We start from the raw sequence: 111,196 nt of genomic DNA, 5'->3' as shown, positions 1-111,196 counted from the left end.
TCCCGCGGCGGATCTGCGCACCAACTGCCGGGCGGCGGTGTCCCTGCGCTCCCCGACGGACGCCGGCGGAAGTCCGCCGGGTGACACGTCGCCCGGCTCGGCGTGCCCGCCGTCCAGGACCTCTACCCGGCCCACCCCGGACCCGGACAGCACCGCCGCGATCGCGGCACCGACCCGCCCGGCACCCCGCACCTGGACCCGCATCCCCCGACGGGCCGCCAGCCGCCGCATCCCGCCGCCCGGTTCGGGGTGAACGACGGAGAGCGACGCCAGATCGGGGCGGTGCCGGTCCAGGGCGCCGGGCCGGTTCCGTAACGCGTCGGCCTCCGGGCCGGCGGCTCGGACATCGTCGATGAGTCCCGCGTTCGCCAATCGACGGACCAAGGTGTCCACTTGATGGTCCGACAGGTCCAGCGTGCGGGCTTCCTCGCGCAGCAGCGGCAGGCCGCGTGTGCCGTCGAGCAGTTCCAGAAAACTGCCCGTGGCGATATCCAGCGGGCCGAACTTCACCGCATGAGCGTGAGTCACGCCGAATTGCACGGTGCCCCGGCTGCGCCATGCGCGGCGCAGTGCGGGCTTCAACATCGGATGCACGGCTACCCCCGGTCTGTGTTCCTTGATCCCCGTGCGCGGGATGCTGCACGGGATCTTCGCGAGATCCGTTGTCAGAATGCAGGCAGGCGCCGAAGCGTGCAGAAAGTTATCCACAGGCATGGGGTATTAGTCGTTCAAATGGTGCACGCCGTGGAGCGGATCAAGTGTGAGTGGAGTGGATCAGGTGTGAACCGTCCCGGAGGCGGGACTTCCCGCACCGTCACCGGGTAACGTCGTGGCGTGCCCGCCGACCCGTCACCCGGAATCGCCGGGGAGACCCCCACGCGCAGCGCCGGAACCCAGCAGCGCAGCGCGGTGGACCGTCCGCCCCGCGCCTCGGCGACGAGCGCGGTCGAGGTCCGCAGGAGCAATCGCCGCAGCAGAACGGTCTCCGCGTACCGGGAGGGTGACCGCACCATCGTGCTCATCCCGGCCCGGATGTCGGAGGCCGAGGAGCAGCGCTGGGTGGGTGTGATGCTCGACAAGCTCGCGGCGCAGGAGAGCAGACGCGTCTTCGGCGACAGCGAACTCGCCGAGCGGGCCGAGCGGTTGTCCGCCCAGTATTTCGAGGGCCGGGCCAGGCCCGCTTCGGTGCGGTGGGTGACCAATCAGAACACCCGCTGGGGGTCCTGCACCCCGGCGGAGGGCAGCATCCGTCTGTCGCACCGCTTGCAGGGCATGCCCGAGTACGTCGTCGACTACGTACTGGTCCATGAGCTGGCCCACCTGCTCGTTCCCGGTCATGGTCCGCAGTTCTGGCGGCTGCTGGAGGCGTATCCCCGTACCGAGCGGGCACGCGGTTACCTGGAGGGCGTGGTGGCGGCCGGCCGGCTGCCCCAACTGCCCGCCGCGCGCGGTGAGTGACGTCCACCGATTCTGTACCGGGTGTGTACCGACTTAGCCCGATGCCGGACTTTGCGGTTAGCCTGGCGCGACGCATTCACATTCGGGATGGGGGACGGTCGTTACGCATGGCCAGGGAATTCCAACGCGGCCACAAGGCCAAGATCAGCGATCTCACGCCGGGGACGGATCTGTACGTAGGTGTGCAGATCGCCGGTCAGGGACTGACCTTTGACATCAGCTGCTTCGGCCTCGACGCCAATGAGCAGCTCTCCGACGACCGGTATTTCATCTTCTTCAATCAGCCTAAATCGCCCGAGGAGTCCATTCAGCTCCTCGGCGCCCAGGCCGGCGACACCGAGTCGTTCCGCGTCACCCTGGACCGCATTCCGGCGAACATCCACAAGCTGTCGTTCACCGCGACGGTCGACGGGGCCGGACAGATGTCCCAGATCGGCCCCGGATACATCCGGATCGTCGCAGGTGGCGAGGAAGTCGTCAGGTACGCCTTCAACGGTTCGGAGTTCACCACCGAGCGTGCGGTGATGCTGGGCGACTTCTACCTGAAGGACGTCTGGCGGTTCGCCGCGGTCGGCCAGGGCTTCGACGGTGGCCTCGAAGCGCTGCTGAAGAACTTCGGCGGCGAGGTCGCCGAGGAGGAGCCCGCCGCGCCTGAGCCGCAGGCGGCGGCACCGTCGTTCGCCCCGCCCGCCCAGGCTGCCGCACCGGCCCCCGCCCCGTCCTTCGGCGCTCTGCCCGCGCCCCAGGCGCCCCAGCCCGCCCCGTCCTTCGGCGCTCCGCCGGCCCCGGCGCCGGCCCCCACCCCGCAGCAGCAGTTGCACGCCGCGCCGACCATGGCGGCGCCGCTGGCGCCGCAGGGCGGCACGGTGCCGCCGCCGGCCCCGGCCCCCGCTCCGTACGGGCAGCCGCCCCAGCAGCCGCAGTTCGGACAGGTCCCCGGCCAGGTTCCCCCCGCTGCCCCGTACGGCCAGCAGCCCCCGGCCCCGTACGGGCAGCAGCCGCCCGGAATGCAGCCGCCCGGTATGCCCCAGGGTGTGCCGCAAGGTGTTCCGCAGGCCGGTGCCGGTCTCCAGGCGGCGCTCCAGCCGTACAAGGAGGCGCCCACCGGTCAGCGCTGGACCCCGCAGAACCAGCAGCTCATGCGGGTCGACCTCACCATGGGCGGTACGCCCGTGCTCGCCCGCCAGGGCAGCATGGTGATGTACCAGGGCAAGGTCGACTTCGGCTACAAGGGCGCCGGTTTCGCCGGCCGCATGGTCGGCAACGCCACCGGCCAGGAAATGCAGCTGATGCGCTGCACCGGCCGCGGACAGGTCTTCCTCGCCGAGGACGGCTCCCATCTGCACGCCATCGAACTCCAGGGCGACGGCATCTGCGTCTCGGCGGAGAGTGTCCTCGCCTTCGACGAGTCGCTGCAGCACGAGGTCCGCAGGATCGAGGGCCACGGCATCCCCGGCGGAGCCCTGTTCACCATGCAGTTCCAGGGCTCCGGCACGGTCATCGTCAAGACCCGTGGCGTCCCCGTCGTCCTGCCCGTCACGCCGACGACCTTCGCCGACTGCAACGCGGTCGTGGCCTGGTCGGCAGCGTCCCAGGTGATCATCTCCAGCCAGGTCCGGCTGCGCCGCAACGCGTACCCGGGACACAGCGGCGAGACCGTGAACCTCCAGTTCCGGGGCGCTCCCGGCAACTTCATCGTCGTCCAGCCCTACGAGGTCTGAGGGAGCCCGTCATGAACCAGCAACTCGCGGGCTACGCCCCGACCCCCGTCACGGCCCGTATGGAGAACCACGGCCGCACGATGCTCAAGGTCGCCATGGCCACCGGCCAGGACCTCTACGCACGTACCGGCTCGATGGTCGCGTACGAGGGCTTCATCCAGTACGAACCCAACCCGCCCGCCGTTCGTCAGATCGCCTCCCAGTGGATCACCGGCGAGGGCGCACCGATCATGAAGTGCGCCGGCGACGGACTGCTCTACCTCGCCGACTACGGCGCCGACGTGGTCGTCATCAACCTCAACAACGACTCCCTCTCGGTCAACGGCACCAACGTCCTCGCCTTCGACGGCCACCTCACCTGGGGCGTGGAGCGGGTCAAGGGCCTCGCCAAGTTCGCCGGCCAGGGCCTGTGGAACGTCTGCATCTCGGGCACCGGCTGGGTCGCGATCACCTCGCGCGGCACACCGATCGTCGTCGACTGCGGACGCGGCGAGGACGAGACCTTCGTCGACCCGGACGCCCTCGTGGCGTGGTCCCCGAACCTCAAGGTGAAGGGCAAGCGCAGCTTCAAGGCCTCCTCGCTCATCGGGCGGGGCAGTGGCGAGGCGTACCAGATGGCGTTCTCCGGCCAGGGCATCGTGGTCGTACAGCCGAGCGAGGACAGTACCGACCGCCTGCGGGTCCGGAACTGACGGGGGAGGAGAAGACACCATGCAGAGTCCGCTCTTCAGCTACACGGAACAGCAGTCCCAGGACCGGTACACCATCCAGAACCCGCAGCTCCTGCGGGTCTCGCTGACCGGCCACGACGACGTCCTCGCCCGCAAGGGCGCCATGGTCGCGTACCAGGGCCTGATGGAGTTCGACGGCGAGTACCAGTCGCACGGACAGCGACGTGCCCGCGCGAACACCGGTGAGGGCCTCGACCTGATGCGCTGCTCCGGGCAGGGCACCGTCTACCTCGCCAACCTCGCGCAGTACATCCACGTCGTGGATGTCGACCACGACGGCATCACGGTCGACAGCGCCTATGTCCTGGCGCTGGACTCCTCGCTGCACACCGAGGTCATCGCGGTGGACAGCCAGTACGGCATCTCGGGCACCGGGAAGTACCAGCTCAACATCTCCGGCAGCGGCAAGGTCGCGCTGATGACCTCGGGCCAGCCGCTGATGATGCAGGTCACGCCGGACAAGTACGTCAACGCCGACGCCGACGCGATCGTCGCCTGGTCCAGCTCGCTGCGGGTGCAGATGCAGGCCCAGACGCATTCCTCGGGCGTCTGGCGGCGGCGCGGGAACACCGGCGAGGGCTGGGAGCTCAGTTTCCTCGGCCAGGGCTTCGCCCTGGTGCAGCCGAGCGAGGTGCTGCCCCCGCAGAACCACGAGATCGGCCAGGGGGTCCGCGCCCAGTACGGCATGGGCCAGCAGGGTGCCCACGGCCAGAACCAGAACAACTCCTGGAACTGAGCCACCGCGCGCCGACACGCGCAACACGGGTGAGGGGCGGTCTCCGCGGAGACCGCCCCTCACCCGTGTCGCAGGCGGTTCCTACCGGCGCAGCTCCAGCTCGGCGCGGGTCCGCTCCAGCAGCCGTACGACCGATGTGTCGGCCACCGAGGCGACCTCGTCGTAGGGGAACCAGCGCAGGTCCAGCGACTCGTCGCTGATCTGCTCCGTCGCACCCGAGGGCGCCAGCGCCGCGTACTGCACGTCCAGGTGCCAGTGACAGGGGGCGGGGATCGAGTGGCGGTCCAGCGTCACCGGGCCGCCCGCAAGCAGGGTCAGGCCGGTGATGCCGGACTCCTCGGTCGCCTCCCGCAGCGCCGCGGCGGCGAGCGACGCGTCCTGCGGCTCGCAGTGACCGCCCATCTGGAGCCACATCCGCAGCTTGCGGTGGAGAGTGAGCAGGACCCGGCCGCGCTCCGGGTCGACGACCAGCGCGCTGGCCGTCAGATGGCCCGCTTCGCAGGCCTTCCACATGCCGCCGGGGTGCTGTGCCAGGTGGTCGAGATAGCCATGGCGCAGCTCGTCCTGGACCGGGTCCGGGTTCTCGTACCCCTTCAGTACGAGAACGGCGTCGTCGTGCAGGCTCACCGGTCGGTGTCGCCCTTGCCGTCGTCCTTGCGGCCCTCGGTCTCCCCGGTGCCGGGCGCGTCCTTGCCGTCCGTGTCCGCGGCGGGCTTCTGCGGGCCCTTCGCGGCCTCGCCGAGCATCTTGTCCAGCTCGGAGAAGTCCAGCTGCTCGTGGTGCACGAAGCCGTCCGGGTCGTCCAGGTCCTGGGCCGTGGGCAGCATGTCGGGGTGCTCCCACAGGGCGTCGCGCCCGTCGAGACCGCGCGCGTCGGTGAGCGACGCCCACAGGCGCGAGGCGTCACGCAGCCGCCGCGGGCGCAGCTGCAGACCGATGAGCGTGGCGAACGTCTGCTCGGCGGGGCCGCCGGAGGCGCGGCGCCTGCGCATCGTCTCGCGCAGTGCGTCCGCCGAGGTCAGACGGGACTTCGCGGCCTCGTGGACCACCGCGTCCACCCAGCCCTCGACGAGCGCGAGAGCCGTCTCCAGGCGGGCCAGGGCGGCCTTCTGCTCCGGGGTGTCCTCCGGCTGGAACATGCCCTGCTGAAGGGCGTCCTGGAGCTGCTCGGGCTGCGACGGGTCGAACTGGCCGACCACGTCCTCCAGCTTGCTGGTGTCGACCTTGATGCCGCGCGCGTACCCCTCGACGGCACCGAAGAGATGCGAGCGCAGCCAGGGGACGTGGGCGAAGAGTCGCTGGTGCGCGGCCTCGCGCAGGGCGAGATACAGCCGCACCTCGTCCTGCGGCACGCTGAGGTCCTTGCCGAACCGCTCCACGTTCAGCGGCAGCAGCGCGGCCTTGCCCGCCGGGCCCAGCGGCAGGCCGATGTCGGTCGAACCGACCACCTCGCCCGCCAGCACCCCGACGGCCTGCCCGATCTGCTGGCCGAACATGGCGCCGCCCATCGACCGCATCATGCCGATCAGCGGGCCGGCCATCGCCTGCATCTCCTCGGGCAGCACATCGCCCATGGCGAGACCGACGCGCTCCGCCACCGGGTCGACCAGCTTCTGCCAGGCCGGAAGGGACGCCTCGACCCACTCCGCACGGCTCCACGCCACGGTCGAGACCGAACCGGAGGGCAGTGACGTCACGCCGTCCAGCCAGAGGTCGGCCAGGCGCAGTGCCTCGTCGACCGCGGATCGCTCGGACGGGCCGACGCTGGCGTCCTTCGTGCCGTCCGGCGTGCCCTGCGAGACCGTCTGGCGGGCGATCTGCTTGGCCATGTCCCAGTTCACGGGACCGCCCTCGTAGCTCAGCATCTGGCCGAGCTGCTGGAAGGCGGCGCCCAGGTCGTTGGGGTTCATCGAGCCGAACATCGCCGCGAACGGGTTGTCCCCGCCCGCGCCGGGCCCGAAGCCGAACGGGTTCGCCGGCCCGCCCGAGCCCTGCCCACCTCCGGTGGGGTCCTTCTTCTTGCCCTCGTCGCCGTGCTCCGGCTCCTCCGGCGGAAGGCCGAATCCGAATGGGGTGTCACTCACGGGTTTCCTCGGCTCGTAGGGCCGCCGGCTCGAACCGACGGCGACTGCCCGACATCACCATCCAGCGTAGACACCAAAACTCCGCTCAGGGCCTCAGTGCTCCGCCGGCTCCCGGCCTGCGGCAGGATGGACGCCACCTGGTACGCACGCGTCATTCGGGTACGTACTGAAGACAACCGCTGGAGACGCCCGGTGAGTTCCCCAGATCCTCAGGTTCGCGCAGCGCGAAACCTGCCCGCCCCCTCGACCGAGAACAAACCAGAAAAGAGCCGCTCGAAGAACCGTGGTCCCGTCGTCGCGGTCACCGGAGCGGCGGGGGGCGTGGGCGAGCTGCTCACCGCACGCCTCGCGGCCTCCGAGGAGATCAAGCAGGTCATCGCCATCGATGAACGCCGCGGCGAGGTCTCCGAGGCGACCTGGCACATCCTCGACGTACGCGACCCCGCCATCGCGGAGAAGCTGCGCGGCGCAGATGTCGTGGTGCACCTCGCACTCGATCTCGACCTGGAGACCGACCCCGCCGCCCGCACCGCCTACAACGTGCGCGGCACCCAGACCGTGCTGACGGCCGCCGCGGCCGTCGGCGTGCACCGGGTCGTGCTCTGCACATCGGCCATGGTCTACGGGGCGCTGCCCGACAACGACGTCCCGCTCGCCGAGGACGCCGAGCTGCGCGCCACGGCCGAGGCCACCGGCGTCGGCGACCTCCTGGAGATCGAACGGCTCGGCCGCCGCGCGCCGCGTGCCCACCCCGGACTCAACGTGACCGTGGTCCGGCCCACCGTCCTGGTCGGCGGTACGGACACCGCGCTGACCCGCTACTTCGAGTCGCCGCGCCTCCTGGTCGTCGCCGGATCGCGTCCGGCCTGGCAGTTCTGCCATGTCGACGACCTGGTCACGGCCCTGGAGTACGCCGCGCTGGAGAAGATCGACGGCGAGTTCGCGGTCGGCTGCGACGGCTGGCTGGAGCAGGAGGAGGTCGAGGAGCTCAGCGGCGTCCGCCGGATGGAGCTGCCCTCCGCCGTGGCTCTGGGCGCCGCCGCCCGGTTGCACCGGATCGGCCTCACCCCGTCCCCTGCGGGCGATCTGGCGTACACGATGCACCCCTGGGTGGTCAGCGTGAGCCGGCTGCACGACGTGGGATGGCGCCCCGCCTGGACCAATGAGGAGGTGCTTGCCGCCCTCCTCGAAGAGGTCGAGGGCAGGCACACCGTCGCCGGACGACGGCTCGGCCGCAAGGACGCCACCGCGGCGGGCGCCGCCGGTGCGACCGTGGCACTGCTCGGCACCGCTGCTCTGGTCCGCCGCGCCCGCAAGGCCCGCCGCCGCATCTGAGGACCGTCCGGCGGGAGGCCGTCCGAGCGGGAGCTTCTGTAGAAGGCTCCAAGGTCAGGGGCGGTCCGCCGGTGGAAAACGCAATTCCGCCTTGTCGGCGCCGTACGGCACCATGGGCCCCATGGCTCCCACCTACGACCACCCCGGCGAGCAGGCGGCGGACGACCCCGTGCGGCTGCTGGAGATTCGCGACACCCCGCTCTCGGTCGACGAGGTCTTCCGGGCCGTCGGGGACGACGCCGCGGGCGGCACGGCGCTCTTCGTCGGCACGGTGCGCAACCACGACGGCGGTCAGGACGTCGGCGCGCTCGGGTACTCCTGTCACCCCTCGGCGCAGGACGAGATGCGCCGAGTGGCCGAGAAGGTCGTCGCGGACTTCCCGGTCCGGGCGCTGGCCGCGGTCCACCGGGTGGGTGACCTCCAGGTGGGCGATCTCGCGGTGATCGTCGCCGTCTCCTGCCCGCACCGTGCCGAGGCGTTCGAGGCGTGCCGGAAGCTCATCGACGACCTCAAGCACGAGGTCCCGATCTGGAAGCACCAGCGCTTCTCGGACGGCACCGAGGAATGGGTCGGCGCCTGCTGAGCGCAAGCCGGCAAGGCGGCCGTCCGGCCCGATTTGCGTAACCCCACCCCTGCCGTGAGCGTTGGTTCTCCAGACGGTTAATCTGCTGATCGGTCAGTTGCGGTCGCTCATAGGGTAGGGAGGTCGTAATGGCAGCACTTGCCTGGTTGCTGATTCCGCTTTTCGCTGCGCTCGGCGCTGCGATATGGGGAAGCTGGGCCGCCCGTAATCGAACGACCGGCGATGTCTCCGAACTCGCCGGCTATGCCAGGTTCCGTGAGGCGATGGAAAAGCCGCACTCCGGTTCCGACGTCGCCTGACAACTCGTCGCGCGTACGCAGTTGCCAATCCGCATCGCGGCTCCGACTGCCGACGCCCTCCGGCGCAGCCCGCGCCCGGTTCCCAGCCCCGTACGGACCGGCCCCGGCAGTGCACTGACAGACCCTTCCCGTACTGTCGTTCCATGCCACGCCGCACCGCGACGATGCTCGCCTCCACCCTGATCCTCATCGCGCTGCTCTGCGCAGGCGTGCTGATCAAAGTGCCGTATTCGGAGATGTCTCCCGGGCCGACCGTGAACACCCTCGGTGAGGTCGGTGGCGAACCCGTCCTGCAGATTTCCGGGCACAAGACGTACCCGACGTCCGGCAACCTCAATATGACGACGGTCAGAGTCACCGGTGCCGACTACAACATGAATCTCGTCGAGTCCGTCTACGGCTGGCTGGCCCACGACAGCATGGTCGTACCGCACGACACGCTCTACCCCGACGGCAAGACCGAGCAGCAGTCGACGCAGGAGAACGCCGAGGAGTTCAGCCAGTCCCAGGAGAGCGCCAAGGTCGCCGCGCTGACCGAGCTGAAGATCCCGGTGTCGTCGCGCGTCGTGGTCTCCACGGTCGTCAAGGGCAGCCCCGCCCAGGGCAAGCTGCACGCGGGCGACGTGATCAAGCAGGTCGACGGCGCGCCCGTCGAGCAGCCCGAGGACGTCGCGAAGCTCGTCACCCGCCGCGACCCCGGCCAGAAGGTCACCTTCACGATCATCCCGGCCCGGACAGCGGCGGCGGCCGAGAAGGCCGGCAAGGAGCCCGAGGGCAGCCGGAAGATCGTCATCACCACCGCGAAGGCGCCCAAGGAGGACCGCGCGATCGTCGGCATCCAGGCCGGGACGGACCACACGTTCCCGTTCCGGATCGACATCAAGCTCGCCGATGTCGGCGGCCCGAGCGCCGGTCTGATGTTCTCGCTGGGCATCATCGACAAGCTGACCCCCGGCAAGCTCACGGGCGGCAGGTTCATCGCGGGCACCGGCACGATCGACGACAAGGGCAAGGTCGGTCCGATCGGCGGCATCAACATGAAGCTGGTCGGCGCGCGCAACGCGGGCGCCAGGTACTTCCTGACACCGGACGAGAACTGCAAGGCCGCCGCCTCCGACACCCCGAGCGGACTCACGCTGGTGCGGGTGAAGACGATCGACGACGCGACGAAGTCGCTGGAGAAGATCAAGGCGGGGGACACGGCCGGGCTGCCGAGCTGCTCGGCAGGCTGACCGCGCCCCCTGCGGGGGAGGCGCGACCAGGGCCTCTCGTCCGGATCATGCCGGGCTCCGGCCTGATCCGGACAAAAGGCCCTGGGTCAGGCCTCGAAGGTCGCGGCCAGCGCGTCGGCCAGCCCGGGCACCAGACCGGCGCCGGTCCGTACCTCGCTCGGGGTGTCCTTCGCGCGCAGCCGTACGGCCGACTCACGCGTACCGTCCCGCAGGACCGCCACGGTCATCCGTACCTCCTGCCGCTCCGGGTGCTTGGCGACCCACTTGGTCAGCTGTGCGTCGCTCAGCCCCTCGGGCACGGAGGCCTCGGCGGACGGCGGCAGCATCAGCCGCTCCACCGTCATCGCGCATCCGATCACCGCGTCGGGCCAGGCGATCGTGGCGAGGAACTCGTCCAGGGCGGTGCCCGGCGGCAGCTCGTCCTGCTCGATGGGGGTCAGTGCGGAAGTCGGGGATTCGGCGCTGCCCAGGCCGAGCTGGGCGGCGAGAGAAGGCTCCTGGACCCGCAGCTTGGCGGTGTCGACCAGGGCGAAGAGGCGGGCCGGCTGGTCCCAGCCGAGGCCGGAGATGTAGTCGTCGATTTCGAGCACGGCGACGGTGAGCGGGCTGGCGGCCATCGGAGGGCCTGAGGGAGAAACGTTGGGCATGGTCAATATCCTGCCTCCTTCCGCCCCGGGAACGGGAACTAGGTAAAGCCTCAGTAAGTTGCATAGGTGGGCTCTACGATCGCTGGGCCCGCTCCACACGACCCGCGAACTTCGAGGTGCGCACGTTGGCTTTCCAGATGCCGGACCGCGGCGGAGGCCCGACCGGGCCACGGATCAGAGTCGGCCGCCCGTCCCGGCGTGCCCGTACCCTGCTCATGACACTGGGCGTCCTGGCGGTTCTCGCCATGGCGTTCGTCATGTTCGCCGGGTTCTGGACTGACTGGCTGTGGTACCGGTCGGTCGCGTATTCATCCGTCTTCACCACCACTCTGTGGACCAAGATCGGGCTGTTCCTCGTCTTCGGACTGCTGATGGCTTTCGCCGTCGGCCTGAACATCTGGCTCGCGCACCGGCTCCGGCCGCCGCTGAGCGCGATGTCGCTGGAACAGCAGAGCCTGGACCGCTACCGGATGAGCCTCGCCCCGCACAAGAAGTGGGTGCTGCTCGCGATCACCGCGCTCGTCGGTCTGATCGCCGGGGCATCCGCCTCCGGCCAGTGGCGTACCTGGCTGATGTATGTGAACGGCGTGGCGTTCGGGCAGAAGGACCCCCAGTTCCATCTGGACGTGTCCTTCTACGCCTTCGACCTGCCCTGGTACCGCTTCCTGCTGGGCTTCGGCTTCGCGGCCACGGTGCTCTCGCTGATCGCCGCCGCGATGACCCACTACCTGTACGGCGGGCTGCGCGTCACCAGCCCCGGAGCGCGGGCGACCGGCGCTGCCACCGGCCATCTGTCGGTGCTGCTCGGCGTCTTCGTCTCGCTGAAGGCCGTGGCGTACTGGCTCGACCGGTACGGCCTGGCCGTGAAGTCCAGCGACTTCAAGGCCACGGACAACTGGACGGGTCTGCGGTACGTCGACGCCAACGCCTATCTGCCGGCGAAGACCATCCTGTTCTGCATCGCCGCGATCTGCGCCGTGCTGTTCTTCGCGACGCTCTGGCGCCGCACCTGGCAGCTCCCGATGATCGGCTTCGGCCTTATGGTGCTCTCGGCGATCCTGATCGGCGGGCTGTACCCGGCGATCGTGCAGAAGTTCCAGGTCCAGCCGAACGAGCAGGCCAAGGAAGCCCCGTTCATCCGGAAGAACATCGAAGCGACGCGTGACGCGTACGACATCGATGACGCGCAGGTCGACGACTACTCGGGCAAGAGCACGACGGACGACGACGCCAAGCTGCGCGCCGGCGCGAACGACGCCGCCAGCTACCGGGTGATGGACCCCAATGTCGTCTCGCCGGCCTTCCAGCAGCTCCAGCAGAAGAGGAACTACTACCAGTTCCCCAAGACGCTGGACGTCGACCGCTACAAGGACGCCGCCGGCAAGGACCAGGACACGGTCATCGGTCTGCGCGAGCTCAACCTCGACGGCATCCCCAAGCGCAACTGGATCAACGACCACTTCACCTACACCCACGGCTACGGTGCCATCGCGGCCCGGGGCACGACGACCGGCAAGAACCCGAAGGGTTCCCCGGACTTCACCGAGTCCGGTCTGCCGACGAGCGGTGAGTTCCCCAAGTACGAGCAGCGGATCTACTACGGCGAGAAGACCGAGCAGTACTCCATCGTCGGCGGGCCCCAGAAGGAGCTCGACTACGAGGAGGACGGCGAGAAGACCACCAGCTACCAGGGCAACAGCGGGGTCAGTCTCTCCAACGCGTTCAACCGCGCCGCGTACGCCGTCTCGTTCAGCGAGCCGCAGATCCTCTACTCGGGAGCCATCGGCGAGGGCTCGCGGATTCTCTACAACCGCACGCCCAAGGAGCGCGTCGAGGCGGTCGCCCCGTGGCTGACCATCGACGGCGACGCCTACCCGGCCGTGGTGAACGGCCGTATCCAGTGGGTCGTCGACGCGTACACCACCACCAACGGCTACCCGTACGCCTCCCGTACGACGCTCGGCGACACCACGGCCGACTCGCTGACCACCAACCAGCGTGCGGTCGTCGCCCAGCAGAACCAGGTCAACTACATCCGCAACTCGGTGAAGGCCACCGTCGACGCCTACGACGGCAAGGTCAAGCTCTATGAGTGGGACACCGAGGACCCGGTCCTCAAGACCTGGCGCAAGGCGTTCCCGGGGACGGTGGAGCCCAGGGCCGACATTCCGAAGGACCTCATGGACCACCTGCGGTATCCGCAGGATCTGTTCAAGGTGCAGCGCGAGCTGCTCACCCGCTACCACGTCACGAACCCCGCGCAGTTCTACAGCGGCAGTGACGCGTGGCAGGTCCCGGACGACCCGACCAACAAGGAGTCCGGTGCCGTCCCGCCGTACTACCTGAGCATAAAGATGCCGGACCAGACGGCTCAGAAGTTCTCGCTGACGACGACCTTCACCCCGAAGGGGCGGCCCGACCTCGGGGCGTTCATGGCGGTGGACGCCGATGCGGCCAGCAAGGACTACGGCACGATAAGGCTGCTGAGAGTCACCACCACGGTGAAGGGTCCCGGACAGGTACAGAGTGAGCTCAACGGCAACGACGACGTGGCCGAGTTCGTGAGAAACCTGAAGGGAACCGACTCCGACATCGAGTACGGCAACCTGCTGACCGTGCCGCTGGAGGGGGGCTTCCTCTACATCGAGCCGGTGTACACGCGCGGCGGCACGCAGAACTATCCCCTGCTGCGCAAGGTCGCCGCCTCGTACGGGTCGAAGACCGTCTTCGAGAACAGCCTCGGGGAGGCGCTCAACGCGGTCTTCGGGGTGACGGACTCCGGCACCACTCCGCCGGACACCACCAGGCCTCCGGGCACCACGGAGCCGCCGGCCACCGGTGACGCGGCGCTGAAGAAGGCGATCGCGGATGCGCAGAAGGCCTACTCGGAGGGCGAGGCGGCCCTGAAGGAGCAGGACTGGACCGCGTACGGCAAGGCCCAGGCGGATCTGCAGGACGCGCTCCAGCGTGCGGCGGCCGCCCAGCCCAAGTCGGGCAGCGCGAACAACGCGAGCGGTGCGAACGGCTCGAACAGCGCGAGCGGTGCGAATAGTGCGGACAAAGCGGATGGCGCGGACAAGAAAGACAAACCATCCAGTGCTGACAGTGGTGGCTGAGTAACCCGGTAAAGGCTCACCCCCGCGTCGTGGTACGGTTGCAACACAACGACGCGGGGTGGAGCAGCTCGGTAGCTCGCTGGGCTCATAACCCAGAGGTCGCAGGTTCAAATCCTGTCCCCGCTACTGAAAGACGAAGGCCCGGATCCTTTCGAGGATCCGGGCCTTCGTCATGTCACGGCGACTTTCTTGTGCAAGGTGCGTGAAGTGCGGTTCGCGGGGCACGAGTTGGCTCCGGACGTGTTTGACTTATCTCTCTGTGGGCATGTCGACAAAACGCTGAAGTGACCTAACTGGCCGCGCTATACCAGGTGTACGCGGGTGGCAGGCGGTGCGACGATGGTATTTATGGGGGACAGGGCAACTCTGTTGGAGACAGGGCGGTTTGTGCAGCGTCGCGGTCATCGGTCGGGGAACGCGGCGAATGTGGCTTTTGGCATTGCCGCCGCGGAGGGCAACGAGACCACTGGCACATCTGAGACACCCGAGACACCTGAGATCATCAAGGCGACCGAGACTGCCGAGACTGCGGGGTGTGCCGCGACCGTCGAGAGCACGGAGTTCACAGAGAACACGGGAAGCGCCGGGGCCGGCGGGGGCATCGAGGGCGTCGGGGCCACGGGGACTCACGGCAGCGCCGAGAGCCCGGAGAGCGCCGAGAGCGAGGCGCGTCACCGTCGCGCCGCCGACGCCGGGGACACCGCGTCGATGAGCGTTCTCGGCGCCCTTCTGCTGCGCCGCGGCGACCTGGATGCCGCCGAACCTTATCTGCGTGGGGCCACCGCGGACGGCGACCGGGCCGCGGCCAACAACCTCGGCGTACTGCTCCACCAGCGCGGATACACCGACGACGCGGCCGGCTGGTGGCGCATCGCAGCCGTCGCGGGGTCCGCCGCCGCCGCGCACGCGCTGGGCCGCCACTACCGCGAGCGCGGCGACGAGCCCGGCGCCGAGTACTGGCTCCGGCAGTCCGCCGAGCAGGGCCACGCGCTGGGCGCGTACGCCCTGGCCGACCTGCTGGAACACCGCAGTGACGTCGGCGCGGAGCGCTGGCTGCGCGCCGCCGCCGAGCAGGGGCACCGGGAGGCCGCGTACCGCCTCGCGCGCATGCTGGACCGCAACGCCGCCGACGACCCGCACGACGCCTTCGGCCGTCCGGGGCTGGGCCCCGGCGCGGGCGACCGCCCCGATGCGACCGCCCGGCCCGTGGCACGCAGGGACGACGGCCCGGTGGCGGGTCCGGCGACCGGGCGGGTGGGCGAGGCCGAGCAGTGGTACCGGCAGGCCGCCGCGCGCGGCCACGGGCGTGCCGCCCTGCACCTCGGCGCCATCCTCGAACAGCGCGGTGAGCCCAGGGAGGCCGGCCGCTGGTACCTCATCTCCGCGAAGGCGGGCGAGGCTCGCGCCGCCTGCGCGCTCGGCTTCCTGCTGCGTGACGCGGGCGACGAGGAGAGCGCCGCCGTGTGGTGGCTGCGCGCGGCCCAGGACGGCGACGGGAACGCCGCCAACGCCCTGGGGGCCCTGCACGCGGCCCGTGGCGAACAGCAGACCGCCGAGCGCTGGTACCGCGCCGCGATGGACGCGGGCGACGTCAACGGCGCGTACAACCTCGGTCTGCTCTGCGCGGCCCAGGACCGTACGCCGCAGGCCGAGCAGTGGTATCGCCGCGCCGCGTACGCGGGCCACCGCGAGGCCGCCAACGCGCTGGCCGTGCTCCTGCTCCAGGCGGGCGACGCGACCGGCGCCGAGCCCTGGTTCTCCAAGGCGGCCGAGGCGGGCAGCGTCGACGCGGCGTTCAACCTCGGCATCCTGTACGCCGGGCGCGACGAGGACCGTGCGGCACTGGTCTGGTACGAGCGTGCCGCGGCGGCCGGCCACACCGAGGCCGCCCTCCAGGTCGGCATGGCCCTGCTGCACCGGGGCGAGGAGCGGGAGGCGGAGCGCCACCTGCGCTGTGCGGCCGGCGGTGGCAGCGCGGAGGCCGCCTTCCGGCTGGCCGGGGTGCTGGACTCGCGGCAGCCGCCGCCCGGCCCTCCCGCGCTCGGGGAGCCGATGCCGGAGAAGACCGAGTGCGAGGAGTGGTACGAGCGGGCCGCCGAACAGGGGCACCGCCGTGCCCAGGTACGGGTCGGGATGCTCGCGGCCGCCCGGGGCGACGTGGACAGCGCCGCCCGCTGGTACCGCGCGGCCGCCGAGTCCGGCAGCCGCAACGGTGCCTTCAACCTCGGCCTGCTGCTCGCCCGCGAGGGCAGCGAGCGCGAGGCGGCGCTGTGGTGGAGCCGCGCCGCGAACGACGGGCACGGGCGGGCCGCCCTGCGCCTCGCCCTGCTGGCCGCCCGGCGCGGCGAGCTCACCGAGGGGCAGCGCTGGTGCGCCCGGGCGGTCGAGCTGGGCCCGGCGGAGGTCGCCGAACGGGCGGCCCGGCTGCGGGAGGCGCTCCATCAGGAGCTGACCGCGTAGGGCAGAAGCCGGCCGGGGCGTCGTGCGAGCGAGGCCCCGGTGGCCGTCCCGGCGGGGGCGCCGCAATCGATTTGCACTGGTCGACAGCGGTGACGTACAGTTCTAAACACAACGACGCGGGGTGGAGCAGCTCGGTAGCTCGCTGGGCTCATAACCCAGAGGTCGCAGGTTCAAATCCTGTCCCCGCTACTGAAGACAGAAGGCCGGATCCTTTCAGAGGATCCGGCCTTCTGTGCATGCGCGGTGCGTGAGTCAGAGTTTGTGGCCCACCGCCTCCGAGTACATCGCCCGGTCGACGGCCTTCGGCTCCGGCACCGAGTCGCCCTTCGAGACGCCCGAATCGGCGTACGCCTGCTGGAGCCGGTCCGTCGTGCCCTTCCGTATCTCCCAGTCCATCCGCATCGACGGGGTCGACCGGAGTGTGGCCTCGTCGGTCTTCATCAGCTTCGCCAGTTCGGTGACGAACGCGGGATCGGACTTGTAGTCCGCGGCGAAGTAGGTGTTCACCGTCCGGATGTAGGCGCGGAGGAAGGCGACACCCGCGTCCGGGTCCTTGTTCAGCAGCGTCGGGCCGAAGAGCAGGCCGCCGAGCGGTTCACCGACGGGCTGGCCGCCCAGGAAGGCGTACCTCTTGTCGCCGTCCACCTTGCGCCAGATCGGGTCGAGCAGCCAGGCCGAGTCCACGCCGCCGTTCTGCAGCGCGGTCAGCACGTCCGCGGAGCCGAGCTGCTGGAAGCTGATCCTGTCGAGGCCGCCGCCGTGCTTCTTCAGGGAGGTGTCCATCGGGTACGCGATGACCGAACCCTTGCCGATCATGGTGCCCAGCTTCCGGCCCGCCATCTCGACGTGACCGGCGCTCTCGCCGTCCTTGAGGCGCACCCACAGGCCGCTCTTGGAGGTGGGGTCGGGGGAGAAGTTCCCCGCGACCCACTTGATGTCGAAGCCCCCGTTGATGCCGTTCATCACGGCCGCCTCGGGAGCCGCCCACTGGGCGTCCACATCGCCCTTGGCGAGCAGCGGCAGCGCGTCCGGGGTGGGCAGCACCTTCAGTTCGACATCCAGTCCCTCCTTGGCGAACTCGCCCTTCGCCACCGCGACCTGGAGCGGAGCCACGTACTCCGCGCTCAGGGTGCCGGTGGCGACGGTGATCTTCCGCCGTTTCGCCAGGGGCTGGGCCGCCGGGGCGCCCTTGTCGCAGCGGGCCGCTTTCCGGTCGGGGGCGAGTTCGGCCGGGTCGGTCCAGCTGCCGGCGCCACAGCCCGCGACGGGGCGGACGGTGCGGGGCGCGGCGGCGCTGTCGCCGCCGGACTCCTGCCCGGCGCAGCCCGCCGCGCCGAGCAGGGACGCCGTGACGAGCACGGCGGTGCGGATGAATGGGGTGTGGGTACGCACAGTGCCTCCGTACGAAGAGCGTGGGGAGCCGTCAGAGCGTGGGGAGCCGTTCAGGACCGGCCGCGGCCGCGGTCGCGCGGGGCCCACGGCGTGAGCAGCCGTCCGGCGATCCGCACCACTTCGGAGAAGACGACACCGAGGATCGCCACACACACGATGCCGACGAACATCACGTCGTTCTGGAAGAGCGCCCGGGAGTCGAAGATCAGGTGGCCGAGACCGTCGGCCGCGGCGATCTGTTCGGAGGCGACGATGACGAGCACCGCCACCCCCGCCGCGATCCGCGCCCCGACCAGGACCGCGGGCAGCGAGGCGGGAAGCAGTACATGGCGGAACATCTGCCAGGGCGAGGCGCCGAAGACCTGACCGGCGTCACGGTGGCCGACCGGGACGGCGAGCACGGCCGCCATGGTGGAGATCCAGACGAAGAAGAAGACGGTCGCGGCGACCAGGGCGATCTGCGGTCCCTCGCCGAGGCCGAACATATTGAGGAAGACCGGCAGCAGGGCCAGTTTCGGCACGACGTACAGGGCGTCGAGCAACGGCTCAAGCGCCGCCCGTACGAGGGAGAGCGAGCCCATCAGCAGGCCGAGCGCGTACCCCGCGACGGTGCCGATCGCATAGCCGCCCAGGACCCGCTTGAGCGTGGCCCATACATCCGGCCACAGTTCACCGGCGCCCGCCCGGTCCAGGCCGTCCGCCAGGATGGTGGAAGGGGCGGGGTAGACCCGGGCGTCGATCCAGGACTGTGCGGCGGCCAGTTGCCAGAGCAGCACGAGGAGCAGCGGTACGGCGACGGCGAGCGCGATCTCCAGGGTGCGGCGCCTTCGATGGGTGCGTACGGGATGCAGCTCCTGCGGGCCCGGCCTGCGGATCAGGACGCCGTCGTCGGGCTTCGTGGCGTTCACGGTGATGGTCATGCCGGGACCGCCTCCCGGTGCACCTCGCCGCGCAGAAGTTCCCACAACTCGCTCTTCAGCGCGGTGAACTCGGGGGCCGACCGGACTTCGCCGGTGCGCGGCCGGCCGAACGGCGGGCGGCGCTCGGCGATGATCCGCCCCGGTCTGGCGGACATCACCAGCACCCGGTCCCCGAGCACGATCGCCTCTTCGAGGCTGTGCGTGATGAAGAGGGTGGTGGTGCGGGTGGTCTGGGTGAGGTCGAGCAGCTCGTCCTGGAGGATGGTGCGCAGCTGGGCGTCGAGCGCCGCGAACGGCTCGTCCATCAGCAGGATCTCGGGTTCGACGGCGAGAGCGCGGGCGATCGCGACCCGTTGCCGCATCCCGCCGGAGAGGGTGGCCGGATACGCCCCCGCGAAGTCGGAGAGCCCCATCCGGGTCAGCCAGTCGCGCGCCCTGGCGTCGGCCTCCTTGCAAGGTACGCGCTGGATGTCGAGACCGAACCGGACGTTGGCGAGCACGGTCTTCCAGTCGTAGATGCCGTAGTCCTGGAAGATCATCGCCGCCGGACGGGGTGAGGCCGTACGGATGGACAGCTCGCCGGAGCTGGGGCGGAGCAGTCCGGCGGCGATCCGGAGCAGCGTGGACTTGCCGCAGCCGGACGGGCCGACGATGCAGGTGAATTCGCCGGGCGAGGCGGAGAGATCGAGTGGGCCGAGGGCGGGCAGGGCCTTGACGCCGCGCCCGAACGAGCGGGTGAGCGCGGTGGCGCGGAGTTTTGGACTGGTGGCTGCGGTTGCGGGTGGGGTCGGGTGCGGATCTCCCACGGGTCTCTCCTCGCGCGTATCGAGGTGCGGTCCGCCGCGGGGCGGACGTGATCGCCGCAGACGATATGACTACCCGTCAGATTCGGGAAGGGGGTGCGCACGTGCCGGTGGCGGGGAGGTGCGTCGTCCTGTGCGTGGGATCACGCGAAAGGCCCTGGTGCGAATGATGCTCGCACCAGGGCCTTCGTCGTGAAGAGCGGATCGGCTCAGCCCGTCGCCGCGCAGTTGGGGCAGATGCCCCGGTAGGTGACCTCGACGCCGGAGACCGTGAAGCCGAAGCGTTCGTCGCTCGGCAGGTCCGCCATCGGGTCGCCGGCCGGGTGCACGTCGCGGATCGTGCCGCAGTTCGCGCAGACGAGGTGGTGATGGGGGCGGTGGGCGTTCGGGTCGTACCGCTTGGCGCGGCGGTCCGTGGAGACCTCGATGACCTCGCCGAGCGACACCATCTCGCCCAGCGTGTTGTAGACGGTGGCGCGGGAGATCTCGGGCAGCTTGGCCACGGCCCGCGCGTGGACCTCGTCGGCCGTCAGGTGGACATGGTCCCCGTCGAGGACCTCGGCCACCACGCGCCGCTGTGCAGTCATGCGCCAGCCGCGTCCGCGAAGTCGTTCCAACAGGTCACTCATGGAAACAAGCCTAACAGTGAAGGGACCAGGTCCCGAACGAGTGTGACTTTGGATGCTCGCTTGACTTGGACTAAGTCCATTGTAGGATCGGCAACGGCATACGCCAAGGGACAGGCTGTGCAGTTCGATACGAATGTGCAGGAACGACGCAGGAGGCGCACGTGACGCAGGGACCGCTCACCACGGAGGCCGGCGCGCCGGTCGCCGACAACCAGAACAGCCAGACCGCGGGCGTCGGCGGTCCGGTCCTGGTGCAGGATCAGTCGCTGCTGGAGAAGCTCGCGCACTTCAACCGCGAGCGCATTCCGGAGCGCATCGTGCACGCCCGCGGCGCCGGCGCGTACGGCACGTTCACGCTGACCCGGGACGTCTCGCGGTGGACGCGGGCCAAGTTCCTCTCCGAGGTCGGCAAGCAGACCGAGACCTTCCTGCGCTTCTCGACCGTGGCCGGCAACCTCGGCTCGGCCGACGCGGTGCGCGACCCCCGCGGTTTCGCGCTGAAGTTCTACACCGAAGAGGGCAACTACGACCTCGTCGGCAACAACACCCCGGTGTTCTTCATCAAGGACGCCATCAAGTTCCCGGACTTCATCCACACCCAGAAGCGCGACCCGTACACCGGCTCGCAGGAGGCGGACAACGTCTGGGACTTCTGGGGTCTGTCGCCCGAGTCCACCCACCAGGTGACCTGGCTCTTCGGTGACCGGGGCATCCCGGCCACGCTGCGCCACATGAACGGGTACGGCTCGCACACGTACCAGTGGAACAACGAGGCCGGCGAGGTCTTCTGGGTCAAGTACCACTTCAAGACCGACCAGGGCATCAAGAACCTCACCCAGGCCGAGGCCAACAAGCTCGCCGGTGAGGACCCGGACAGCCACCAGCGCGACCTGCGCGAGGCGATCGAGCGCGGCGAATTCCCGTCCTGGACGGTGCAGGTCCAGATCATGCCGGCGGCCGAGGCGGCCACGTACCGCTTCAACCCGTTCGACCTCACCAAGGTGTGGCCGCACGAGGACTACCCGCCGATCGAGATCGGGAGGCTGGAGCTCAACCGGAACCCGGAGAACATCTTCGCGGAGACCGAGCAGTCGATCTTCAGCCCCGCGCACTTCGTGCCGGGCATCGGTCCGTCCCCCGACAAGATGCTCCAGGGCCGTCTCTTCGCGTACGGCGACGCCCACCGCTACCGCGTCGGCATCAACGCCGACCACCTGCCGGTGAATCGCCCGCACGCCACCGAGGCGCGTACCAACAGCCGGGACGGCTACCTGTACGACGGCCGCCACAAGGGTGCGAAGAACTACGAGCCGAACAGCTTCGGCGGTCCGGCCCAGACCGACCGGCCGCTGTGGGAGCCCACCACCGTCTCCGGCGAGGTCGCCACGCACGCGGCCCCGAGTCACGCCGAGGACAACGACTTCGTGCAGGCCGGAAACCTCTACCGGCTCTACTCCGAGGACGAGAAGGTTCGGCTGATCGAGAACCTCGCGGGGTTCATCGCCAAGGTCTCGCGCGACGACATCGCCGAGCGCGCGATCAACAACTTCCGCCAGGCGGACGGCGACTTCGGCAAGCGTCTGGAGGCCGCGGTCCAGGCCCTTCGCGGCTGATCCGGGCGGCTGTCGTCGGCGGTGGGCCGGTCTCCTCCGAGGGGGAGACCGGCCCACCGGTCGTTCCCGGGGGCTCAGCCGATGAGTTCCGCGTGGTGGCGGCGCCTGACGGGCGCCCAGCAGCGCAGGATGTCGCGGACGGAGACGATGCCCACGGGGCCGTGGCCGTCCAGCACGATCAGGTGGCGGAACCCGCCGTGTGTCATGGCCTCCGCGGCCTCTTCCAGGGTCCAGGTGGGCGAGGCGAAGACCACGTCGGTGGTGGTGTGGGTGGCGGCGGTCTCGACGTCCGGATCCTGGCCGGAGCCGACCGCGTTGAGGATGTCGCGTTCGGTGAGGATGCCGAGCCCGCTGTCGTCCTGGTCGAGGACGACAGCGGCTCCGACATGGCGGACCGCCATCAGCCGGGCGGCTTGGCGGAGCGTATGGGCGGGCCCGATGGTGAGGACCAGCGTGCTCATGGCGTCACGGACGAGCATGAAGAGGGCCACCTCCTTGGCGAACGGCCATGTGAGCCGATTCACAAATTCACAAGCGGGGGGACTCTCAGAGTTGCACCGATACGTGGACGGAACAAGGGGGGGCGAAGCTCACCCGGGGGCGCGCGACAGTGCGCGACGCCCCCCCGGGGACACGGTCCGGCGGAGGATCCGGGTCAGTAGCGCTGGTTCAGGTAGCCGAGCAGTTCGTGGTGGAGCAGGCCGTTCGAGGCCGCGGCATTGCCGCCGCCCGGACCGGAGACCCCGTCCAGGCTGGTGAACTTCCCGCCCGCCTCCTGGACGATGATCACGTTGGCGGCCATGTCCCAGAGCGAGAGCTCCGGCTCCGCGCAGATGTCCACCGAACCTTCGGCGACCATCATGTACGGCCAGAAGTCCCCGTACCCGCGAGTGCGCCAGCAGGCCCGGGTCAGGTCCAGGAATCCGTCGAGGCGGCCCTGCTCCTCCCAGCCGCTCAGCGAGGCGTACGCGAACGAGGAGTCCGCGATCCGCTCCACCTTCGACACCTGGAGCCGGGTCGCGGAGGTCAGGCTGCGACCGGTGTACGCCCCGGCCCCCTTGGCCGCCCACCAACGCCGGTTCAGCGCGGGGGCCGACACCACGCCGACCACCGGCTGGAACCCGTCCTCGCCGGCCTCCATGAGCGAGATCAGCGTCGCCCAGACGGGCACGCCGCGCACATAGTTCTTGGTGCCGTCGATCGGGTCGATGACCCAGCGCCGCGGCCCGGTGCCCTCGATCCCGAATTCCTCGCCCAGAATCGCGTCGCGCGGGCGGGCCCGATGCAGGTGGCCGCGGATCAGTTCCTCGGCGGCCTTGTCGGCCTCGCTCACCGGCGTCATGTCCGGCTTGGTCTCGACCTTGAGGTCGAGGGCCTTGAACCGGTCCATCGTCGCCGCGTCGGCGGCGTCAGCCAGTACATGGGCAAGGCGCAGATCATCGTGGTAATCGGGCATGCCGTCACAGTATCGACCGAAGGTGAACGGAGCCATACGGCCCGGAGCCACGCGGACCATTGACAGTCCCGGGGAGCGGGCCGACGCTGGGACGCGGAGCCCTCGGCGCGGGAGGCGACGATGCCCACAGCGCGGGAAGTACTGCTGGACGCCGCCCTCTCGGCGCTGGCGACCCTGCCCTGGACATCGGTGCGCATGGTCGACGTGGCATCCGCCGCGGGCGTCTCCCGGCAGACCCTCCACAACGAGTTCGGCGGCAAGGACGGCCTGGCCCGCGCCCTGCTACGGGACGCCGCCGACGGCTATCTGGCCGGGGTCGAGCGCGCGTTGGGATCAGCCGGCGGTACGGCGGACAGGCTGGCCGCCACCGCCGTCTGGACCGTCCGGGCCGTACGTACGAACGTGCTGGTCAAGGCGTTGCTCACGGGCTGCTGGAGCGAACGGTTACCCCGCCCCGGACCTCTCGCGGCCGGGTACGCGTCCCCGCTGCCCGGCCCGCGCGGCGCCGGTCCCGGCCCGCCGGCCCCCGCCGAAATGCTCCGCCGGGCCGGTGAACGCGCGGTGGCCGCCCTCGGCGGGGAACGGCCACCGAGAGACCCGGAGGAACTGGCCGTGACCTGCGAGATCGTGCTGCGGCTCGCCCTGAGCTACGCACTGGTGCCCGCCCCTGCGGGGGCCGGGGGAGAGCCGGTGCCGCTGGTGCGCCACATCGTGGAGCGGGCGCCGGACCCGGTCGCGCGGTGCGCGGTCAGTGGGACGAGCCCGAGAGCTGGAGCCCGATCACCCCGATGATCACCAGGGAGATCGAGACCAGCTTGAGCGTGGAGACCACGTCGTCCAGGAAGACCATGCCGTAGATCGCGGTGCCCGCCGCGCCGATGCCGGTCCACACCGCGTAGGCGGGGCCCACGTCGAGTTTCTTCAGCGACATCGTCAGCAGACCGAAGCTGCCGAGGGCGAAGACGCAGAACGCGATGGTCGGCCAGAGCCGGGTGAAGCCGTGCGAGAGTTTCAGACAGACGGCGAAGCCGGTCTCCAGAAGTCCTGCGACCACGACCAGCAGCCACGCCATCGTCAGTGCCCTCCCACGTCGGTGACCGGCTTGCCACACTGAATGTGATTATGCACTTGCCGGTGACAGCGCATCGCAAACGTGCCCGGGTCAGTCGCCCTCACGTCGTTCCCGCGTGGACAACAGGCGGTGCAGCGAGTCCAGCCGGGCAGGATCGGCGTGGCCGTCCGCGACCCAGGCGGCCAGGGCACATTCCGGTTCACGGCTGTCGTGGGTGCAGCCGCGCGGGCACTCCTCGGTACCGGGCTCCAGGTCCGGGAACGCGTGGATCACCCGGGACGGGTCGATGTGGTTCAGCCCGAAGGAGCGCACACCGGGGGTGTCGATCACCCAGCCGCGGTAGTCGGGCAGCGGCAGCGCCAGCGCCGACGTGGTGGTGTGCCGGCCGCGCCCGGTGACCGCGTTGACCACTCCTGTCGTACGCCGCCGGTCCTTCGGCACCAGTGCGTTGACCAGCGTGGTCTTGCCGACGCCGGAGTGCCCGACGAAGGCGGTGACCCGGTCGTGCAGCTGCTCGCGGACCCGCTCGGCCGCGTCGCCGTTCTCCAGCTCCTCGCGGCTGGTCACGATGAACGGGACGCCCAGCGGCGTGTACGCCTCCAGGAGCTTGTCCGGGGAGGCCAGATCGGACTTGGTGAGGACCAGCAGCGGCGAGAGCCCGCCGTCGTACGCGGCGACCAGACAGCGGTCGATCATTCGCGGCCGGGGTTCCGGATCGGCCAGGGCGGTGACGATCGCCAGCTGGTCCGCGTTGGCGACGACCACCCGCTCGTACGGATCGTCGTCGTCCGCGGTCCGGCGCAGCACCGAGCGGCGCTCACCGATGCGGACGATGCGGGCGAGGGTGTCCTTGTCGCCGGAGAGGTCACCGACGATGGAGACGGTGTCACCCACCACGGCGGCCTTGCGGCCCAGCTCACGGGCCTTCATCGCCATGATCGTACGGCCGTCGACGAGACAGGTGAGGCGGCCCCGGTCGACGGTGAGGACCATGCCCTCCTCGGCGTCCTCGTGTTTCGGGCGGGTGTGGGTGCGAGGCCGGTTGCCCTTTGGGTTGGGGCGGAACCGGATGTCGTCCTCGTCGGGGTTCTTGCCGTAGCGGCGCATGTCTCAGGCCCCGAGCATTCCGGTCCACATCTGCGGGAAGTCCGGCAGGGTCTTGGCGGTGGTCGCCACGTTCTCGATCTCCACTCCGGGGACGGCTAGGCCGATGATCGACCCCGCGGTCGCCATCCGGTGGTCGTCGTACGTGCGGAACGTACCGCCGTGCAGCGGCCGGGGCCGGATGTGGAGGCCGTCGGCGGTCTCGGTGACATCGCCGCCCAGCTCGTTGATCTCCTTGGTGAGCGCGGCCAGCCGGTCTGTCTCGTGCAGCCGCAGATGGGCGACGCCGCTCAGGGTGGAGGGGGAGTCGGCCAGGGCCGCGACCGCCGCGATGCCCGGGGTGAGCTCCCCGACCTCGCCGAGGTCGACGTCGATGCCGTGGATCCGGCCCGAACCGGTGAAGGTGAGACCGCGCTCGGTCAGCTCGCAGCTGCCGCCCATCGCGGTGAAGATCTCCCGCAGCGCGTCGCCCGGCTGGGTGGTGCGCTCGGGCCAGTCGGGGATCGTGACCCGGCCGCCGGTGACCAGCGCGGCCGCGAGGAACGGCTGGGCGTTGGAGAGGTCGGGCTCGATGGTCAGATCGCGGCCGAGCAGGGCGGAGGGGGAGACCCGCCAGACGTTCGGCTCGCCACCCGTCTCCGGCTCGTCGACCTGCGCGCCGACCGCCCGCAGCATGTCGACGGTCATCCGGATGTGCGGCATGGAGGGGAGCCGGGCGCCGGTGTGACGCACCTCCACCCCCTGGTTGAAGCGGGGCGCCGACAGCAGCAGCGCCGAGACGAACTGGGAGGACGAGGAGGCGTCGATCGCCACCGGACCGCCGTCCAGCGCACCGCTGCCGTGCACGGTCATCGGCAGCGAGCCGCGCCCCTCGTCGTCGATCCGGGCGCCGAGCACCCGCAGCGCGTCGATCACGCCGGTCAGCGGGCGCTCGTACGAACGCGGGTCGCCGTCGAAGCGGACCGGGCCGTCGGCGAGGGTCGCGACCGGCGGCAGGAAGCGCATGACCGTACCGGCGTTGCCGACGTCGAGCGTGGTCGGGCCGTGCAGCCCGGCCGGGATGACCCGCCAGGCCTCGCCGGAGCCGTCCGGGCCCACGCCCTCCTCGATGCCGACGCCCATCGAACGCAGCGCCTCGGCCATCAGCAGGGTGTCGCGGGAGCGCAGCGGGCGGCGCAGCCAGCCGGGCTCGGCGGCGAGCGCGGCGAGCACGAGCGCGCGGTTGGTGACCGACTTCGATCCGGGCACGGTGACGGTCGCGTCGACCGCCCCCGTCGCATGCGGGGCGGGCCAGAGAGCAGGGTGCACGGAGCTTTCGGTCATGGATCTCACTTTAGACCGACCGGCAATCGGGGGGCGGCGTCGCGGGGCTGGGTGCGCGCATCTGCGGCGTTGTCGTCAATCATCATGGCGCCGCCATGCCTCAATCCGCCGCCTTGCAGCTGCACGCACCCAGCCCCGCTCCTTCTCCCACCCCCCGATTGCCGGTCGGTCTCGGACCGACCGGCAATCGGGGAACGCCTTCACCGGCCCGGGCCGAGGCCCTCGCACGCCTCACATACCGATCACATACCGAGCAGCCAGCGCCCGCCGCCGATCAGCGAGCAGAGCGACACCGCGTGGAAGAGGAAGAGCCAGAGCACGGCCGGCACGTCCGTCAGCCGTGACAGCTGGTCCGCGTCCGAGTCCGGCGCACCACCGTGGCGCCGCTTGGACTGGAGCTCGAAGGCCGGGCGCACACCGCCGAGCAGCAGGAACCAGACCACGGAGTACGCGAACAGCGACTGCCAGGCGGGTGAGGCCAGCCAGGAGACCAGCAGGAAGGCCGAGCCGGTGAGGATCACCGTCAGCGCCCCGTACACATTGCGGATCATCACCAGCATCGCCGCGAGCAGCGCGGTGGCCGCCCACAAAAGCAGCGTGATCCTGCCGTCGACCAGCAGCCACGCGCCGCCCAGGCCCAGCAGCGGCGGGGCGGTGTAGCCGGCGGCCGCGGTGAGGATCATGCCGATCCCGGTCGGCTTGCCGCGGCTGACGGTCAGGCCGCTGGTGTCCGAGTGCAGCCGGATGCCGGACAGCTGCCGGCCGGTGAGCAGCGCGATCAGCCCGTGGCCGCCCTCGTGCGCGATGGTGATCGCGTTGCGGGTCAGCCGCCATATCGGGTTCGGTACGACGGCGATCAGTGCGAGCGTGCCGGTGACCACCACCAGCCACTGCTCGGGGGCGGGCTGGGTGCCGAACACGCGGTCCCACAGATTGCCCAGTTCGGTGCTGTCCATGGTGCGGGCGGCTCCTTGAGGTATCGGCTTGCGGTATCGGCGTCCTGCCGGTGTGGCGGTCGTGGCAGTCTGGCACTCATGTGCGGACGGTATTCAGCGAGTCGGCGGCCCGAGGACCTGACCGGACTCTTCCAGGTCGAGAAATGGGAGCCGGCCGAGGCCCTGGCACCCGATTGGAACGTGGCGCCCACCAAGGAGGTCTACGCCGTACTGGAGCGTCCTCTCAAAGACGCAGACGACCAGCGTCCGGTTCGCCAGCTGCGCGCGCTGAAATGGGGACTCGTACCGTCCTGGGCGAAGTCCCCGGAGGGCGCCGCGCGGATGATCAACGCCCGCGCGGAGACCGTCCACGAGAAGCCGTCCTTCCGTCGCCCCTTCGTCTCCCGGCGCTGCATCCTGCCCGCGGACGGCTACTACGAGTGGGTCACCGGCGCGGACGAACGGCAGCTGGAGGAGAAGGGGAAGAAGAAGCGCCCGCGCAAGCAGCCGTACTTCGTGACCCCCGCCGACGGATCGGTCTTCGCGATGGCCGGGCTGTACGAGTTCTGGCGCGACCGGACACTGCCCGACGACCACCCGATGGCCTGGTGGGTGACGTGCACGGTGATCACGACCGAGGCGGAGAGCACCCCGCTCGCCGTCGCCCCCGCGGACGGCCCGGCCGCGCTCGCCGACATCCACCCCCGGATGCCGCTGATGCTGACCCCGGACCGCTGGGACGACTGGCTCGACCCCTCGCGCACCGACGTCGAGGAGCTGAAGGCGCTGCTCGCACCGCCGCCGGGCGGGCTGATGCGGGCCTATCCGGTGGCCACGGCCGTCAGCAACGTCCGCAACAACGGGCCCGAACTGCTGGAAGAACTGGCCGCGCCGGAGGTGGGCACCCTGTTCTGAGCTCCGGGCGGGGAGGATGGGGTATGTGAGTACTGCAGAGACGGGCCGCCGGGCCGAGACGGTAGAAACGGTCGACACCGATGCCGGACCGGCCAGGATCACCTGGTTCCCCGCCACGAGCCCGACCAAGGCCGGGACCGCCGCGAGCGCCCGTCTGGTGCTCGCCCTCGGCCACGGCGCAGGCGGCGGCATCGAGGCCCGTGACCTGCGGGCCCTGGCCGACGCGCTGCCCGCCCACGGGGTGACCGTCGCCCTGGTGGAACAGCCGTGGCGGGTCGCCGGGAAGCGGCTGGCGCCCGCCCCGAAGACCCTGGACACCGGGTGGCGGGGGCTGTGGCCCGCGCTCGGTGCCGCCGGGCTGCCCGTCGTCGCGGGCGGGCGGAGCGCCGGGGCCCGGGTGGTCTGCCGGACCGCCGCGGAGCTCGGGGCCCACGCCGCCCTCGCGCTCAGCTTCCCGCTGCACCCTCCGGGCAGGCCGGAGAAGTCCCGCGGGGACGAGCTCCTCGGCACCGGGGTGCCCACGCTCGTCGTGCAGGGCGGCCGCGACCCGTTCGGGCGGCCCGCCGAATTCCCTCCGGGGGCGTACGAGCTCGCCGAAGTGCCGTACGCCGACCACGGCTTCGCCGTACCGAAGAAGGCCGGCCCCGGCCAGGACGAGGCGATGGGGATCCTGACCGCCGCCGTGACCGGCTGGCTGTCCGCCCTCGTGTGACGTACACCCCGGGAATGTTGGCGCAGGGGCCACTGTTGTCGGTGTCATCGGTACATCAACGTCGTACGTGGAGAGGGAGTCCGTCGCATGGGTTCGACCATCTGCCCGCGCCGCTCGAACGCCGCTGACCTGGAGTGGACGGTGCTGCACGCGGCCAGGACCACTCCCGAGCGGGCCCAGGGCGGATCGGAACGACAGCCCGTCTCGAAGCAAGGTCGACTATTCTCCGATTCGAGCGGGTCCGGTTTCGGCTCCGCCACAGCGTTGGAGGAGGTGGGTCCGGTCACTGGGACCGATACAGGGACCGACGACGGCCGCGCACAGGAGACGTCCGCCGAGCGCAACGCGCGCTTCGAGCGGGACGCGCTCGGTTTCCTCGACCAGATGTACTCGGCCGCGCTGCGCATGACGCGCAACCCCGCGGACGCCGAGGACCTGGTCCAGGAGACGTATGCCAAGGCGTACGGCTCCTTCCACCAGTTCCGTGAGGGCACCAACCTCAAGGCGTGGATGTACCGCATCCTCACCAACACGTTCATCAACTCGTACCGCAAGAAGCAGCGCGAACCCCAGCGCAGCGCCGCCGAGGAGATCGAGGACTGGCAGCTGGCGCGCGCCGAGTCGCACATGTCGACCGGTCTGCGCTCCGCGGAGTCGCAGGCGCTCGACCACCTGCCCGACTCCGACGTGAAGTCCGCTCTGCAGGCGATTCCCGAAGAGTTCCGCATCGCTGTGTATCTCGCCGATGTCGAGGGCTTTGCCTACAAGGAGATCGCGGACATCATGGGGACTCCCATCGGTACGGTGATGTCCCGACTGCACCGGGGCCGCCGCCAGTTGCGCGGCATGCTGGAGGACTACGCCCGCGAGCGCGGGCTCGTCCCGGCCGGTGCCGGAGAGTCGGACGATCGGAAAGGCTCGGGCTCATGAGCTGCGGAGAGCCGCACGAGACGGACTGCTCAGAGGTCCTCGATCATCTCTACGAGTTTCTCGACCACGAGATGCCCGACAGTGACTGCACCAAGTTCGAGGTGCACTTCGAGGAGTGCTCCCCGTGCCTGGAGAAGTACGGCCTGGAACAGGCCGTCAAGAAGCTGGTGAAGCGTTGCTGCGGCCAGGACGACGTGCCCAGCGACCTGCGGTCCAAGGTGATGGGCCGGATCGATCTGATCCGCTCGGGACAGGCCGTGCCCGAGCAGGATGTGACGGCGGCCGAGAGCGGACAGCCGACCGCCGCCAAGGAGTGAGCCCCGGCGGCCGGCGCGTGCCCGGCCGCCGCCACCGAATCACCCGAATGTGCTAATCGGGCTCATTGACGCTCGACCGGTCGCACAACTCGCTAGCGTGACGCCTCCATTGACCATGTCGGAGGGCGGGCCGAGCGGGTGAGAACCACACGCGGGGCGGCGCGCGCGTACATCGCGGCGGTCGCGCTGGGTGCCCTGTGCTGTGTGCTTCCCGCGCTGCGGAGCGGTGCCGGGACCCCGTGGATCACCGTCGCGCTGCTCACCGGGCTCTATCTGGCCTGTGAACTCCCCGGGCGCTGCCCCTTCTTCGGCAGCTCCGTGCCGATCCGTGCCGGCTCGTTCTTTCCGTTGCTGCTGGCCGCGGCCTTCCTGCTGCCGCCCGCCGCTGCCGCCCTCGTCGCCGTGCCCGGATCGCTCGTCGGCCGGGTCGAACGGCCGCCGTTCACCGCACGGCGCGTCTGGCGGGCCGCGCAGCTCGCCGTCACGGTCTGGGCTGCCTCGTCCGTCCACGGGCTGTCCGGCGGCACCGCCACGCTCGGCGGGAGCGGTACGGGTCCCGACCTGCCCTACGCGATCCTGCCCGCCTGCGCCGCCGCCCTGGCCTTCAGCCTCGTACTGACCGTGCTGGACGGCTCCATCCTGGTCGCGGCCGAACGGCTGCCCCTGCGGCGGGCCTGGAGCGGGCTGCTGCCGCGCTCGCTGGGACCGCATCTGGTGCACGGACTCGCCGGGCTGATGATGGCGGTCCTGTGGCGAGGCCCGTACGGTCCGCTGTCCGCGCTGATCGTGCTGCTGCCGATGTACATCTCCTGCTGGGTCTTCGCCCAGTACCACCGCGAGCACGCCGTCCACCGCGCCACCATCAGGGCGCTGGTGCAGGCCGTCGACATCAAGGACACCTACACCCGGGGCCACAGCGAACGGGTCGGGCGGGCCTCCGTCCTCATCGCCCGCGAACTGGGCATGGACCCCGGCCGCCTGGAGGTCGTCCGGTTCGCCGGCATCCTGCACGACGTCGGCAAGCTCGGCGTCCCCACCCGGGTGCTCCGCAAGGACGGTCCGCTCACGTCCGAGGAACGGCAGGTGATCGAGCTGCACCCGGAGTACGGGCACGAGATCGTCCGCGGCATCGGCTTCCTCGGCGAGGCACGGGCCGCGATCCTGCACCACCACGAACGGCTCGACGGCAGCGGCTACCCGTACGGGCTCAGCGGGCGCGAGATCCCGGAGTTCGCCCGGGTCGTCGCGGTGGCGGACGCCTTCGACGCGATGACCTCGACCCGGTCCTACCGGCGGGGGAGGCCGGTGCCGGCCGCGCTGGAGGAGCTCAAGCGGTGTGCGGGCACGCAGTTCGACCCGCAGATGGTCCGGGCGCTGGCGCGCGGGCTCGAACGGCACGGCTGGTCGGCGGTGACGACGGCCGGGACGGCGGCCGGGCCGGAGGTCCCGGGGTCCCGGGGCGAGTGCGAGCAGGCCGTCCCGGGCCGCCCCCGGCCCTCCGGCGGGCTCGGCCACATACCGCCGCCGCAGCCCCCGGCGGACGGGCTCGGCGTGCTGCCTGGTCCGCAGCCGTCCGCGGACCGTCGCCGGTGACCCGGGCCAGTGCCGGGACCCGGCTGCCCGCCGCCGTCCTGGTCGTCCGCGCCGCCGCGGCCCTGTTCGCCGTCGCCGGGCTGGGCCACACCCTCTGGACCGGCGTCCACGACCCCGGCCACGCCCTCGCCTTCGGGGTGCTCGTCGGCGTAGGTGAACTGGCCCGCTGGGGCGCGCTGCCCGGCGAGCGCGAGCCCGCGCCGCTCGGCGCCGCCGGAGCCCTCGCGTACGCCCTGCTGGGCCGCAGCGGCGGCGAACCGACCGAGCACGGTGTCCTCCAGGTGGTCGCGGTGCTCGTCGCGGCGCACCTGGTCGCCTGTGTGCCCCATGTGGCCCGTGGTACGGGGCCCGCCCCCGACCGGGTGGCCCGCCGCATCCTGACCGTCACCTTCGCCGCCGTGTGCTTCCAGCCGCTGTACAACAGCGGGCGCGCCGAGGGCTGGCTCCGTGAGGGCCCGTACTACGTGCTCGTCCTGCTCCTGATCCTCGTCCTGACCGCCCTGTGCGACGCCGTGCTCGCGGCCCTGCTGCTGCGTTCGCGCACCCGCCACCCCTACCCGCCGCTGCTGCGGGACGAGCTGCGCGGTCTGGTCGGCATCGGCTCGGCGGTCTGCGCGACCGGGGTCGTGATGGCCCTCGGGGTGGCCGTCGCCGGGCTGTGGGCGTTGCCCGTCCTGTGCGTGCCGCTGCTGCTGACCCAGGTCTCGTTCCGCCGATTCGTCGCCGTGCGCACCACCTACCGGCAGACCATCGCCTCGCTCGCCAGGTCCACCGAGATCGCCGGGTACACCCCGCACGGGCACGCCCGCCGGGTCGCGGTGCTCTGCCGGGCCGTCGGCCGTGAGCTGGGGCTCTCCGGGAGCCGGCTGACCGTGCTGGAGCACGCCGCCCTGATGCACGACATCGGCCAGCTCTCGCTGGTGGACCCGGTCCCGGACGGGGCGACGGCCACCCTGCCCGCCGCCGAACAGCGCCGCATCGCGCTGCTCGGAGGGGCCGTGGTCCGGCAGACCGGGGTGGACCCCGAGGTCGCCGTCGTCGTGGAACGGCAGGCCGACCCCTACCGCGAGCAGCCGTTGTCCGCCAGGATCGTCAGGGCCGTCAACGCATACGACGACCTGTGCGGGGAAAGTCTCATCGGGCCGCTGGGCGCGCTGGAACAACTCAGGCTCGGGACCGCCCACGACTATCAGCCCGAAGTCGTGGAATCACTGGCCAGGGTCCTGGCCCGGGGCGCTCCGGCCCCGGTCCTGCCCGGGTAACCCATGGGTAATGAGCGGGCGTCCGGCTCGGCATGGTTGGATGCGAAGAAGAGCGGAAAACGAGGGTGTCCAGTCGGGACAGGCGGGAATCGTGAGGATCTTCGGGAAGGTACGGCATCGGCCCTCCGCCTCTTGGCGGCAGGCCACGGACCGCGCGTTCACGCTGATCGGCGACGGCCGGTACGAGGACGCGGGCGCACTGCTGACACGTGCGGCGGACCTGGAACCCTGGCTCTCGGAGTCGTGGTTCAACCTGGCGCTGCTGCACAAGTTCCGGCATGACTGGGAACAGGCGAGAGCCGCCGGCCTGCGGGCCGTCGCGCTGCTCGACAAGGAATCCGGCGCTCCCGACTGGTGGAACGTCGGGATCGCCGCCACCGCGCTGCAGGACTGGCCGCTGGCCCGCCGGGCCTGGCAGGCGTACGGCCTGAAGGTGCCGGGCGCAGGCCAGCACACCTCGGCGGCCAACAGCGAGCCGGTCGGCATGGAGCTCGGCAGCGCCGCGGTGCGGCTTTCGCCGGAGGGCGAGGCCGAGGTCGTCTGGGGCCGCAGGCTCGATCCGGCCCGGATGGAGGTGCTCTCCATCCCGCTGCCGTCGTCCGGCCGCCGCTGGGGCGAGGTCGTCCTGCACGACGGGGTGCCGCACGGCGAGCGGGTCACCGCGGCCGGGCCCTCGTACCCCGTCTTCGACGAGATCGAGCTGTGGGCGCCGTCCCCCGTACCCACCTGGGTGGTGCTGCTCGAAGCGGCCACCGAGGCGGACCGGGACGCGCTGGAGCAGCTGGCGTCCGACGCCGGGTTCGCCGCCGAGGACTGGTCGTCCTCCGTGCGGCTGCTCTGCCGGGCCTGCTCGGAGAGCCGGATGGAGAGCGACGAGGGCGACGGCGAACACCTCGACCCGCACGACCACAGCGAGCCGGGGCATCCCGGGCCGCTGGGCCACCGCACCGCCGGTGAGCTGTGGGTGCCCGAGCGGGAGTGCGGGATAGCGGCACCGGCCGGGCTGGTGCGCGGTCTGCTGGACGGCTGGGTGGCGGACAGCCCGGACAGCCGCGAGTGGCGGGATCTCGAGGAAGTCTGCTGACCGGTGCCCGTAGGCTGTACGGGCACCGGTCGCGGTGCTCGGGCCCCGGAACTGCCGGACGGCCGGGTTTCAGGTAGGGCCGGGCTTCAGGCCCAGGGCCCGGTTTCAGGTTTTGAGGAAGGCGTACGGCGGACATGGCGCAGCAGGAGACGGACGAGCAGATCAGCCTCGACGACGAGGGTTTCGTCGTGGACACCGAGGACTGTGAGGCGCGCGAGGCGGCACATCGCGAGCGCGGCACCTCCCGTCCGATCACGGTCGTGGGCAACCCGGTGCTCCACAAGGAGTGCAAGGACGTCACCGAGTTCGACGACGAGCTGGGCCGGCTGATCGACGACATGTTCGCGAGCCAGCGGACGGCGGAGGGCGTCGGCCTGGCCGCCAATCAGATCGGCGTCGACCTCAAGGTCTTCGTCTACGACTGCCCGGACGACGACGGTGTGCGGCACGTGGGCGCCGTCTGCAACCCGGTGCTCGAAGAGCTGGCGCCCGAGGACCGGATCCTGGACGACTCCAACGAGGGCTGCCTCTCGGTCCCGACGGCGTACGCCTCGCTGGCCCGCCCGGACTACGCGGTGGTCCGTGGACAGGACGCCAAGGGCAACCCGGTCAGGATCCGGGGCAACGGCTACTTCGCCCGCTGCCTCCAGCACGAGACGGACCACCTGTACGGCTACCTGTACATCGACCGGCTCTCGAAGCGGGACCGCAAGGACGCGCTGCGGCAGATGGCGGAGAACACGCCGCGCTACGAGGTCGTGCCGAACGACTGAGCGCGCACCCGGCCATCACCGGTGGGCCCGGCCTCCTCGCCGTCTCGCGAGGGCCGGGCCCACCGGCCTTCGCTCGCCAGGACCCGTCAACCGCCATTCATCCATGGGTAGTTGACGCGCGTCGACTGGTCCGACAAGCTCTCTCACCACACTTCCGTCACAGCGGGGAGCCCCCACATGCTCAGACGCGCCGCACGACTCCTGCTCGGCCTTGTCATGACCATGGCGTTCGCCTTGGGCGGTGCCGTGGTGACCGCCGGCACCGCACAGGCCGACGGCTGCTACACCTGGACCCGCACGATGTCCCCCGGCGCCACCGGCAACGACGTCGTCCAGCTCCAGATCCGGGTGGCCGGCTACCCCGGCTACAACTCCGTACTCGCCATCGACGGCTCCTACGGACCGGCCACCACCGCCGCCGTCAAGCGCTTCCAGGCCGCCTACGGCCTCGCCGCCGACGGCATCGCGGGCCCGGCCACCCAGGCCAAGATCTACGAGCTCCAGGACAACGACTGCACCCCGGCCCACTTCACGTACGCCGAGCTCAACCACTGCAACAGCACCTGGGCCGGTGGTGCCGTCGCTGCGGGAACGGCCAAGGCCAACGCGCTGAGCACCATGTGGAAGCTGGAGGCGCTGCGCCACGCGCTCGGTGACCGCCCCATCACCGTCAACAGCGGCTTCCGCTCCACCTCCTGCAACAGCGCGGTCGGCGGGGCGTCGAACAGCCGCCATCTGTACGGCGACGCGGCCGACCTGGGCGGGATCGCCTTCTGCACCCTGGCCACGCAGGCCCGCAACCACGGCTTCAACGGCATCCTCGGCCCGGGCTACCCGGACCACAACGATCACGTCCACGTGAACCAGGGCCCCAGCCACTTCTGGTCCGCGCCCAACTGCGGCATCTGACACGCGTGTGGGGCCCGCCGGCACCGGCGGGCCCCACCTGTGCGCAGGACGGTCAGGCCGTCTTCGCCGTCAGTCGCGTACCGCCCGTCGTCTGGACCGCGGCGCCGTCCGCGGCCCGCTCCGTCAGGGAGAGCTGCGAGACGGCGTTGCGCAGGGTCAGTGCCCCGGCCCCGGGCTCCAGCTGCCAGCGCTGGGTGCGCGCCGTCGCCGAACAGGCGCCGAGCGACAGCTCGGCCCCCACTTCGAGCGGTGCGCCCAGATACGTCTTGCCGCGCACCGCGTCCAGGCACCGGTCCGCCCCGGCCGCGCACCGTGTAGTACCCGTCGGCGGTGGCCGTCAGCGTCCAGGCGGCCGCACCGTCGCGGGCCAGGGAAACGCCCGAGTCCACCCCGGGGGCGAGGGCCCTGTCCCCGGCGGTCAGCCGGTACGTGCCGTCGGGGAGCGGGGTGCGGTCGGTGTTCGACCATCCCGGCGCGTGGCCGATCCTCCTGGCCAGCGCCTCGAAACCGTCGTACGTCCCGCTGGGTTTCGGGCCGCCCCAGGTGGCCTGCGCCAGGAAGCGCAGCGGTATGAAGGTCTTCGCCTCCACCTCGTTCTCGGTCTCGGCCGCGGCGCTGTCCGGCCACAGGCTGATCTTGGCCCCGGTGAGGTTCGCCGCCGTCGCGGGCAGCGTCTCGCCCTCGAAGCGCAGCGGGGTCCAGCCGCTCTCGTAGAGCTTCCGGGTCTGCGTGGTGTAGCCGCCGCGCACCAGGTACAGCGCGTAGGCGGAGTTCATGACCGGGCGGCCCTCGGCGAGCAGTGCGGACGGCTTCTGGATGCTGCCGCCGCCCAGCCAGTGCTCGACGGTGATGTCACGGTTCAGCGGGACCACGCCGTTCCGGCCCGCCAGGCCGTCGTTTCTGCGGGCGACGGAGTGTGGGTCAGGCCGCAGGGGTCATCGCGGTCGGGCCACGGAAGGTGCGGCGGTACGCATTCGGCGTGGTGCCCAGGGAGCGTACGAACTGGTGGCGCAGGGCGGCGGCGGTCCCGAAACCGGTCCGCCCGGCGATCGTGTCCACCGTCTCATCGGATGTCTCCAGCAGCTGCTGTGCCAGCAGCACCCGCTGGCGCAGCAGCCAGCGGTACGGAGTGGTGCCCGTCTCCTGCTGGAAGCGGCGGGCGAAGGTGCGCGGCGACATGTGGGCCTGGGCGGCGAGCTGCTCGACGGTCATCTCCTGGTCGAGGTGGCGCTCCATCCAGACCAGCGTCTCGCCCACGGTGTCGCAGCGGGTGCGGGGCAGCGGCCGCTCGATGTACTGCGCCTGGCCGCCGTCCCGGTGCGGCGGCACCACCATGCGGCGGGCGATCGCGTTGGCGGCGTCGGGGCCGTACGCCTGCCGGACCAGATGGAGGCAGGCGTCGATCCCGGCCGCCGTGCCCGCCGAGGTGATGACCTGGCCCTCGTCCACGTACAGCACATCGGGCTGGACGACGGCCCGCGGGAAGCGGCGGGCCAGCGCCTCCGCGTGGCGCCAGTGGGTGGTGCAGCGGCGGCCGTCCAGCAGTCCGGCCGCGCCGAGCACGTACGCGCCGGAGCAGACGCTCATCACCCTGGCTCCCCGGTCCACGGCCCGGCGCAGCGCGTCGAGGACCTCCTCGGGATACTCCCGGTCCCTGAAGTGGCTGCCGGCCGGTACGGCGATGAGGTCGGCCTCGTCCAGGCGGTCGAGGCCGTGCGGCGTACTGATGGTGAAGCCGGCATGGGTCCGGAGCGCCGGGCCCTCGGCGGAGACCACGGCGAAATCGTGGACCGGCAGGCCCTCGTCGCTGCGGTCGAGTCCGAAGACCTCGCACAGCACGCCGAGTTCGAAGGGGTGGACCTCGTCGAGCAGCAGAACGGCGACATTTTTCAGCATGGAGCCAGTGTGGCAGTAATTCGATGCTCCATGACAGTCCTGCCACTGCCGCGATGTGTCCGCGCGGACGAGAGTAGAGCCATGAACACATTCCAGAACGTCCTGGGCATAGCCGCACTTATCGCTCTCGTCCTGCTGCCCGCCCTCGCCGGGCTCGCCCGCGAGCGCCGCATCGACCGCGAGCTGCGCGCCGCGGAACGGGCGCGGAGCGACGGACCCCCGCGAACGGCAGGCGCCGCGCGGCCCGTCACGGCTGCGCGGCGCCCCCACCTCAGAAGCTGGGCCAGGATCTAGGCCCGAAAAGGGATCTAGAAGTCGTCGTCGAAGGCGACCGAGCCCTCCACCGCCACCTGGTACGCGGACGGCCGGCGCTCGAAGAAGTTCGTCAGCTCCTGCACGCCCTGGAGCTCCATGAACGAGAACGGGTTCTCCGAGCCGTACACCGCCGGGAAGCCGAGGCGGGTGAGCCGCTGGTCGGCGACGCACTCCAGGTACTGCCGCATCGACTCGGTGTTCATGCCGGGCAGCCCGTCACCGCACAGATCGCGGCCGAACTGGAGCTCCGCGGCCACGGCCTCCTTCAGCATGTCGGTGACCTGCTGCTGGAGCTCGTCGTCGAAGAGGTCGGGCTCCTCCTTGCGGACGGTGTCCACGACCTCGAACGCGAAGTTCATGTGCATCGTCTCGTCACGGAACACCCAGTTGGTGCCCGTGGCGAGACCGTGCAGCAGGCCCCGCGAGCGGAACCAGTAGACGTACGCGAACGCGCCGTAGAAGAACAGCCCCTCGATGCACGCCGCGAAGCAGATCAGGTTGAGCAGGAAACGGCGGCGGTCGGCCTTCGTCTCCAGCCGGTCGATCTTCTCGACCGAGTCCATCCACTTGAAGCAGAACTGCGCCTTCTCACGGATCGAGGGGATCTCCTCGACCGCGTCGAACGCCGCCGCCCGGTCGTCCGGGTCGGGCAGGTAGGTGTCCAGCAGCGTCAGATAGAACTGGACGTGCACGGCCTCCTCGAAGAGCTGCCGCGACAGATACAGCCGCGCCTCGGGGGAGTTGATGTGCTTGTACAGCGTCAGCACGAGGTTGTTGGAGACGATCGAGTCACCCGTCGCGAAGAACGCGACCAGCCGGCCGATCATGTGCTGCTCACCGGGGGACAGCTTGGCGAGGTCGGCGACGTCGGAGTGCAGGTCGACCTCCTCCACCGTCCAGGTGTTCTTGATCGCGTCCCGGTAGCGCTCGTAGAAGTCCGGGTAGCGCATCGGCCGCAGGGTCAGCTCGAAGCCCGGGTCGAGCAGGTTCTTCTCGGAGTTGGTGGAGCTCATTACTGGCAGGCCTCGCAGGACTCGGGGTTTTCGAGGGAGCAGGCGATCGCGTCCGCGTCGGGCGCCGAAGCCTGCTGTACGGGAATGGGGGCGGCGGCCGCGGTCTGGCCGGAGGCGGCACGGGCGATCCGGGTCGCCGGGCGCGAGCGCAGGTAGTACGTCGTCTTCAGCCCCTGCTTCCAGGCGTACGCGTACATCGAGGAGAGCTTGCCGATCGTCGGCGTCTCCAGGAACAGGTTCAGCGACTGGCTCTGGTCCAGGAACGGCGTACGGGCCGCCGCCATGTCGATCAGGCCGCGCTGCGGGATCTCCCACGCCGTGCGGTACAGCGCCCGCACGTCCTCGGGGATCCAGGCGAAGCCCTGCACCGAGCCGCTGGCCTCGCGCAGCGCCTCACGGGTGCGCGCGTCCCACACCCCGAGCTTCTTCAGCTCGTCCACCAGATACGCGTTGACCTGGAGGAACTCACCGCTGAGCGTCTCGCGCTTGAAGAGGTTGGAGACCTGCGGCTCGATGCACTCGTAGACCCCCGCGATCGAGGCGATCGTCGCCGTCGGCGCGATGGCGAGCAGCAGCGAGTTGCGCATCCCGGTCTTCGCGACCCGGGCGCGCAGCGCGTCCCACCGCTCCGGCCAGTTCAGCTCGGTGTCGTAGTGGTCGGGGTGCAGCACACCGCGCGCCGCCCGCGTCTCGGACCAGGCGGGCAGCGGTCCGGACCGCTCGGCGAGGTCGCAGGACGACTCGTACGCGGCGAGCATGATCCGCTCGGAGATCTTCGTGGAGAGCGCGCGGGCCTCGGGGGAGTCGAACGGCAGCCGCAGCTGGAAGAAGACGTCCTGGAGACCCATGGCGCCCAGGCCCACCGGGCGCCACTTGGCGTTGGAGCGGCCGGCCTGCTCGGTCGGGTAGAAGTTGATGTCGACGACCCGGTCGAGGAAGGTCACGGCGGTGCGGACGGTGGCGTCCAGCCGCTCCCAGTCGATGTCGCCGTCGGCGACGAACGCGCCGAGGTTGACCGAGCCCAGGTTGCAGACCGCCGTCTCGCCGTCGTCGGTGACTTCGAGGATCTCGGTGCACAGGTTCGACGAGTGGACGACGCTGCCCGGCTCGGCGGTCTGGTTCGCGGTCCGGTTGGAGGCGTCCTTGAACGTCATCCAGCCCTGGCCGGTCTGCGCGAGGGTGCGCATCATCCGGCCGTACAGCTCGCGGGCCGGCATCGACTTGCGGGCCAGGCCCTTCGCCTCGGCGGCGCGGTACGCGGCGTCGAACTCGTCGCCCCACAGGTCGACCAGACCGGGCACGTCGGCGGGGGAGAACAGCGACCAGTCGCCGTCCGCGTCGACCCGGCGCATGAACTCGTCCGGGATCCAGTGCGCCAGGTTGAGGTTGTGCGTACGCCGCTGGTCCTCACCGGTGTTGTCGCGCAGCTCCAGGAACTCCTCGATGTCCGCGTGCCAGGTCTCCAGGTAGACGGCGGCGGCGCCCTTGCGGCGGCCCCCCTGGTTGACCGCGGCGACGGAGGCGTCGAGCGTCTTCAGGAACGGCACGATGCCGTTGGAGTGCCCGTTGGTGCCCCGGATCAGCGAACCGCGCGAGCGGATGCGGGAGTACGACAGACCGATGCCGCCCGCGTGCTTCGAGAGCCGGGCCACCTGGTGGTAGCGGTCGTAGATCGAGTCGAGCTCGTCCAGCGGGGAGTCCAGCAGATAGCAGGAGGACATCTGCGGGTGCCGGGTGCCGGAGTTGAAGAGCGTGGGGGAGGAGGGCAGGTAGTCGAGCCGGCTCATCAGCCCGTACAGCGCGGCCACTTCGTCCACCGCGCGCTGCGACTCGTCCTCGGCCAGCCCGGCCGCGACCCGCAGCATGAAGTGCTGGGGCGTCTCGATGACCTGGCGGGTGTGCGGGTGGCGCAGCAGGTAGCGGCTGTGCAGGGTCCGCAGCCCGAAGTAGCCGAAGCGGTCGTCCGCGCCGTCGGCGAGCGAGCGCTCCACCAGCGCGTCGAGGGCGGCCGCGTGGGTGGCGACGAACCCGGCGGTGCGGTCCGCGATCAGGCCCTCGCGGTGCCCGACGGCGACCGAGGCGGAGAAGGAGACCGCGCCCTGGCCGGCCGCCTCGTCCGCGATGGCGAGGGTCAGCAGCCGGGCGGCGAGCCGGGAGTAGGCGGGGTCCTCGGAGATCAGGCCCGCGGCGGCCTCGGTGGCCAGCGACCGCAGCTCCGCCTCGTCCGCCCGGGCGCTGCGGCCGCGCAGCGCGGCGGCGGCGACCCGGCCGGGGTCGGTGTCGGGCAGATCGGCGGTGAGGTCGGTCAGGGTCCGCAGCAGTGCGGTTCCCGGTCCGTCCTGTGCGGCTGCCTCGTACTCGGCTGCTGCGGACGCGGCGACTGAAGCCGGATCGGCTGGCGCGATGGTCACGTGGTGCTCTCCCTCGCTCGGCTCGGGGCCGGCGGGGAACGGGGCAGCCCTGCGGACGCGCACACCCGGGGCAGGGCAGCGCTCCGCACGGCGTCCACCGGCCCAACCGCGAGGCCCGGACGTCTGGGCATCCGGTTCGGTCGAGCCGGATGCGCTGCCGGCAGGTCATCGGACTGACTCGGGGGTGCACAAAAGCGCACTGAATACACCGTTGCGGGACAGTTCCGGATTCGCACCGGATTCCCCTGCGGCGACAGCGAGGACGAGCATACATGTGGGGGCTGCCCGATGAGGCAGCCCCCACATGTAGTGTCGGGCGGCAATCGCAGCGGCCGCAGGACGCCTTCTGCGGCCCTTTCGGGGAGACGGCGGACGGCCCGTCGCGCCCCTTCGGGAAAGGGGCTCGACGGGCCGTCGGCAGGCCGTGCGGCGCGGTCGTCAGTGGCCGCCCGGAGCTCCCGCCGTGGCCGGCGGGAGCTCGGTGGCGACGCCCGGGTCGCCCGCGTCGGCGGTGTAGTCGGCCGGGGAGGTCTCGTCGATGCCGGCGGGTGCCTTCATGGCGTTGAGGACGAAGGTGAGTACCACCGTCACCACCACGTTCAGCACGAACGCGGTGAGGCCGATGTAGCCGATCTCGCCGATCCCCGGGATCTCCTTGGACGAGCCGCCGAAGTGCGCCTGGGTCGGGCTGGCGACCCCGTACGCGGCCACCGTCCCGTACACCATGCCGACCGCCCAGCCGGCGAGCAGTGCCCAGCGGTGGAACCAGCGGGTGAACAGGCCGCCGACCAGGGCGGGCATCGTCTGGAGGATCCAGATGCCGCCCAGCAACTGGAAGTTGATCGCGACCGTCTTGTCCATGGTGAGGACGAAGGCCAGCGCACCGACCTTGACCAGCAGCGACACCAGCTTGGAGACCTTGGTCTCCTGCTCCGGGGTCGCGTCCGGCTTCAGGAAGTCCTTGTAGATGTTGCGGGTGAACAGGTTCGCCGCGGCGATCGACATGATCGCGGCGGGCACCAGCGCGCCGATGCCGATGGCGGCGAACGCCACTCCCGCGAACCAGTCCGGGAACATGTTCTCGAACAGCTGCGGGATGGCCAGCTGGCCGTTGTCCACCTTGATCCCGGCGGCGATGGCCATGAAGCCGAGCAGCGCCAGCAGACCCAGCATCAGCGAGTACAGCGGCAGGATCGTGGTGTTGCGCCGGATCACGTTGCGGCTGCGGCTGGAGAGCGTCGCCGTGATCGAGTGCGGATACATGAAGAGCGCCAGCGCCGAGCCCAGCGCCAGGGTGGCGTAACCCCATTGCCCCGCCTCGCCCGGTGCGAGCGCGCCGCGCGGTTTCCCGGTGGCCGGGTTGGTCTGCGAGAACGCCTCGCCCGCCTTGGCGAAGATGTCGTCGAAGCCCCCGAGCTTGATCGGGATGTAGATGATCGCCACCGCGATGACCAGGTAGATCAGCCCGTCCTTGACGAACGCGATCAGCGCGGGCGCGCGCAGCCCGGACGAGTAGGTGTACGCGGCGAGCACCGCGAACGCGATCAGCAGCGGCAGATCCTTGATGAACCAGTGGGTGTTCTCGCCGCCGCCGACGCCCATCACGTCCAGCACCGCCTGGATGCCGACCAGTTGGAGCGCGATGTACGGCATCGTGGCGAGGATGCCGGTGACGGCGACCGCCAGCGAGAGGCTCTTCGAGCCGAACCGCCCCCGGACGAAGTCCGAGGTGGTGACGTAGCCGTGCTTGTGCGAGACCGACCACAGCCGCGGCAGGAAGGTGAAGATCAGCGGGTACACGAGGATCGTGTACGGCACGGCGAAGAAGCCCGCCGCGCCCGCCGCGTAGATCGCCGCGGGAACGGCGACGAAGGTGTACGCGGTGTACAGGTCGCCGCCGAGCAGGAACCAGGTGACCCAGGTGCCGAAGGACCGCCCGCCCAGGCCCCATTCGTCGAGGCTGGCCTCGTTCTCGGCCTTGCGCCAGCGCGCCGCCAGGAAGCCCATGACCGTGACGGCCACGAAGAAGAAGATGAAGACGCCGAGCGCGACGCCGTTCACACCGTCCTTCATGCCGACGCACCCCCCTTGCGGGCGCGCTGGTCACGCTGCCACAGCTTGTACGCGGTCATCGTGAGCGCGGTGGAGATCAGCACCCAGAGCATCTGGTACCAGTAGAAGAACGGAATGCCGATGAAGGTGGGGTCCACCTTCGCGTACGAACTCACCCAGAGCATCGCCACGAACGGCGCGACGAGGCAGAGAGCGATGACCACCCGCACCGGTGTGACGGTCGGCGGTTTTCCTTCTGGGCCTGCTGGCATGCGGCGACTCCGTCCCCTCGCTGAGCACCTTGTGATGCGCAGGAAATCTAGGGGAGGCTTCCGGTCACCGTCACCCCCTGTCCGCATTGCGGTCCGGCAACGGTCGCCTCAGTGGGTATCCGTGCTCGAAATCCGGCCAAACATACGGAGGTTGGTCCGTACTAGGGCGCGCGAAAGGCCCCCGCGGAGTGTTGCGTTCCATGGGGGCCGTGACCGGTCGTGCGGGCTCGGGCCGGCCTGCGGCTGCCGGCCGGTCTCAGTCCGTGGGCCGCTTCAGGCGTGCCACGAACTTGTACCGGTCGCCGCGGTAGACCGAGCGCACCCACTCCACGGGTTCACCCCGGCCGTCGAGCGAGTGCCGGGAGAGCATCAGCATCGGCAGGCCGACGTCCGTACCGAGCAGCCCGGCCTCGCGCGGGGTGGCCAGCGAGGTCTCGATGGTCTCCTCGGCCTCGGCCAGCCGTACGTCGTACACCTCCGCCAGCGCGGTGTAGAGAGAGGTGTACTTCACCAGTGAACGGCGCAGCGCCGGGAAGCGTTTGGCCGAAAGGTGGGTGGTCTCGATCGCCATCGGCTCGCCGCTGGCGAGCCGCAGCCGCTCGATCCGCAGCACCCGGCCGCCCGTGGTGATGTCGAGCAGCCCCGCCAGGGTGTCGTCGGCCGTCACATAGCCGATGTCCAGCAGCTGGGAGGTCGGCTCCAGCCCCTGGGCACGCATGTCCTCGGTGTACGAGGTGAGTTGCAGAGCCTGCGAGACCTTCGGCTTGGCGACGAAGGTGCCCTTGCCCTGGATGCGCTCCAGCCGGCCCTCGACGACCAGCTCCTGGAGCGCCTGGCGCACGGTGGTGCGCGAGGTGTCGAACTCGGCGGCCAGGGTCCGCTCCGGCGGCACAGGAGTGCCCGGCGGCATGGTGTCCGTCATGTCGAGCAGATGTCGCTTCAGCCGGTAGTACTTCGGGACGCGTGCCGTCCGTGTGGCCGCGCCCGTCTCGTTCTCCGTACTGCCCCCGTCGGCACCCATGGTCCGCCTTCCCGACGCTTGCGTTGCTGCCGTCACCGGCTCCTCCGTCTGTCGCGGCTCACATGGTGGCACGGTCCGGTCACGACTGGTCGCCCTCCCATAGGTGTCGGTCCTATAACGGACGCGAGTGCACTTCTTATACACCCTTGACACCCCTAAAGGTCTAGGCCAAGCTCCCGGTACTGGTCTAAACCATTAAAGACCAGGTCCAGCCCCAGCAGTACTCGTCGAATGTCTTCGCGGTGGGCGGGGTTGCAGTATCCCTGAGGAGGGTTTGGCGTGAAGCGCAAGCTCATCGCGGCGATCGGCGTCGCGGGCATGATGATCGGCCTCGCGGCGTGTGGTTCCGACGACGGCGGCGACAGCGGTAAGAAGGCCGGTCCGGACGCGTACAAGGGCCAGACCCTGACCGTGTGGACGATGTCCGGCTCGAACCCGCCCGGGTGGACCAAGACGGTCACCGAGGAGTTCGAGAAGAAGACCAAGGCCAAGCTGAAGATCGAAGTCCAGGACTGGAACGGCATTCAGCAGAAGGTCACCACCGCGCTCTCCGAGTCCAACCCGCCGGACGTCCTGGAGATCGGCAACACGCAGACCCCGGCGTACGCCAAGACCGGCGGTCTCGCCGATCTCGGTGACCTGAAGAAGGAGATCGGCTCCGCCTGGGCCGACGGCGTCAACCAGCCCTCCGTCTTCGACGGCAAGCAGTACGCCCTGCCGTGGTACGTGGGCAACCGCGTCGTCATGTACAACAAGAAGGTCTTCAAGGACGCCGGTATCACCGAGACGCCGAAGACCCGCGCCGACCTCTTCAAGGCCTTCGAGGCCATCGAGAAGAAGGGCGACGCAGAGCCGATCTACCTGCCCGGCCAGAACTGGTACTTCTTCGACGGCCTGCTCGTCGGCAAGGACGTCTCGCCGGTGAAGAAGGAAGGCGACAAGTACGTCTCCAACCTGGCCGACCCGAAGGTCGCCGAGGCCATGGACGTCTACAAGCAGTACCAGGCCTTCTCCAAGGCCCCCAAGGACAAGGACGAGGCCACCCCGCAGCAGGCCGAGGTCTTCGCCAAGGGCAAGACCGGCGCCATCATCGCCATGGGCTACGAGGCCGGCACCGCCATCAAGGCCAACCCGAAGCTCAAGGACGACATCGGCTTCTTCACCATCCCCGGGGAGACGGCCGACAAGCCCGAGGGCGTCTTCCTCGGCGGCTCCAACCTCGCCGTGGCCGCGGGCAGCAAGAACCAGGACCTGGCCAAGGAGTTCCTGAAGATCGCGCTCTCCGAGCAGAACGACGGCGCGCTCATCAAGGAGGCCGGCTGGTCCCCGAAGAACGACGCCATGCAGAAGTACACCGTCGGCCAGCCCGCCGCCGAGGCCGCCGGTCCGGCCGCCGCCAAGTCCGGTGGCACCACGCCGCTGATCCCGGAGTGGGCGCCGGTCGAGAACCCGCCGAACCCGATCAAGACCTACATGACGCTGGTCCTGCAGGGTAAGTCGCCGGCCGACGCCGCCAAGCAGGTCGAGGGCGAGCTCAACAAGCGCCTCAGCCAGCAGCAGTAGTCGCAAGCAGCGCGTCCCGCGCCGGGGCGGCGGGTCCCGACCCGCCGCCCCGGTCGTACGCACCGTTCCGTGTAGGGCTTTGTTGGAAGAGATGGCGAGCATGGCAGTGCACACCGAACCCTCGGATGTGGCCAAGAAGGCCGCAGCCCGGGGGCAGGACGGGGAACCACCCGTCGGGCAGCACGGGGGAAGCAAGCGGAAACTCGGTATCGGCGCCGCGCCGTACCTCCTGATGGTTCCCGCACTCGCGGTGACGGCGGTCTTCCTCGGGTATCCCCTGGTGAAGAACGTCCTGCTGTCGTTCCAGAACCTCAACATGGGACAGCTGATCCAGCATGTCACCGAGTGGAACGGCTTCAAGAACTACCAGGAGATCCTCACCGGTGAGGACTTCTGGAGAGTCACGCTCCGCACGATCGTGTTCACCGGCGTCAACGTCGTCCTGACCATGGTCCTCGGCACCCTGATCGGACTGCTGCTCGCCCGCCTCGGCAAGAGGATGCGGTTCACCCTGATGATCGGCCTGGTGCTCGCCTGGGCGATGCCGGTCGTGGCCGCGTCCACCGTGTTCCAGTGGCTGTTCGCCTCGCGCTTCGGCGTGGTCAACTACGTGCTGGACCACCTCGGCTGGCACTCGATGGCCGAGTACAACTGGACCGGATCGCAGTTCTCCACGTTCTTCGTGGTCACCCTGCTGATCGTCTGGCAGTCCATCCCGTTCGTGGCGATCAACCTGTACGCGGCGACCACGACGATCGCCAAGGAACTGTACGAGGCCGCCTCGCTCGACGGCGCCGGCGCCTGGAAGAGCTTCACCTCGGTGACGTTCCCGTTCCTGCGGCCCTTCCTCTACGCCACGACCTTCCTCGAAGTCATCTGGATCTTCAAGGCGTTCCCGCAGATCTTCACCCTCAACGAGGGCGGCCCCAACCGCCTCACCGAGACACTGCCGGTCTACGCCTTCGTCGAGGGCGTCGGCAACCAGCACTACGGCATGGGCGCGGCGATCTCGCTGCTGACCATCCTGATCATGCTGGGGCTGACCTCGTACTACCTCCGCATCGTTCTCAAGCAAGAGGAGGACGAGCTGTGAAGCGCTCACTGTTCGGCCGCATCTGGCCCAACGCGACGGCGATCATCCTCTTCGTCGGCCTGGTCTTCCCCGTCTACTGGATGTTCAGCACGGCGTTCAAGCCGACCGGCGACATCATCACCGAGACGCCGGTCTGGTTCCCGACCGACGTCACGTTCGAGCACTTCAAGACGGCGTACCACGCGCCGAACTTCCTGAAGCTGGTCGGGAATTCGCTTACCGTCACCCTGCTCGCCGTGGCCTTCTCGCTGATCATCGCGCTCTTCGCGTCGTTCGCGCTGGCCCGGATGCGGTTCAAGGGCCGCAAGAGCCTGATCCTGGTCTTCATGATCGCCCAGATGGCGCCGTGGGAAGTCATGGTCATCGCGATCTACATGCTGGTCCGCGACGCGGACATGCTCAACAGCCTGGTCCCGCTGACCCTCTTCTACATGGTGATGGTGCTCCCCTTCACTGTCCTGACGCTGCGCGGTTACGTTGCCGCGGTGCCCAAGGAACTGGAGGAGTCCGCCATGGTCGACGGCTGCACCCGACCGCAGGCGTTCGTCAAGGTGATCCTGCCGCTGCTCGCCCCCGGCCTGATGGCCACCTCGCTCTTCGGCTTCATCACCGCCTGGAACGAATTCCCGCTGGTCCTCATCCTCAACAAGGACCCCGAGGCCAAGACGCTGCCGCTCTGGCTCTCCCAGTTCCAGAGCCAGTTCGGCGACGACTGGGGTGCCACCATGGCGGCGGCCTCGATCTTCGCCATCCCGATCCTCATCCTGTTCGTCTTCCTGCAGCGCAAGGCCGTCAGCGGCCTCACCGACGGTGCCGTGAAGGGATAACGCCGCCCATGACCACCCTGATATCCGCCACGGACACCGTCACCCGCGACGCGCTCGCCGTCCTGCAGCCCGGATTCACCGGCACCACCGCCCCGGACTGGGTGCTGCGCCGGGTCGACGAAGGCCTCGCCTCCGTCGCCCTGTTCGGCCGCAACATCCGCACGCCCGAGCAGGTCACCGCGCTCACCGCCCAGCTCAGGGCCGGGCGCGACGACCTCCTCGTCGCGATCGACGAGGAGGGCGGTGACGTCACCCGCCTGGAGGTGCGCACCGGCTCCTCGTTCCCCGGCAACCTCGCCCTCGGCCACGTCGACGACCTCGCCCTGACCCGCGCGGTCGCCCAGGAGCTCGGCCGCCGGCTCGCCGAATGCGGCGTCAACCTCAACTGGGCGCCGTCCGCGGACGTCAACTCCAACCCGGGCAACCCGATCATCGGCGTACGGTCCTTCGGCGCCGACACCGCTCTCGTGGCCCGGCACACCGCCGCCTACATCGAGGGCCTCCAGGCCGCCGGCGTCGCCGCCTGCACCAAGCACTTCCCGGGGCACGGCGACACCGCGATCGACTCGCACCACGCGATGCCGCGCATCGACGTGGACCTGGAGACCCTGCACACCCGTGAGCTGGTGCCCTTCCGGGCCGCCATCGCGGCGGGCTCCAAGTGCGTGATGAGCGCGCACATCCTGCTGCCGGCACTCGACCCGGACCGCCCCGCCACGGTGAGCCCGCAGATCCTCACCGGCTTGCTGCGCCAGGAGCTGGGCTACGACGGTCTGATCGTCACCGACGCCGTGGAGATGCAGGCCATCGCCGCGACGTACGGCATCGAGCAGGGCTCCGTCCTGGCGATCGCCGCGGGGGCCGACGCGCTGTGCGTCGGCGGCGGCCTGGAGGACGACGGCACGGTGCTCCGGCTGCGCGACGCGCTGGTCCGGGCCGTGCGCAGCGGCGAACTCCCCGAGGAGCGGCTCGCGGACGCGGCCGCACGGGTACGTGCCCTCGCGTCCTGGACGCAGGGGGCCAAGGGGGCCGGTCCGGGTGCGGCAACGCAGGAGGGGACCGCGCCCGGCACCGGAATCGGCTCCGACATCGGCCTGGTCGCCGCCCGCCGGGCGGTGCGGGTGACCGGATCCGCCGCCCCGCTGACCGAGCCCGCCTACGTCGCCGCGTTCACCTCGGCCTCGAACATCGCCGTCGGCGACGAGACCCCGTGGGGTGTCGCCGCGGAGCTGGGCCGGCTGCTGCCGGGCACGGAGACCGACACGTACAGCGGCGAGACCGAGACGCCCGCCGCCGCGGTGCTGGCGGCGGCGGGGGAGCGGCGCATCGTCGTGGTGGTCCGCGACGTCCACCGCCACGCCTGGATGGGCGAGGCGCTCGACGCACTGGTGGCCGAGCGCCCCGACACGGTCGTCGTCGAGATGGGTGTACCGCAGGCGGCCCCCAGGGGCGCCCTGCACATCGCCACCCACGGCGCGGCCCGCGTCTGCGGCCTCGCGGCGGCGGAGGTCGTCGTCAGGGGCACGGACGGCCCGACGGCCTGAGCCTGCGGCCGTGATGCGGGCCGGGGGCCGCATCACGCCCGGCCGGGCCCTCAGAGCCTGTCCGGCGGCATAGGAAAGGGCCGGGGCACCCAGCGTGGGTGCCCCGGCCCTCTCGTATGTCCGGGGAGTCCTACAGCCCCTGCCACCGCGGCTTCGCCGCATACGTGGCGCGGAAGTAGTCCGCGAGCTTCAGCTTGGACGCGGCGGCTTCGTCGACCACCACCGTCGCGTGCGGGTGCAGCTGGAGCGCCGATGCGGGCACGACCGAGGCGACCGGCCCCTCCACCGTCAGCGCCACGGCGTCCGCCTTGCCCTCGCCGGTGGCGAGCAGGATCGGGTGGCGGGACTCCAGGATGGTGCCGATGCCCTGGGTGATCACGTGGTGCGGCACCTGCGAGATGTCGTTGTCGAAGAAACGCGCGTTGTCGACCCGGGTCTGCTCGGTGAGCGTCTTGATCCGGGTACGGGAGGCGAGCGAGGAGCACGGCTCGTTGAAGCCGATGTGTCCGTCGGTGCCGATGCCGAGGAGCTGGAGGTCCACGCCGCCGGCCTCGGCGAGCGCCTTGTCGTACGCCAGGCAGGCCGCCTGGACGTCCTCGGCGGAGCCGTCGGGGCCCATGAAGGAGGCCTCGGACAGGCCGAGCGGTTCGACGACCTCGCGCAGCACCACCGAGCGGTAGGACTCGGGGTGGCCCGCGGGCAGCCCGACGTACTCGTCGAGCTGGCAGATGCGCGCGCGCGAGGCGTCGACGGCACCGGAGCGGACCTTGGCCGCCAGTGCCTGGTAGATGGGCAGCGGGGTCGAGCCGGTGGCAACGCCGAGAAGGGCGTCGGGCTTGCGGCTCAGCAGGGCGCCGACGGCCTCCGCGATGAGTTCGCCGCCTGCCTTGGCGTCCGGGACGATGACAACTTCCACGCGGGGCCTGCCGATCTGAAGAGTTGAGTCATGTGGTATAGACCAATCGGTCTCCAATCTAGCAGACCGGGTCCACGTGAGCACGGTGCCGTACCTGTTCCGGCCGCGGTCCGCTGGCGGCCGTCAGGGGCCCCGTGGTCGACTGGTCCGAACGGCGCTGCCGGCGCAACCGGACCCCGCTGGGAGGCAATTCGACATGTCCGCCACTTCTCCGGCCCGGGAGAGCGAGCAACCGGGCCGGATCATGTCCGGCGAGATGGCCGAGCAGCCCGCGATGCTGCGGCGCATCCTCGACGAGGGCGCCCCCAGGATCCGCGAGGTGGCCGCCCGGATCGCGGCGAGGAAGCCGCGCTTCGTGCTGCTCACCGCCCGCGGCACCTCGGACAACGCCGCCCTGTACGCCAAGTACCTGCTGGAGATCCGGCTCGGCCTGCCCTGCGGCCTCGCCTCGATGTCGACCACCACCGCGTACGGCGCGAAGCCGGACCTCAGGGACGTCCTCGTCATCACCGTCAGCCAGTCCGGCGGCTCGCCCGATCTGGTGGAGGCCACCGGATCGGCGCGCGAGGCCGGTGCGATCACTCTGGCCGTCACCAACAACCGGGACTCGGCGCTGGCCGCCGTCTCCGAGCACCACATCGACATCCTGGCCGGCCCGGAGAAGGCCCTCCCGGCCACCAAGACGTACACCGCCTCGCTGCTGTCCCTCTACCTCTTCGTGGAGGGGCTGGCCGGCGGCGACGGCTCGGCCGCCGCGGTCCTGCCGGAGCGGGCCGGGGAGATCCTGGCTCGCAAGGACGAGGTCAGGGCCCTGGCGTCGCGCTACCGGTTCGCCGAGCGCATGGTCATCACCTCCCGCGGCTACGGCTACCCGACCGCCAAGGAGGCCGCCCTGAAGCTGATGGAGACCAGCTACATCCCGGCGCTCTCGTACTCGGGCGCCGATCTGCTGCACGGCCCGCTCGCCATGGTCGACAACATCTCCCCGGTGATCGCCGTGGTCACCGACGGCCGGGGCGGCGAGGCGCTCCAGCCGGTCCTGGACCGGCTGCGCGGCCGCGGCGCGGACCTCTTCGTGGTCGGTCCGCAGGCCCAGGTGGCGGCGGCATCCGCGGGCTTCGTGCTGCCGACGGCCGGGGTGGCGGAGGAGGTCCAGCCGGTGCTGGAGATCCTGCCGTTGCAGATGCTGGCGTACGAGGTGACCATCGCCCGCGGTCAGGATCCGGACGCGCCGCGCGCCCTGGCCAAGGTCACCGAGACCCGCTGAACGCGCGGGGAACGGCCCGGAAGCACCGGCTGGAGAACTGCCCGGAAACACCCGCGGGCCACGGCGCCGGGACGGGACCCTCAGCCCGTCCGGCACCGCAGCCCGGAGCAAGGCCGGCCATCACGGCCGGACCGGTCGGCCGGCGGTGTGCGGTGCCCCCGGCCGGGGAGAGGTACCGGCGCGGTCAGGGCAGAGAGCGCGGTACCTCGATCCGCCCTCCTGTGCGGGGAGAGCGGAAGCTCTGTCTTCAGCATTGTGGACTAGACCATTCGCCCGTGTCCATCCGTCGGAGCGCCAAAATTTTCCGCACTCCTTACCCTCTTCCCCGCGCGTACGGTCCGGTCGTCCGGTTCGGAACCACTGCCGGTCCGCGGGTACGCTCGCACACGTGCCCTCCATGAACGACCTCGTCCGCCAGCACACAGCCCTCGGTGACACCGACCTGGAGTGGCTGCACCTGCTGGTCTCGGAGTGGCAGCTGCTCTCCGACCTGTCCTTCGCCGACCTCGTGCTCTGGGTCCCCACCCGCGACGGCACCCGCTATGTGTCGGTTGCCCAGATGCGCCCCAACACCGGCCCCACCTCCTACCAGGACGACATGGTCGGGCACCTGGTTCCGCGCGGCCGCCGTCCGCTGCTGGACGCGGCGCTGGACGAGGGCCGGATCGTGCGCGAGGGCGACCCGGAGTGGCGTGAGGAGGTGCCGGTACGGGTCGAGTCGATCCCCGTACGCAGGGAGGGCCGGGTCCTCGGTGTGATCGCCCGCAACACCAACCTGCTCACCGTCCGCACCCCGTCCAGGCTGGAGCTCACCTACCTCCAGTCGGCCTCCGATCTGGCCCAGATGATCGCCGCGGGCTCCTTCCCCTTCCCCGGCCAGCAGGTCGACATGGACGCGTCGCCGCGCGTCGGCGACGGGCTGATCAGGCTCGACGCCGACGGGGTCGTCCAGTACGCCAGCCCCAACGGCCTCTCCGCGTACCACCGCCTCGGCCTCGCCTCGGACCTGGTCGGCCAGCACCTGGGCGGCATCACCGCCGAACTCGCCCCCTCCCGGGGCCCGGTGGACGAGGCCCTGGTCAAGCTGGCCAGCGGCTACGCGCCCCGGGAGTTCGAAGTCGAGTGCGAGGGCGGGGTGATCCAGCTCCGGGCGATCCCGCTCAAGCCCAAGGGTGTGCGCATCGGCTCCCTGGTCCTGCTCCGGGACGTCACCGAACTCCGCCGTCGCGAACGCGAGTTGATCACCAAGGACGCCACCATCCGGGAGATCCACCACCGGGTGAAGAACAACCTCCAGACCGTCGCCGCCCTGTTGCGGCTCCAGGCCCGGCGGATGGATTCGGTACGGGGCCGCGAGGCGCTCAACGAGGCTGTGCGGCGCGTCGGTTCGATCGCCATCGTTCATGAGACGCTGTCCCAGAATCTGGACGAGCGGGTGGAGTTCGACGAGATCGCCGACCGAGTCATCGCGATGGTCGCCGAGATCTCGCCGGGCAAGGTCACCTGCCGCCGGACGGGGCGCTTCGGCATCCTCGACGCCGAAGTGGCCACCCCGCTGGCGATGGTGCTCACGGAGGTCCTGCAGAACGCCCTGGAGCACGCCTTCACGCTCGCCGAGTCCGGCACGGTCGAGGTGTCCGCGGTGCGCGGCGGATCTTCCGCGGGGGCGCGGCTGCTGATCACGGTCCAGGACGACGGGTGCGGTCTGCCGGAGGGATTCGACCCGCAGCGCGCCGGCAATCTGGGGCTCCAGATCGTCAGGACTCTGGTGGAGGGCGAGTTGGGCGGAACCTTCGGCATGGTCCCGGCCCCCGAGCGCGGCACCCAGGTCGTGCTCGACATCCCGGTCCGGTCCGACAAGTAGCCCCGCCCGACCCTCGGTACGGGCGGAGGCGCCCCGGACACAGCAGTGAGCCCGGACCGTTGTTCACGGTCCGGGCTCACTGGTCATGCATGCGCTTCGGGGGTACTGCGCGCTGCGACTCGGGGGGCGGGGTTGTGCGTACGCTCTGTACGCGCCGCCTGGCTGAGGCTCGTAGCGGTGGCGTCGGTCAGGCGCTGGCGTTACGCGCCCGGTTGCGAGCGGCGCGGCGCTTCATTGCGCGGCGCTCGTCCTCGCTGAGGCCACCCCAGACACCGGAGTCCTGGCCGGACTCGAGCGCCCACTGCAGGCACTGCTCCATGACGGGGCAGCGACGGCAGACGGCCTTGGCTTCCTCGATCTGCAGCAGCGCAGGACCGGTGTTGCCGATGGGGAAGAACAGCTCGGGGTCTTCCTCACGACAAACGGCGTTGTGACGCCAGTCCATGGCTGCTACCTCTCCTTGGTATTACATACTGTCTGCTTGTGAATGTGAACGCTTTCACGAATCCCCCCGCAGATGACGGGCCGACGCCCAGACGAACTGGTTGTGGTCCTGTGAAGTGAGGAGGGGTTCTGGCTCTCAGTGGAGGCCGGTGTTGCGGGCCGTCCCGATCGCCATGTAGAGATTCGCAAACCTCAGCGGCGGATACAACCCCTTCTGGAAACTTTTTTTTGATTCCTCGGTGTCGACTAGGTCACAGCCGTACTTCTATGGGGTGGAGCCCAGCCCAAACGTTCGAGTTAAAGGACTTTGGTCCCTTCCACTCACACAATCACACGCAGTGCACGGCGTACGCCTGTGAACGTCACACTTGTGCGCACTCCCAGGTGGTCGCCGTCCATCTGGAAGGGCAGTGGAACCTTTGAATGCAAGGTGAAGTCCGTGAGGTCGTGAAGTGAAACCGCGTGCTTGCCGGACGGGCCCTTCTCCGGGCTCGAAGTGAGCAGCTGGGTGCCGTACCGGGCGACCGCCGGAGTGGAGAGCCGCTTCAGTCCGAGCACGTCCAGTCCGGTGTCGAAGGTGGCCTTCGGGGACGCGTACAGCGGGCGATTGCCCAGGTAGGACCAGGGGGCGGTGTTGGAGATTATGGACAGCGCCAGATCGGTGACCGGTTCCTGCCCCGGAGTCTCCAGGGTCATGACGCCCTGCCTGCGGTGCGGCTCGTCGATGAACTGCCGGACCACCTGGCGCACGTACAGCGCGTGCGTCGAGCGCTTTCCGCGTTCGCGCTGCTGTTCGACCCGGCCGACCACGCCCGCGTCGAACCCGAGTCCGGCGCAGAAGGTGAACCAGCGCTCCGGGACCGACTCGTCCTCGGTGCCGGGGGTGCCGGCCGCCAGCCCGAGACCGACCGTGCGTTCGGTCCGGTTGGCGAGTGCGTCCAGGATCGCTCCGGTCGCCTCCACCGCGTCGTTGGGCAGACCCAGGGCGCGCGCGAACACATTGGTGGAGCCGCCGGGAACCACCGCGAGGCTCGGCAGGCCGTCCGGATCGGGACCGTTGTGGAGCAGGCCGTTGACGACCTCGTTGACCGTGCCGTCGCCGCCCAGCGCGACCACCAGATCGATGTCGTCGGAGTCCGCGGCCCGTCGTCCCAGGTCCCGTGCGTGACCGCGGTATTCCGTGGTCACGGCCTCCAGCTTCATCTCGCTGGCCAGCGCATGGATGAGCACATCACGGGTCCGCGCACTGGTGGTGGTAGCAGCTGGATTGACCACGAGGAGTGCGCGCATGACCGCCAGACTACCTACCGCGCGGTATCACTCTGAAGTCCTGCCCCATGACCTTCACGCACGGTGACGGCCCGATGTCCATTCCGACCCCGGCTTCGCTTTCGCGGCGCCGGGATGCCAACCTGCAAGGGTGAGTACTCAGCAGAACACGCCCGACTCGCCGCCCGCGCCGAGGCTCGAACCGGCGAAGCCGAGCAGGATCACTCTCGTTGCCGGACTCACCGCCCTGGAAGGGGCGGCGCTCGCCATCGGCGGGATCTACATGCTGGTCATGGGTCTGCTCGGGCACCCCGAGAGTCCGCAGCAGGCGGAGATGGGCGGGCTGACGCTGATCGCGCTGGCCCTGATCCCGTTGGCCGCCGCCCGCGGTCTGCTGCGGCGGCGCAGCTGGAGCCGCGGTCCCGCGCTCATCACGCAGATCATCGCGCTCCCGGTGGCGTGGACGCTGCTGAGGTCGCACGGCGTGCTGATCCCGGCCGGGATCGTCCTCGCCGCGGTGACCCTGACGGCGCTCTACCAGCTGGTCAGGCCGACGACGGTCGAGGCACTCGGCATCCGCCGCCCCGGCACCACCCCGGAGAACTGAACCGCCCCGCCGGAAGACCTGGCGGGGCGGAACGGCGGCACCGGGCGGCCGCGGGCGCGGGAAGGACCACGCCTGCGCGTGGCCCCGCCCACTACTCCTCGACGAGCAGCCGCTCGCGCAGCTGCGCCAGCGTGCGGGCCAGCAGTCGCGAGACGTGCATCTGCGAGATGCCGACCTCCTGCGCGATCTGCGACTGGGTCATGTTGCCGAAGAAGCGCAGCAGCAGAATCCGCTTCTCGCGCGGCGGCAGGTCCTCCAGCAGCGGCTTGAGCGATTCCCGGTACTCGACGCCCTCCAGCGCCTCGTCCTCGGAGCCCAGCGTGTCCGCGACCGCGGGGGACTCGTCGTCCGTGTCCGGCACGTCCAGCGAGAGGGTGCTGTACGCGTTGGCCGATTCCAGGCCCTCCAGGACCTCTTCCTCGGAGATGCCCAGCCGCTCCGCCAGCTCGTGCACCGTCGGCGAGCGGCCGTGCTGCTGGGAGAGCTCGGCGGTGGCCGTGGTCAGCGAGAGCCGCAGCTCCTGGAGCCGGCGAGGCACCCGGACCGCCCAGCCCTTGTCACGGAAGTGGCGCTTGATCTCGCCGACGACCGTGGGGGTCGCGTACGTCGAGAACTCGACGCCGCGGTCCGGGTCGAACCGGTCCACCGATTTGATCAGGCCGATCGTGGCGACCTGGGTCAGGTCGTCCAGCGGCTCTCCGCGGTTGCGGAACCGGCGGGCCAGGTGCTCCACGAGCGGCAGATGCATCCGCACCAGCCGATTGCGCAGCTCCGCCTTCTCGGGCGACCCGTCGGGGAGCGCGCGCAGTTCGATGAACAGCGCCCGCGCCCCGCTGCGGTCATGTGGATCGTGGTGCCCGTGCTCGCTCATCTGGCCTGCCCGCTCCGCCTGCGACTGCTCCACCGCGACCGTACGGCCCGCGGGCCCGTCCGCCCCGTCCACCGGATGGGGCAGGGCCTGCTGCTCCGGGATGCCTGCTGCGCGCACCACCCCTGGTCGCGTCGTCTCGTCCCGCACAGGACCGTCCCCGTTCCCGTTGCTCACGCCGGCCCGGGTCCCGCGCCGCGCTGTTTGTAGAGGCTGATGCTGACCGTACGGTCGTCGGCCACCGAGGAGTCGACCTTGCCGGCCAGTGCGGAGAGCACCGTCCAGGCGAAGGTGTCGCGCTCCGGCGCCCGGCCGTCCGTCGTCGGGGCGGCCACCGTCACCTCGAGTGAATCCTCGACGAGTCGGAAGACGCAGCTGAGGACGGAGCCCGGCACGGCCTGCTGAAGCAGGATCGCGCAGGCCTCGTCGACCGCGATGCGAAGATCCTCGATCTCGTCGAGGGTGAAGTCCAAGCGCGCTGCGAGACCGGCCGTGGCCGTACGCAGCACCGACAGGTAGGCACCCGCAGCGGGCAGCCGGACCTCTACGAAGTCCTGATTCCCGGGCTCGCCTGCGATCTGGGACACCCTCACCTCCAAGGTGGCACAAACTCTTTCGAGGATCCGGGAAGGGTGCCCCGGAGCCATGTGGTACGTCTTCGGTTCTGGTCCGCGACGCTATCGCGACCCATGATGCCGTGTCGCCAGAGCCCCAGCCCATGGCTGTCACTCATGGTAAGCCCATGAGTACACACAGTGGCTAGGGGTCTGCGGCGGTCAATTACGAACAACCGGCGCCGGTTTGACGTACCCAGGCGTCACACGATCGAACCGTCCTCGAAGCACCATCGCCAGCTCTCGCCGGGTTCGAAGCTCCGCATCACCGGATGACCGGTCTCCTTGAAGTGTCCCGTGGCGTGCTGGAGGGGCGACGAATCGCAGCAGCCGACGTGGCCGCAGACCAGACAGAGCCGCAGCTGCACGGGGTGGGTGCCGGCGGCCAGGCAGCCCGGGCAGGTCTCGCCGAGCGGGGCCGGTTCGGGGCGCGGCAGTGCGGACACGTGAGGGCAGTCACTCATGATTGCCAGGTTACGACGGATGCGTGGCCCGTGAATTGCGGATGCGAGGACCCTGGAATGGACGTATTGCCGCTGGTTGGACTGGTCGCGGCCAGTGCGGCGGTCGCGGGGGCGGCCCGTCGCACCCCCGTGCCGGCCCCGCTGCTGCTCGTCGCGGTGGGCCTGATCGCCTCCTATCTGCCCGGGGTACCCACCTACACCCTGGACGCGCACGTCGTGCTGCCGCTGCTGCTGCCGCCGTTGCTCTACACGGCGGCCGTCGACAGCTCGTACCTCGATCTGCGGGCCAATGTCCGGCCGGTCGCGCTGCTCTCGATCGGCTACGTCCTGTTCGCGACCGTCGCGGTCGGCTGGCTGGCGTACCGGCTCGTGCCCGACCTGCCGCTCACCGCCGCGCTGGTGCTCGGCGCGGTCGTCGCCCCGCCGGACGCGGTCACGGCCGCCGCGATCGCGCGCCGGGTCGGTCTGCCAGGCCGGGTCACGACGGTCCTGCAGGGGGAGTCCCTGGTGAACGACGCCACGGCGATCACCGCCTACAAGGTGGCGATCGCCGCCGCCGTGGGCGAGGGCATGAGCTGGGGCGCGGGGGTCGGCGAGTTCTTCCTGGCCGCGGTCGGCGGTGTCGCGGTCGGCCTGGCGCTGATGGTGCCGCTGCACTGGCTCCGCACCCACCTCAAGGAGGCGCTGCTGCAGAACACGCTGTCGCTGCTGATCCCCTTCGTGGCGTACGCGGCCGCCGAACGCGTACACGCCTCCGGGGTGCTCGCCGTGGTCGTGGTGGCGCTCTACCTCGGCCACCGGTCCTGGCAGGTCGACTTCGCCACCCGGCTCCAGGAGGGGGCCGTCTGGAAGATGGTCGCGTTCATCCTGGAGTCGGCGGTCTTCGCGCTGATCGGGCTCCAGTTGCCCTTCGTGCTGAAGGGGCTCGGCGCGTACGCGGTCGGCGACGCCGTCCGGTACGCGGTGATCGTGTTCCTCGCCGTCGTCGTGGTCCGCTTCATCTGGGTGTATCCGGCGACGTACCTGCCCCGGTGGCTGTCGAGACGGATCAGGGAACGCGAGCCCGACACCGACTGGACGGCGCCGCTGATCGTCGGCTGGGCCGGAATGCGCGGTGTCGTCTCGCTCGCCATCGCCTTCTCCATCCCGTTCGTGATGTCCGACGGTAGCCCCTTCCCGGCCCGCAACCTGGTGCTCTTCCTGACGTTCACCACGGTCATCGGCACCTTGGTCGTCCAGGGGCTCAGCCTGCCGCTGCTGGTGCGGGTCCTGAAGCTCCCGGGGCGCGACGCGAAGGCCGAGACGCTGGCCGAGGCGCAGGCCCAGAGCGAGGCCTCCGCGGCCGCCGAGGCAAGACTGGAGGAGCTGCTCACCGACCCGCGCAACCACCTCCCGGGCCCCCTCGCCGACCGGCTGCGCACCGTCATGGAGCGCCGCCGCAACGCCGTGTGGGAGCGGCTGGGCGCGGCCAATCCGGTGACCGGGGAGTCGGCGGACGACACCTACCGTCGGCTGGCCCGGGAGATGATCGAAGCCGAGCGCGAGGTCTTCGTGACGCTGCGGGACGAGCGGCGGATCGACGACGAGATGCTGCGGACGCTGCTCAGACGGCTCGACCTGGAGGAGGCGACGGCCTACCGCGAGGAGTCCGACGCCCCCTGAGGACTGCCCGTGACGACCGCCGCGACCGCGGTTCCCGGAGGGAACGCGCCCTCCCCGGCGAGCTCGGTCAGCGCGTACAGCAGCTTGGCCACGTAGAGCCGCTCGACGGGCAGACCGTGCCGCTGCTCGAAGTCGTCGGCGAAGGCGTGCAGCGCCGGGGTCGTACGGGCGTAGCCGCCGAAGTGGAAGCGTTCGTCCAGCGACCACACCCCGGCCGGACCGCCGAAGGCCTCCTCCTGGAGTCCCCGCACCGCGTCTCCCAGGAAGCCGCCGCGCAGCACCGGAACGCCGAGGGCCCGCTGCCCCGGCGCGAGCCCGGCGGCGAGCCCGGCGAGGGTGCCCCCGGTGCCGCAGGCCACCGCGACCGCGTCGGCCCGGCCGCGCAGCTCGCGCCCCAGCTCCACGCACCCCTGTGCGGCCAGGGCGTTGCTGCCGCCCTCCGGGATGACACAGCACTCCCCGAAGAGGCTCAGCAGCCCCGCCAGGACCTCAGGATCACCCTTTGCGCGGTACGTCGCGCGGTCCACGAAGTGCAGGGTCATCCCGTCGGCGGCGCACCGGGCGAGCGAGGGGTTCAGCGGCCGGCCGGCCAGCTCGTCGCCTCGTACCACTCCGATGGTGGGAAAGCCGAGCAGCCGCCCGGCGGCGGCGGTGGCCCGCAGATGGTTGGAGTAGGCGCCGCCGAAGGTCAGCACGGTGCGCCCGGCGGCGGCCCGCAGATTGAGGGAGAGCTTGCGCCACTTGTTGCCCGGCAGATCGGGGTGGATCAGATCGTCCCGCTTGAGCAGCAGCCGGACGCCGTGGCGGGCGAAGCGCTCGTCCTCGACCGGCTGCAGGGGCGAGGGGAGCACCGGCTGCAGCCGGGGCGCTTTGGGGGTCATGGCGCAATTGTCGCCGTGACGGGCGGGCGCCGGTCACTTGAGCCGGTCGTGGATGCGGGCCCGCATCGAGTCCATCGTGAAGCCGCGCGGGTCGACCTTGCCCGGCTGCCACTCCTTGTGGCCGATCACCGAGCGGGAGTTCCAGTCGTGGTGGCGGCAGATCGCGGCCGCGGCCTTCTCGACGGCTTCGAGCTGGGCGTCGGGCCAGGGGTCCTTGCCGTCGCCGAGGTTCTCGCACTCGAAGCCGTAGAAGTGCCGGTTCCCGTCGGTGTTGGCCTCGTTGTCGCCGGGGAGGCGCTTCTCGGCGACGACGGCGCGCAGTACGTCGTTGTCGCCGAGACCGGCGTGGTTGGCGCGGCCGTAGCCGACCAGGTGGACCCGGCCGTCCTTGGCGATCACACCGTGGCAGAGCGGGCCGGGCAGATCCGGGTAGCCGTCGCGGCAGATGCGCACGGTGGACTCGGTGCCGCTGGTGACCGTGTGGTGGATCATCACGCCGTTGACCGGGCCCCAGGGGCCCTGGCGGTTGCGGTTGTGGGCGCGCCAGTCGCCGACCTGGACGACGGTGAGCCCCTCGTTCATCAGGACTTCCAGGAACCTGCTCGCGGACATGGGCGAGGACATGGCCGTCTCCTTCGTGCGTGGGGGGAACGAGCCTTGATCCGCTTTTACCGGAATGCAGCTCTCCGGGCCATGCCTTCGGTGGCTGTTCGGACCGTGTGCGATCCGAACCGGTCAGTTCCGCGAGCAGGGGGCCGGATTCAGCCCTGTGCCAGCCACATGTCGGGGCCGAACACCTCGTAGTGGATGTCGGTCGACGGGATGCCCTTGGCCAGCAGCTGGGTGCGTACGGCGCGCATGAAGGGCAGCGGGCCGCAGAGGTAGGCGTGGGTGCCGGGGGCGACGGCGAGGTCGCTCAGGTCGACCAGGCCGGTGCGGTCGGCGGGGTGGCCGGGCTCGGGGTCCTCGTACCAGAAGTGGGCGGCGGCGTCGGGGAGTTTGCCGGTGAGCAGGGAGTGGTCGGTGCGCATCGCGTGGGTGGCGGGGGAGCGGTCGCCGTGCACGACGGTGACCGGGGCGCGGTGACCGGTCGCCGCGAGGTGCTCCAGCATCGAGATCATCGGGGTGCAGCCGATGCCCGCGGAGGCGAGCAGCAGCGGTGCGTCGGCGGAGTCGAGCACGAGATCGCCGTACGGGGCGGAGACCCGAAGCACGTCACCGGCCTCCACCTCGGTGTGCAGGTGGCGGGAGACCTCGCCGTCGGGCGAGCCGCCGCCCTGCACCTGCTTGACGGTGATCGAGCGGAGCCGGGAGCCGGGGGCGCAGGAGAGGCTGTACTGGCGTATCTGGCGGGCCCCGTCGGCGAGTTCCACCTGTACGGAGACGTACTGGCCGGGCCGGAAGACCGGCGCGGGCGCTCCGTCGGCCGGGCGGAGCTGGAAGGTGGCGACGTCGGCGGTCTCCTCGATCCGGGCGACCACCTCCCAGTCGCGCCACACGTCGCCGGCGACGACGCCCTGCTGCGCGTACAGCCGTTCCTCGATCGAGATCAGGGCGCCGGCCATCAGCCAGTAGACCTCGTCCCAGGCGGCGGCGACCTCAGGGGTGACCGCGTCGCCGAGCACCTCGGCGATGGCGGCGAAGAGGTGGGTGTGCACGATGTCGTACTGGGCGGGGGTGATGCCGAGCGAGGCGTGCTTGTGGGCGATCCGGCCGAGCATCACGTCGGGGCGGGTGTCCGGGTGCTCGATCAGCTGCGTCGCGAAGGCGGCGATGGAGCCCGCGAGGGCCTGCCGCTGGGCGCCGGATGCCTGGTTGCCCCGGTTGAAGAGGTCGCGCAGCAGCTCGGGGTGGGCGTCGAAGAGCTTGCGGTAGAAGAGATCGGCGATTTCCCCGATGGCCGCGCCCACGGCGGGCAGGGTGGCGCGGACGGTGGCGGTCGACGTCTCGGAGAGCATCGGGACTCCTCGCATGTGAATTGGTATTTGAGATTCGTATTTTCGGGCAGCGCGAAGCCGGGCGTTGGGCCCGTGGCGCGGTGTGTGGTGGTTCAGCTGGTGTCCGGGCGCACGCTGCTGATGCCGATCAGCAGCGGTCCGGTGGGGGACGCGACGAGTTCGGTGACGGTGAGTGGATCGAGGGAGGCGTAGAAGGCCTCTTCCGCGAGGCGCAGTGCGCCGCGCAGCCGGCAGGCCGAGCGCAGGGGGCACGGGGCGGCGCCCTCGCAGTCGACGACGTCACCGGGCCCTTCCAGCTCCCGGACGAGTCCGCCGATCGAGGCGGAGCGGCCCGCTCCGGTGAGGCTGAGTCCTCCGCCGCGGCCCCGTCGCGCCTCGATCAGGCCGAGGTGCTGGAGCCTGGCGACGACCTTCGCGGCGTGGGTGTACGGCACCTGCATGGTGGCCGCCACCTCTCGGGTGGTCGGCGGATCCTCGTTCTCCGCGACGGCGAGGCGCATCAGTACGCGCAGCGCCACGTCGGTGAATCTCGTCAGCCGCATGACAGCCACCGTAGATAACTTGCATCGAGGATGCAAGTTAAGGCGGCTCGCGAACGTCGCTGTGCGTTGTGCCCAGCCCAAAGCCGATTAGTCACACTCTTTTGTGTAATGGCGCGACCGCTCTCCGTGCTGAAAGGCTTCTTCTCGCAGGTCAGCCGAAGAATCGAGAGGACGACAGATGTCCGTTGGTGAAGAGGTTCAGAACGCGTCGTTGCCGCCGCAGCAGAGTCTGGGGACGGCAGCGGCGCGGAACCTCGCGACGACCACCAAGTCCGCCCCGCAGATGCAGGAGATCACCTCGCGGTGGCTGCTGAAGATGCTGCCGTGGGTGCAGGTGCAAGGTGGCACCTACCAGGTGAACCGACGGCTGAGCTACTCGGTCGGGGACGGCAGGGTGACCTTTGTGCAGACGGGTGACCGGGTCGCGGTCATCCCGGCCGAGCTCGGTGAGCTCCCCGCCCTGCGGGACTTCGGCGACGAGGAGGTGCTGGGCGAGCTCGCCCGGCGCTGCGAACAGCGCGAGATCGCGGCGGGACAGGTGCTCGCCGCGTCGGGGGACGCGGCGGACAGCGTCTATCTGCTGGCGCACGGCAAGGTCGAGAAGACCGGCACCGGCCCGTACGGGGACGAGACGGTGCTCGGGGTCCACGCCGACGGGGCCTACTTCGGGGACCAGGCCCTGGTCGACGGCGACGCCGTGTGGGAGTACACCGCCCGTGCCGTCACCGCCTGCACGGTGTTGACGCTGAGCCGGGCCGACGTGCTGAACCTCGCCGAGCGGGCGCAGCCGCTCCGCGACCATCTCGCCGGACTGCTCGCCATCCCGGAGCAGCGCACCAACAAGTACGGCGAGGCGGCGATCGACCTCTCCGCCGGCCACGTCGGCGAGGCCGTCGTCCCGCACACGTACGTCGACTACGACGCGTCCCCCCGCGAGTACGAACTGAGCGTGGCCCAGACCGTGCTGAAGGTCCACAGCCGGGTCGCCGACCTCTACAACCAGCCGATGAACCAGACCGAGCAGCAGTTGCGGCTCACGGTCGAGGCGCTGCGCGAGCGCCAGGAGCACGAGCTGATCAACAACCGTGAGTTCGGGCTGCTCAACAACTGCGACTACGGGCAGCGCCTCCAGCCGCACGACGGCGCACCCGGCCCCGACGACATGGACGAGCTGCTCTCCCGCCGCCGCGGTTCGAAGCTCTTCCTCGCCCACCCGAGGGCCATCGCCGCGTTCGGCCGTGAGTGCAACAAGCGCGGTCTGGTGCCGGAGAGCGTCGACATCGGCGGACACCATGTTCCGGCCTGGCGAGGGGTGCCGATCTTCCCGTGCAACAAGATCCCGGTCACCGACGCCCGGACCACGTCGATCATCTGCATGAGGACGGGTGAGGCCGAGCAGGGCGTCATCGGGCTCCAGCAGACCGGCATCCCCGACGAGATCGAGCCCAGCCTCTCGGTCCGCTTCATGGGGATCGACGAGCAGGCGATCATCTCCTACCTGGTGACGGCCTACTACTCCGCGGCCGTCCTCGTACCGGACGCCCTGGGCGTCCTGGAAAACGTCGAGGTCAGCCGCTGGCGGTAACCCCTCGGGGGCCCGGACGACGATGTCCGGGCCCCGTCAACCTCCGCCACCGGGCAGCCGTGCCCGGGGCGGCCTCGGGAGGACGCCCCAGTGAAGACCCACCACGTACCCCAACCACCCACACCCCGGGCCCCGGGCGACGACGCCCTGGCCGCCCCCGTGGCGCAGGGCCAGGAGGCCGGGGTTCTCCTGGAAGAGACCCGGGCCCTGATCGATCCCCGACTGCGCGCCGCCGTCGAATCCCTGCCCGGATCGATCCGCCGCGTCGCGATGTACCACTTCGGCTGGCAGGAGGCCGACGGCACCCCGTCCTCGGGGCCGGCCGGAAAGGCGATCCGGCCCGCACTGGTCCTCGCCGCCGCCCGTGCGCTGGGCGGCGATCCGCAGCGGGCGGTCCGGGCCGCCGTCGCCGTGGAGCTGGCGCACAACTTCACACTGCTGCACGACGACGTCATCGACGAGGACCGGACCCGTCGGCACCGGCCCACGGCCTGGGCGGTCTTCGGCATCCCCGACGCCGTGATCGCGGGCGACGCCATGTTCGCCCTCGCCCAGCGGCTGCTGGCCGAGGACCCGGACCCGGCCTCGGTTCGTGCCTCGGCGCGGCTCTCGACCTGTGTCATCGAGCTGTGCGCGGGCCAGCAGGCCGACTGCGCCTTCGAGGACCGGGGCCCCGACGAGGTCACGCTGGACGAGTGCCTGACCATGGCCACCGCCAAGACCGGAGCCCTGCTCGGATGCGCCTGCGCCCTGGGAGCGCTGTACGCGGGCGCGGAGGAGCGGGCGGTCCGCGGCATGGACGGCTTCGGCCGGGAGGCGGGCCTCGCCTTCCAGCTCATCGACGACCTGATCGGCATCTGGGGAGACCCGGCGCGGACCGGGAAGCCGGTCGGAGCGGATCTCGTCGCCCACAAGAAGTCGCTGCCCGTCGTCGCCGCGCTGGCCTCGGGCACCCCGGCCGCGGCCGAACTCGCCACGCTCTACCGGGGATCGATGAACACCCCGGGTGAGGTGAACCGGGCCGCCGACGCCGTCGACCGGGCCGGCGGCCGGGACTGGGCGCAGATCGCCGCGGCGGACCGGATGGCCCGCGCCGTCCACCACCTGTCCCGGGCGGTCCCCGACCTGGCCCGGGCCGGAGACCTCCTGACCCTGGCGGAGTTCGTCACCCGCCGGACGTACTGACCGCGAAGAACCGGGAACGGCGAAGGGCCGGAGGAAGGAGAACGGACAAGGCGAACGGACAAGGCGAACGGACAAGGCGAACGGAACCGAGGAGAACGGAACCGAGGAGAACAGGGCGAGGTGCCGAGGTCACAAGGCCCGTGACGGGAAACGGAGGGCGGCCGGGCGAATGTCATGGGCACGGGCTACAGTCCGTGCCCATGACAGATGAGTCATGGGCGGGGTGGTACCGGGACCGACAGGGTTCCGACGCCGTCGTCCTCACCACCGACGGACAGCAACTACGCCTCCGGACAAGAGGCATCGACTTCGAGGGCGCGAGCTTCGACGGCCTCACCCCGGCCGTCGGCACGCCACCGGCCGACGGCCGGTTCGTCCTGGTGGACGGTGCGCTGAGCGACTGCGTCCTGGAATGGGACCTGCCGCTCCCGGTCATCTGGGACGGAGCCGTCCACCAGGCCACGCTCAGCTGCCTGTTGTCGCTGCGCCGGCCCGATTCGCACCTCAGCCTTGAGCTGCAGTTCGGCGGCGCGGCCTACGCGTCCCACCGCGCCGAGAGCGACTTCGCGTCCGCACTCGCCACTATCCAGCGCGCACTGCCGTCCGGGGTGCGACTCCAGACCTGCATCGCCTGTGCCTTCTCGGACTACTTCCCGGCCCCGGCCGCGGTGCGCGGATTGTCCGGCGGCCTCGCCTGCTTCCGGGGCGCCAAGGACGCCTACCGCGGGGCGGCCGGTCAGGGCGACGTCCGGGACCTGTGGGACCGGCGTACCGGATTCGTCCAGGAGATCTGGAGCTGCCGCGAGTACGAGCCCCGCCCGGAGACCGGTGCGGGCACCGGACACCGTGGCGCGTTCCCGCTGGAACTCGCCTGAGCTGCATGCCCGGAGGACACGCCTGATCGCCGCCGCCTCAGCCCTGGCATCCGTCTCTGCCTCAGCCCTGGCTTCCGCGCCGGCCCCGCTCAGCCCGGTCCGGGCAGAGAGGAGCCGGGCCGGGAGGGCGGCGTGGTGGCGTGCCAGTCGCCGGTGGCGTCGATGTTGGAAGTGGCGCTGAGAGCCGCGCGATCGGCGTCGCCGGCGCGCAGTGCGTCGAGGAGGTCCTCGTGCCCGCGGGGGTCCGCGCCGTCGAAGCCGTGGTCCGCCCAGTGGGCCGCCACGGAACGGCGCAGGGCCGGACCGAGGGCGGCGTAGAGGTCGTTCAGCAGGCTGTTGCCGCCACCGGCGGCGACCGCCTGGTGGAAGCCGTGATCGGCCTCGATCCATGCCTCCCGGTCGCGCTGCCGCCAGGCGGTGGCGCGCCGGGTCAGCAGCGCGTCGAGACCGTCCAGCCCTTCGGGGGTGATGCGGGCGGCGGCCAGACGGGCGGCCTGGGCGTCCAGCCCCTGGCGGACCTCCAGGACCTCGCCCAGCTCGCTGCCGAGGCGCTGGATGGCGCCGGACAGCTCGCTGGTGGCGCGCACATAGGTGCCGTCGCCCTGCCGTGCCTGCAGAAGCCCCGCGTGGATGAGTGCGCGAGTCGCCTCGCGGAGCGTCCCGCGGGCGATCCCGAGCTCTTCGATGAGTGCCGTCTCGGTCGGGATGCGGGCCCCCACCGGCCATCTTCCCGAGGTGATCTCGTCGCGCAGTCGCTGGATGACGTCGTCGACCAGCACCGAGCGGCGGACGGAGGGGAGAGCCACGGATGGTCCTTCCTGGTGGTGGGCGGGTCCGGCCGGGCGAGCGGGTCCGGCGGCAGTCGAGCGGCCTGCTGAGCGGGTACGGAGGCAATCGTACCTTTAAAGGTTGGACGTTAAAGGTCAGACGTTTTATGTTTCTGCCATGCTGCTCACCCGCCGCCCCCCGAACGCCACCCCCCGTCCGGCCTCCGCCCGGCTGATGTCCCGTGCCGCCGCGACCTGGCTGACCGCCACCGGCATCGTCCTGATCGCCCTCAATCTGCGGCTGGGCATCAGCAGTACGTCCGCGCTGCTGGAACAGCTCCGGGCCGAGCTGGGGTTCGGGCCGTTCGTCGCATCCATGGTCCCGGCGCTGCCGACGCTGTGCTTCGCGGCGGTCGGCGCGACCAGTGCCATGCTGGCCCGGCGCGTGGGCACCGAGCGTGCCGTCCTGCTGGCGCTGGTGGTGCTGTCCGCCGGGCTCGCCGTGCGCGCGGTGCCCCGGACCGGGGCGTTGCTGGCCGGCACCCTGCTGGGTGCGGCGGGGCTGGCCCTGTGCAACGTTCTGCTGCCCGCGGTGGTCAAGACGCACTTCCCCGCCCGGGTCGCCCTGATGACCGGGGTGTACACCACCGCGATGGCGCTCGGCTCGGCCGTCGCGGCGGCCGCGGCGGTCCCCGTCGCCGACCTGGCGGGGAAGCCCTCGTCGGGGCTGGCGGCCTGGGCCCTGCCCGCCGTGCTAGCCCTGGCCGTGTGGGGGCTGCGGTCGGGCTCCTGGCGGGCTGCGGCATGGCGTGCGGACCGTGGCGCGGTCTCGGCCCGGAGCGCCGGGCGCACCCGCTTCGGGCTGCTGGTGACCGCGTTCTTCGCCCTGCAGTCCCTCAACAGCTACGTGGTCATCGGCTGGCTGCCGACCGTCCTGTCCGACCACGGGATGAGCTCCGACCGGGCCGGGGTCATGCTGGGGCTGGCGCTGATCGTGGGCGTTCCCTCGACCTTCGTCCTGATGCCGCTCACCAGGACGGCGGCGCGGCTGCGGTCGGCGTTCGTCATGGTCGGCGTCGCGCTGTCGGCCGGATATCTCGGCCTGCTCTGCGCCCCGTTGGCCCTGCCCGTCCTCTGGGCGGTGCTGACCGGCTTCGGACTGGGGGCGTTCCCGCTGGTCCTGGCCGTCATCGGGGCGAGCGGCCGGAGCGCGCAGGAGACCGCGGCGCTGTCCACCTTCTCGCAGAGCACCGGCTATCTTCTCGCCTCGGTGGGCCCCATGGGCATCGGGCTGCTGCGCTCGGCCACCGGCGACTGGACGCTGCCCCTGGCCGTACTGCTCGCGCTCGCCGCCCTCCAACTGCTCGTCGGACTCCGCCTGACCCAGACCCTGCCCCGTACCGAACCCGAAGGCCGGTAGGACCCACAAGGATCGGTGGGCCGGCCCGGAGGCCGTAAGCCGCCCCGAAGGGGCCACCCCGTCCTACGGGGCGGCCCCATCGGTGTGGTGCGTCCGGACCGCGGGGGTCAGGAGGCGCTGCGCGCGAGTCCGGCCGCGAAGCCGTTCTGCCAGAGGTAGTTGACCTGGCTGCGCTCACTCGTGTTGGGGTACGGGTTGGTGCAGGACGTGCCGGGGCCGCCGCCCGACATCAGCTCGCTGCACGGACCCGAGTAGTGGTCCGGAAGGCCGAGCACATGCCCCGTCTCGTGCGCGGTGACGCGGGTCGAGTCGTACTGCTGGTTCTGCGCGTAGTCCAGGAAGATGTACCCGTTGCCGTGCCCGTCGGTGCTCGCGTACGAGCCCCTGGAGTCATTGCCCTCGTAGTAGGTGAAGTCGGCGTTCGAGCCTTCCTGCAGCCGGACGCTGGAGACGGAGCTGTTCCAGATCTGCGCGCTGTTGGCTATCTGGGTACGGAAACTGGGCGCGTTGGCCGTGCTGTAGACGACGGTGACCGACTGGGCGCCGGGGTTCGCCGCACGCTTCTTCGCCACGGACTTGGCGACCGCCTCGAAGAACGCCTTGTTCGCGGCGGCGTTCTCGTGCGACCCGGCGTAGGCGGTGTAGTCCGCCCGGGCCTGCGAGACGGTGTCGGCGGGGGCCGAGGAAGCGGCGATGGCGGGGGCGGTGCCGAGCGCGGCCGCGAGGCCGAAGCCGAGGCCGACCACGGCCGACATGACGGTCCTGGGGTGCTTCATGGGGGGTCTCCTACCGGTTACCGGTCCGATGAACCCGTCCGATGATCGGACTCGGACGGGTGCGGTACGGAGAGAGTGTCGGGGAGCGGAAGCCCGGGCGGATGATGTCAACCGTCGATAACACCGCCCTATCGCCACCACCGGTACTGCCGTCGAAGCATTCCCCAACTCCAGGTGAATTAAAGGTTTTTGAGGCGATTGGGGAGTCTGGTGCGACAGTCGCCCGCAGCCCTACGCTCGACCGTATGGAGCTTGAGGTGAGACACCTCAGGGCGCTCTGCGCCATCGCGGACACGGGCAGCCTGCATCAAGCCGCCCGCCGACTGGGCGTGAGCCAGCCCTCCCTGACCACCCAGCTGCGCCGGATCGAGAACACCCTGGGCGCCGAGCTGTTCAGTCGCGAACGGACCGGCTGCAGCCCGACGTTGCTCGGCCGCGCCGTCCTCAGCCGGGCCCGCCCCCTGGTCGACGGGATGACCGCCCTGGTCAGCGACGCGAAGGCGGAGGCCGACGTGATCCGTGCCTCAGGGCCGCGGCTGCGCATCGGCTGCACCGCGAGCCGCGTCATCGGCGGCTGGCTGCGCAGGCTGCGGCTCCGGCTGCCCGGCACGGACATCTCGCTGCGGGTCGACGTATCGGCCCGCGCACTGCTGCGCGACATCGCGTCGGGCGCGCTCGACGTCGCCTTCGTCCACGAGGTCGAGGGCTGCCCGCTGGCCGTTCCCGATGGTCTGGAACAGCGCGTGCTCCTGGACCGCGAACCGCAGTTCATCTCCATGGCCAGGGATCACCCGGCCGCCGCCCGGCCCGTGGTCGACCTCGTCGATCTGGCCGGCGACCGGTGGATGGTCGATCCCACGGTGGACGGCGAATGGGACGGGCTGCGCCGGGTGTTCGGCGAGGCCGGGCTCGCGCCGACCGTCCTGCACGGCGACTACCTCACCGCCGCTTCCCTCGTCGTGCTCGGCGAGGCGGTCGCCCCCTGTCAGCCCACCTCCGGACCGCGCGACGACATGGCGATCCGCCCGCTGCGCGACGACCCGCTCGCCGTACGGCTGCTGCTGGTGTCCCGGCCGGGCGCCGACATGGGGGCGGTGTACGGGGAACTGGAGGCGGCCTACCGGGAGGCGGCCCGACGTGCGGCCGGGTATCACCAGTGGCTGCTGCGCAACCGCAGCCCGCTCGCCCGCACGCCGTGACGGCCCGGTTCCCGATTCCGCCGAGAGCGAGGACCGGTTCCCAGCGCGCCGCCCGGCGGGCAGAGTCGGGCACATGAGGCTTCTGATGCTGGGCGGTACGGAATTCGTGGGGCGCGCCGTCACCGAGGCGGCGCTGGCGCGGGGCTGGGAGGTCACGGTGTTCCACCGCGGCCGGCACGCGCCCCCGCCGGGCGTGGCGGAGCTCCTCGGTGACCGCACCGCCGAGGACGGACTCGCCGCCCTCGCGGGCGACGGCGACGGGTACACCTGGGACCTGGTGGTCGACACCTGGAGCGGCGCCCCCTCGGCCGTACGGGACGCCGCCCGTCTGCTGGCGGACCGGGCCGCCCGGTACGCGTACGTCTCCAGCCGCTCCGTGTACGAGCATCCGGCACCGGCCGGTCTGCCCGAGGCCCCGTTGGTGGCCGGTGCCTCGCCCGACGCGGGCGGGGACGTCCCGTACCCGCTGGCCAAGCGCGGCGGCGAGCTGGCGGTGCTCGACGCCTTCGGCGACCGGGCCCTGTTCGCCCGCGCGGGGCTGATCCTGGGCCCCTGGGAGAACATCGGCAGGCTGCCCTGGTGGCTGCTGCGGATCGCCCGCGGCGGACCCGTACTGGCCCCGGGCACACCGGACCTGAGGCTTCAGTACATCGACGCCCGCGACCTCGCGAACTGGCTGCTGGACGCGGCCGACAGCGGTCTGCGCGGGCCGTACGACCTGGTCGGCCGGACGGGGCACGCCACCATGGGTCAGCTGCTGGACGCCTGCGTACATGTCACCGGCTCCGACGCGGAACTGCGCTGGACACCCGCGGAGCGGATCCTCGCGGCAGGTGTGGAGCCATGGACCGATCTGCCGGTCTGGCTGCCGCCGGGCGAGCTGTACGAAGCGATCCACGGGGCCGACGTCAGCAGGGCGTACGCGACCGGCCTGCGCTGCCGCCCGGTCGAGGAGACGGTCGCCGACACCTGGAAATGGCTGGAGGAGCTGGGCGGGGTGGCTCCGCAGCGGCCGGACCGGCCCGCGGTCGGCCTGGATCCGGACGTGGAGGCCCAACTGCTGGCGGAAGGGGCCTGACACACCGCCAGGGGCCGTGACGCGCCGCCCGGGTGCGCCCTCGGGTGCCGGGGGTCCATCGGGGTTGGTCCGGGCGTGGCATTCCTATCGTTTCGTAGGTAAAGCTGCATATTGCCCTTTATGGCAACACATGCGCGTACGCGCGACAACGGTATCCGGGCGGCGGTGGCCACGGCGGCGGCCGCGGCAATCGTGGGGGCGACGGCGTCCGTCGCTCTCGCCGACCCGCTGCCCGGCGGGCTCGGTCCGTGTCTGGGCAGCGACTGCCCGACGACCTGGCTCGATCCGAACAACGGGCCCGTCACCCACCACGACAGCAACATCAATATCTTCGTCGGCGGCGACTTCCTGGTCCGGGAGGCCGCCGCCGAGGCCGAGGGGAAGATCGTCACCCTCGGGCGGTTCGACGTGAACAAGCGCGCGGGCGCCTCGCAGATCTACAACGTCGGCGTGGCCGGCGTGGGCTCCCGGGTGCCGCCGCCCGACGGCTCCGACTACCTGACCGTCGGCGGACCCCTGTCCGTCGCGGACGGGCAGCGGCTGCTCGCCGAGGAGGGGACGAACGTCGGTGTGGTCAAGTACGCCCGGACCGTCAGCGGAACGGTGATCCCGGCCCCGCTGCGCGACCCGGACGCCACGGACCCGTACACGGCGCTGCGCGACCAGCTGAGCGCGGCCAGCCACTGCTACGCGTACGACGACAACCAGGACCACCGCCGTCCCGTCACGGGCACCGTGGTGAACACCGGTTCCGAGACCGTCTTCACCGGTGACGGCACCTCGGCCCTCCAGGTCTTCGCCCTCGACGCCGACATGGCCACGGCCCAGGGCGGCCAGCAGGGCATCACCTTCAATGCGATCCCGGACGGCGCGACCGTCCTGGTCAACGTCTACGGCAGCGCCCGCAGCATCAGCACATACATGGGCTCGCTGCCGCAGGCCGGACTCCGCGAGCGCCTGCTGTGGAACTTCCCGGACGCCACCGAGGTCGGGCTGCACGGCACCGGCCAGTTCCAGGGCAGCGTGCTGGTCGGCCGGCAGTCCAGTACCGCCACCCTGGACATGAGCGGCACCAACGGCCGTTTCTGCACCGCCGGTTCGCTGACCCACACCTCGGCGGGCGAGTCGGGCGGCCAGGAGCTGCACGCCTACCCCTTCGACGGCGATCTGCCGACCTACGGCGAGGAGCCGACCCCGACGCCGACGGACACGCCCACGCCCACGCCGACCCCGACGGACACGCCCACGCCGACCCCGACGGACACCCACACCCCGACCCACACCCCCGGACCGACCCACACCCCCGGACCGACCCACACCCCCGGACCGAAGCCCGTACCCAGCCACACCTGGCCGCACAAGCCCGACGGTCCGGACGAGCCCGGCGGCTGGCCGCACAAGCCCCATCCCGGAGGCGAGCTCCCGCACACGGGCGCGCGCGGCGGTGAATGGATTCTCGGCGGTATCGCCGCCGCTCTGCTCGCGGCCGGATCGGCGGCCACGCTGGTGGCCCGCAGGGCGCGCCGACGCGGCTAGTTTTGGCCCATGGCCGAACTGCTGCTGCACCTCACCGAAGGTCCCCTGTGGGAGGCGGCCCGCGGGATCGGGACGTACGAGATGTCCACCCGCGGCCGCACCCTGCACGAAGAGGGCTTCATCCACTGCTCGCTGCCGCACCAACTCCCCGGCGTGGCCGAGATGCTGTACGGCGCCAGGAGCGGGGCCGGGACCGGCGACCAGGAACTCGTGGTCCTCGTCATCGATCCCGATCGGCTCCCGGCGCCCGTACGGTACGAGGCCGTCGCGCCCGGCGGCGAGGAGTTCCCGCACATCTACGGCCCCGTCCCGGTGGACGCGGTCGTGGAGGTGCGCCCCTGGCTGCGCAAGGAAGGCGACCCCGCATGAACAACCCACCACCCACCGGCCCGGAGAACCCGGACGCCCCCATCGTCGCCGTCACCGGCGCGGGCGGAGCCATCGGCGGCCGGGTCGCACGGCGCCTGGCGCGGGCCGGCGTGCCCGTGCGGCTCCTCGGACGCGACCCGTCCCGGCTGCCCGAACTGCCCGGCACCGTGGCCGCGCCGCCCGCCCCGTACGGCGACGGCGAGGCGATGCGCCGCGCCCTGGCCGGGGCGCACACGCTGTTCCTCGTCTCGGCGCACGAGAGCCCGTACCGGGTGCGCGAGCACACGACGGCCGTGGACGCGGCGGTCGCCGTGGGCGTCGAACGCATCGTGTACGTCTCCTTCCTGGGCGCGGCGCCGGACGCCACGTTCACCTTCGCCCGGGACCACTGGCACACCGAGGCGCACATCAGGGCCGCCGATGTCCGCCACACGTTCCTGCGCGACAGCCTGTACCTCGCCGGGATCCCGGCCATGACCGGTGCCGACGGGGTGCTGCGCGGCCCCGGTGGCGACGGCCGGGTGGCGGCGGTGGCGCACGACGACATCGCGGACGCCGCGGCCGCCGTACTGCTGGCCGACACCGAGCACGCCGACACCCGCCACGACGGGGTGACGTACGACCTCACGGGCCCCGAGGCGTTCACCCTCGCCGAGGCGGCCGAGGAGTTGAGCAGGTACACCGGCCGGACCGTCACCTACCTGCCGGAGACCCGGGAGGAGGCCTACGCGTCCCGGACGCAGTACGGTGCCGAGGACTGGGAGGTGGCCGGCTGGGTGACGTCGTACGAGGCCATCGCCACCGGCGAGATGGCCACGGTCTCGGACGCCGTGCCGGAGCTCACCGGGCATCCGGCGACGAGCCTGGCCGCGTTCCTGCGGGAGCATCCGGACAGCTACCGGCATCTGCTGGCGACGGACTGACCCCGCCCCGCGGCGGGTGAGGTCGTGGAGGGAAAGGGACCTGCGGCCATGCGTACGGAGACTCCGTGGGGCCCCTGGGATCCGCCCCCGCCGGACGAGGCCGCCCGCCTCTTCGCGCCGCTGTGTGTCCCCTGGTGGATCGCCGGGGGATACGCGGTCGAACTCGCCGTGGGCCACGCCTTCCGGGACCACGCCGACGTCGACGTACTGCTGCTCCGCCGCGACCAGCTCGCCGCCCAGCGGCTCCTGGCGGGCTGGGAGTGGTGGGCCGCGGACCCGCCCGGCACCCTGCGCCCGTGGCTCCCGGGCGAGATCCTGCCGCCGCACGTGCACGACATCTGGTGCCGCCCCGGCCGCGCCGAGCCCTGGCGCGTCCAGCTCATGCTCGACGACACGGAGGACGGCGACTGGCTGTTCCGCCGTGACCCCCGGGTCCGGCTGCCGGTCGACCGGCTCGGAGGGGTCTTTGAGGGCGGTGTTCCGTACCTCCGCCCCGAGGTGCAGCTGCTGTACAAGGCCGGCTCCCCGCGCCCCAAGGACGAGCAGGACTTCGCGGAGGCGCTGCCGGTGCTCGACGCGGACCAGCGTGCCTGGCTGACCGGGGCCATCGCCCTGGCCGAGGGCGCCGGGCATCCGTGGGCGGCGCGGTTGCGGGCCCGCCCGGCGGGCTGACGGGGCGCGGGGCGCCGCCACCGGGACGGGCGGCCGGCCCTCAGCCCACGTACGCGCCCGCCCGGGCCGCCGCCTCGGCGGCTCCGGCGGCCCGGTCCGCCGCCGCCTCGTCGAGGGGGTCGCCGCTGGCCAGCAGCCGGTAGTAGAGCGGCGCCGACACGGCGCGGATCACCTCGTCCGCGTCCGTGCCCGCGGGCAGCTCCCCGCGCTCGACGGCCTCGGTGACGCAGCCGGACCACTCCTTGATCCGGATCGCGTAGAACCGGTGCAGCGCCTCGGCGGTGCGCGGATCGCAGGTGGCCGCGGCGATCACGGACCTGAAGAGCGCCCCCTGCCGCGGGTCCGAGAGGGTCCTGACCACCAGCCGGGCGTTGGCCCGGAGATCCTCGGCCAGCGAACCCGTGGCCGTACGGGGTGAGGACTGCTCGGCCATGTCGTCGAGCAGGTCCGCGATCAGGCCGGTGGGGGTGGACCAGCGCCGGTAGACGGTCGTCTTGCCGACCTCCGCCCGGCGCGCGACATCGGCGAGGTCCAGCCGGTCGAAGCCGTGCTCGGCCAGGGCGTCGCCCGCCGCCCGCAGGACCGATTCCCGGACCCGGGCGGTACGGCCCCCGGGCCGGACGCTGCCGGGCTCCACACCCTCAGAAGCCATAACGGGTCTCCAGTTCCATTAGTAACCCTTTCCCTGCTACGGTGACTCCATCTTAACGGAACTCTAGTCCTGTTAAAATCTCTTCGTGGAGGAGTCTCATCATGTCCGCACCCAGCCCGGCCTCGCCCGCCCCCTCGGCCTCGCCCGCCACTCCAACCCCATCCGCCCCGGCCGGCGCCGCCGCTCCCGCCGCCTCCTCGTCCGGAACCCGGATGACCGGACGCCAGAAGCTCGTCCTCGCGCTCCTCCTCGGCGCCCAGTTCATGATCGCCGTGGACTTCTCGATCCTGAACGTGGCGCTGCCGGTCGTCGGCGAGGGGCTCGGTTTCTCCCTCTCCCGTCTCCAGTGGATCGCCACCGCGTTCGCGCTCGCCGCCGCCGGCTTCACACTGCTCTTCGGTCGCATCGCCGACCTCGTCGGCCGCAAGAGGCTGTTCCTCGCGGGCATGGTCGTCCTCGGCCTCTCCTCCGCCCTCGGCGGGCTCGCCACCTCACCCGAAGTGCTGCTCGTGGCAAGGGTGTTGCAGGGGCTCGCCACGGCGGCCGTCACCCCGGCCGGGCTCGCCCTGCTGACCACCGCCTTCAAGGAGGGGCCGCTGCGCGAGCGCGCCCTGGGGCTCAACGGGGCGCTGATGTCCGCCGGATTCACCGCCGGGGCCATCCTCGGCGGCCTGCTCACCGATCTGCTCTCCTGGCGCTGGGCGTTCTTCATCAACGTGCCGGTGGCCGCCCTGGTGGTCGCCCTGGCACCGGCCGTCATCACCGACTCGCGGCCCGCCGTGCGCCCCCGGCTCGACGTCCCGGGCGCCGTGACCGTGACCGGCGGTCTGCTCCTGCTCGTCTACGGGCTGACGCAGGCCGGCGAGTCCGGCTGGACCCGGCCCGCCACCCTGGCCGCACTCCTCGTCGGGCTCGCCCTCCTCATCGCCTTCCGGGCCGTCGAGAAGAAGGCCGCGGCACCGCTGGTCCCCGTACACGTCCTGAAGAGGCGCAGCGTCATCTGGGGCAACACCGCCGGTCTGATCGCCTTCGTCACCGAGACCTCGCTGGTCTTCCTGCTCACCCTCTACCTGCAGGAAGTCCTCGGCTACTCACCGCTCGCCACCGGTCTCGCCTTCGGTGTCCTGGGCATCGGCACCGTGATCGGCGGCACCCTCGGCGGCCGCGCCGTCGGCCGGTTCGGGAACCGTACGACCATCGTCACCGGCGGGGCCGTCCAGGCCGTCGCCACCCTCTCCCTGGTGGCGCTCGGAACGTCGGGGGGCTGGATCGCGCTGCTGCTGGCGGCCACCTTCGTCGGCGGCATCGGCAACATGCTGATGATCGTCGGCTTCATGGTCACCGCGACCTCCGGCCTCCCCGACGAGGAACAGGGCCTGGCCACCGGCCTCGCCACCATGACGCAGCAGGTCGGCATCACCATGGGCATCCCGGTCATGAGCGCGGTCGCCACCGCCCGGATGTCCGCACTCGGCGACACCGGCCCCGAGGGCGTTCTCTCGGGGGTCTCGGTCGCGATCCTGGTCAACTCGGCACTGGTACTGGCCGGGGCGCTGCTCACGGGCGCCTTCCTCGGGCCGCGGCGGATGAGTAGCGAAGCGCGGCGGTGAGGGGGAGTGCGGCGATGCCGGGCGGGGGATCCGAGGGACCCTCTTGCCCGGCGTCGCCGCTCCCGGTCCTCGACCGGGATCCGACGGACCCTCCTGCCCGGCGTCGCCGCTCCCGGTCCTCGACGTGTGTCAGCCCCCGTCGTGGGCCTTCCGCAGCGCGGCGATGTCCAGCTTCTTCATGGTCATCATCGCCCTGGTGGTCCTGGCGGCCTTCGCCCCGTCCGGGTCGGTGACCAGCCCCAGCAGCACCTCCGGCACGACCTGCCAGGAGACGCCGTACCTGTCCTTCAGCCAGCCGCAGGGCCCCTCCTCGCCCCCGTCGGTGAGAGCGCCCCAGTGGTAGTCCACCTCGGCCTGGTCCGCGCAGGGGATCTGGAACGAGATGGCCTCGTCGAACGTGAACTCCGGACCGCCGTTCACCCCCACGAACTTCTGGCCGTTGAGTTCGAACTCGACCGCCATCACCGATCCGGCGGGCCCCGGCCCCGCCTCGTTGTAGCGGCCGATCGCCCCGAGGCGGGAGTTCTTGAAGACCGAGACGTAGTACTCCGCCGCCTCCTCGGCCTGTCCGTCGAACCACAGACATGTGGTGAAGCCCTCGGTGGTCATCGCTGTCTCCCCTCAAGTACGCAGCCCCGTCGCCTGCGCAGGTCCACCCATATCGACTGAACCCGTCCCGAAAACTCATCGCTGTATGGGAGGTGACCCAACGGGGGCAGGTGTCAGCCGACTTCATATCGTCCCTGTGAATGGCTCGAAATCGCCTCGGCGACACGGCTGCACCGCGCATCGAAACGGCTGAACGGCGTGGCCGGCGCGCGGATCATACCCAGGCCCGACCCCGAGGTCCGGGCCCTGGTCCGATGCCCCGGCCGGGGGAGGGACGGCATCGTCGGGGTATGACGAACCGAACCGCCCCCATGGGCCCCCGACGACCGCCATCGGCGCCCGGCTGCGCGTCGCGCTGCCGGTGGAGCGGGCGGGCACCGCCGGGCGTACTGGTCGATCACACGCCCGGCATGACGGCGGTGGGTGAGGCGGCGACCGGCGCGGAAGCCGTCGAGCTGGCCCGCCGCGAACGGCCGGACGTGGTGCTGATGGACATACGCATGCCGGAACTCGACGGCATCGAGGCCACCCGCCGCATCTGCTCGGACCCCGCCACGTCCCGGGTCCGTGTCCTCGTCCTGACCACCTTCGACCTGGACGAGTACGTCTATGCCGCACTGCGCGCCGGCGCCACCGGCTTCCTCCTGAAGGACACCCCGCCGGCCGAGGTCCTCACCGCCATCGGAGTCGTCGCCGCGGGGGAGTCGCTGCTCGCGCCCTCGGTGACGAGCCGCCTGATCGCGGAATTCGCCCGCCGCCCGGAGCCGGGCCGTCCACCGGCCCGTTCACTGGACGGAGTCACGGACCGGGAACTGGAAGTGCTGGGCCTGATCGCGCGCGGCCTGTCCAACACGGAGATCGCGCAGCACCTCCATCTGAGCCCGGCCACGGTCAAGACACACATCGGCCGCCCGCTCGCCAAGCTCCGGGCGCGCGACCGCGCCCAACTGGTCATCGTCGCCTACGAGACCGGGCTGGTCGACGCCCGGAGACGTGACGGTCTCAGAGCGTGACCTTGGGGTCAGCCGGCCCGAGGTACTGCACGGCGGTCTGTCCGCAGTGCGGCGCGAGCAGGCTCCGCAGCTCCTCCGCCGCGGTCCTGACGAGGTCGCCGTCGTGGGTGGCGCGGAGGGTTTCGAGTACGAGGACGACGCGGGCGGAGTCCTCGGTGACCCGGGTGCGGTGGGCGTCGCGGTGGTTCCAGTGCCGGGTCAGGACGCCGGTGGCATCCGTGTAGACGATCTCGCCGGGCTTGGGATTCTCGACGGCGTCGGGCTCCCCGAGCGGGGTGAACTCCTCGCCGCCGTCCGCGTACCGGATGTCGACGTCGCCGGTGACGTGGTCCAGGTCGAAGGCGCCGGCGGGCAGACCGTGACGGACGGAGACGGCGTTGTACGAGTCGACGGCCGGGTTGATACGCGGCAGGGTCCCCCGCTTCGCGAACCGGCGGCCGAGCGCGTCGACGCTGGGCCGGACGCGGCGCGGGTTGGTGCCGAAGGAGCGGTAGGCGGTGTGCCACGCCTCGATGCGCGGGTCGGCCTCGTCGGCGGGCTGCCAGACACCGTCGGCGAGCCGTTGCTCCAGGTCCGCCAGGGCGGCGTCGGTGTCGGGCCAGGGTTCGCGGCCGCGCAGGCCGGTGACGGTGACCAGGGCGATGAGCGTGTCGGGGAAGGCGTCAATGACGGCGGGGGCGATGCGGAAGGCGGGCATGAGCGGAATTTCCGTTTCTCGGGTACGCGGGTGCGTCGGGGTCAGGTCAGGGCGAGGAGGCCGACGGCGACGGCGGCGGTGCCCAGCCCGACGAGCTGGCCTCGGTGGATGCGCTCGGCGAGCACACCGCGGGCGAGCAGGACCGTGCCGGCCGGGTAGAGGGCGGTGATCACGGCGACGACGGTCAGGTCCCCGCTGCGGGCGGCGAGCAGGAACATCAGGTTCGCCATCGAGTCCAGGACGCCCGCGGCGGCCGACATCGCGTAGGCGGGCCGCTCGGAGCCGAGCCTGCGATACATCAGCCCGGCGGCGGCCAGGGTGACGGCGGAGGAGACCGCCCGGCCGACGATCAGCGGCGCCACACCGCTGTCGGAGGGCGCCTGGTGCAGGAAGATCAGCTGGAGGGCTATGGCGGCGCCCGCGCCCAGGGCCAGCAGCAGCGCGGTACGGGACGGGCGCGCCGACCCGGCGCCGTGCCCGGCGCTGACCAGTACCACCGCGAACAGCGCGAGCGGCAGGCCCATCAGTCCGGCGACGCCCAGGTGCTCGCCCTGGAGCAGGCCCACCCCGACGGGCAGCGCGGCGGAGACCAGTGCGGTCACCGGCGAGAGCACGTTCATCGGGCCGATCGCCAGGGTGCGGTAGAGAAGGGCGAACGCGGCGGCGGAGACGACCCCCGACGCGGCACCCCAGCCGAGGGCGCCGACGCTGAACGAGGCCCCGAGCACCGGCCACAGCATCAGCTCGACCGCGAGCGAGGCCGGGGCAGCGATCATCACGGTACGCAGGACATGGGCCTTGCGGGCACCGAGGCCGCCGAGGAAGTCGGCGCACCCGTATGCGAGTGAGCTGCCCAGAGCCAGCAGCAGAGCGATCACAGCACATCCCTTACCATTATTGGAACGACCGAACCGTACAACGGATCGACCGGTCGTTGTCAACCAAACGACCGCACGGTTCATTGCAGTAGTCCGTGGCGAGGATGGAGATCAGATGGCCGAGACGGCCGCAGCCCTGCGGACGGTCGCGTACAACGTCAGGGCGGCCCGCACCCGCGCGGGCCTGTCCCTGGACGAACTCGGTCGGCGCGCCCAGGTCAGCAAGGGGGCCCTGGTGGCGCTGGAGAAGGCCCAGGGCAACCCCAACCTGGCCACCCTGGTCCGGCTGGCCGACACCCTCGGCATCTCGGTCTCAGCCCTGATGCAGGGACCGTCCGAGGGCCGCGTCCGCGTCGTGGCCGCCGAAGCCGTCGCCCCCCTGTGGACCGGACCGCAGGGCGGCGAGGCCCGGCTCATGCTCACGACCTCGGGCCCGGCCCCGGTGGAGATCTGGCGCTGGCGACTGGAGCCCGGCGAGGAGTACCCCAGCCACCCTCACCAGGCCGGAGTCACCGAAACCATCAGCGTCACCTCCGGCAGGATGACCCTGGTGGTCGACGGCGTCGAGCACCCCGTCGAGGCCGGACAGACCGCCACCTTCGACGGCGACTCCCCGCACACGTACCGCGGCTCCGGCACCGGGACCTGCCACCTGATCATGACGGTCCACCTGCCGCCGGGCCCTGCCGCCGCGACCTGACCGGCAGACACGAAGAAGCCCGCACCCGGACCGCCGAGGGCGGCGTCGATAGACTGCCGCCGTGCCGTATCCGCCGATGTCGTGCCAACTCGAAACCGCCCGGCTGACGTTGCGTCCGTGGACCGAGTCCGACATCGGCGCCCATCGCGGGCTCGTCGCCGAACGGGGCGACGGCATGCCGTCGATCGAGCGCGACCGCCGGATGATCGAGGACGAGCGCGTCGCGTCGGCACGGACAGGCATCGCTCTGCTGGCCGTCGTCCGTCGCGATGTGGGCGACTTCATCGGGTACTGCGGGCTCACCGTCAGGACCGGCCGGCCGGAGGCCGACGGTTCCCGGCACTCGGCTCAGGTCGGCGAGGTCGTGACCTGAGTTCTTCGGGCGCACCCTGCGGCGCGGCCATCGAAGCAGCAACGCCCACTCGCCTCCACGCAAAGAAACCCGCACCCGGACCGCCAAGGACGCCGTGTTCGGCGGCCTGCGGGCCGGGTGCGGGCGGGGAGACCGGCGGTCGGAGGGATCGCCGGTCGAGGAAGCCTGACCGGGGGTCAGGCCTTCTTCGTCTCCCAGAAGATCTTGTCGATCTCGGCGATGTAGTCCAGCGCCTTCTGGCCCGTCGCCGGGTCCGTGGAGGCCTTCGCGGCCGACAGCGCCTTCAGGGCGTCGTTGACCAGCTGGTGCAGCTCCGGGTACTTCTCGAAGTGCGGGGGCTTGAAGTAGTCGCTCCAGAGCACCGAGACGTGGTGCTTGGCGAGCTCGGCGCGCTGCTCCTTGATGACCACCGCGCGGGCCCGGAAGTGCGGGTCCTCGTTGGCCTGGTACTTCTCCTGGACGGCCTTGACGGACTCCGCCTCGATGCGGGCCTGGGCCGGGTCGTACACGCCGCAGGGCAGGTCGCAGTGGGCGCTGACCTTCACCTTGGGGGCAAACAGGCGGGAAAGCATTGAGCTGTCCTTCCTCGTGATCGTCTTCTCAGGTGGGACATTACTCCGTGAGAGACGTGTTTCCGTGGGTGCCCCCATGGGCTTAGGCCAAAAGTCCAGGGCGAGTATGAGACCAGTGGCCGAATGTACGGAACGCTGTACGGGACGGTGTACTGGACGGACCGGGGAGGTGCCGGAGAGATGCGGGAGGTGCCGGAGGTGCCTGAGCTGACGCAGGAACAGCCCGGGCGGGGGCTGGCGGCGCGTGTGCCGTTCCAGGTGGTGGAGGTGACCGGGCCGTCGATGGTGCCCACGCTCCATCACGGCGACTGGCTGCTGGTGCAGTACGGGGCGGTGGTGCGCCCCGGGGACGTGGTGATCCTGCGGCATCCGTTCCAGCAGGACCTGCTGGTCGTCAAGCGGGCCGCCGAGCGCCGCCGGGGCGGCTGGTGGGTGCTGGCCGACAACACCTTCGCGGGCGGGGACAGCACGGACTACGGGACGGTGCCCGAGGAGTTCGTACTGGCCAGGGTCCGGGCGCGCTACCGGCCGCTGAAGAAGGATCAGCGGTCGGTGCGGGGTGTGGTGACCTGGGCGGTCTCCGCGCTGCGGCCGGTGTCGGCCGCCCGTTCCGTCTCCAGGCGCTTGCGGGCCCGGTAGGCGGCCACATTGGCGCGGGTCGCGCAGCGGTCCGAGCAGTAGCGGCGGGAACGGTTGGTGGACGTGTCGAGGTAGGCGTTGCGGCACGGCGCTGCCTCGCACAGGCCGAGCCGGTCGACCCCGTACGAGGTGAGGTGGAAGGCGAGGCCCATCGCCGCGATGGCGGCGTACCCGGCCGTCGCGTTGGACGGATGGTCGGCCAGATGCATGTGCCAGTCCGGCTTTCCGTCCTCGTCCCGGGTCTCGTGGCCGGAGATCTGCGGGCTGACCGGGAACTCCAGCAGCAGTGAGTTGAGCAGGTCGACGGCGAGTGTCTCGTCCCCGCCGTCGGCCGCCTCGAAGACCGAGCGCAGCCGTGCCCGTACCGACCTGAAGCGGGTCACGTCCGCGTCGGTCGCCCGCCGGGCCGCCTGGCCGTTGGCGCCGAACAGCTCGCGGACCGCCTCCACGGAGGTGAGGGAGTCCTTGTTGCGGGCCGGCTCCTCGGTGTTGACCAGACGGACGGCGTAATCCGAGTAATAGGCCAGTTCCACTTGTAGTCCTTACGGCGTCGGTCTATGGTCGGTGCGGCGAACGATGTAATGGGCCTTTTAAGGTCCAGGGTATTACATGGAGGTTCCTGGTGGCTGAGACATCGATGGGTACGGACTGGCGGGCCTGGCAGGAGAGCTGGGACCGGCAGCAGGAGTGGTACATGCCCGACCGCGAGGAGCGGTTCCGGGTGATGCTGGACATGGTCGAGGCCCTGGTGGGACCGCGGCCGAGGGTGCTGGATCTCGCATGCGGTACGGGAAGTATTACGGACCGGCTGCTCAAGCGGTTCCCGGAAGCCACCAGTACCGGCGTGGATCTCGATCCGGCGCTGCTCGCCATCGCACGTGGCCACTTCGACGGCGACGAGCGCGTCAGCTTCGTCACCGCCGACCTCAAGGACCCGGACTGGGCCGGGCGGTTGCCGTACGACTCGTACGACGCCGTCCTCACCGCGACCGCCCTGCACTGGCTGCACACCGAACCGCTCGCCGCGCTCTACGGGCACATCGGCGGGCTCGTCCGGGACGGCGGGGTGTTCATGAACGCGGACCACATGATCGACACCGCGACGCCCCGGATCAACGCGGCCGAACGTGCCCACCGGCACGCCGCCATGGACCGTGCCAGGGCCGCGGGCGCGCTCGACTGGGCCGACTGGTGGGCGCTGGCCGCCAAGGACCCGGTCCTCGCCGGGCCGACCGCCGAGCGGTACGAGATCTACGGCGAGCACGCGGACGGTGACATGCCCCCCGTGCGGTGGCACATCGACACCCTGCGCGAGGCGGGATTCGGGGAGGCGCGGACCGTCTGGGCCTCGCCCTCGGACACCCTGGTGCTCGCCGTGAAGTAGCGGCGTACGGGAAGGGACGGGCGGTACGGCCTCGGGTCGTACCGCCCGTGATCCATTTCCCGGTGTCTGCTGCAACCCGCCGTGCACCCCACCGCACTGGAAGGGTGAGACGGTCCGCACCCGCGGACCCGGAGAGGGGCGCCGACGATGCGGATCGAAGACGATGCCGCGCTGCACGCCTTCGTCGAAGGCAGACGTACCGCGCTGTTCCGCAGCGCGTATCTGCTCTGCGGCGACCGGCACGAGGCCGATGACCTGGTCCAGGCGACGCTGGTCAAGGTGGTGCTCGGGGGGCGGCGGTACGGACGGCTCGACGACATCGAGGCGTACGCGCGCAAGACGCTGATCAACACCTTCATCGCATCCCGCCGCAGGTTCTGGCGGCGCGAACAGTCCTACGGCGAACTGCCCGACCGCGCCGACCTGGCGCCGGACACGGACACCGGCCTGGCGGTGCGGGCGGCACTCGCCCGGCTCACGGACCGGCAGCGGGCCGTACTGGTCCTGCGCTACTGGGAGGACCTGAGCGTCGAGGCCACGGCCGGACTGCTCGGGATGCGGGAGAACACGGTCAAGAGCCACGCGGCTCGGGGGTTGGCGGCGCTGCGCGCCGAGATGGCGGAGGAATTGGTATGAGCAACGACGTGCACGAGCTGCTGGGGCGGGCCGCGGACGACGCGGGACAGCCGGCCACCACCACCCGGACGGTGTACGCCGGGGCCGCCCGGGTACGGCTGCGGCGCCGGGTCACCGTCTCGGTCGCGGCGGTCGCCGCGGTCGCGGCCGGAGCCGTCGTCGTGCCGAACCTGGCACCGAAGGGCGACACGCAGGAGACCACCGTGGCGGCGCCGGTCGAGCTGGTCGGGAACGGCGGCCGGGCGAAGCAGCTGGCGAAGGTGCTGCCCGAGGGCGTCGGGGACATCGATCAGGTCTCGCTGTCCGTCATCCGCGACGGGGACACCTCCGAGCGGGAGATGCCGCACCTCCAGGGGCCGCTGGACGGGCACTTCTCCGTACGCAAGGACGGCGGTGTCGGCTATCTCGTCATCGGCTACATGAACACCGGCAACCCCGGTGGGGGGGACGACCCGTGCAAGCCCGCCCAGGGGATGCCGGGCATGCCGGACTGCGTGAACGAGGAGCTGCCGGACGGACGGGTGCTGACGACCTGGAGCGACCCGATGAACTACGGGGTCACTCCGCAGTGGGGGAAGGAACTGGTCGGCCGGCTCACCCTGAAGGGCGGCGGGGTGCTGGCCGTCCGTGACAGCACCGGTTTCAAGGGCGAGCGGGCGCAGGGCCCGCTCCTGAAGACGCCGCCGCTGACCCGCGCCCAGCTGCGGGAGCTGCTGCTCAGCCCGGAGATGCTGCCGAAGAAGTAGGGGACGGCGGGCGCGGAGGAGGGGCGGTACGGAACTCTCGGCTCCGTACCGCCCCTCCCTCTGCTGCTACAGCACCTTCGACAGGAACGACTTCGTCCGGTCGTGCTGCGGGTTGGTCAGCACGTCGCGCGGGTGGCCGGACTCGACCACCACGCCGTCGTCCATGAAGACCAGCGCGTCGCCGACCTCGCGGGCGAAGCCCATCTCATGGGTCACGACGACCATCGTCATGCCGTCCTCCGCGAGACCGCGCATGACGTCCAGGACGTCTCCCACCAGCTCCGGGTCGAGCGCCGACGTCGGCTCGTCGAAGAGCATCAGCTTCGGCTCCATGGCCAGGGCCCGGGCGATGGCCACCCGCTGCTGCTGTCCGCCGGAGAGTTGGGAGGGGTAGTTCTTCGCCTTGTCGCCGAGGCCGACCCGGTCCAGCAGCCGCTCGGCCCGGGCCCTCGCGACGGCCTTGGACTCGCGCCTGACCTGGACGGGGGCCTCCATGACGTTCTCGATCGCCGTCATGTGCGGGAAGAGGTTGAAGCGCTGGAAGACCATGCCGATGTCCCGGCGCTTCAGCGCGACCTCGCTGTCCTTGAGCTCGTAGAGCTTGTCGCCCTTCTGGCGGTAGCCCACCAGCTCGCCGTCGACGTACAGCCGGCCGGCGTTGATCTGCTCCAGGTGGTTGATGCACCTCAGGAACGTCGACTTGCCGGAACCGGACGGGCCGATCAGGCAGAAGACCTCCCGGGGCGCGACCTCCAGGTCGATGCCCTTGAGGATGTGCGCGGCGCCGAAGGACTTGTGGACGCCCTCGGCCTTCACCATGGCGGTGGCGGTCATGCCATGCCCCCCTTCGGGCGGCCGATGGACAGGAGGTTGGCCCTGACCTTCTGGAACGGGGTGGGCGGCAGGTTGCGGCTCGAACCGCGCGCGTAGTACCGCTCCAGGTAGTACTGGCCGATGCTCAGCACCGAGGTCATGATCAAATACCAGGCCGCGGCCAGGAAGTACATCTCGACCGGGGCTCCGGACCCCTGCCCGATGTCCTGGGCGTACTTGAACAGCTCGTAGAACTGCACGGCCGCCACCAGCGACGTCGTCTTGAGCATGTTGATCACTTCGTTGCCCGTCGGCGGCACGATCACCCGCATCGCCTGCGGGATCACGACGCGGCGCAGGGTCTTGCCGTGGCTCATGCCCAGCGCGTGCGACGCCTCCGTCTGGCCCTCGTCGACCGAGAGCAGCCCCGCACGGCAGATCTCGGCCATGTAGGCCGCCTCGTTCAGACCCAGGCCGAGCAGCGCCGTCAGCAGCGGCGTCATGAAGCTCGACCAGTAGTCCTTGTAGATCGGCATCAGGTTGATGTACTCGAAGACCAGGCCCAGGTTGAACCAGACGAACAGCTGGACCAGGACCGGGGTGCCGCGGAAGAACCAGATGTAGAACCAGGCGATCGACGAGGTCACCGGGTTCCTCGACAGCCGCATCACGGCCAGCAGGATGCCGCCGACGATGCCGATGACCATGGACAGGGCGGTCAGCAGCAGGGTCTGGGTGACACCCTTGAGGATGCGGTCGTCGAAGAAGTAGTCAGGGACCGCACCCCAGTTGATCTTGCCCTGGCTGAAGGCGTAGACGATCGCGGCGAATGCCGCGATGGCGACGACGGCCGAGACGTACCGGCCGTAGTGCCGGACCGGAATGGCCCTGATCGCCTCGGGTCCGAAGGACGGAGTGGGGGGTATGGGCGGCTGGTCGGCCAGGCCCGTCTTCTTGATGTCAGTCACAGGAAGAACCTTTCAGCGCCGGTGCCTGCTCAGGATCCGCCGTTCAGCTTGGCTTCGGTGACCGCGCCGGCCTCCACGCCCCACTTCGAGATGATCTTGTCGTACTCGCCGTTCTTGATGATCGCGTTCAGGGCCGCCTGGACGGCCTTGGTCAGCTGGTCGTTGCCCTTGGCGACGGCGATGCCGTACGGGGCGGCCTCGACCTGCTCGCCGACGATCTGGAAGTCCCTGCCGCCGCCCGAGGTCTTCACCGCGTACGCGGCCACCGGGAAGTCGGAGGAGCCGGCGTCGGCGCCACCGCTGCGCAGCCGGGTCTGGGCCTCCAGATCGTTGTCGAAGGTCTCGATCGCGATCGACTTGCCTGCCGGGCACTTCTTCGACTCGGTCTTGGCGAGGTCGTGCGAGACGGTGCCGCGCTGGACGGCGATCTTCTTGCCGCAGAGATCGGCCCAGGACGAGATTCCCTGGTCATCGCCCTTCCGGGTGTAGATCGAGACGCCGGCGTTGAAGTAGTCGACGAAATCGACGCCCTCGCCGACCTTCTTCTTCGTCTCGGAGTCGATGCCCTGCTGGCGGTCCTTGGTGTCGGTCATCGACGACATCGCCAGGTCGTAGCGCTTGGAGCGCAGCCCGGTGATCAGCGTGTCGAACGTGCCGTTCTGGAACTGGAAGGTCACGCCGAGCTGCTTGCCGAGCGCGGCGCCGATGTCGGGGTCGATGCCGACCGTGTTGCCGGACTTGTCCTTGAATTCGACCGGCGGGTAAGCGATGTCTGAACCGACCTTGATGACGCCCTTGTCCTTGATCTCCTTGGGCAGGAGATCAGCGAGCGGGGCCTGGGCCGACGCCGAGTTGTTCCGCGGGCCGTTCTTGGTCTGGTCGCCGCAGGCGGCCAGCAGCATCGTGCCGGCGACCGCGATGGCGCAAACCGCTGCGATCCTTGATTTCGCGGCCGTGCGACGAGTGGTGCTTGCGGTCATGATCGGGGTGCCTCCGGCAGGTGAGGGTGGTGTTACCAGGCGGTATGGACACACGACTTCGGATGTCGCCCCCCTGTGGGATTAGGGCATCTTGCCATTCGGACTGGCTCAAATTGGTCGCCGATCGTGTCAAAATCAGATAACGGGCGATCCCCGAACCTCACGAGGCCGGTACACAGGGCCGGACCATCTGTGGGGATTCCATCATCGCGCCGGAAGATCTGCGGCGCGTCTCGACTGGTGGACACTTTTGTCGCTTGGCGGACTTGTCCAGATATTCGACTATGAGTCACGTCACCGAACCGATATGGACTCGTCCATGAAGCGGTTCGTCCGGTAAGAAAGACCTTTACACCCCTCATCCGGGGCTCAGGGCGCGTGTGCGGCGCGCCCGCGCGTATGTATTTCCCCCTGCCGGGGCGGGCCAACCGCCGACGTGGGGCACGTACGCGGTGCCCGCCCACCCCTCCTCAACCAGGAGTGGCCACCCTCAAACGATGAAGACTTAAGGGGTCAACACCATGGCAGCGGAGATCGTCAATCCTCGCAGCGACAGCACCACTGACAGCACCACCGATGAGCCGTTCGATCCGGCCTTCGCTCTCCACCGCGGGGGGAAGATGGCCGTGCAGGCCACCGTTCCCATCCGTGACAAGGACGACCTGTCCCTCGCGTACACGCCCGGCGTCGCCAAGGTGTGCAGCGCCATCGCGGAGAATCCCGACCTGGTCCACGACTACACCTGGAAATCGCAGGTCGTCGCCGTCGTGACGGACGGCACCGCGGTTCTCGGTCTCGGTGACATCGGACCCGAGGCGTCCCTCCCGGTGATGGAGGGCAAGGCGATCCTCTTCAAGCAGTTCGGCGGCGTCGACGCGGTGCCGATCGCGCTCGCGACCACCGACGCGGACGAGATCGTCGAGACCGTCGTCCGGCTCGCGCCGTCCTTCGGAGGCGTGAACCTGGAGGACATCTCGGCGCCGCGCTGCTTCGAGATCGAGCGCAAGCTCCAGGAGCGGCTCGACATCCCGGTCTTCCACGACGACCAGCACGGCACCGCAGTCGTGACGCTCGCGGCCCTGCGGAACGCCGCGAAGCTGTCCGGCCGGAGCCTCGGCGACCTGCGCGCCGTCATCTCCGGCGCCGGCGCCGCCGGCGTGGCCATCGCGAAGTTCCTGCTGGGGGCGGGGCTCGGCGACGTCGCCGTGGCCGACCGCAAGGGCATCGTGAGCCGGGACCGCGAGGACCTCACGGAGGTCAAGCGCGAGCTGGCCGAGCTCACCAACCGGGCCGGTATCTCCGGTCCGCTGGAGAGCGCGCTGGCAGGCGCGGACGTCTTCATCGGCGTCTCCGGCGGTACGGTCCCCGAGGAGGCCGTCGCCTCGATGGCCCCCGGCGCGTTCGTCTTCGCCATGGCGAACCCGAACCCCGAGGTCCACCCCGACATCGCGCACAAGTACGCGTCCGTCGTGGCGACCGGGCGGTCGGACTACCCGAACCAGATCAACAACGTGCTGGCCTTCCCCGGCATCTTCGCGGGCGCACTCCAGGTCCGGGCCTCCCGGATCACCGAGGGCATGAAGATCGCCGCGGCGAACGCGCTGGCCGACGTCGTGGGCGACGAGCTCGCGGCGGACTACGTGATCCCGTCGCCGTTCGACGAGCGGGTGGCACCGGCGGTGACGGCCGCGGTGGCCGCCGCCGCGCGGGCGGAGGGCGTGGCCCGGCGCTGAGTCGGTGGGGCGGGGCGGAGTGGGGCACGGATAAGGGGTGCCTGCGGCCGGCTCCGCCCCCGACCCCGCTCCTCAAACGCCGGAGGGGCCGGTTCCACCCCGCGCGGCGCGCGTCACACAGGCGGCCGGTTACGCCCGGCCCCGCCCCGGCCTATCGTCGGGGCCATGTTCGCCGCCTACGCATCCCGCATCGACCGCGACCAGCCACTCAACGGCCTTGAGCTGGGCGAACGCCCCGCCCCCGAGGCCCGGCCCGGCTGGACCACCGTCAACGTCCGGGCAGCCTCCCTCAACCACCACGACCTCTGGTCCCTGCGCGGCGTCGGCCTCGCCGAGGACAAGCTGCCGATGATTCTCGGCTGCGACGCGGCCGGAACCGACCAGGACGGCAACGAGGTCGTCCTGCACTCCGTCATCGGCCAGACCGGTCATGGCGTCGGCCCGGAGGAACCCCGCTCCATCCTCACCGAGCGCTACCAGGGCACCTTCGCCGAGCAGGTCACCGTCCCCAGCTGGAACGTGCTGCCCAAGCCGAAGGAGCTCACCTTCGAGGAGGCCGCCTGCCTGCCGACCGCCTGGCTCACCGCGTACCGGATGCTCTTCACCAACGCCGGGGTGCGCCCCGGCGACTCGGTCCTCGTCCAGGGGGCGGGCGGCGGTGTCGCCACCGCCGCGATCGTGCTCGGCCGGGCGGCCGGCCTGCGGATCTATGCCACCAGCCGCGACGAGGCCAAGCGCAAGCGTGCCGTCGAGCTCGGCGCGATCGAGGCGTTCGAGCCGGGCGCGCGGCTGCCGCAGCGCGTCGACGCGGTCGTCGAGACGGTCGGCGCGGCCACCTGGTCCCACTCAGTGAAGTCGCTGCGCCCGGGCGGCACGCTCGTCATCTCCGGCGCGACCAGCGGCGACCGGCCCTCGCACGCAGAGCTGACCCGGATCTTCTTCCTGGAGCTGAAGGTCGTCGGCTCGACCATGGGCTCCAAGGACGAGCTGGAGGACCTGCTGGCGTTCTGCGCGACCACCGGTGTGCGGCCCGTGATCGACGAGGTGCTGCCGCTGGACCGGGCCCGCGAAGGGTTCGAACGGCTCGCGGCGGGCGACCAGTTCGGAAAGATTGTGCTCACCTGCCCTTGAGGAGTGCGGGGTGAGCTGCTCTGATCTGCGCCATGCGAATACGGATGCGGATGGGCAGCGTACTCACCTCGGTCGTCACTTCGTTCGTGCTCGCGGCGGGGGCCCCCGCCCCCGCCGCCGACGCACACCCCGCGCCACCGGAACGGGCCGGCATCCCCCGCCTCACCGACGACGGGGGCCGCACGCTCACCCTGCGCGGCTGGAACGTCGAGGACAAGGCGAACAGCGGTGACCAGGCACTGACCGCCATCACCGAGAAACACTTCCGCGATCTGCGGGCCAAGGGCTTCAACTTCGCCCGGCTGCTCTTCTTCTGGGACGACCTGGAGCCGAGCCGGGGCCACTACAGCGCCGAGTATCTGCGCCGGATCGACCGGGTCCTGGACTGGGCGCGCAAGTACGACATCCAGGTGCTGCTCGACGCCCACCAGGACGTGTTCGGCCCGGCGTTCGGCCACCGCGGCATCCCGGCCTGGGCGACCCGCACCGACGGGCTGCCCTTCACCCCGCACCCCGACGACTGGTTCTCGGAGTACTTCGAGCCCGCCGTGCAGCGCGCCTTCACCCACCTCTACGAGGACGCCGACCTCCAGCGCGCCCAGGCGCGGATGTGGCAGGTCGTGGCCGAGCGCTTCGGGCGCCACCCCGCCGTCCTCGGCTACGACCTGATCAACGAGCCGATGGGGGAGCTCGGCCAGGGCGAGGACCTGCCGGCGGCCGCCCGCCGCATCGAGGCCCGGCAGCTCACCCCGATGTACAACCGGCTGGCCCGTGCGGTCCGTTCGGCCGACCGCGACAACTGGCTGTTCGTCGAGCCCACCCCCATCGTCGGCGAGGGCGTGCCAACCGGACTGGGAGCGATCAGGGACCACCGGACCGTCTACGCCCCGCACTTCTACAACACCGCGATGGAGGCCGGTGCCGACTACGACCCGGCGGCCGGCTGGATCGAGTCGTACGAGGCGGCCGTCACCGCGTACCCGAAGCAGCAGCGGATCCCGGTCGTCGTCGGCGAGTGGGGCCCGCTGAACAACAGGCTCCCGCAGATGGGCCGCTTCTACCGGGACGCGATGGCCTCCTTGAGCCGCTACAGCTCGGGGTGGGCGGGCTATGTGTGGTGCTACGGCGGCGGCTACTGCGCCCTGGACGAGAACGGCGCCTTCGCGGCCAACAAGGAGCGGACCGCCACACCGTACGCACCCGCCGTCGCCGGAACCGTCCACTCCGACACGTACGACGACAGCGCGCGCGTCTACCGGCTCATCTATACGGCGGGCCGCCGCGGCACCACGGAGATCTCGCTGCCGCCGACCGCCGGGCGGTGGCGGGTCTCGGTGGACGGCCGCGCCGAGGTCCGCCGGCACGGGGGAGAGGTGCGCGTCCATGCCCGGAAGGGGGCACGCGTCACGGTGACGGCGACCGGGACGGGGCGCGGCTGAGCGGCCCGCGCGCCACGCGTCGACACACCCCACCCGTCAATCAAGGTTGACAGGCGGGGTGTGTCAACCTACGTTGACACCATGACTGAAGCGACGGATCTCGCCGCGCGAGCCGGTGACCGCGACCCGCGGGTGGGGCTGCGGGCGGTCGCCGCACTGCGCCGGCTGCTGGAGCAGCTCGAAGCCGTACAGGTCAGAAGTGCCCGCGTGCAGGGCTGGTCGTGGCAGGAGATCGCGGCCGAACTGGGCGTCAGCAGGCAGGCCGTGCACAAGAAGTACGGGAGGCAGTGATGTTCGAACGATTCACCAAAGGCGCCCGGGGAGTCGTGACCGGCGCCGTGACCCATGCCGAACGGACCGACGCGGCATCCATCACCGAGGAGCATCTGCTGCTCGCGCTGCTGGACCGGCAGGAGGGGCGGGCCGCCTTCGCCGTCGCCTCGCTGGGCCTCGTGGACCGCCGCGCGGCCGTCGAGGCCGAACTGGCCACGGCCCGCCGCCGCGGCGGACTGACCCGGGCGGACACGGACGCGCTCGCCGGACTCGGCATCGACGTGACCGAGATCGTCGCCCGCGTCGAGGAGGTCCACGGGGAGGGTGCACTGGACCGGGCCCGGCGGCGCGGCTCGGGGCGCCGCCCGTTCACCCGCGGGGCGAAGGGCGTCCTGACGCGGTCGCTGCGGATCGCGGCGGGGCGCGGGGACCGTTTCATCGGCGACGAGCACCTCCTCCTGGCGCTCACCGCCTGCCCCGGAGTGGCCGCCGACGTACTCGCCGCACATGGCGCGACGTACGGGACGGTGACCCGTGCGCTGTACGGGGGAGGGGAGGAGGAGCGGTTCGAGGAGGCGGGCTGAACCCGGACCCTCCGGCCACCCCCCGCCCGGTCACTTCTGGCCGTCGTCGCCCTTCCGCAGCAGCGCCCCGATGTGGGCCGCCGCCGTCGACAGGTGGCGGCGGGCCTCCGTGAGCTGCTCCTCCGTGACGCCGCGGTCGCGGGCCGTGTCGCGGATGTCGTCGCGGAAGCGGTCGAGCAGCCGGTCCAGGTCGCGGGCCGGGTCGCCGGTGCGGGGGGTGTCCTTGCCCCAGTCGGCGTCGGCCCCGGCCGGCTCCGGCTTGACGTAAGGAGCCCAGCCGCCCGTCCTGGCGAAGCCGCCGAGCTGTCCGGTGATCTCGGCCAGCCCCTCCCGTACGCCCGAGGGCCAGTCGCCCCGCGCGAAGTGCTCCTGGACCTGCCGGGCGGCGTTCTGCATCTGCTCGCGAGCCCTGTCCTGGGCCTCCTTGGCCTGGCGGCGGGCCTGCTGGGCGTCCTCACGGGCGCGGCGGGACTCATCCTTCGCCCGGCGGGCCTGCTCCTTCCACTCCTGCTTGGCCTTGCGCAGCTCCTCCTTGGCGGCGCGCCAGGCCTCCTTGTCACCGAAGTCCCCGAGGTCGCCGAAGGCGGACTCCCGGTCGCCCTTGTGGCCGGAGCCGGAGCCGGAGCCCGAGCCCGAGCCGGTGTGCCTGGTTTCGTGCGCCGCAGCCCGCATCTCGCTGCGCAGCTTGCCGGCGGCGCCGCGTACGTCGTCCCGTATCTCGGCGGCCAGTTCGGAGACGGAGTCCCGGATCTCCATTTCCAGATCGGCCAGTTCGCCCGTGCGGCCGGCCAGTTCGGCCCGGCCCGCCTCGGTGATCGAGTAGACCTTGCGGCCGCCCTCGGTGGCATGGGTGACGAGACCCTCGGCCTCCAGCTTGGCGAGGCGCGGATAGACGGTGCCCGCCGAGGGGGCGTACAGCCCCTGGAAGCGCTCCTCCAGGAGCCGGATCACCTCGTACCCGTGGCGAGGGGCCTCATCGAGGAGCTTCAGCAGGTAGAGGCGGAGGCGGCCATGGGCGAATACGGGGGGCATGTCAGAGCACCTTTCCGGTCGGCTCGGCATCGTACGGGCCGTCCTCGGCCGGCGGGCGGCGCAGCAGGGCGATCGATCCCGAGACGGTCGTCGCGCGCAGCTTCCCGGTCCCGGCGCCGAGCGTGCCGGTGATCTTCTTCGCGCCCCACTGGCCGCTGACCCGCAGGTCCTCGAACCCGTTGGAGACGGAGCCGCTCGCGGTGTTGGCCTCGACCGTCGCGTCCGCCGGGTGCGGCAGCCGGATGGCGACCTCGCCGGAGACCGTGGTCAGCCGGATGTCCGTGGGCCTCCCGGTCGGGTCCAGGTCCAGCACCATGTTGCCGCTGACCGATTCGGCCCGTACCGAGGCCCCGGCGCCCTCGACGACCGTCAGATCGCCCGAGACCGAATGGAAGCGGAGCTCACCGGTGACCGACTGGGCCTCCACGCTGCCCGAGACCGTGTCGGCCAGCACCGGCCCGGCGAGCCCGACGAGTGTGGTGTCGCCGGTGACGCCCCGTACGTCGGTGCGCCCACGGATCCCGGAGACGACGGCGCCCGCGCCGACGACACCGACCTCCACCGCCGACCCGTCCGGGACGGCGAGCGAGACGACCGCGCTACGGTGCCAGCCCTTGCGGTCGAACCACTTGAGGAAGTTCTGCCAGGGCAGGTCCTCGTACGCGACCGTGAGCGTGCCGTCCTCCAGGGTCACGATCAGTGGCGGTCCCTCGATCCCGGAGACCTCCAGCCGGGCGGCCGGCTCCTCGGTGCCGACGACGTTGACGGTGCCGCCGACGATGCGCACGTTGAGCGACGTCACGGGGTCGTCGAAGGTCAGTTTCTGCGGCTCGGCGATGGCCCATGTCGACACAGGCATGGATCTGACCTCCTGGGGAGCGCGGCGTGACGCAATATATCGCATCTCTTGAGGAACACGATATATCGCGGATCGGGGAAGTCAAGGCGCGTCGCGATGCCGCGGGCGGACCATCGGGGAGTCAAAGGGCGTCGAATGAGGGCAAATTGCCCTAGCGTGTGAGTCATGAATGCGACATCTCCCGCGGGGGCGCTGCTGCTGTGCCGGGCCGAACCGGAGACCGTACGGCCGGTGGCCCATCTGCTGCGCGAGCGGATGCTGCTCGCCCCCGCCGGAGACGGCTGGTCCGTCCTCGTGCCCGAGGGGAGGCCCTGGCAGGGTGGGGTCGCGGAGACCGGTGCCGCGGACGTGGTGGAGCCGGTCGACCGGGTCGTGGCCGGCTGGATCACCGCGCTCGCGGTCGGCTCGACGTGGCCCGTGCTCGCCCTGTGGTGGGACGGCGACCGGGCCGGCTGCGCACTCGCCGCCGGATTCCGCCGCCCGGTCGGCTACGTCTGGCTCGCGGACGGCACGCCGGCCGGTGAGGACGAGGCCATGCGTACGCTCGCCGAACGCCTCGGCCTCGACCCCGTGCTGGATGTCCAGGCCCTCGAAGAGCTGATCCGCCCGGACCCGGACGCCGACGCGCGCATCCGGCTGCGCGGGCTGCTCGCCGTACTGACCCGGATCGGGCTGATCCTGCCGCCCGGACTGGCCCCGGACACGCCCGGCGACCGGCTGTACGCGGCGGCCGACGACCGGCCCGAGGCGGAGCCGGTGAAGGCCGAACTCGACGTGGTCGAGAACAGCCGCCTCGGCCCCTGGATGCGCGGCCCCAGGGCCCGGATGCTGGCCGGTGCCCAGTTCGCGGCCGGACTGCCGCTGACCCTTTGGGGGATCAGACGCCGCGGCGGCGGATGGGTGCTGGCGGGGGTGCTGCTGCTGGCGCACGGGGCGCTCGGGCTCGCCTACGACCGGATCAGGGGCGCCGAGGAGCCCGCGGACGGGCGCGGTTGACCAGTCGCCCTGGCTCCAGCCCCAGCCCCAGTCCTAGCCCCAGCCCCAGCCCCAGCCCCAGTCCTAGCCCCAGCCCCAGTCCTGGTCCTAGCCCCAGTCCTAGTCCTCGTCGTCCTCGTCGTCGAGCCGGGCCAGCCAGGTCGCGAGGCGCTCGACCGGCACCTCGAAGTCGGGGTTGAGATCGACGAACGTACGGAGCTGCTCGGCGAGCCACTCGAAGGTGACCTCTTCCTCGCCTCGCCGCTTCTCCAGCTCCTCGATACCGCGGTCGGTGAAGTACATGCGGCAAGCCTAATGCCTGGTGGCAGCCCCACGAAGGCCGGGAGCGGGTCCCCGGGCCGTGCGTTCGGGCAGTTCCGCGACGCGTCGGGGCCGGCCCCCACCGCCCCCGCGACCCCGCCGAGAACCGCCCCGCACCACCCTCGCGTCCTGGTCCGTGTACCCGTCCATGTACCTCGCATCGGGCGCGTACTGCCGTTAGCCTGCGGGTAGTTGGGGAACGGGGGGTTTCATGGGTGACAGTGACGCCCGTATTACGCGCATTGAGATGCCCGACGGTACGGAGGTCTGGGCGCGCATCTCCGGCGCCGAGGAGCTGGCGCAATCCGGATCGGGCCCGTCGTTCACGGACATCGGCGCCGGGAACATCGCGGACCGGGTGCAGGCCCGGGTCGAGAGCCTGCAGGGCGTCGTGACCAGCGTGGCGCGTTCGCTCGCCGAGCCGCTGCGGGCAGTGCGGCCCGACGAGGTCAGCGTCGAGTTCGGGATCGAGCTCACCGCGAAGTCCGGCAAGGTCGTCGGGCTGCTCGCGGACGGCGAGGCCAAGGGGTCCATCAAGGTCACGCTGACGTGGAACGGCGGCGGGCCGCCCCTCGACCCGCCGCCGCCCGCGCAGCCGGCCGCATCGTCCGGCCCGCCCGCCGCCATGCCTTCCGCACCGCTGCCCGCCCCCGCGCCCTTCGCACCGCCGCCCGTCCCGTCGACGCCGCCCGCCGGCGCGGTCGCCCCCGATCCGTCCGCCGGGGCACCCACCGGCGCACCGGCGCACGCGGGCGGCAGCGGGCCGGACGACGGAAGCGGATCGTGACGCGGCCGCCGGGCGGGGGCGCGTGGCAGGGGCCGAGCGGCGCGGAATCCGCGCTGATGAGCCTCGTGAAGGACGCCACCGTGCGCATCCATCGTCCGGAGCCCGGGTATGCCCCTGACGGATCCGACGGCGACTTCCTGGGGAGCGGCTTCTTCATCGCTCCGAGCTGGGTCCTCACGTGCGCGCACGTGGCGATGGAGGGGAGGGGGCGTCAGGTGGACGTGGTCTACAAGCCCGCTCGTGGCGGCGACGCCGTCCGGGTCGGGGGCACGGTCGTGGCGGCCCTGCCCGAGGAGCGGCCCGGCACGGGCGGCTGGCCGGCCCCCGACCTCGCGCTCATCCAGCTGCTCCGGCCCGTCGAACACCCCTGTGTGTACCTCAGCGAGCGCTCCATGGGCATGAGCCGGGGGGCGTACTACTTCGCGGGCTGGGCGGACGGCGGGGCCGGAGCGCTCAAGCGGCTCGGCCGGGAGTGTCGGGTGGTGGGCACCGTCGACGACTGGGCCGACGGCGACGAACAGGTGCTGATCGAGGCGAGCCAGCTGTACGCGGGCATGTCCGGCGGACCCGTCGTCGACCTGGCCCGGGGCGAGGTCGTCGGCGTACTCAAATCACGCTCCATGGACGCGAACGGCGGTACGGCGATCGGCGTGGAGCGGCTGCGCACGCTGCCCGTGCCGGCCGGGTCCGCCACGGCCGAGTCCGACGACCCGTACCAGGCCGTGTTCCACGCCCACGACCGCTACCACGCCGACCGGCACAACAACCCCGTCGACGACGAGGAGACCTGGGCGGACGTCCAGCGGGACCTGGGCGCGGGGGCGGGCCCGGCGCTCACCCCGCAGCAGCGCGTCGACCTGCTGGGGCGGCTCGCCAAGCTCCCTCCGCCGGTCAGCACCCGCAGCCTGCTCGACATCCTCGGCGGCCTCGGGCACGGATACCGGACCGTCGGCGTCCCGGCCCCCCGGGGCTGGCGCGACGGGCTGGGCGTCCTGTACGACGCCCGCGAGGGCGACGAGGCGCTGGAGCGGATCCTGCGCTACTGCATGAGCGCCATCGCCGCCGAACGCCCCTATGTGGTGCCCTCCACCCAGCTCGCCGAGGACGCCCTGTGGGACTGGGTGCGCGAGATCGCGAAAGACCGGCTCAAACAACCATTCCGCCGAGAGATGGCCAGGCTCCGGTACCAGGGCCGGTACGCCCGGGGCACCGAGCACCTGCGGACGCCCGAACCGGCCGCCGAGCCGGTCCGTCCGGCGCGGGCCCCCACGTTCGTCGTGCTGCATCTGGAGCCCCGCGCCTGGCAGCCGGACCACTACGACTGGCGGGTCGTCGCCCGTCTGACCGCCGACGACCTGCCCGTCACCGAGAACTACCAGGGCACCAGGGCCGACGAACTGCCGGCCAGGCTCGCCGCCTCCCTCGGGAAGGCGTTCCGGATGTGCGACGAGCCCGACAGCCCTGCGATCCTTGAGGTGGTGGTGCCGCCGGCGCTGCTCGACCTGGAGGTCGAGAAGTGGCAGCTGCCCGCGGACAGCCGGCCCCTCGGTGTCCAGCGGCCGGTGGTCGTCCGGTGCTCGGACGACGGCCCCGCCCCGTCCGACGACGCCGTCCGGGAGCGCGAGGCGCGCTGGAACCGCATCCACACCGGCCCGACCCGGGCCGCCGTCCTCGACTGCGACGAAGGAATGCGGGTACCCGTGCCCGTGACGGCGAAGCTGCGCGGACTGCCGTACGAGACCGTCCCGGTCCTCTGCCGGTACGGCGGCCGGGCCGACGCCCAGAGCGTCGCGGGGTTCGCCCGGGTGCTCGACGACGGGTTCGGCGTGGTCCTGTGGCGGCGCCCCGGGGCCGAACGGGCCGCGTCCTGCACGGAGTTCCACCTCCGGGTCGTCGACACGGTCGACGGGGCGGGCGTGGCCGACCGGCTTCCGCGGAAGATCCATGAACTGAGAAAAGGGGTGTGCGAGGGCCGCCCCGACATGTTCTGGTCGGACGGCATCGCCCTGGTCTACGGAAACCCGCAACCGCCCCCGCCCGGACCGTTGTTGCAGGCGCCGTGAACCCCCTTTCGGGGGGTGTCCCGGATGACTACGGTGAACCACGTTCGACTGCTGCCCCTGGCGGACGAGTGATGACGAGGAACACGTTATGAGTGAACCCAGCGAGTGGCTCATCTACCGAGGGGCCGGCGAACCGCACGAAGGCATCGAGCAGTTGCCGCCGCCACCGCCCTGGCGCGATTTCGCGAGCCGTGGCGCCCCGGCGCCCGACGAGCCGGACGGGGACGGCTCGGCCGACCGGCGCCTCGGCGGCCACCGGCACATCGCCGAACTCCACCGGCCGGGCGCCGAGGAACTCGAAATGATCAACGCCGCGCTCTATCTGCGGCGCCCGCTCCTCGTCACCGGAATCCCCGGCGCGGGAAAGAGCACCCTGGCCCACTCGGTCGCCCACGAGCTGGGGCTCGGCCGGGTGCTGCGCTGGCCGATCGTGAGCCGGACGTCACTGCTGGACGGCCTCTACCACTACGACGCGATCGCCCGGCTCCAGGACGTGCAGATCGCCGCCCACAGCGCCGCGGCCGGAGCGGGCGGCACCCCGGCCACTGACGACGTGGGCAGTTACATCAGGCTCGGACCGCTCGGCACCGCGCTGCTTCCCTCGGACCGGCCCCGCGTGCTGCTCATCGACGAGCTCGACAAGAGCGACATCGACCTGCCGAACGACCTGCTCAACGTGTTGGAGGAGGGCGAGTTCGGCATTCCCGAGCTGGAGCGGATCGCCGACCGGCTGCCCGACGGCGAGGCGTCGGTCCTCGACGACGACGGCAACAAGGTGACGGTGCGGGGCGGCCGGGTGCAGTGCACCTCCTTCCCGTTCGTGGTGCTCACCAGCAACGGGGAGCGGGACTTCCCGGCGCCCCTGATGCGCCGCTGCATCCATCTGGAGCTGGGGCGCCCCGACCACCAGCGCCTCGCCACCTTCGTACGCGCCCACCTCGGCGACGAGGCCGCACGCTCCGGGGACGACCTGATCGCCCACTTCCTGGAGCGGTCCCGCAGCGAACTCCTCGCCACGGACCAGCTGCTGAACGCCATCTACCTCACCGACGCCGCCGCCCCGGCCGGCCGCGACCGCCTCGCCGATCTGCTCATCCAGCGGCTCGACCGGCCGAGGTGATGTGCTGATGGCGGGCGCGGAGCCCGAGGACACCCCCGACGCGCGTGGCGCCGACGACGCGGGGCTCCACCCCGACGCGCGTGGCGCCGACGACGCGGGGCTCCACCCCGACGCGCGTGGCGCCGACGACGCGGGGCTCTACCCCGCCTTCGTGGCGCGGCTGCGCGAGGCCGGGCTCGACCCCGACGTCGAGCAGCTGCGCGACGCGCTCTGGCTGGCCCGCTGGGCCCGCCACCCGGACGCACCACCCGCCGACGCCGAGGAGCAGGGGTACGTTCCGGCCGTCGGCCTCTCTTCGGAGCCGCCGACGAGCGGGCAGCCCGAGGCCCCCGGGCCCGACGCCGTGAAGCCCGCGCGCGAGGTACCGGACGACGAGTCCGTGCCGCGGGCGGACCCCGGGGACCCCGGCCGGCGGATCACGCTCTACCCCGTGCCGCGTAACGGCCCCTCGGACCGCGCCCGCTCCGGCGGTCCGTCGGGCACGGGCCCGGGCCCGGGTGCCGCCCGGAAGGGGCGCACGGCCGCCCTCACCTTCGGCGTGCCCGCCGCCCCGGCACTGCCGGCACCCCTCGAACTCCAGCGGGCGCTGAGGCCGTTGCAGCGCTACCACCCCGCGTCGCCGCCGCTGCGCAGCACCCTCGACGAAACGGCGACCGCCGAACTCAGCGCCCGCGCGGGCGGGTTGATCATTCCTGTGTTCCGCGGCGTGTCCCGGGGCGAGGCGATCCTGCAGTGCGTCATGGACGCCTCGTCCTCGATGCTGGTTTGGGACCGGATGTTCGGCGAACTCCAGCAAATATTCGGCCAGTTGGGCGCCTTCCGGGACGTCCAGGTTCGCTATCTGCACCAGGGCCCCGACGGCGCGGCCGCGGTGAGCCGCAGCCCCGACCCGGCCGCCGCGCCGCTGAACTCCGCGGACCGGCTGAGCGATCCGACCGGCCGCCGGGTCACCGTCCTGGTCAGCGACTGCGCCGGTCCGCTCTGGCACAGCGGCCGGGCCCACCGGCTGCTGCACCGGCTGGCCGCGCAGGCCCCGGCCGCCGTGCTCCAGCCGCTGCCGCAGCGGATGTGGAGCCGCACCAGACTGCCGGTCACCTACGGCTCGCTGTCGCGGGGCGAGGGACCCGGCGGAGCCGCCGTGCTCAAAGTCGTGGAGCAGCCGGGTACGGGTCCCGCCGTGCACCCGGGGGCCCTCGCCGTACCCGTTCTCCCGCCGGTGGAAGGGGCGCTGGCGGCCTGGGCGCGGCTGCTCTCCGGCACCGGCTCGGGACAGATCTCCGGCGCGGTCGGCTGGGTGCGGGCCGACCAGCCGGCGGCGGCCGCGCAGCGCTCGGGCGGCGGGCTCTCCCCGCTCCAGCTGGTCAGCCGCTTCCGCTCGGCGGCCTCACCCGCCGCCGGGCAACTGGCCGTCTACCTCGCGGCGGCCCCGCTGCACCTCCCGGTGATGCAACTGGTGCAGCGCACGATGCTGCCCCACTCGGGCCCCTCCGAACTCGCCGAGGTGCTGCTCAGCGGGCTGCTGTCGCGGAGCAGGAACGAGGACGGCGGCGAGCACGACGGGCAGTGGTACGAATTCGTGCCCGGCGTCCGGGACGCGCTGCTCGGCCCGCTGGGCCGCGACGAGGCGCTGCTCGTGCTCAAGCACTGCTCGCAGTACATCGAGCAGCGGTTCGGCAGGGGCGGGCCGAACTTCCCGGCCCTGGCCTTCGCCCAGCTCGGCGAACGCCGGCACGAGCGCAGACACCTGCGGGCGCCGGCCACCGCCGGCGCGGACCCCATGGAGAACGGTGCACCTGACGGGGAGATCGAGGAGGGTGGCGAGAACGGGGAGAGCGGCGCAAGCGGCGGGTCGCACGTCCCCCACCCCTTCGCCGAGGTCGCGGTCCGCGTACTGGAGCGTTTCATGCCCCTGCCCGAGCAGTTCGTGATGCAGACCGGACGCGGTGGCCACCCGAGCCCCGTCCGGACCCCGAACACCGCGGTGGAGAGCGCCCGCGCCCTCTTGCGGCAGTTCGAATCGGACAGCATGGTGCAGTCCCTCATCGATGCCGTACAGCTGCTGCGCGGCGCCGCCGTGCGCGAGGAGCAGCCGGACACCGACCCAGGACTGTGGGCGGAGTACTCCCGCTGCGTGCTGCGGCTGTGGGAGGTCCAGGGCGACGCGGAGCTGCTCCGCGAGGCCGAGTACGCCGCCGAACGGGCCGCCGCGCACCCCGCAGCGGTACGCGAACGCGCCGTACTGGCCAAGGTGTTGCACGTCGCGGCCGACGACCGGCGGCGGCGCGGTGACCGGCGCGGCGCGCTGGAGCTGCTGCGCCGTGCCGACCGCGAGTACACGGCCGCCTGCTCGGCCCCCGGCCTGGAACCCGCCGAGGCCCTCCGGCTGACCCTGGAACGGGTCCGGGCCCTGGAGGCGCAGTGGCGGCTCGACGGCGACACCGCCCTGCTCCAGGCCGCGTGCGGGATGCTGGAGGCGTTCGCCGACGTCTGGCCCGACCAGGAGAACCGCCCCACCACCCTGCCACTGGCGCACGGACGGACCATGCTGAAGCTGGCCGGGGCCACCGTCGACACCGAACAGTCGCGGGTGTACGCGGGCCAGGCCGCGCGTTCCCTGCGCACCGCCTTCGAACAGGGCGGCGGCCGGCACACCCTGGGCACCGAGGTACGCATCCTGCTGGATCTGGTGGACGCCCTGCTGGGCTCCGGCGAGGAACCGGACGAGGCCGCGACACTCGTCGAGCAGGCCCTGGCGACCGTACGCGACCAGCGGCAGCTCGCCGCGCTCCGGATCAGGGCCGGCCGGGTCCGCGTCGCCCGGTACGAGCACACCGGCGAGCCCGACGAACTCGTGGCCGCCGCCGACTGGTTCGCCCGCGCCGCCCGGGGCGTCCCCCGTGACTCGCGGGCCCATGCCGATCTGCTCGCCGAATGGGGCGGCACCCTGCTGCGCCGGGCCCGGCTGCCGGACGGCCGCCCGCACATCGGCGCCGCGATCCGGGTGCTGCGCGACTGCCGTACGGAGACAGCGGCGGGCGGCACCCGCCAGGCTGATCGGCTGCTCATGCTGGGCCGCGCCCTGATGCTCCGGCACCGCGCCACCGAGGACCGGGTCGACCTCCGCGAGGCCGAGCACCTCTTCGGCCTCGCGGCCCAGGAGGCGGCCGATCCGCTGACCGGTGCAGGCTGCTGGCTGGAACTGGGCCGCGCCCGCCTGGACGCCGCCCGGGTGCTCCAGCGCCCGGCCCGGCTCGACGACGCGGCCGACGCGTTCCGGGGCGCGGCCGAGGCGGCGAGCACGGCGGCGCAGGAGCTGGACAGCCCGCAACAGGTCTGGCAAGCGGTCGAGCTGGGGGCCACGGCCGACCACTGGCGGGGCGTGACGTACGAGAGAGCGGGCCGTCCCCGGGCCGCACGCGAGGCGTACCGTTCGGCCCGCCAGGAATGGCGCAAGCTGCCGGACGGCGGCGGCTCGGCGGGCGCGGCGACCGCCGAGCGGCTGGCGGAGCTGGAGCGCTGAGAGCCTGTCGGGGGATGCGGGCGGCGTGGGGTGCCGGGAGGCGTGCCGCCGCCGTGCGACCGGCGCACGACCGGCGCCGCGCGACGGCAGGTCCGGCAAGGCGTAGCCCGGGTCCTGCGGGGCATCCGTACATTGGTGGCCGCCCCGGGGGAACCGGGCCGGCGCACAAGTGACCAGGGACAGGGACAGGGACACGGGCCCGGCCGGGCGCTCAAGGGCGAGCGCGCCGGTGCGGGCACGAGGGGTGTTACGGGGAGGCGTGATGAACGAGCCGGTGCACAAGGACATGCCAGACAGCGGTCCGTCCGGCGGGCCGGACGCGCTGCCGGACCTGCTGGAGCTCGATCTCAGGTCGCTGCGGACGCTGGACCATCCGGTGCTCGCCGAGGTGGTCGCGGATCTGCGCGGCCGGGTCGGGCAGCCGCGGGAGATGCTGTGGGGGTTCAACAACTCCTTCTGAGGGCCGCGCCTCCGTCCCCCCGTGGCCCGGCCCCGGGGGGACGGTGCCGGGGCCGCACGATTTCGGTCCGGGGCCCGGATGAACAGGACATCGTGACAGGGCACGGGTTTGTCCCCGCGGCGAGCCAGGGATACTCGCCTCGGGGCGGCGACGGGGGCCGTGCCGCGGATGCGAACGGCACGGGGGTGCGGGAGTGTCTAGAAAAGCGACGCCTGAAACGCCCCCACGTGCCGGGCACGACCGACTCCGGCCCTCCTTCGGGCAGTTCATCGTCAAGGTGCACGGCCGCTGCAATCTCGCCTGCCGCTACTGCTACCTCTACGCGGGCCCCGACCGCACCTGGCGCGACCGCCCGGCCGCCGCCGCACCCGCCGTCCTCGACCGCACCGCTCACCGCATCGCCGAGCACGCGGCGGCCCACGGCCTGCGCCACGTCGCACTCGTCCTGCACGGCGGCGAACCCCTTCTCGCCGGTGCCCGCCGGCTGGCCGCCTTCGCCGACCGGGTACGCGACCTGGCACCCGCCGGCTGCACCGTCCACACCACCGTCCAGACCAACGCGACCCTTCTCACCGAGGCCCGCACCGCCACCCTCGCCCGGCACGGCATACGCATCGGCATCAGCCTCGACGGCGGCCTGGCCACCCACAACACCCAGCGCACCGACCACGCGGGACGCCCCTCCTGGCCCGCTGCCTCGCGCGGCGCCCGGCTCCTCGCCGACCGGCACCCCGACGCGTACGCGGGCATCCTCACCGTCGTCGATCCCCGCACGGATCCGGTCGAGATGTACGAGTCGCTGCTCGGCCTGCGCCCCCCGGCCATCGACCTGCTGCTGCCGCACGGCAATTGGACGAACCCCCCACCGGGCCTGCCGCGCACGGGCGGCTCCGCGCCCGGCCGCCCGACCCCGTACGGCGACTGGCTCATCACCGTCTTCGACCGCTGGTGGCGCACCGGACGGCGGGAGACCCGGGTCCGGCTCTTCGAGGAGTGCATCGCCCTGCTGCTGGGCCTGCCCGGCGCCACCGAGTCCCTCGGCCTCGACCCCGTCGACGCGATCGTGGTCGAGACGGACGGATCGATCGAACAGGTCGACTCCCTCAAGTCCGCCTACGACACGGCCGCCGCCACCGGGCTCGACATCTTCCGCCACACCTTCGACGACGCCCTGCACCACCCCGGCGTCGCGGCCCGCCGGGCAGGCACCGACGCGCTCGCCGCCGCCTGCCGCGCCTGCCCGCTGCTGACCGTCTGCGGTGGCGGCCACTACGCACACCGCTACCGCGCAGAGAACGGTTTTGCCAACCCGTCCGTCTACTGCGCCGACCTCGAACGGCTGGTACGCCATGTCGCCGCCCGGCTGTCCGACGCGACCGCAGGAGAACGCCGATGATCCCCCCACTCCCGGACCGCATGCTGCGTCAACTCGGCCGTACCGAGGGCGATGCCGACACCCTCGGCGTCCTCGTACGGGATCAGGACACCCGGCGGCTCGTCCTGCTGCGGGCCCTGCTCGACGCGGCCGAGGCGGCGCCCGCCGACGTCCTCCCGGCCCACGCGCTCGACCGCCTCCGCCAGGACTGGGCGCTGCTGGAGCAGGCCGAACGCGCAGACCGGACCGCCGTACGCACCGTTCTGCTGCACCCCCTCACAGGCCCCTGGGCGGAGCGCTGCCTGCGCGGCCTGTCCGGCCCCGGCCCCGCGTCCGTGAGCGCCCCCCATCCCGAACTCCGGGCAGACCTGGACCACTTGAGCGCGCTGGCGGCCGCGGCCGCGATCCGGGCCGGAATCCCGTTCACGACCCGGCTCGCCGAACACGACGGGTTCCTGTCGCTGCCCACCCTGGGCGCTCTCCGCGCCGCGTCCGAAGCGTCCGGCACGGTCGGGGCGGCCTTCTCCGACGGCGAACTGACGTTGCGTCAGGTCTGTACGGGGTCGCCCCTCGTCGTGCACGCGCAGCCGGACGGGGCGACCGGATCGGCCGACCCCCGCTGGCTGCCAGTGCACGTCCTGCCCGCCGTGCGGCGCGGCATCGGCCCCGTGCCCCTGGACGACATCGACCCGTACCGCACCGACGGCCGCGGACTCCGGCGGCACGGACTGAGCACCGCCACCGCCATCGACGATCACGCACGCAAGTCCTGGACCGAGTCCTGGGCCGGGGTGGCACCGCTGCTCCGCATCGGCGGCGAGCACCGCCTCACCGAAGTGGCGGTCCTGCTGCGCTGTCTGGTCCCGCTGGGCCCGCCGCCCGGTTCCGGATCCGCCGGCGAGAGCGCGGCACACTGCAGCGGCACCAGGCGGGAAGCGTTCGGCGCCGTCCTCAGCAGCAGGCCGTCCGGCCCCGCCTACTTCGCCTCCACCCTCGTCCACGAACTCCAGCACACCAAGCTGGCCGCGCTCTGCGCCCTCGTACCGCTGCACCGCGAGGACGCGGCCGCACGCCACTTCGCCCCCTGGCGCCCCGACCCCCGCCCCTTCGACGGCCTCCTCCAGGGCGCCTACTCGCACATCGCGCTCGCCGACTACTGGCAGCGGTTCGCACTCGGAGCGCGACGCGTCACCCAGCGGGACCTGGCCTGGGCCGAGCACGCCCGCTGCCGCGAGCAGGTCGGGGCCGTGCTCCCCGTGCTGGCCGGTTCGGCGGCGCTGACCCGGGAGGGCCGAATACTGGTCAACGAGATGATCGCGCTCTACGACCGTCTGGACGATTGTCCGCCTCCCACGGGGCACCTCGCGCGCGCGGAGGCGTATGTGGCCACCACCAAGGTGATATGGCAGCAGAGGAACGGCTCGCACAGGCCGTGAGAGACCCCGGGATTGTCCGCCGGAGCGACCGGGCTCCGGTGTATGTTGACAAGGCTCGAATCGAGGCAGGGAGACGGTTGAATGCCCGGAACGCGTAGGCAAGTTGGAGCAACCGGGGCGCAAACCGTCACCATCAGTTTCGCCGGTTTCAACCGGGCCTGGGCGACATGGATCGGGGACCGCCTGGAACGACGCGGAGTGACGGTCGTCCAGCAGCGCTGGGACCCCCCGGTGGAGGTGCCGCTGGAGGAGTCGCTGCGCGATCTGACGCTCTCCAGGGGCCGCGTCCTGATGGTCCTCAGCGACTGGTACTTCCAGCTCGGCCCCCGCACCCACGACGAGTGGAACAGGGCGCTGCGCGAGGTCGTCGCCCCCGACCCGGACCGCTTCGCCGCCGTCTGCCTCACCACGTCGGCATTGCCCGGTGCCACCTCGGTCCTCGGCACCGCCGACCTCACCAACGTCGGCGCAGACGAGGCCGAGCGGCGGCTCCTGGTCCGCCTGGGCCTGCCCACCGACCCGCTGCCCGAGCAGGTCGAGCAGCGGCCGGGCCCCCGCTACCCGGCCGACACCCCCGAGGTGTGGGGCGGCGTACCGCGCCGCAACACCCGGTTCACCGGCCGTGAGGAACTGCTCAACAAGACGTATCAGGCCCTCCAGGACGCCGGGTCGGGCGCCGGGGTCGTGGCGCTGTACGGCATGTCCGGCGTCGGCAAGACCCAGCTGGCCGCGGAGTACGTCTACCGCTTCGGTTCCGAGTACGACGTGGTCTGGTGGGTGCCCGCCGACCGGCGTGCGCTCTACCGCCAGCGGCTCGCCGAACTCGCCCCCGAGCTGGGCCTGTCCACCGGCGTCGAGTACGGCGAGCGGCTGCGCGCGGTGCGGGACGCGCTGCGCCGGGGCGAACCGCACTCGCACTGGCTCCTCGTGCTCGACGGCGCCGACGAGCCCGAACACATCTGGGACCTGGTGCCGACCGGCCCCGGGCACGTCCTCATCACCTCGCGCAATCCGGAGTGGGGCGAGCACAACAGCAACCTCGTCGAGGTGCCCGTCTACAACCGGGACGAGTCGGTCGCCTTCGTCCGGCGCCGCGCACCGCGCCTGGACCCCGCCGAGGCGGACCGGCTCGCCGAGGCGCTCGAAGACCTCCCGCTCCTCCTCGACCAGACCGCAGGCTGGCTGAACGACTCCGACCTCTCGGTCGAGGAGTACATCGAACTCCTCGAAGGCGGCATCGACCAGGACGTCGTCAAGGTCTCCGCCGACTTTCCGCTCGCCTTCCAGACCGCCTGGTCGATACTGCTGAACAAGCTCAAGGACACCGTCCCCGAGTCCGTCGACCTGCTCCGCCTGTGCAGCTTCTTCGCGCCCGGTTCCATTCCGGTGCGGCTGCTGAAGGAAATGCCCGCGGGCGAGCTGCCGGAACAGGTCTCCGGCCTGATGAACGACCCGCTGCTGTGGAACAGGGCGATCGCCCAGCTCCGCCAGTACTCCGTGGTCCGGCTGGAGTCCCACGAGTCGGCCGTCGACGAGGCGTCGTCCGGCGAATCGCTCTACATGCACCGCATGGTCCACCAGATCGTCGGCCACGACATGACGGAGCGGGACCGCAAGGAGTTCATCGACGTGGTCCGCCGGGCCCTCGCCGCCGCGGACCCCGGCAGGCCCACCGACACCCGCCTGTGGCCCGCCTACGCCGAGATCACCCCGCACCTGAAATGGGCCGACGTGCTCAGGAGTGCCGACCCGGCGGTGCAGTCGCTGGTGCTCAACTGCCTGCGCTACATGTACCTCTCGGGGGAGTACCGGGCCGGCATCAAGCTGGGCGAACGCGCCATGAACGCCTGGCGGGAACTGCTCGGCGAGGACCACCCCAGGATCTGGGACCTCAGCTACCACTACGCCAACCTGCTGCGGGCCGTCGGCGACTACGCCGGGACGGAAGCGATCGAACGCGCCGCCGTGGACCATCTGCGCACCGAACGCGGCGTACAGGACCTGGAGCACCTGCGCGCCGCCGGAGGCCTCGCCGCCGACCTGCGCGGCCTCGGCCGGTACGACGAGGCGCTGGAAATGTCCGGCTGGGTCCTCGCCGCCTACCGCGAACTGCTGGGTGACCAGGACTCACGCACGCTCAACGCGCAGAACAACCTGGCCGTTTCGCTGCGGCTCCTCGGCCGGTACGAGGAGTCCCTGGAGCTCAACCGGCGGACCTTGGAAGCCCGGCGGCAGTTCCTGGGCCAGCGTCACAACTGGACCCTGGCCTCCCAGACCAACTACGCCACCGACCTGCGGCTGCTCGGTCGCTACAGCGACGGGCTGTCGCTCCAGAACCAGAGCGTCCGGGTGCACCGGCTGGTCCTGGGCCACGACAACCCGCAGACCCTGCGGGCCGAATACAACCTCGCGCTGTGCCACTACCGCTCGGGAGAGCGCGCCAAGGCCTCGGCCCTGTTCACCCGGGTCCTGGAGCGGTGCGAGCGCGTGCTGGGCGAGGACGACCCGCTGACCATGATGTTCGCGGCCGGGCAGAGCTGCTTCGCCCGCGAGCACGCGGACATCGACCAGGCCAGGGCCATAAGCGAGAAGGTCGTCGACGGCTATCTGAACATGCTGGGGGAGGAGCACCCCTTCGTGGCCGGGACGCGGGCCAACCACGCCCTGATCCTGCGCAACGTGGGTGAACGGGACCAGGCCCATGCCCTCCTGGAAGGGGCCCTCGCCGCGCTGACGCAGGCCGTCGGCGAGTACCACCCCTGGACCCTGGGGTGCGCCATCAACGCCTCGGCGCTGCGCAACCTGGTGGGAGACCCGGAATCCGCGGCCTCGCTGACGGACGCGGTCATCACCAGGGCCACCGAGACCCTGGGACGGACCCACCCGCTGACCCTCTCCGCCCGGATCGCCCACGCCGCGGACCTGC

The 111,196-nt window shown here is 71.2% G+C and carries 107 protein-coding genes, 2 tRNA genes and 1 riboswitch (2 of these 110 cut by a window edge); of the genes, 64 read left to right on the top strand and 45 right to left on the bottom strand.

The annotated features are described in order from the left end of the window. A protein-coding gene (locus tag OHA19_RS14050) for a ThiF family adenylyltransferase (RefSeq protein ID WP_405716469.1) crosses the window boundary here: on the bottom strand, nt 1-594 show its 5' portion. Its footprint begins 552 nt before the window's first position; the window shows 594 of its 1,146 coding nt (coding positions 1-594); the start codon lies at nt 592-594; its stop codon lies beyond the left edge, outside the window. A gap of 240 nt (nt 595-834) precedes the next feature. Between OHA19_RS14050 and OHA19_RS14045 the strand changes: the two genes are divergently transcribed. The 4 genes from OHA19_RS14045 (at nt 835) to OHA19_RS14030 (ending at nt 4,646) form a co-directional block, all read left to right on the top strand. Then, a complete protein-coding gene (locus tag OHA19_RS14045; protein ID WP_405716470.1) occupies nt 835-1,458 on the top strand; it encodes a M48 family metallopeptidase in 624 nt (207 codons plus the stop codon). Nucleotides 1,459-1,565: 107 nt separating this feature from the next. After that, the gene (locus OHA19_RS14040; protein ID WP_405750382.1) at nt 1,566-3,179 is read left to right on the top strand and encodes a TerD family protein; all 1,614 of its coding nucleotides are present in this window, start codon (nt 1,566-1,568) and stop codon (nt 3,177-3,179) included. Nucleotides 3,180-3,190: 11 nt separating this feature from the next. Further along, on the top strand, nt 3,191-3,871 hold the full coding sequence (locus OHA19_RS14035; RefSeq protein WP_405716472.1) for an AIM24 family protein: 681 nt from the start codon (nt 3,191-3,193) through the stop codon (nt 3,869-3,871). Nucleotides 3,872-3,890: 19 nt separating this feature from the next. Then, complete coding sequence (locus OHA19_RS14030; RefSeq protein ID WP_405716473.1) at nt 3,891-4,646, top strand: AIM24 family protein; 756 nt, start codon at nt 3,891-3,893, stop codon at nt 4,644-4,646. An 81-nt stretch (nt 4,647-4,727) separates the two neighbouring features. On the opposite strand, the gene OHA19_RS14025 is transcribed toward OHA19_RS14030, so the two are convergent. Together OHA19_RS14025 and OHA19_RS14020 are read right to left on the bottom strand one after the other, a co-directional pair. Further along, the gene (locus OHA19_RS14025; protein WP_405716474.1) at nt 4,728-5,273 is read right to left on the bottom strand and encodes an NUDIX hydrolase; all 546 of its coding nucleotides are present in this window, start codon (nt 5,271-5,273) and stop codon (nt 4,728-4,730) included. Further along, entirely contained in the window at nt 5,270-6,730 is a 1,461-nt protein-coding gene (locus OHA19_RS14020; protein WP_405716475.1) for a zinc-dependent metalloprotease, read from the bottom strand. Before OHA19_RS14020 ends, OHA19_RS14025 begins: the two co-directional genes overlap by 4 nt. A gap of 192 nt (nt 6,731-6,922) precedes the next feature. Here OHA19_RS14020 and OHA19_RS14015 point away from each other — a divergent pair, with 192 nt between their 5' ends. From OHA19_RS14015 to OHA19_RS14000, 4 genes are all read left to right on the top strand, one after another. Beyond that, on the top strand, nt 6,923-8,065 hold the full coding sequence (locus OHA19_RS14015; RefSeq protein WP_405716476.1) for an SDR family oxidoreductase: 1,143 nt from the start codon (nt 6,923-6,925) through the stop codon (nt 8,063-8,065). 121 nt (nt 8,066-8,186) lie between these two features. Next, on the top strand, nt 8,187-8,648 hold the full coding sequence (locus OHA19_RS14010) for a molybdenum cofactor biosynthesis protein MoaE (RefSeq protein ID WP_405716477.1): 462 nt from the start codon (nt 8,187-8,189) through the stop codon (nt 8,646-8,648). A gap of 128 nt (nt 8,649-8,776) precedes the next feature. After that, on the top strand, nt 8,777-8,947 hold the full coding sequence (locus tag OHA19_RS14005; RefSeq protein WP_266729825.1) for a hypothetical protein: 171 nt from the start codon (nt 8,777-8,779) through the stop codon (nt 8,945-8,947). Nucleotides 8,948-9,090: 143 nt separating this feature from the next. After that, nucleotides 9,091-10,179: a PDZ domain-containing protein gene (locus OHA19_RS14000; RefSeq protein ID WP_405750379.1), complete on the top strand. Its 1,089-nt coding sequence runs from the start codon at nt 9,091-9,093 to the stop codon at nt 10,177-10,179. Nucleotides 10,180-10,265: 86 nt separating this feature from the next. On the opposite strand, the gene OHA19_RS13995 is transcribed toward OHA19_RS14000, so the two are convergent. After that, nucleotides 10,266-10,826, bottom strand: a complete 561-nt coding sequence (locus OHA19_RS13995; protein WP_405716479.1) for a PPA1309 family protein — start codon at nt 10,824-10,826, stop codon at nt 10,266-10,268. A gap of 137 nt (nt 10,827-10,963) precedes the next feature. Here OHA19_RS13995 and OHA19_RS13990 point away from each other — a divergent pair, with 137 nt between their 5' ends. From OHA19_RS13990 to OHA19_RS13975, 4 genes are all read left to right on the top strand, one after another. Beyond that, nucleotides 10,964-13,942 carry a UPF0182 family protein gene (locus OHA19_RS13990; RefSeq protein ID WP_405721844.1) on the top strand — a complete coding sequence of 993 codons (2,979 nt, stop codon included), beginning with the start codon at nt 10,964-10,966 and terminating at the stop codon, nt 13,940-13,942. A 52-nt stretch (nt 13,943-13,994) separates the two neighbouring features. Beyond that, nucleotides 13,995-14,068 (top strand) — tRNA-Met (locus OHA19_RS13985). Nucleotides 14,069-14,281: 213 nt separating this feature from the next. After that, nucleotides 14,282-16,402: a tetratricopeptide repeat protein gene (locus OHA19_RS13980; RefSeq protein WP_405716480.1), complete on the top strand. Its 2,121-nt coding sequence runs from the start codon at nt 14,282-14,284 to the stop codon at nt 16,400-16,402. Between the two features lie 115 nt (nt 16,403-16,517). Beyond that, nucleotides 16,518-16,591, top strand: a tRNA-Met gene (locus OHA19_RS13975). Nucleotides 16,592-16,654: 63 nt separating this feature from the next. Here the strand turns inward: OHA19_RS13975 and OHA19_RS13970 are convergent. The 4 genes from OHA19_RS13970 to OHA19_RS13955 form a co-directional block, all read right to left on the bottom strand. Then, nucleotides 16,655-17,794, bottom strand: a complete 1,140-nt coding sequence (locus tag OHA19_RS13970; protein WP_405716481.1) for an ABC transporter substrate-binding protein — start codon at nt 17,792-17,794, stop codon at nt 16,655-16,657. A 50-nt stretch (nt 17,795-17,844) separates the two neighbouring features. After that, complete coding sequence (locus OHA19_RS13965; RefSeq protein WP_405716482.1) at nt 17,845-18,714, bottom strand: ABC transporter permease; 870 nt, start codon at nt 18,712-18,714, stop codon at nt 17,845-17,847. After that, nucleotides 18,711-19,520 carry an ABC transporter ATP-binding protein gene (locus OHA19_RS13960; RefSeq protein ID WP_405750375.1) on the bottom strand — a complete coding sequence of 270 codons (810 nt, stop codon included), beginning with the start codon at nt 19,518-19,520 and terminating at the stop codon, nt 18,711-18,713. Before OHA19_RS13960 ends, OHA19_RS13965 begins: the two co-directional genes overlap by 4 nt. 206 nt (nt 19,521-19,726) lie before the next feature. Then, nucleotides 19,727-20,146: a Fur family transcriptional regulator gene (locus OHA19_RS13955; RefSeq protein WP_376631223.1), complete on the bottom strand. Its 420-nt coding sequence runs from the start codon at nt 20,144-20,146 to the stop codon at nt 19,727-19,729. A gap of 161 nt (nt 20,147-20,307) precedes the next feature. On the opposite strand from OHA19_RS13955, the gene OHA19_RS13950 reads away from it, so the two are divergent. After that, nucleotides 20,308-21,759, top strand: a complete 1,452-nt coding sequence (locus OHA19_RS13950; protein ID WP_405716484.1) for a catalase — start codon at nt 20,308-20,310, stop codon at nt 21,757-21,759. A 74-nt stretch (nt 21,760-21,833) separates the two neighbouring features. Here the strand turns inward: OHA19_RS13950 and OHA19_RS13945 are convergent, their stop codons facing one another. Beyond that, nucleotides 21,834-22,238 carry a cyclic nucleotide-binding/CBS domain-containing protein gene (locus OHA19_RS13945; RefSeq protein ID WP_405721847.1) on the bottom strand — a complete coding sequence of 135 codons (405 nt, stop codon included), beginning with the start codon at nt 22,236-22,238 and terminating at the stop codon, nt 21,834-21,836. A gap of 176 nt (nt 22,239-22,414) precedes the next feature. Beyond that, a complete protein-coding gene (gene hisN, locus OHA19_RS13940; protein WP_405716485.1) occupies nt 22,415-23,215 on the bottom strand; it encodes a histidinol-phosphatase in 801 nt (266 codons plus the stop codon). Nucleotides 23,216-23,335: 120 nt separating this feature from the next. Between hisN and OHA19_RS13935 the strand changes: the two genes are divergently transcribed. Further along, nucleotides 23,336-24,007: a TetR/AcrR family transcriptional regulator gene (locus tag OHA19_RS13935; protein WP_405716486.1), complete on the top strand. Its 672-nt coding sequence runs from the start codon at nt 23,336-23,338 to the stop codon at nt 24,005-24,007. Here the strand turns inward: OHA19_RS13935 and OHA19_RS13930 are convergent. From OHA19_RS13930 to OHA19_RS13915, 4 genes are all read right to left on the bottom strand, one after another. Continuing rightward, on the bottom strand, nt 23,964-24,287 hold the full coding sequence (locus OHA19_RS13930) for a multidrug efflux SMR transporter (RefSeq protein ID WP_351261935.1): 324 nt from the start codon (nt 24,285-24,287) through the stop codon (nt 23,964-23,966). The two genes, OHA19_RS13935 and OHA19_RS13930, sit on opposite strands and share 44 nt — an antisense overlap. Before the next feature lie 90 nt (nt 24,288-24,377). Next, nucleotides 24,378-25,394, bottom strand: a complete 1,017-nt coding sequence (rsgA, locus tag OHA19_RS13925) for a ribosome small subunit-dependent GTPase A (RefSeq protein WP_405716487.1) — start codon at nt 25,392-25,394, stop codon at nt 24,378-24,380. Nucleotides 25,395-25,397: 3 nt separating this feature from the next. Further along, on the bottom strand, nt 25,398-26,714 hold the full coding sequence (gene aroA, locus OHA19_RS13920; protein ID WP_405750373.1) for a 3-phosphoshikimate 1-carboxyvinyltransferase: 1,317 nt from the start codon (nt 26,712-26,714) through the stop codon (nt 25,398-25,400). A gap of 242 nt (nt 26,715-26,956) precedes the next feature. Further along, nucleotides 26,957-27,670, bottom strand: coding sequence for a M50 family metallopeptidase (locus OHA19_RS13915; RefSeq protein ID WP_405716489.1), 714 nt, complete (start codon nt 27,668-27,670; stop codon nt 26,957-26,959). Nucleotides 27,671-27,748: 78 nt separating this feature from the next. Between OHA19_RS13915 and OHA19_RS13910 the strand changes: the two genes are divergently transcribed. From OHA19_RS13910 to OHA19_RS13870, 9 genes are all read left to right on the top strand, one after another. Next, nucleotides 27,749-28,564 carry an SOS response-associated peptidase gene (locus tag OHA19_RS13910; protein ID WP_405716490.1) on the top strand — a complete coding sequence of 272 codons (816 nt, stop codon included), beginning with the start codon at nt 27,749-27,751 and terminating at the stop codon, nt 28,562-28,564. A gap of 16 nt (nt 28,565-28,580) precedes the next feature. Continuing rightward, nucleotides 28,581-29,276 (top strand): alpha/beta family hydrolase, encoded by a 696-nt coding sequence (locus OHA19_RS13905; protein WP_405716491.1) that lies wholly within the window; start codon nt 28,581-28,583, stop codon nt 29,274-29,276. A gap of 273 nt (nt 29,277-29,549) precedes the next feature. After that, a complete protein-coding gene (locus tag OHA19_RS13900; RefSeq protein ID WP_266729806.1) occupies nt 29,550-30,206 on the top strand; it encodes a sigma-70 family RNA polymerase sigma factor in 657 nt (218 codons plus the stop codon). Next, the gene (gene rsrA / locus OHA19_RS13895) at nt 30,203-30,523 is read left to right on the top strand and encodes a mycothiol system anti-sigma-R factor (protein WP_124716484.1); all 321 of its coding nucleotides are present in this window, start codon (nt 30,203-30,205) and stop codon (nt 30,521-30,523) included. Before OHA19_RS13900 ends, rsrA begins: the two co-directional genes overlap by 4 nt. Nucleotides 30,524-30,661: 138 nt before the next feature. After that, on the top strand, nt 30,662-32,116 hold the full coding sequence (locus OHA19_RS13890; RefSeq protein WP_405750371.1) for an HD-GYP domain-containing protein: 1,455 nt from the start codon (nt 30,662-30,664) through the stop codon (nt 32,114-32,116). Further along, complete coding sequence (locus tag OHA19_RS13885) at nt 32,113-33,378, top strand: HD-GYP domain-containing protein (protein ID WP_405716493.1); 1,266 nt, start codon at nt 32,113-32,115, stop codon at nt 33,376-33,378. The genes OHA19_RS13890 and OHA19_RS13885 overlap by 4 nt, the downstream gene beginning before the upstream one ends. 91 nt (nt 33,379-33,469) lie before the next feature. Then, nucleotides 33,470-34,462 carry a hypothetical protein gene (locus OHA19_RS13880; protein ID WP_072483827.1) on the top strand — a complete coding sequence of 331 codons (993 nt, stop codon included), beginning with the start codon at nt 33,470-33,472 and terminating at the stop codon, nt 34,460-34,462. Between the two features lie 134 nt (nt 34,463-34,596). After that, nucleotides 34,597-35,235 (top strand): peptide deformylase, encoded by a 639-nt coding sequence (gene def / locus OHA19_RS13875; protein WP_405716495.1) that lies wholly within the window; start codon nt 34,597-34,599, stop codon nt 35,233-35,235. A 177-nt stretch (nt 35,236-35,412) separates the two neighbouring features. Beyond that, nucleotides 35,413-36,144 (top strand): D-Ala-D-Ala carboxypeptidase family metallohydrolase, encoded by a 732-nt coding sequence (locus OHA19_RS13870; RefSeq protein ID WP_405716496.1) that lies wholly within the window; start codon nt 35,413-35,415, stop codon nt 36,142-36,144. On the opposite strand, the gene OHA19_RS13865 is transcribed toward OHA19_RS13870, so the two are convergent. Beyond that, nucleotides 36,084-37,016: a hypothetical protein gene (locus tag OHA19_RS13865; RefSeq protein ID WP_405716497.1), complete on the bottom strand. Its 933-nt coding sequence runs from the start codon at nt 37,014-37,016 to the stop codon at nt 36,084-36,086. The two genes, OHA19_RS13870 and OHA19_RS13865, sit on opposite strands and share 61 nt — an antisense overlap. A gap of 49 nt (nt 37,017-37,065) precedes the next feature. Further along, nucleotides 37,066-38,040: a GlxA family transcriptional regulator gene (locus tag OHA19_RS13860; protein ID WP_405716498.1), complete on the bottom strand. Its 975-nt coding sequence runs from the start codon at nt 38,038-38,040 to the stop codon at nt 37,066-37,068. 81 nt (nt 38,041-38,121) lie between these two features. Between OHA19_RS13860 and OHA19_RS13855 the strand changes: the two genes are divergently transcribed. Further along, a complete protein-coding gene (locus OHA19_RS13855) occupies nt 38,122-38,334 on the top strand; it encodes a hypothetical protein (protein ID WP_405716499.1) in 213 nt (70 codons plus the stop codon). Between the two features lie 14 nt (nt 38,335-38,348). On the opposite strand, the gene OHA19_RS13850 is transcribed toward OHA19_RS13855, so the two are convergent. From OHA19_RS13850 to OHA19_RS13830, 5 genes are all read right to left on the bottom strand, one after another. After that, on the bottom strand, nt 38,349-39,368 hold the full coding sequence (locus tag OHA19_RS13850) for a ribonucleotide-diphosphate reductase subunit beta (RefSeq protein ID WP_124716478.1): 1,020 nt from the start codon (nt 39,366-39,368) through the stop codon (nt 38,349-38,351). Continuing rightward, nucleotides 39,368-41,779, bottom strand: coding sequence for a ribonucleoside-diphosphate reductase subunit alpha (locus OHA19_RS13845; protein ID WP_405716500.1), 2,412 nt, complete (start codon nt 41,777-41,779; stop codon nt 39,368-39,370). The genes OHA19_RS13850 and OHA19_RS13845 overlap by 1 nt, the downstream gene beginning before the upstream one ends. A gap of 141 nt (nt 41,780-41,920) precedes the next feature. After that, a riboswitch (cobalamin riboswitch) is annotated at nt 41,921-42,062 on the bottom strand. A gap of 155 nt (nt 42,063-42,217) precedes the next feature. Beyond that, entirely contained in the window at nt 42,218-43,852 is a 1,635-nt protein-coding gene (mctP, locus tag OHA19_RS13840) for a monocarboxylate uptake permease MctP (protein ID WP_405716501.1), read from the bottom strand. Then, complete coding sequence (locus tag OHA19_RS13835; protein WP_342280720.1) at nt 43,849-44,103, bottom strand: DUF3311 domain-containing protein; 255 nt, start codon at nt 44,101-44,103, stop codon at nt 43,849-43,851. Before OHA19_RS13835 ends, mctP begins: the two co-directional genes overlap by 4 nt. A gap of 256 nt (nt 44,104-44,359) precedes the next feature. After that, nucleotides 44,360-45,124 (bottom strand): GntR family transcriptional regulator, encoded by a 765-nt coding sequence (locus tag OHA19_RS13830; RefSeq protein WP_283855922.1) that lies wholly within the window; start codon nt 45,122-45,124, stop codon nt 44,360-44,362. A 279-nt stretch (nt 45,125-45,403) separates the two neighbouring features. Between OHA19_RS13830 and OHA19_RS13825 the strand changes: the two genes are divergently transcribed. The 4 genes from OHA19_RS13825 (at nt 45,404) to OHA19_RS13810 (ending at nt 50,151) form a co-directional block, all read left to right on the top strand. Then, nucleotides 45,404-46,687, top strand: coding sequence for an extracellular solute-binding protein (locus tag OHA19_RS13825; protein ID WP_405716502.1), 1,284 nt, complete (start codon nt 45,404-45,406; stop codon nt 46,685-46,687). 100 nt (nt 46,688-46,787) lie between these two features. Then, nucleotides 46,788-47,780, top strand: a complete 993-nt coding sequence (locus tag OHA19_RS13820; protein WP_405716503.1) for a carbohydrate ABC transporter permease — start codon at nt 46,788-46,790, stop codon at nt 47,778-47,780. Continuing rightward, entirely contained in the window at nt 47,777-48,607 is an 831-nt protein-coding gene (locus tag OHA19_RS13815) for a carbohydrate ABC transporter permease (RefSeq protein ID WP_405716504.1), read from the top strand. Before OHA19_RS13820 ends, OHA19_RS13815 begins: the two co-directional genes overlap by 4 nt. 8 nt (nt 48,608-48,615) lie before the next feature. Continuing rightward, entirely contained in the window at nt 48,616-50,151 is a 1,536-nt protein-coding gene (locus tag OHA19_RS13810) for a glycoside hydrolase family 3 protein (RefSeq protein ID WP_405750368.1), read from the top strand. Nucleotides 50,152-50,281: 130 nt separating this feature from the next. On the opposite strand, the gene nagB is transcribed toward OHA19_RS13810, so the two are convergent. After that, nucleotides 50,282-51,067, bottom strand: a complete 786-nt coding sequence (gene nagB / locus OHA19_RS13805; protein ID WP_405750365.1) for a glucosamine-6-phosphate deaminase — start codon at nt 51,065-51,067, stop codon at nt 50,282-50,284. Nucleotides 51,068-51,263: 196 nt separating this feature from the next. On the opposite strand from nagB, the gene OHA19_RS13800 reads away from it, so the two are divergent. Both OHA19_RS13800 and OHA19_RS13795 read left to right on the top strand, forming a co-directional pair. Further along, nucleotides 51,264-52,334, top strand: a complete 1,071-nt coding sequence (locus OHA19_RS13800; protein WP_405750363.1) for an SIS domain-containing protein — start codon at nt 51,264-51,266, stop codon at nt 52,332-52,334. 397 nt (nt 52,335-52,731) lie between these two features. Next, entirely contained in the window at nt 52,732-54,198 is a 1,467-nt protein-coding gene (locus OHA19_RS13795; RefSeq protein WP_405721850.1) for a histidine kinase N-terminal domain-containing protein, read from the top strand. A gap of 187 nt (nt 54,199-54,385) precedes the next feature. Here the strand turns inward: OHA19_RS13795 and OHA19_RS13790 are convergent, their stop codons facing one another. Both OHA19_RS13790 and OHA19_RS13785 read right to left on the bottom strand, forming a co-directional pair. Further along, nucleotides 54,386-54,643, bottom strand: coding sequence for a WhiB family transcriptional regulator (locus OHA19_RS13790; protein WP_003953983.1), 258 nt, complete (start codon nt 54,641-54,643; stop codon nt 54,386-54,388). 320 nt (nt 54,644-54,963) lie between these two features. Next, a complete protein-coding gene (locus OHA19_RS13785) occupies nt 54,964-55,932 on the bottom strand; it encodes a diacylglycerol/lipid kinase family protein (RefSeq protein ID WP_405716508.1) in 969 nt (322 codons plus the stop codon). 130 nt (nt 55,933-56,062) lie between these two features. On the opposite strand from OHA19_RS13785, the gene OHA19_RS13780 reads away from it, so the two are divergent. Further along, on the top strand, nt 56,063-56,518 hold the full coding sequence (locus tag OHA19_RS13780) for a hypothetical protein (RefSeq protein ID WP_405716509.1): 456 nt from the start codon (nt 56,063-56,065) through the stop codon (nt 56,516-56,518). 91 nt (nt 56,519-56,609) lie between these two features. Here OHA19_RS13780 and OHA19_RS13775 read toward each other — a convergent pair whose 3' ends face one another. The 3 genes from OHA19_RS13775 to OHA19_RS13765 form a co-directional block, all read right to left on the bottom strand. Further along, nucleotides 56,610-57,563 carry an RNA polymerase sigma factor SigF gene (locus OHA19_RS13775; protein ID WP_405716510.1) on the bottom strand — a complete coding sequence of 318 codons (954 nt, stop codon included), beginning with the start codon at nt 57,561-57,563 and terminating at the stop codon, nt 56,610-56,612. Beyond that, a complete protein-coding gene (locus OHA19_RS13770; RefSeq protein WP_072483809.1) occupies nt 57,560-57,973 on the bottom strand; it encodes an anti-sigma regulatory factor in 414 nt (137 codons plus the stop codon). The genes OHA19_RS13775 and OHA19_RS13770 overlap by 4 nt, the downstream gene beginning before the upstream one ends. A gap of 230 nt (nt 57,974-58,203) precedes the next feature. Continuing rightward, a complete protein-coding gene (locus OHA19_RS13765) occupies nt 58,204-58,464 on the bottom strand; it encodes a UBP-type zinc finger domain-containing protein (RefSeq protein ID WP_405716511.1) in 261 nt (86 codons plus the stop codon). A gap of 57 nt (nt 58,465-58,521) precedes the next feature. Here OHA19_RS13765 and OHA19_RS13760 point away from each other — a divergent pair, with 57 nt between their 5' ends. Then, on the top strand, nt 58,522-60,126 hold the full coding sequence (locus tag OHA19_RS13760; protein ID WP_405750360.1) for a Na+/H+ antiporter: 1,605 nt from the start codon (nt 58,522-58,524) through the stop codon (nt 60,124-60,126). Here the strand turns inward: OHA19_RS13760 and OHA19_RS13755 are convergent. From OHA19_RS13755 to OHA19_RS13740, 4 genes are all read right to left on the bottom strand, one after another. Continuing rightward, on the bottom strand, nt 60,099-61,007 hold the full coding sequence (locus OHA19_RS13755) for a 1-aminocyclopropane-1-carboxylate deaminase/D-cysteine desulfhydrase (protein WP_405750358.1): 909 nt from the start codon (nt 61,005-61,007) through the stop codon (nt 60,099-60,101). The two genes, OHA19_RS13760 and OHA19_RS13755, sit on opposite strands and share 28 nt — an antisense overlap. A 33-nt stretch (nt 61,008-61,040) precedes the next feature. After that, nucleotides 61,041-61,631 (bottom strand): N-acetylmuramoyl-L-alanine amidase, encoded by a 591-nt coding sequence (locus OHA19_RS13750; RefSeq protein WP_405716514.1) that lies wholly within the window; start codon nt 61,629-61,631, stop codon nt 61,041-61,043. A 137-nt stretch (nt 61,632-61,768) separates the two neighbouring features. Further along, a complete protein-coding gene (locus OHA19_RS13745; protein WP_405750355.1) occupies nt 61,769-62,965 on the bottom strand; it encodes a globin domain-containing protein in 1,197 nt (398 codons plus the stop codon). Between the two features lie 92 nt (nt 62,966-63,057). Then, the gene (locus OHA19_RS13740; protein ID WP_405716516.1) at nt 63,058-63,507 is read right to left on the bottom strand and encodes an RrF2 family transcriptional regulator; all 450 of its coding nucleotides are present in this window, start codon (nt 63,505-63,507) and stop codon (nt 63,058-63,060) included. Nucleotides 63,508-63,685: 178 nt separating this feature from the next. On the opposite strand from OHA19_RS13740, the gene OHA19_RS13735 reads away from it, so the two are divergent. The 3 genes from OHA19_RS13735 to OHA19_RS13725 all read left to right on the top strand — a co-directional run bounded on the left by OHA19_RS13735 (nt 63,686) and on the right by OHA19_RS13725 (nt 67,152). Next, complete coding sequence (locus OHA19_RS13735) at nt 63,686-65,092, top strand: family 2B encapsulin nanocompartment shell protein (RefSeq protein ID WP_405750352.1); 1,407 nt, start codon at nt 63,686-63,688, stop codon at nt 65,090-65,092. A gap of 147 nt (nt 65,093-65,239) precedes the next feature. Further along, the gene (locus OHA19_RS13730; RefSeq protein WP_405721852.1) at nt 65,240-66,277 is read left to right on the top strand and encodes a family 2 encapsulin nanocompartment cargo protein polyprenyl transferase; all 1,038 of its coding nucleotides are present in this window, start codon (nt 65,240-65,242) and stop codon (nt 66,275-66,277) included. 200 nt (nt 66,278-66,477) lie between these two features. Then, a complete protein-coding gene (locus tag OHA19_RS13725; RefSeq protein ID WP_405716517.1) occupies nt 66,478-67,152 on the top strand; it encodes a DUF6304 family protein in 675 nt (224 codons plus the stop codon). Between the two features lie 89 nt (nt 67,153-67,241). On the opposite strand, the gene OHA19_RS13720 is transcribed toward OHA19_RS13725, so the two are convergent. Beyond that, nucleotides 67,242-67,958, bottom strand: coding sequence for a FadR/GntR family transcriptional regulator (locus OHA19_RS13720; RefSeq protein ID WP_405716518.1), 717 nt, complete (start codon nt 67,956-67,958; stop codon nt 67,242-67,244). A gap of 139 nt (nt 67,959-68,097) precedes the next feature. Between OHA19_RS13720 and OHA19_RS13715 the strand changes: the two genes are divergently transcribed. Then, nucleotides 68,098-69,339 (top strand): MFS transporter, encoded by a 1,242-nt coding sequence (locus tag OHA19_RS13715; protein WP_405716519.1) that lies wholly within the window; start codon nt 68,098-68,100, stop codon nt 69,337-69,339. A gap of 107 nt (nt 69,340-69,446) precedes the next feature. Here the strand turns inward: OHA19_RS13715 and snpA are convergent, their stop codons facing one another. Then, entirely contained in the window at nt 69,447-70,115 is a 669-nt protein-coding gene (snpA, locus tag OHA19_RS13710) for a snapalysin (RefSeq protein ID WP_405716520.1), read from the bottom strand. Nucleotides 70,116-70,360: 245 nt separating this feature from the next. Here snpA and OHA19_RS13705 point away from each other — a divergent pair, with 245 nt between their 5' ends. The 6 genes from OHA19_RS13705 to OHA19_RS13680 all read left to right on the top strand — a co-directional run bounded on the left by OHA19_RS13705 (nt 70,361) and on the right by OHA19_RS13680 (nt 75,892). Then, entirely contained in the window at nt 70,361-71,314 is a 954-nt protein-coding gene (locus tag OHA19_RS13705) for a LysR family transcriptional regulator (protein WP_405716521.1), read from the top strand. Between the two features lie 85 nt (nt 71,315-71,399). Continuing rightward, nucleotides 71,400-72,392 carry an NAD-dependent epimerase/dehydratase family protein gene (locus tag OHA19_RS13700; protein WP_405721854.1) on the top strand — a complete coding sequence of 331 codons (993 nt, stop codon included), beginning with the start codon at nt 71,400-71,402 and terminating at the stop codon, nt 72,390-72,392. A gap of 120 nt (nt 72,393-72,512) precedes the next feature. After that, nucleotides 72,513-73,928, top strand: a complete 1,416-nt coding sequence (locus tag OHA19_RS13695) for a choice-of-anchor A family protein (protein WP_405716522.1) — start codon at nt 72,513-72,515, stop codon at nt 73,926-73,928. 9 nt (nt 73,929-73,937) lie between these two features. Further along, nucleotides 73,938-74,297: a DUF952 domain-containing protein gene (locus tag OHA19_RS13690; RefSeq protein WP_405716523.1), complete on the top strand. Its 360-nt coding sequence runs from the start codon at nt 73,938-73,940 to the stop codon at nt 74,295-74,297. Then, on the top strand, nt 74,294-75,220 hold the full coding sequence (locus OHA19_RS13685) for an NAD(P)H-binding protein (RefSeq protein WP_405716524.1): 927 nt from the start codon (nt 74,294-74,296) through the stop codon (nt 75,218-75,220). The genes OHA19_RS13690 and OHA19_RS13685 overlap by 4 nt, the downstream gene beginning before the upstream one ends. Nucleotides 75,221-75,268: 48 nt before the next feature. Then, complete coding sequence (locus tag OHA19_RS13680; RefSeq protein WP_405716525.1) at nt 75,269-75,892, top strand: nucleotidyltransferase domain-containing protein; 624 nt, start codon at nt 75,269-75,271, stop codon at nt 75,890-75,892. Between the two features lie 40 nt (nt 75,893-75,932). Here the strand turns inward: OHA19_RS13680 and OHA19_RS13675 are convergent, their stop codons facing one another. Next, entirely contained in the window at nt 75,933-76,544 is a 612-nt protein-coding gene (locus OHA19_RS13675; RefSeq protein WP_405716526.1) for a TetR/AcrR family transcriptional regulator, read from the bottom strand. A gap of 101 nt (nt 76,545-76,645) precedes the next feature. Here OHA19_RS13675 and OHA19_RS13670 point away from each other — a divergent pair, with 101 nt between their 5' ends. After that, nucleotides 76,646-78,154, top strand: a complete 1,509-nt coding sequence (locus OHA19_RS13670) for an MFS transporter (protein ID WP_405716527.1) — start codon at nt 76,646-76,648, stop codon at nt 78,152-78,154. Nucleotides 78,155-78,283: 129 nt separating this feature from the next. On the opposite strand, the gene OHA19_RS13665 is transcribed toward OHA19_RS13670, so the two are convergent. Beyond that, the gene (locus OHA19_RS13665) at nt 78,284-78,763 is read right to left on the bottom strand and encodes a VOC family protein (protein ID WP_405716528.1); all 480 of its coding nucleotides are present in this window, start codon (nt 78,761-78,763) and stop codon (nt 78,284-78,286) included. A gap of 290 nt (nt 78,764-79,053) precedes the next feature. Here OHA19_RS13665 and OHA19_RS13660 point away from each other — a divergent pair, with 290 nt between their 5' ends. Beyond that, entirely contained in the window at nt 79,054-79,776 is a 723-nt protein-coding gene (locus tag OHA19_RS13660) for a response regulator (protein WP_405716529.1), read from the top strand. Here the strand turns inward: OHA19_RS13660 and OHA19_RS13655 are convergent. Together OHA19_RS13655 and OHA19_RS13650 are read right to left on the bottom strand one after the other, a co-directional pair. Next, nucleotides 79,766-80,473 carry a B3/4 domain-containing protein gene (locus OHA19_RS13655; protein WP_405716530.1) on the bottom strand — a complete coding sequence of 236 codons (708 nt, stop codon included), beginning with the start codon at nt 80,471-80,473 and terminating at the stop codon, nt 79,766-79,768. The genes OHA19_RS13660 and OHA19_RS13655 overlap by 11 nt on opposite strands. 41 nt (nt 80,474-80,514) lie before the next feature. After that, complete coding sequence (locus OHA19_RS13650; RefSeq protein ID WP_405716531.1) at nt 80,515-81,351, bottom strand: EamA family transporter; 837 nt, start codon at nt 81,349-81,351, stop codon at nt 80,515-80,517. Between the two features lie 115 nt (nt 81,352-81,466). Here OHA19_RS13650 and OHA19_RS13645 point away from each other — a divergent pair, with 115 nt between their 5' ends. Beyond that, nucleotides 81,467-82,051: a helix-turn-helix domain-containing protein gene (locus OHA19_RS13645; protein WP_405716532.1), complete on the top strand. Its 585-nt coding sequence runs from the start codon at nt 81,467-81,469 to the stop codon at nt 82,049-82,051. A 61-nt stretch (nt 82,052-82,112) separates the two neighbouring features. Next, the gene (locus OHA19_RS13640) at nt 82,113-82,424 is read left to right on the top strand and encodes a GNAT family N-acetyltransferase (RefSeq protein WP_405716533.1); all 312 of its coding nucleotides are present in this window, start codon (nt 82,113-82,115) and stop codon (nt 82,422-82,424) included. 176 nt (nt 82,425-82,600) lie between these two features. On the opposite strand, the gene sodN is transcribed toward OHA19_RS13640, so the two are convergent. After that, entirely contained in the window at nt 82,601-82,996 is a 396-nt protein-coding gene (sodN, locus tag OHA19_RS13635; protein WP_327369805.1) for a superoxide dismutase, Ni, read from the bottom strand. 180 nt (nt 82,997-83,176) lie between these two features. On the opposite strand from sodN, the gene sodX reads away from it, so the two are divergent. Then, on the top strand, nt 83,177-83,635 hold the full coding sequence (gene sodX, locus OHA19_RS13630) for a nickel-type superoxide dismutase maturation protease (RefSeq protein WP_405721857.1): 459 nt from the start codon (nt 83,177-83,179) through the stop codon (nt 83,633-83,635). Here the strand turns inward: sodX and OHA19_RS13625 are convergent. Next, a complete protein-coding gene (locus OHA19_RS13625; RefSeq protein ID WP_124716446.1) occupies nt 83,539-84,168 on the bottom strand; it encodes an ABATE domain-containing protein in 630 nt (209 codons plus the stop codon). The two genes, sodX and OHA19_RS13625, sit on opposite strands and share 97 nt — an antisense overlap. Nucleotides 84,169-84,272: 104 nt before the next feature. Here OHA19_RS13625 and OHA19_RS13620 point away from each other — a divergent pair, with 104 nt between their 5' ends. The 3 genes from OHA19_RS13620 (at nt 84,273) to OHA19_RS13610 (ending at nt 86,401) form a co-directional block, all read left to right on the top strand. After that, entirely contained in the window at nt 84,273-85,019 is a 747-nt protein-coding gene (locus OHA19_RS13620; RefSeq protein ID WP_405721859.1) for a class I SAM-dependent methyltransferase, read from the top strand. Nucleotides 85,020-85,166: 147 nt separating this feature from the next. Then, nucleotides 85,167-85,655, top strand: a complete 489-nt coding sequence (locus OHA19_RS13615) for a SigE family RNA polymerase sigma factor (RefSeq protein ID WP_405716535.1) — start codon at nt 85,167-85,169, stop codon at nt 85,653-85,655. Beyond that, nucleotides 85,652-86,401 carry a hypothetical protein gene (locus OHA19_RS13610; protein ID WP_405716536.1) on the top strand — a complete coding sequence of 250 codons (750 nt, stop codon included), beginning with the start codon at nt 85,652-85,654 and terminating at the stop codon, nt 86,399-86,401. Before OHA19_RS13615 ends, OHA19_RS13610 begins: the two co-directional genes overlap by 4 nt. Nucleotides 86,402-86,467: 66 nt before the next feature. Here OHA19_RS13610 and OHA19_RS13605 read toward each other — a convergent pair whose 3' ends face one another. From OHA19_RS13605 to OHA19_RS13595, 3 genes are read right to left on the bottom strand one after another with little or no spacing between them, the layout of a single operon-like run. Beyond that, the gene (locus OHA19_RS13605) at nt 86,468-87,235 is read right to left on the bottom strand and encodes an amino acid ABC transporter ATP-binding protein (RefSeq protein ID WP_323185731.1); all 768 of its coding nucleotides are present in this window, start codon (nt 87,233-87,235) and stop codon (nt 86,468-86,470) included. After that, on the bottom strand, nt 87,232-88,182 hold the full coding sequence (locus OHA19_RS13600) for an amino acid ABC transporter permease (protein WP_405716537.1): 951 nt from the start codon (nt 88,180-88,182) through the stop codon (nt 87,232-87,234). The genes OHA19_RS13605 and OHA19_RS13600 overlap by 4 nt, the downstream gene beginning before the upstream one ends. Before the next feature lie 29 nt (nt 88,183-88,211). Next, nucleotides 88,212-89,162, bottom strand: coding sequence for an ABC transporter substrate-binding protein (locus OHA19_RS13595; RefSeq protein ID WP_405716538.1), 951 nt, complete (start codon nt 89,160-89,162; stop codon nt 88,212-88,214). Nucleotides 89,163-89,683: 521 nt separating this feature from the next. Between OHA19_RS13595 and OHA19_RS13590 the strand changes: the two genes are divergently transcribed. From OHA19_RS13590 to OHA19_RS13570, 5 genes are all read left to right on the top strand, one after another. Continuing rightward, the gene (locus OHA19_RS13590; RefSeq protein WP_405750350.1) at nt 89,684-90,895 is read left to right on the top strand and encodes an NADP-dependent malic enzyme; all 1,212 of its coding nucleotides are present in this window, start codon (nt 89,684-89,686) and stop codon (nt 90,893-90,895) included. 165 nt (nt 90,896-91,060) lie between these two features. Beyond that, nucleotides 91,061-92,026, top strand: coding sequence for a zinc-binding dehydrogenase (locus tag OHA19_RS13585; RefSeq protein ID WP_405716540.1), 966 nt, complete (start codon nt 91,061-91,063; stop codon nt 92,024-92,026). Nucleotides 92,027-92,058: 32 nt separating this feature from the next. Next, on the top strand, nt 92,059-93,465 hold the full coding sequence (locus OHA19_RS13580) for a cellulase family glycosylhydrolase (protein ID WP_405716541.1): 1,407 nt from the start codon (nt 92,059-92,061) through the stop codon (nt 93,463-93,465). Between the two features lie 81 nt (nt 93,466-93,546). Next, nucleotides 93,547-93,756 carry a sigma factor-like helix-turn-helix DNA-binding protein gene (locus OHA19_RS13575; protein WP_114249297.1) on the top strand — a complete coding sequence of 70 codons (210 nt, stop codon included), beginning with the start codon at nt 93,547-93,549 and terminating at the stop codon, nt 93,754-93,756. Next, a complete protein-coding gene (locus OHA19_RS13570) occupies nt 93,756-94,322 on the top strand; it encodes a Clp protease N-terminal domain-containing protein (RefSeq protein WP_405716542.1) in 567 nt (188 codons plus the stop codon). Before OHA19_RS13575 ends, OHA19_RS13570 begins: the two co-directional genes overlap by 1 nt. A gap of 30 nt (nt 94,323-94,352) precedes the next feature. Here the strand turns inward: OHA19_RS13570 and OHA19_RS13565 are convergent, their stop codons facing one another. Then, on the bottom strand, nt 94,353-95,354 hold the full coding sequence (locus OHA19_RS13565; protein WP_405716543.1) for a helix-turn-helix transcriptional regulator: 1,002 nt from the start codon (nt 95,352-95,354) through the stop codon (nt 94,353-94,355). 1 nt (nt 95,355) lies between these two features. After that, nucleotides 95,356-96,213 (bottom strand): DUF4097 family beta strand repeat-containing protein, encoded by an 858-nt coding sequence (locus OHA19_RS13560; protein WP_405716544.1) that lies wholly within the window; start codon nt 96,211-96,213, stop codon nt 95,356-95,358. A 165-nt stretch (nt 96,214-96,378) separates the two neighbouring features. Between OHA19_RS13560 and OHA19_RS13555 the strand changes: the two genes are divergently transcribed. Next, entirely contained in the window at nt 96,379-97,209 is an 831-nt protein-coding gene (locus OHA19_RS13555; RefSeq protein WP_405716545.1) for a hypothetical protein, read from the top strand. Between the two features lie 99 nt (nt 97,210-97,308). Here OHA19_RS13555 and OHA19_RS13550 read toward each other — a convergent pair whose 3' ends face one another. Continuing rightward, a complete protein-coding gene (locus OHA19_RS13550) occupies nt 97,309-97,491 on the bottom strand; it encodes a DUF6104 family protein (protein ID WP_018535226.1) in 183 nt (60 codons plus the stop codon). A gap of 229 nt (nt 97,492-97,720) precedes the next feature. On the opposite strand from OHA19_RS13550, the gene OHA19_RS13545 reads away from it, so the two are divergent. From OHA19_RS13545 to fxsT, 8 genes are all read left to right on the top strand, one after another. Beyond that, nucleotides 97,721-98,296, top strand: a complete 576-nt coding sequence (locus OHA19_RS13545; RefSeq protein ID WP_405716546.1) for a CU044_2847 family protein — start codon at nt 97,721-97,723, stop codon at nt 98,294-98,296. Further along, nucleotides 98,293-100,359, top strand: a complete 2,067-nt coding sequence (locus OHA19_RS13540) for a trypsin-like peptidase domain-containing protein (protein ID WP_405716547.1) — start codon at nt 98,293-98,295, stop codon at nt 100,357-100,359. The genes OHA19_RS13545 and OHA19_RS13540 overlap by 4 nt, the downstream gene beginning before the upstream one ends. 88 nt (nt 100,360-100,447) lie before the next feature. Next, the gene (locus tag OHA19_RS13535; RefSeq protein WP_405716548.1) at nt 100,448-101,479 is read left to right on the top strand and encodes an AAA family ATPase; all 1,032 of its coding nucleotides are present in this window, start codon (nt 100,448-100,450) and stop codon (nt 101,477-101,479) included. A 7-nt stretch (nt 101,480-101,486) separates the two neighbouring features. Beyond that, complete coding sequence (locus tag OHA19_RS13530) at nt 101,487-104,999, top strand: SAV_2336 N-terminal domain-related protein (protein ID WP_405716549.1); 3,513 nt, start codon at nt 101,487-101,489, stop codon at nt 104,997-104,999. Nucleotides 105,000-105,285: 286 nt separating this feature from the next. Further along, entirely contained in the window at nt 105,286-105,459 is a 174-nt protein-coding gene (gene fxsA / locus OHA19_RS13525) for an FxSxx-COOH cyclophane-containing RiPP peptide (RefSeq protein WP_405721862.1), read from the top strand. Between the two features lie 193 nt (nt 105,460-105,652). Further along, nucleotides 105,653-106,855: an FxsB family cyclophane-forming radical SAM/SPASM peptide maturase gene (locus tag OHA19_RS13520; protein WP_405716550.1), complete on the top strand. Its 1,203-nt coding sequence runs from the start codon at nt 105,653-105,655 to the stop codon at nt 106,853-106,855. Continuing rightward, nucleotides 106,852-108,270 carry an aKG-HExxH-type peptide beta-hydroxylase gene (locus tag OHA19_RS13515; protein ID WP_405716551.1) on the top strand — a complete coding sequence of 473 codons (1,419 nt, stop codon included), beginning with the start codon at nt 106,852-106,854 and terminating at the stop codon, nt 108,268-108,270. Before OHA19_RS13520 ends, OHA19_RS13515 begins: the two co-directional genes overlap by 4 nt. An 81-nt stretch (nt 108,271-108,351) precedes the next feature. Next, nucleotides 108,352-111,196: the 5' portion of an FxSxx-COOH system tetratricopeptide repeat protein gene (gene fxsT, locus OHA19_RS13510; RefSeq protein ID WP_405716552.1), read on the top strand. It continues 149 nt past the right edge of the window; the window shows 2,845 of its 2,994 coding nt (coding positions 1-2,845); the start codon lies at nt 108,352-108,354; the stop codon falls past the right edge of the window.

The organism is Streptomyces sp. NBC_00012 (assembly GCF_045040875.1).
Lineage (GTDB): Bacteria > Actinomycetota > Actinomycetes > Streptomycetales > Streptomycetaceae > Streptomyces.
The sequence above is the reverse complement of the archived record's forward strand: the minus strand, read 5'-3'. Positions and strand labels throughout refer to the sequence as shown.

Excerpts from the sequence above, each read along its gene's own strand:
- OHA19_RS14040 (WP_405750382.1), top strand. The coding sequence starts at position 1,566 with ATGGCCAGGGAATTCCAACGCGGCCACAAGGCCAAGATCAGCGATCTC.
- OHA19_RS14035 (WP_405716472.1), top strand. The coding sequence starts at position 3,191 with ATGAACCAGCAACTCGCGGGCTACGCCCCGACCCCCGTCACGGCCCGT.
- OHA19_RS14030 (WP_405716473.1), top strand. The coding sequence starts at position 3,891 with ATGCAGAGTCCGCTCTTCAGCTACACGGAACAGCAGTCCCAGGACCGG.
- OHA19_RS14010 (WP_405716477.1), top strand. The coding sequence starts at position 8,187 with ATGGCTCCCACCTACGACCACCCCGGCGAGCAGGCGGCGGACGACCCC.
- OHA19_RS14005 (WP_266729825.1), top strand. The coding sequence starts at position 8,777 with ATGGCAGCACTTGCCTGGTTGCTGATTCCGCTTTTCGCTGCGCTCGGC.
- OHA19_RS14000 (WP_405750379.1), top strand. The coding sequence starts at position 9,091 with ATGCCACGCCGCACCGCGACGATGCTCGCCTCCACCCTGATCCTCATC.
- OHA19_RS13995 (WP_405716479.1), bottom strand. The coding sequence starts at position 10,826 with ATGCCCAACGTTTCTCCCTCAGGCCCTCCGATGGCCGCCAGCCCGCTC.
- OHA19_RS13990 (WP_405721844.1), top strand. The coding sequence starts at position 10,964 with ATGCCGGACCGCGGCGGAGGCCCGACCGGGCCACGGATCAGAGTCGGC.
- OHA19_RS13980 (WP_405716480.1), top strand. The coding sequence starts at position 14,282 with ATGGTATTTATGGGGGACAGGGCAACTCTGTTGGAGACAGGGCGGTTT.
- OHA19_RS13965 (WP_405716482.1), bottom strand. The coding sequence starts at position 18,714 with ATGACCATCACCGTGAACGCCACGAAGCCCGACGACGGCGTCCTGATC.
- OHA19_RS13955 (WP_376631223.1), bottom strand. The coding sequence starts at position 20,146 with ATGAGTGACCTGTTGGAACGACTTCGCGGACGCGGCTGGCGCATGACT.
- OHA19_RS13945 (WP_405721847.1), bottom strand. The coding sequence starts at position 22,238 with ATGCTCGTCCGTGACGCCATGAGCACGCTGGTCCTCACCATCGGGCCC.
- hisN (WP_405716485.1), bottom strand. The coding sequence starts at position 23,215 with ATGCCCGATTACCACGATGATCTGCGCCTTGCCCATGTACTGGCTGAC.
- OHA19_RS13935 (WP_405716486.1), top strand. The coding sequence starts at position 23,336 with ATGCCCACAGCGCGGGAAGTACTGCTGGACGCCGCCCTCTCGGCGCTG.
- OHA19_RS13930 (WP_351261935.1), bottom strand. The coding sequence starts at position 24,287 with ATGGCGTGGCTGCTGGTCGTGGTCGCAGGACTTCTGGAGACCGGCTTC.
- rsgA (WP_405716487.1), bottom strand. The coding sequence starts at position 25,394 with ATGCGCCGCTACGGCAAGAACCCCGACGAGGACGACATCCGGTTCCGC.
- aroA (WP_405750373.1), bottom strand. The coding sequence starts at position 26,714 with ATGACCGAAAGCTCCGTGCACCCTGCTCTCTGGCCCGCCCCGCATGCG.
- OHA19_RS13915 (WP_405716489.1), bottom strand. The coding sequence starts at position 27,670 with ATGGACAGCACCGAACTGGGCAATCTGTGGGACCGCGTGTTCGGCACC.
- OHA19_RS13910 (WP_405716490.1), top strand. The coding sequence starts at position 27,749 with ATGTGCGGACGGTATTCAGCGAGTCGGCGGCCCGAGGACCTGACCGGA.
- OHA19_RS13905 (WP_405716491.1), top strand. The coding sequence starts at position 28,581 with ATGGGGTATGTGAGTACTGCAGAGACGGGCCGCCGGGCCGAGACGGTA.
- rsrA (WP_124716484.1), top strand. The coding sequence starts at position 30,203 with ATGAGCTGCGGAGAGCCGCACGAGACGGACTGCTCAGAGGTCCTCGAT.
- def (WP_405716495.1), top strand. The coding sequence starts at position 34,597 with ATGGCGCAGCAGGAGACGGACGAGCAGATCAGCCTCGACGACGAGGGT.
- OHA19_RS13870 (WP_405716496.1), top strand. The coding sequence starts at position 35,413 with ATGCTCAGACGCGCCGCACGACTCCTGCTCGGCCTTGTCATGACCATG.
- OHA19_RS13860 (WP_405716498.1), bottom strand. The coding sequence starts at position 38,040 with ATGCTGAAAAATGTCGCCGTTCTGCTGCTCGACGAGGTCCACCCCTTC.
- OHA19_RS13855 (WP_405716499.1), top strand. The coding sequence starts at position 38,122 with ATGAACACATTCCAGAACGTCCTGGGCATAGCCGCACTTATCGCTCTC.
- OHA19_RS13850 (WP_124716478.1), bottom strand. The coding sequence starts at position 39,368 with ATGAGCTCCACCAACTCCGAGAAGAACCTGCTCGACCCGGGCTTCGAG.
- mctP (WP_405716501.1), bottom strand. The coding sequence starts at position 43,852 with ATGAAGGACGGTGTGAACGGCGTCGCGCTCGGCGTCTTCATCTTCTTC.
- OHA19_RS13835 (WP_342280720.1), bottom strand. The coding sequence starts at position 44,103 with ATGCCAGCAGGCCCAGAAGGAAAACCGCCGACCGTCACACCGGTGCGG.
- OHA19_RS13830 (WP_283855922.1), bottom strand. The coding sequence starts at position 45,124 with ATGGGTGCCGACGGGGGCAGTACGGAGAACGAGACGGGCGCGGCCACA.
- OHA19_RS13820 (WP_405716503.1), top strand. The coding sequence starts at position 46,788 with ATGGCAGTGCACACCGAACCCTCGGATGTGGCCAAGAAGGCCGCAGCC.
- OHA19_RS13810 (WP_405750368.1), top strand. The coding sequence starts at position 48,616 with ATGACCACCCTGATATCCGCCACGGACACCGTCACCCGCGACGCGCTC.
- OHA19_RS13800 (WP_405750363.1), top strand. The coding sequence starts at position 51,264 with ATGTCCGCCACTTCTCCGGCCCGGGAGAGCGAGCAACCGGGCCGGATC.
- OHA19_RS13795 (WP_405721850.1), top strand. The coding sequence starts at position 52,732 with ATGAACGACCTCGTCCGCCAGCACACAGCCCTCGGTGACACCGACCTG.
- OHA19_RS13790 (WP_003953983.1), bottom strand. The coding sequence starts at position 54,643 with ATGGACTGGCGTCACAACGCCGTTTGTCGTGAGGAAGACCCCGAGCTG.
- OHA19_RS13785 (WP_405716508.1), bottom strand. The coding sequence starts at position 55,932 with ATGCGCGCACTCCTCGTGGTCAATCCAGCTGCTACCACCACCAGTGCG.
- OHA19_RS13765 (WP_405716511.1), bottom strand. The coding sequence starts at position 58,464 with ATGAGTGACTGCCCTCACGTGTCCGCACTGCCGCGCCCCGAACCGGCC.
- OHA19_RS13760 (WP_405750360.1), top strand. The coding sequence starts at position 58,522 with ATGGACGTATTGCCGCTGGTTGGACTGGTCGCGGCCAGTGCGGCGGTC.
- OHA19_RS13755 (WP_405750358.1), bottom strand. The coding sequence starts at position 61,007 with ATGACCCCCAAAGCGCCCCGGCTGCAGCCGGTGCTCCCCTCGCCCCTG.
- OHA19_RS13750 (WP_405716514.1), bottom strand. The coding sequence starts at position 61,631 with ATGTCCTCGCCCATGTCCGCGAGCAGGTTCCTGGAAGTCCTGATGAAC.
- OHA19_RS13745 (WP_405750355.1), bottom strand. The coding sequence starts at position 62,965 with ATGCTCTCCGAGACGTCGACCGCCACCGTCCGCGCCACCCTGCCCGCC.
- OHA19_RS13740 (WP_405716516.1), bottom strand. The coding sequence starts at position 63,507 with ATGCGGCTGACGAGATTCACCGACGTGGCGCTGCGCGTACTGATGCGC.
- OHA19_RS13735 (WP_405750352.1), top strand. The coding sequence starts at position 63,686 with ATGTCCGTTGGTGAAGAGGTTCAGAACGCGTCGTTGCCGCCGCAGCAG.
- OHA19_RS13725 (WP_405716517.1), top strand. The coding sequence starts at position 66,478 with ATGACAGATGAGTCATGGGCGGGGTGGTACCGGGACCGACAGGGTTCC.
- OHA19_RS13715 (WP_405716519.1), top strand. The coding sequence starts at position 68,098 with ATGCTGCTCACCCGCCGCCCCCCGAACGCCACCCCCCGTCCGGCCTCC.
- snpA (WP_405716520.1), bottom strand. The coding sequence starts at position 70,115 with ATGAAGCACCCCAGGACCGTCATGTCGGCCGTGGTCGGCCTCGGCTTC.
- OHA19_RS13705 (WP_405716521.1), top strand. The coding sequence starts at position 70,361 with ATGGAGCTTGAGGTGAGACACCTCAGGGCGCTCTGCGCCATCGCGGAC.
- OHA19_RS13700 (WP_405721854.1), top strand. The coding sequence starts at position 71,400 with ATGCTGGGCGGTACGGAATTCGTGGGGCGCGCCGTCACCGAGGCGGCG.
- OHA19_RS13695 (WP_405716522.1), top strand. The coding sequence starts at position 72,513 with ATGGCAACACATGCGCGTACGCGCGACAACGGTATCCGGGCGGCGGTG.
- OHA19_RS13690 (WP_405716523.1), top strand. The coding sequence starts at position 73,938 with ATGGCCGAACTGCTGCTGCACCTCACCGAAGGTCCCCTGTGGGAGGCG.
- OHA19_RS13685 (WP_405716524.1), top strand. The coding sequence starts at position 74,294 with ATGAACAACCCACCACCCACCGGCCCGGAGAACCCGGACGCCCCCATC.
- OHA19_RS13680 (WP_405716525.1), top strand. The coding sequence starts at position 75,269 with ATGCGTACGGAGACTCCGTGGGGCCCCTGGGATCCGCCCCCGCCGGAC.
- OHA19_RS13675 (WP_405716526.1), bottom strand. The coding sequence starts at position 76,544 with ATGGCTTCTGAGGGTGTGGAGCCCGGCAGCGTCCGGCCCGGGGGCCGT.
- OHA19_RS13670 (WP_405716527.1), top strand. The coding sequence starts at position 76,646 with ATGTCCGCACCCAGCCCGGCCTCGCCCGCCCCCTCGGCCTCGCCCGCC.
- OHA19_RS13665 (WP_405716528.1), bottom strand. The coding sequence starts at position 78,763 with ATGACCACCGAGGGCTTCACCACATGTCTGTGGTTCGACGGACAGGCC.
- OHA19_RS13660 (WP_405716529.1), top strand. The coding sequence starts at position 79,054 with ATGACGAACCGAACCGCCCCCATGGGCCCCCGACGACCGCCATCGGCG.
- OHA19_RS13655 (WP_405716530.1), bottom strand. The coding sequence starts at position 80,473 with ATGCCCGCCTTCCGCATCGCCCCCGCCGTCATTGACGCCTTCCCCGAC.
- OHA19_RS13645 (WP_405716532.1), top strand. The coding sequence starts at position 81,467 with ATGGCCGAGACGGCCGCAGCCCTGCGGACGGTCGCGTACAACGTCAGG.
- sodN (WP_327369805.1), bottom strand. The coding sequence starts at position 82,996 with ATGCTTTCCCGCCTGTTTGCCCCCAAGGTGAAGGTCAGCGCCCACTGC.
- sodX (WP_405721857.1), top strand. The coding sequence starts at position 83,177 with ATGCGGGAGGTGCCGGAGGTGCCTGAGCTGACGCAGGAACAGCCCGGG.
- OHA19_RS13620 (WP_405721859.1), top strand. The coding sequence starts at position 84,273 with ATGGGTACGGACTGGCGGGCCTGGCAGGAGAGCTGGGACCGGCAGCAG.
- OHA19_RS13615 (WP_405716535.1), top strand. The coding sequence starts at position 85,167 with ATGCGGATCGAAGACGATGCCGCGCTGCACGCCTTCGTCGAAGGCAGA.
- OHA19_RS13610 (WP_405716536.1), top strand. The coding sequence starts at position 85,652 with ATGAGCAACGACGTGCACGAGCTGCTGGGGCGGGCCGCGGACGACGCG.
- OHA19_RS13605 (WP_323185731.1), bottom strand. The coding sequence starts at position 87,235 with ATGACCGCCACCGCCATGGTGAAGGCCGAGGGCGTCCACAAGTCCTTC.
- OHA19_RS13595 (WP_405716538.1), bottom strand. The coding sequence starts at position 89,162 with ATGACCGCAAGCACCACTCGTCGCACGGCCGCGAAATCAAGGATCGCA.
- OHA19_RS13590 (WP_405750350.1), top strand. The coding sequence starts at position 89,684 with ATGGCAGCGGAGATCGTCAATCCTCGCAGCGACAGCACCACTGACAGC.
- OHA19_RS13585 (WP_405716540.1), top strand. The coding sequence starts at position 91,061 with ATGTTCGCCGCCTACGCATCCCGCATCGACCGCGACCAGCCACTCAAC.
- OHA19_RS13580 (WP_405716541.1), top strand. The coding sequence starts at position 92,059 with ATGCGAATACGGATGCGGATGGGCAGCGTACTCACCTCGGTCGTCACT.
- OHA19_RS13575 (WP_114249297.1), top strand. The coding sequence starts at position 93,547 with ATGACTGAAGCGACGGATCTCGCCGCGCGAGCCGGTGACCGCGACCCG.
- OHA19_RS13570 (WP_405716542.1), top strand. The coding sequence starts at position 93,756 with ATGTTCGAACGATTCACCAAAGGCGCCCGGGGAGTCGTGACCGGCGCC.
- OHA19_RS13565 (WP_405716543.1), bottom strand. The coding sequence starts at position 95,354 with ATGCCCCCCGTATTCGCCCATGGCCGCCTCCGCCTCTACCTGCTGAAG.
- OHA19_RS13560 (WP_405716544.1), bottom strand. The coding sequence starts at position 96,213 with ATGCCTGTGTCGACATGGGCCATCGCCGAGCCGCAGAAACTGACCTTC.
- OHA19_RS13555 (WP_405716545.1), top strand. The coding sequence starts at position 96,379 with ATGAATGCGACATCTCCCGCGGGGGCGCTGCTGCTGTGCCGGGCCGAA.
- OHA19_RS13550 (WP_018535226.1), bottom strand. The coding sequence starts at position 97,491 with ATGTACTTCACCGACCGCGGTATCGAGGAGCTGGAGAAGCGGCGAGGC.
- OHA19_RS13545 (WP_405716546.1), top strand. The coding sequence starts at position 97,721 with ATGGGTGACAGTGACGCCCGTATTACGCGCATTGAGATGCCCGACGGT.
- OHA19_RS13535 (WP_405716548.1), top strand. The coding sequence starts at position 100,448 with ATGAGTGAACCCAGCGAGTGGCTCATCTACCGAGGGGCCGGCGAACCG.
- OHA19_RS13530 (WP_405716549.1), top strand. The coding sequence starts at position 101,487 with ATGGCGGGCGCGGAGCCCGAGGACACCCCCGACGCGCGTGGCGCCGAC.
- fxsA (WP_405721862.1), top strand. The coding sequence starts at position 105,286 with ATGCCAGACAGCGGTCCGTCCGGCGGGCCGGACGCGCTGCCGGACCTG.
- OHA19_RS13515 (WP_405716551.1), top strand. The coding sequence starts at position 106,852 with ATGATCCCCCCACTCCCGGACCGCATGCTGCGTCAACTCGGCCGTACC.